Source organism: Stenotrophomonas sp. (genome assembly GCF_032099025.1).
Classification (GTDB): Bacteria; Pseudomonadota; Gammaproteobacteria; order Xanthomonadales; family Xanthomonadaceae; genus Stenotrophomonas.
This window is the reverse complement of sequence record NZ_DAMCID010000018.1, coordinates 1-84,860: the sequence shown is the minus strand read 5'-3', so window position 1 is coordinate 84,860 and position 84,860 is coordinate 1. Positions and strand designations below refer to the sequence as shown.

Annotated in this window: 79 protein-coding genes; 25 read left to right on the top strand and 54 right to left on the bottom strand. The window is 68.3% G+C overall.

The genetic code is table 11. From position 1 onward, the window contains the following. Positions 1-243 precede the first annotated feature (243 nt). Positions 244-933 carry a glutathione S-transferase N-terminal domain-containing protein gene (locus tag RT456_RS13750; RefSeq protein WP_313347567.1) on the bottom strand — a complete coding sequence of 230 codons (690 nt, stop codon included), beginning with the start codon at positions 931-933 and terminating at the stop codon, positions 244-246. A 107-nt stretch (positions 934-1,040) separates the two neighbouring features. Between RT456_RS13750 and RT456_RS13745 the strand changes: the two genes are divergently transcribed. Continuing rightward, positions 1,041-1,676: a TIGR00645 family protein gene (locus RT456_RS13745; RefSeq protein ID WP_313347566.1), complete on the top strand. Its 636-nt coding sequence runs from the start codon at positions 1,041-1,043 to the stop codon at positions 1,674-1,676. A 190-nt stretch (positions 1,677-1,866) separates the two neighbouring features. Continuing rightward, positions 1,867-2,877, top strand: a complete 1,011-nt coding sequence (locus RT456_RS13740; protein WP_313347565.1) for an energy transducer TonB — start codon at positions 1,867-1,869, stop codon at positions 2,875-2,877. Between the two features lie 129 nt (positions 2,878-3,006). Here the strand turns inward: RT456_RS13740 and RT456_RS13735 are convergent, their stop codons facing one another. Genes RT456_RS13735 through RT456_RS13725 form a run of 3 tightly spaced genes read right to left on the bottom strand, consistent with a single transcriptional unit; the run spans position 3,007 to position 6,442 of the window. Then, positions 3,007-4,191, bottom strand: a complete 1,185-nt coding sequence (locus tag RT456_RS13735) for an ABC transporter permease (RefSeq protein ID WP_313347563.1) — start codon at positions 4,189-4,191, stop codon at positions 3,007-3,009. Continuing rightward, on the bottom strand, positions 4,188-4,934 hold the full coding sequence (locus tag RT456_RS13730) for an ATP-binding cassette domain-containing protein (RefSeq protein ID WP_313347561.1): 747 nt from the start codon (positions 4,932-4,934) through the stop codon (positions 4,188-4,190). The genes RT456_RS13735 and RT456_RS13730 overlap by 4 nt, the downstream gene beginning before the upstream one ends. Further along, a complete protein-coding gene (locus tag RT456_RS13725; protein ID WP_313347559.1) occupies positions 4,931-6,442 on the bottom strand; it encodes an alpha/beta hydrolase in 1,512 nt (503 codons plus the stop codon). Before RT456_RS13725 ends, RT456_RS13730 begins: the two co-directional genes overlap by 4 nt. Positions 6,443-7,168: 726 nt before the next feature. On the opposite strand from RT456_RS13725, the gene RT456_RS13720 reads away from it, so the two are divergent. Both RT456_RS13720 and RT456_RS13715 read left to right on the top strand, forming a co-directional pair. After that, the gene (locus RT456_RS13720; protein WP_313347557.1) at positions 7,169-7,357 is read left to right on the top strand and encodes a hypothetical protein; all 189 of its coding nucleotides are present in this window, start codon (positions 7,169-7,171) and stop codon (positions 7,355-7,357) included. 212 nt (positions 7,358-7,569) lie between these two features. Beyond that, positions 7,570-8,097 (top strand): hypothetical protein, encoded by a 528-nt coding sequence (locus RT456_RS13715; protein ID WP_313347555.1) that lies wholly within the window; start codon positions 7,570-7,572, stop codon positions 8,095-8,097. Between the two features lie 194 nt (positions 8,098-8,291). On the opposite strand, the gene RT456_RS13710 is transcribed toward RT456_RS13715, so the two are convergent. Next, the gene (locus RT456_RS13710; protein ID WP_313347553.1) at positions 8,292-9,041 is read right to left on the bottom strand and encodes a ferredoxin--NADP reductase; all 750 of its coding nucleotides are present in this window, start codon (positions 9,039-9,041) and stop codon (positions 8,292-8,294) included. 105 nt (positions 9,042-9,146) lie between these two features. On the opposite strand from RT456_RS13710, the gene RT456_RS13705 reads away from it, so the two are divergent. The 4 genes from RT456_RS13705 to RT456_RS13690 are packed head-to-tail and all read left to right on the top strand — an operon-like array spanning position 9,147 to position 12,719. After that, the gene (locus RT456_RS13705; RefSeq protein ID WP_313347551.1) at positions 9,147-10,106 is read left to right on the top strand and encodes an ABC transporter ATP-binding protein; all 960 of its coding nucleotides are present in this window, start codon (positions 9,147-9,149) and stop codon (positions 10,104-10,106) included. Beyond that, positions 10,103-10,903 (top strand): ABC transporter permease, encoded by an 801-nt coding sequence (locus tag RT456_RS13700; protein ID WP_313347549.1) that lies wholly within the window; start codon positions 10,103-10,105, stop codon positions 10,901-10,903. Before RT456_RS13705 ends, RT456_RS13700 begins: the two co-directional genes overlap by 4 nt. Next, on the top strand, positions 10,903-11,841 hold the full coding sequence (gene panE / locus RT456_RS13695) for a 2-dehydropantoate 2-reductase (protein WP_313347547.1): 939 nt from the start codon (positions 10,903-10,905) through the stop codon (positions 11,839-11,841). Before RT456_RS13700 ends, panE begins: the two co-directional genes overlap by 1 nt. A gap of 2 nt (positions 11,842-11,843) precedes the next feature. Next, complete coding sequence (locus RT456_RS13690) at positions 11,844-12,719, top strand: NAD-dependent epimerase/dehydratase family protein (protein WP_313347545.1); 876 nt, start codon at positions 11,844-11,846, stop codon at positions 12,717-12,719. A gap of 581 nt (positions 12,720-13,300) precedes the next feature. On the opposite strand, the gene RT456_RS13685 is transcribed toward RT456_RS13690, so the two are convergent. After that, positions 13,301-14,125 (bottom strand): TatD family hydrolase, encoded by an 825-nt coding sequence (locus RT456_RS13685; RefSeq protein ID WP_313347543.1) that lies wholly within the window; start codon positions 14,123-14,125, stop codon positions 13,301-13,303. 104 nt (positions 14,126-14,229) lie between these two features. Between RT456_RS13685 and hrpB the strand changes: the two genes are divergently transcribed. Then, positions 14,230-16,734: an ATP-dependent helicase HrpB gene (gene hrpB, locus RT456_RS13680; protein WP_313347542.1), complete on the top strand. Its 2,505-nt coding sequence runs from the start codon at positions 14,230-14,232 to the stop codon at positions 16,732-16,734. A 191-nt stretch (positions 16,735-16,925) separates the two neighbouring features. Continuing rightward, positions 16,926-17,315 (top strand): hypothetical protein, encoded by a 390-nt coding sequence (locus RT456_RS13675; protein WP_313347540.1) that lies wholly within the window; start codon positions 16,926-16,928, stop codon positions 17,313-17,315. Positions 17,316-17,495: 180 nt separating this feature from the next. Here the strand turns inward: RT456_RS13675 and RT456_RS13670 are convergent, their stop codons facing one another. Together RT456_RS13670 and RT456_RS13665 are read right to left on the bottom strand one after the other, a co-directional pair. Next, positions 17,496-18,032 carry a pseudouridine synthase gene (locus tag RT456_RS13670; RefSeq protein WP_313347538.1) on the bottom strand — a complete coding sequence of 179 codons (537 nt, stop codon included), beginning with the start codon at positions 18,030-18,032 and terminating at the stop codon, positions 17,496-17,498. A 55-nt stretch (positions 18,033-18,087) separates the two neighbouring features. Continuing rightward, positions 18,088-18,948, bottom strand: a complete 861-nt coding sequence (locus RT456_RS13665; protein WP_313347536.1) for a methyltransferase domain-containing protein — start codon at positions 18,946-18,948, stop codon at positions 18,088-18,090. A gap of 173 nt (positions 18,949-19,121) precedes the next feature. On the opposite strand from RT456_RS13665, the gene RT456_RS13660 reads away from it, so the two are divergent. Next, on the top strand, positions 19,122-20,075 hold the full coding sequence (locus tag RT456_RS13660) for an aldo/keto reductase (protein WP_313347534.1): 954 nt from the start codon (positions 19,122-19,124) through the stop codon (positions 20,073-20,075). Positions 20,076-20,228: 153 nt separating this feature from the next. Here RT456_RS13660 and RT456_RS13655 read toward each other — a convergent pair whose 3' ends face one another. From RT456_RS13655 to RT456_RS13645, 3 genes are all read right to left on the bottom strand, one after another. Continuing rightward, positions 20,229-21,134 (bottom strand): NAD(P)/FAD-dependent oxidoreductase, encoded by a 906-nt coding sequence (locus RT456_RS13655; RefSeq protein ID WP_313347532.1) that lies wholly within the window; start codon positions 21,132-21,134, stop codon positions 20,229-20,231. Then, on the bottom strand, positions 21,124-21,576 hold the full coding sequence (locus RT456_RS13650) for an Rrf2 family transcriptional regulator (protein WP_313347530.1): 453 nt from the start codon (positions 21,574-21,576) through the stop codon (positions 21,124-21,126). Before RT456_RS13650 ends, RT456_RS13655 begins: the two co-directional genes overlap by 11 nt. Positions 21,577-21,679: 103 nt before the next feature. Beyond that, complete coding sequence (locus RT456_RS13645; protein WP_313347528.1) at positions 21,680-22,582, bottom strand: LysR family transcriptional regulator; 903 nt, start codon at positions 22,580-22,582, stop codon at positions 21,680-21,682. Between the two features lie 124 nt (positions 22,583-22,706). On the opposite strand from RT456_RS13645, the gene RT456_RS13640 reads away from it, so the two are divergent. Both RT456_RS13640 and dkgB read left to right on the top strand, forming a co-directional pair. Further along, a complete protein-coding gene (locus tag RT456_RS13640) occupies positions 22,707-23,921 on the top strand; it encodes an MFS transporter (protein ID WP_313347526.1) in 1,215 nt (404 codons plus the stop codon). A gap of 78 nt (positions 23,922-23,999) precedes the next feature. Further along, positions 24,000-24,803, top strand: a complete 804-nt coding sequence (gene dkgB / locus RT456_RS13635; RefSeq protein WP_313347524.1) for a 2,5-didehydrogluconate reductase DkgB — start codon at positions 24,000-24,002, stop codon at positions 24,801-24,803. A 184-nt stretch (positions 24,804-24,987) separates the two neighbouring features. Here dkgB and RT456_RS13630 read toward each other — a convergent pair whose 3' ends face one another. From RT456_RS13630 to mgtE, 3 genes are all read right to left on the bottom strand, one after another. Beyond that, on the bottom strand, positions 24,988-25,686 hold the full coding sequence (locus RT456_RS13630) for an alpha/beta hydrolase (protein WP_313347522.1): 699 nt from the start codon (positions 25,684-25,686) through the stop codon (positions 24,988-24,990). 49 nt (positions 25,687-25,735) lie between these two features. Further along, entirely contained in the window at positions 25,736-28,465 is a 2,730-nt protein-coding gene (locus RT456_RS13625; protein ID WP_313347520.1) for a bifunctional acetate--CoA ligase family protein/GNAT family N-acetyltransferase, read from the bottom strand. A 209-nt stretch (positions 28,466-28,674) separates the two neighbouring features. Then, entirely contained in the window at positions 28,675-30,045 is a 1,371-nt protein-coding gene (gene mgtE, locus RT456_RS13620) for a magnesium transporter (protein WP_313347518.1), read from the bottom strand. A gap of 312 nt (positions 30,046-30,357) precedes the next feature. On the opposite strand from mgtE, the gene RT456_RS13615 reads away from it, so the two are divergent. Further along, entirely contained in the window at positions 30,358-32,163 is a 1,806-nt protein-coding gene (locus RT456_RS13615) for a monovalent cation:proton antiporter-2 (CPA2) family protein (RefSeq protein WP_313347516.1), read from the top strand. Between the two features lie 50 nt (positions 32,164-32,213). Further along, positions 32,214-32,666 carry a DUF695 domain-containing protein gene (locus RT456_RS13610; RefSeq protein WP_313347514.1) on the top strand — a complete coding sequence of 151 codons (453 nt, stop codon included), beginning with the start codon at positions 32,214-32,216 and terminating at the stop codon, positions 32,664-32,666. Between the two features lie 51 nt (positions 32,667-32,717). On the opposite strand, the gene RT456_RS13605 is transcribed toward RT456_RS13610, so the two are convergent. Further along, positions 32,718-33,089, bottom strand: a complete 372-nt coding sequence (locus tag RT456_RS13605) for a hypothetical protein (RefSeq protein ID WP_313347512.1) — start codon at positions 33,087-33,089, stop codon at positions 32,718-32,720. Positions 33,090-33,389: 300 nt separating this feature from the next. Between RT456_RS13605 and RT456_RS13600 the strand changes: the two genes are divergently transcribed. Continuing rightward, entirely contained in the window at positions 33,390-33,812 is a 423-nt protein-coding gene (locus RT456_RS13600) for a hypothetical protein (protein ID WP_313347510.1), read from the top strand. Between the two features lie 152 nt (positions 33,813-33,964). Here the strand turns inward: RT456_RS13600 and RT456_RS13595 are convergent, their stop codons facing one another. From RT456_RS13595 to RT456_RS13495, 21 genes are all read right to left on the bottom strand, one after another. After that, the gene (locus RT456_RS13595; protein WP_313347508.1) at positions 33,965-37,312 is read right to left on the bottom strand and encodes an ankyrin repeat domain-containing protein; all 3,348 of its coding nucleotides are present in this window, start codon (positions 37,310-37,312) and stop codon (positions 33,965-33,967) included. Then, complete coding sequence (locus tag RT456_RS13590; RefSeq protein ID WP_313347506.1) at positions 37,305-37,571, bottom strand: YcgL domain-containing protein; 267 nt, start codon at positions 37,569-37,571, stop codon at positions 37,305-37,307. The genes RT456_RS13595 and RT456_RS13590 overlap by 8 nt, the downstream gene beginning before the upstream one ends. A 340-nt stretch (positions 37,572-37,911) precedes the next feature. Next, complete coding sequence (locus RT456_RS13585; RefSeq protein WP_313347504.1) at positions 37,912-38,349, bottom strand: excinuclease ATPase subunit; 438 nt, start codon at positions 38,347-38,349, stop codon at positions 37,912-37,914. A gap of 41 nt (positions 38,350-38,390) precedes the next feature. Beyond that, positions 38,391-39,635, bottom strand: a complete 1,245-nt coding sequence (locus tag RT456_RS13580) for a beta-ketoacyl-ACP synthase (RefSeq protein WP_313347502.1) — start codon at positions 39,633-39,635, stop codon at positions 38,391-38,393. Next, positions 39,635-40,366, bottom strand: coding sequence for a 3-oxoacyl-ACP reductase FabG (gene fabG / locus RT456_RS13575; protein ID WP_313347500.1), 732 nt, complete (start codon positions 40,364-40,366; stop codon positions 39,635-39,637). Before fabG ends, RT456_RS13580 begins: the two co-directional genes overlap by 1 nt. Further along, entirely contained in the window at positions 40,363-40,818 is a 456-nt protein-coding gene (locus RT456_RS13570; RefSeq protein WP_313347498.1) for a hypothetical protein, read from the bottom strand. The genes fabG and RT456_RS13570 overlap by 4 nt, the downstream gene beginning before the upstream one ends. A 2-nt stretch (positions 40,819-40,820) precedes the next feature. Then, a complete protein-coding gene (locus tag RT456_RS13565; protein WP_313347496.1) occupies positions 40,821-42,008 on the bottom strand; it encodes a beta-ketoacyl-[acyl-carrier-protein] synthase family protein in 1,188 nt (395 codons plus the stop codon). Continuing rightward, entirely contained in the window at positions 42,005-42,529 is a 525-nt protein-coding gene (locus tag RT456_RS13560) for a DUF3261 domain-containing protein (protein ID WP_313347568.1), read from the bottom strand. Before RT456_RS13560 ends, RT456_RS13565 begins: the two co-directional genes overlap by 4 nt. A 14-nt stretch (positions 42,530-42,543) precedes the next feature. Continuing rightward, positions 42,544-43,785 carry an NAD(P)/FAD-dependent oxidoreductase gene (locus RT456_RS13555; protein ID WP_313347494.1) on the bottom strand — a complete coding sequence of 414 codons (1,242 nt, stop codon included), beginning with the start codon at positions 43,783-43,785 and terminating at the stop codon, positions 42,544-42,546. Positions 43,786-43,826: 41 nt separating this feature from the next. Continuing rightward, positions 43,827-46,187 (bottom strand): MMPL family transporter, encoded by a 2,361-nt coding sequence (locus tag RT456_RS13550; protein WP_313347492.1) that lies wholly within the window; start codon positions 46,185-46,187, stop codon positions 43,827-43,829. Then, complete coding sequence (locus tag RT456_RS13545) at positions 46,180-46,806, bottom strand: outer membrane lipoprotein carrier protein LolA (RefSeq protein ID WP_313347490.1); 627 nt, start codon at positions 46,804-46,806, stop codon at positions 46,180-46,182. The genes RT456_RS13550 and RT456_RS13545 overlap by 8 nt, the downstream gene beginning before the upstream one ends. After that, positions 46,803-47,225 (bottom strand): thioesterase family protein, encoded by a 423-nt coding sequence (locus RT456_RS13540; protein ID WP_313347488.1) that lies wholly within the window; start codon positions 47,223-47,225, stop codon positions 46,803-46,805. Before RT456_RS13540 ends, RT456_RS13545 begins: the two co-directional genes overlap by 4 nt. Continuing rightward, the gene (locus RT456_RS13535) at positions 47,212-48,759 is read right to left on the bottom strand and encodes an aromatic amino acid ammonia-lyase (RefSeq protein ID WP_313347486.1); all 1,548 of its coding nucleotides are present in this window, start codon (positions 48,757-48,759) and stop codon (positions 47,212-47,214) included. Before RT456_RS13535 ends, RT456_RS13540 begins: the two co-directional genes overlap by 14 nt. Further along, positions 48,749-49,696 (bottom strand): acyltransferase, encoded by a 948-nt coding sequence (locus tag RT456_RS13530; protein ID WP_313347484.1) that lies wholly within the window; start codon positions 49,694-49,696, stop codon positions 48,749-48,751. Before RT456_RS13530 ends, RT456_RS13535 begins: the two co-directional genes overlap by 11 nt. Next, entirely contained in the window at positions 49,693-50,475 is a 783-nt protein-coding gene (locus tag RT456_RS13525) for a glycosyltransferase family 2 protein (RefSeq protein ID WP_313347482.1), read from the bottom strand. Before RT456_RS13525 ends, RT456_RS13530 begins: the two co-directional genes overlap by 4 nt. After that, entirely contained in the window at positions 50,468-52,156 is a 1,689-nt protein-coding gene (locus RT456_RS13520) for an AMP-binding protein (RefSeq protein ID WP_313347480.1), read from the bottom strand. The genes RT456_RS13525 and RT456_RS13520 overlap by 8 nt, the downstream gene beginning before the upstream one ends. Continuing rightward, positions 52,149-52,700 carry a hypothetical protein gene (locus RT456_RS13515; RefSeq protein WP_313347478.1) on the bottom strand — a complete coding sequence of 184 codons (552 nt, stop codon included), beginning with the start codon at positions 52,698-52,700 and terminating at the stop codon, positions 52,149-52,151. Before RT456_RS13515 ends, RT456_RS13520 begins: the two co-directional genes overlap by 8 nt. A gap of 22 nt (positions 52,701-52,722) precedes the next feature. Next, positions 52,723-52,980, bottom strand: a complete 258-nt coding sequence (locus RT456_RS13510; RefSeq protein WP_313347476.1) for an acyl carrier protein — start codon at positions 52,978-52,980, stop codon at positions 52,723-52,725. A gap of 17 nt (positions 52,981-52,997) precedes the next feature. Beyond that, positions 52,998-53,258 (bottom strand): phosphopantetheine-binding protein, encoded by a 261-nt coding sequence (locus RT456_RS13505; protein WP_102946212.1) that lies wholly within the window; start codon positions 53,256-53,258, stop codon positions 52,998-53,000. Beyond that, positions 53,245-54,048 (bottom strand): lysophospholipid acyltransferase family protein, encoded by an 804-nt coding sequence (locus tag RT456_RS13500; protein ID WP_313347474.1) that lies wholly within the window; start codon positions 54,046-54,048, stop codon positions 53,245-53,247. The genes RT456_RS13505 and RT456_RS13500 overlap by 14 nt, the downstream gene beginning before the upstream one ends. Further along, positions 54,041-54,775 carry a beta-ketoacyl synthase chain length factor gene (locus tag RT456_RS13495; RefSeq protein ID WP_313347472.1) on the bottom strand — a complete coding sequence of 245 codons (735 nt, stop codon included), beginning with the start codon at positions 54,773-54,775 and terminating at the stop codon, positions 54,041-54,043. Before RT456_RS13495 ends, RT456_RS13500 begins: the two co-directional genes overlap by 8 nt. A 178-nt stretch (positions 54,776-54,953) precedes the next feature. Between RT456_RS13495 and RT456_RS13490 the strand changes: the two genes are divergently transcribed. After that, positions 54,954-55,976 (top strand): pteridine-dependent deoxygenase, encoded by a 1,023-nt coding sequence (locus tag RT456_RS13490; RefSeq protein ID WP_313347470.1) that lies wholly within the window; start codon positions 54,954-54,956, stop codon positions 55,974-55,976. A 250-nt stretch (positions 55,977-56,226) separates the two neighbouring features. Here RT456_RS13490 and cydB read toward each other — a convergent pair whose 3' ends face one another. Together cydB and RT456_RS13480 are read right to left on the bottom strand one after the other, a co-directional pair. Next, positions 56,227-57,240 (bottom strand): cytochrome d ubiquinol oxidase subunit II, encoded by a 1,014-nt coding sequence (gene cydB / locus RT456_RS13485; protein ID WP_313347468.1) that lies wholly within the window; start codon positions 57,238-57,240, stop codon positions 56,227-56,229. Between the two features lies 1 nt (position 57,241). Beyond that, positions 57,242-58,639, bottom strand: a complete 1,398-nt coding sequence (locus RT456_RS13480; protein WP_313347466.1) for a cytochrome ubiquinol oxidase subunit I — start codon at positions 58,637-58,639, stop codon at positions 57,242-57,244. Between the two features lie 343 nt (positions 58,640-58,982). On the opposite strand from RT456_RS13480, the gene RT456_RS13475 reads away from it, so the two are divergent. From RT456_RS13475 to hemF, 4 genes are all read left to right on the top strand, one after another. Then, positions 58,983-61,349: a S9 family peptidase gene (locus RT456_RS13475; RefSeq protein ID WP_313347464.1), complete on the top strand. Its 2,367-nt coding sequence runs from the start codon at positions 58,983-58,985 to the stop codon at positions 61,347-61,349. Further along, positions 61,346-61,765, top strand: coding sequence for an NUDIX domain-containing protein (locus tag RT456_RS13470; protein ID WP_313347461.1), 420 nt, complete (start codon positions 61,346-61,348; stop codon positions 61,763-61,765). The genes RT456_RS13475 and RT456_RS13470 overlap by 4 nt, the downstream gene beginning before the upstream one ends. 33 nt (positions 61,766-61,798) lie before the next feature. Beyond that, positions 61,799-62,401, top strand: coding sequence for a hypothetical protein (locus tag RT456_RS13465; RefSeq protein WP_313347459.1), 603 nt, complete (start codon positions 61,799-61,801; stop codon positions 62,399-62,401). 66 nt (positions 62,402-62,467) lie between these two features. Continuing rightward, a complete protein-coding gene (gene hemF, locus RT456_RS13460; RefSeq protein ID WP_313347457.1) occupies positions 62,468-63,364 on the top strand; it encodes an oxygen-dependent coproporphyrinogen oxidase in 897 nt (298 codons plus the stop codon). Between the two features lie 16 nt (positions 63,365-63,380). Here the strand turns inward: hemF and RT456_RS13455 are convergent, their stop codons facing one another. The 3 genes from RT456_RS13455 to polA form a co-directional block, all read right to left on the bottom strand. Continuing rightward, a complete protein-coding gene (locus RT456_RS13455) occupies positions 63,381-63,899 on the bottom strand; it encodes a hypothetical protein (protein ID WP_313347455.1) in 519 nt (172 codons plus the stop codon). A gap of 120 nt (positions 63,900-64,019) precedes the next feature. Next, positions 64,020-64,502 carry a YetF domain-containing protein gene (locus tag RT456_RS13450; protein ID WP_313347453.1) on the bottom strand — a complete coding sequence of 161 codons (483 nt, stop codon included), beginning with the start codon at positions 64,500-64,502 and terminating at the stop codon, positions 64,020-64,022. A 367-nt stretch (positions 64,503-64,869) separates the two neighbouring features. Then, positions 64,870-67,641, bottom strand: a complete 2,772-nt coding sequence (polA, locus tag RT456_RS13445) for a DNA polymerase I (protein WP_313347451.1) — start codon at positions 67,639-67,641, stop codon at positions 64,870-64,872. A 97-nt stretch (positions 67,642-67,738) separates the two neighbouring features. Between polA and RT456_RS13440 the strand changes: the two genes are divergently transcribed. Continuing rightward, on the top strand, positions 67,739-68,017 hold the full coding sequence (locus RT456_RS13440) for a DUF2782 domain-containing protein (RefSeq protein WP_313347449.1): 279 nt from the start codon (positions 67,739-67,741) through the stop codon (positions 68,015-68,017). A gap of 2 nt (positions 68,018-68,019) precedes the next feature. Beyond that, positions 68,020-68,259 (top strand): hypothetical protein, encoded by a 240-nt coding sequence (locus RT456_RS13435; RefSeq protein WP_313347447.1) that lies wholly within the window; start codon positions 68,020-68,022, stop codon positions 68,257-68,259. Between the two features lie 18 nt (positions 68,260-68,277). Here RT456_RS13435 and RT456_RS13430 read toward each other — a convergent pair whose 3' ends face one another. The 5 genes from RT456_RS13430 to RT456_RS13410 all read right to left on the bottom strand — a co-directional run bounded on the left by RT456_RS13430 (position 68,278) and on the right by RT456_RS13410 (position 74,697). After that, on the bottom strand, positions 68,278-68,724 hold the full coding sequence (locus tag RT456_RS13430) for a universal stress protein (RefSeq protein ID WP_313347445.1): 447 nt from the start codon (positions 68,722-68,724) through the stop codon (positions 68,278-68,280). A gap of 111 nt (positions 68,725-68,835) precedes the next feature. Continuing rightward, on the bottom strand, positions 68,836-71,760 hold the full coding sequence (locus RT456_RS13425; RefSeq protein WP_313347443.1) for a hypothetical protein: 2,925 nt from the start codon (positions 71,758-71,760) through the stop codon (positions 68,836-68,838). Positions 71,761-71,971: 211 nt separating this feature from the next. After that, the gene (locus RT456_RS13420) at positions 71,972-72,238 is read right to left on the bottom strand and encodes a hypothetical protein (RefSeq protein WP_313347441.1); all 267 of its coding nucleotides are present in this window, start codon (positions 72,236-72,238) and stop codon (positions 71,972-71,974) included. A 153-nt stretch (positions 72,239-72,391) separates the two neighbouring features. Next, positions 72,392-73,408: an RNA 3'-terminal phosphate cyclase gene (gene rtcA / locus RT456_RS13415; RefSeq protein ID WP_313347439.1), complete on the bottom strand. Its 1,017-nt coding sequence runs from the start codon at positions 73,406-73,408 to the stop codon at positions 72,392-72,394. Positions 73,409-73,467: 59 nt separating this feature from the next. Next, positions 73,468-74,697, bottom strand: coding sequence for an RtcB family protein (locus tag RT456_RS13410; protein WP_313347437.1), 1,230 nt, complete (start codon positions 74,695-74,697; stop codon positions 73,468-73,470). Between RT456_RS13410 and RT456_RS13405 the strand changes: the two genes are divergently transcribed. After that, positions 74,696-74,965 carry a hypothetical protein gene (locus RT456_RS13405; protein WP_313347435.1) on the top strand — a complete coding sequence of 90 codons (270 nt, stop codon included), beginning with the start codon at positions 74,696-74,698 and terminating at the stop codon, positions 74,963-74,965. The genes RT456_RS13410 and RT456_RS13405 overlap by 2 nt on opposite strands. Positions 74,966-74,995: 30 nt before the next feature. Next, positions 74,996-76,591: an RNA repair transcriptional activator RtcR gene (rtcR, locus tag RT456_RS13400; protein WP_313347433.1), complete on the top strand. Its 1,596-nt coding sequence runs from the start codon at positions 74,996-74,998 to the stop codon at positions 76,589-76,591. Positions 76,592-76,760: 169 nt separating this feature from the next. Here rtcR and RT456_RS13395 read toward each other — a convergent pair whose 3' ends face one another. From RT456_RS13395 to rpmB, 8 genes are all read right to left on the bottom strand, one after another. Beyond that, positions 76,761-77,315, bottom strand: coding sequence for a hypothetical protein (locus RT456_RS13395; RefSeq protein WP_313347431.1), 555 nt, complete (start codon positions 77,313-77,315; stop codon positions 76,761-76,763). Positions 77,316-77,407: 92 nt separating this feature from the next. Beyond that, the gene (locus RT456_RS13390; RefSeq protein WP_313347429.1) at positions 77,408-77,668 is read right to left on the bottom strand and encodes a phosphotyrosine protein phosphatase; all 261 of its coding nucleotides are present in this window, start codon (positions 77,666-77,668) and stop codon (positions 77,408-77,410) included. A gap of 59 nt (positions 77,669-77,727) precedes the next feature. Then, entirely contained in the window at positions 77,728-79,920 is a 2,193-nt protein-coding gene (gene uvrD / locus RT456_RS13385; RefSeq protein ID WP_313347428.1) for a DNA helicase II, read from the bottom strand. A gap of 34 nt (positions 79,921-79,954) precedes the next feature. After that, on the bottom strand, positions 79,955-80,917 hold the full coding sequence (bla, locus tag RT456_RS13380) for a subclass B3 metallo-beta-lactamase (protein WP_313347426.1): 963 nt from the start codon (positions 80,915-80,917) through the stop codon (positions 79,955-79,957). Positions 80,918-81,003: 86 nt separating this feature from the next. After that, complete coding sequence (locus RT456_RS13375; protein ID WP_313347425.1) at positions 81,004-82,413, bottom strand: FAD/NAD(P)-binding protein; 1,410 nt, start codon at positions 82,411-82,413, stop codon at positions 81,004-81,006. 21 nt (positions 82,414-82,434) lie between these two features. Beyond that, a complete protein-coding gene (gene cls / locus RT456_RS13370; protein WP_313347423.1) occupies positions 82,435-83,853 on the bottom strand; it encodes a cardiolipin synthase in 1,419 nt (472 codons plus the stop codon). A gap of 120 nt (positions 83,854-83,973) precedes the next feature. Further along, on the bottom strand, positions 83,974-84,141 hold the full coding sequence (gene rpmG, locus RT456_RS13365; RefSeq protein ID WP_170272460.1) for a 50S ribosomal protein L33: 168 nt from the start codon (positions 84,139-84,141) through the stop codon (positions 83,974-83,976). Between the two features lie 10 nt (positions 84,142-84,151). Next, entirely contained in the window at positions 84,152-84,388 is a 237-nt protein-coding gene (rpmB, locus tag RT456_RS13360; protein WP_313347422.1) for a 50S ribosomal protein L28, read from the bottom strand. Between the last annotated feature and the right edge of the window lie 472 nt (positions 84,389-84,860).

Below are 84,860 nucleotides of genomic sequence, written 5' to 3'. Positions count from 1 at the left end.
GGCCGCTGGCCGGCTCCAGGCGATCCCCTCCACCCGGTAGTGCCGGCCGCTGGCCGGCTCCGAGCGACCCCCTCCACCCGGTAGTGCCGGCCGCTGGCCGGCTCCAGGCGATCCCCTCCACCCGGTAGTGCCGGCCGCTGGCCCGCTCCGAGCGACCCCCTCCACCCGGTAGTGCCGGCCGCTGGCCGGCTCCGAGCGACCCCATCATCGCGAGGAGCCGGCCAGCGGCCGACCCTACGTGGATCACCGCTGGCCGAACAGGTGCTTGCGCTCTTCGTCGCTCAACGGCTTGCCCGCATCCGGGTTCACCTGCCTGCGCAGCGCATAGGCGCGCTGGGTGGCCGGGCGGGCGGCAATCGCCGCGTGCCAGCGCTTCAGGTTCGGGAACGCGTCGAAATCGGCCGGCAGCGTGTCGTACGCACCGATCCACGGGTAGCTCGCCATGTCGGCAATGCTGTACGCATCCCCCGCCAGATAGGCGCTGCTGGCCAGGCGCTTGTCCATCACCCCGTGCAGGCGGCGCACCTCGTTGCCGTAGCGCTCGATCGCATAGGGAATCTGCTCGGGCGCGTACACGTTGAAATGCCCCATCTGGCCGCTCATCGGGCCCAGCCCGGCCATCTGCCAGAAAAGCCACTCCAGCACCGCCACCCGGCCGCGGGTGTCGGTCGGCAGGAACTGGCCGGTCTTCTCGGCCAGGTACAGCAGGATCGCGCCGGACTCGAACACGCTCTGCGGTTGCCCACCGTCGGTGGGCTGGTGGTCCACCAGCGCCGGCATCTTGTTGTTGGGCGAAATTGCCAGGAATTCCGGCTTGAACTGGTCGCCGCTGCCGATGTTCACCGGCTTGATCGTGTACGGCAGGCCCAGCTCTTCCAGCAGCAGGGTGACTTTGTGGCCATTCGGGGTCGGCCAGTAATACAGATCGAACATGTCAGGGCCCAGCGGTTCAGGAAGCCTGAGTCTAGTGCGTCAGTTGGGTTGGCAGGGTCATGCAGGCCCGGTAACCTGCGGCGTCTCCCGCAACGCAGCATCCCAGAATGAGCGCGACCCAAAAGCCCATCAGCCCCCTGTCGTCCCTGATCTTCGCCTCGCGCTGGCTGCAGCTGCCGCTGTACCTGGGCCTGATCCTGGCGCAGTGCGTCTACGTGTTCCTGTTCGGCAAGGAGCTCTGGCACCTGCTGCACAAGGCCCACACCATGGGCGAGCAGGAAATCATGCTGCTGGTGCTGGGCCTGATCGACGTGGTGATGATCTCCAACCTGCTGGTGATGGTGATCGTGGGCGGCTACGAGACCTTCGTCTCCCGCCTGCGCCTGGAGAACCATCCCGACCAGCCGGAGTGGCTGAGCCACGTCAATGCCAGCGTGCTGAAGGTGAAGCTGGCGCTGTCGATCATCGGCATCTCCTCGATCCACCTGCTCAAGACCTTCATCGGCGCGGGCAACCTCGACGGCCTGCCCTCGTGCTACAGCCCGGAGTACATCACCGCCGTGCACTCGGCCATGGCCCAGTTCGGCCCCGCCATCGAAGCCTCGTTCAAGTGCTCTGCCATGACGTCCAGCGGCGTGATGTGGCAGACCATCATCCACGGCGCATTCATCCTGTCGGCCATCGGCATCGCCTACACCGACAAGCTGATGGCCCATACGCCGAGCAAGGCACTGGCACACTGAGCCGGACCCGGGACGGGCGGCGTTGCCCGCGCCGCCGCCCTGCCCCACCCGCCGCCCTGCAAAGCGGGGCGCGGGAATGCTAGATTGAGCACCTGCAACACGGCCTTGGACGACGGGAAACGTCCTTGGCCTTCGGTCGGCCTGACCGCATCAGGCCCTACGTATCGTCGTTCTTCAAAGGGGGAGTTGGATGTCGCACGTCAACACGAAAGCCAAGGTGCGCCTGCTGGCACCGCTGACCCTGGTGGTGGCTCTGGCCGCCTGCTCGGGCAAGGACGAACCGGCGCCGGCCACGCCGTCCGCACCGGCCACACCGGCCGCTGCCGCCGTACCGGCACCTGCGGTGTCGGCCAAGGTCCAGTCGATGGGCACCGAGGAGCTTCGCGACCTGGCCAGCAAGGCCCTGCGCGAGAACCGCATGTACGCCCCGGCCGGCGACAACGCCATCGAGTATTACCTCGCCCTGCGCGACAAGACCCCGGACGACGCCTCGGTGAAGAGCGCGCTGACCGATCTGCTGCCCTACACCCTCATTGCCGCCGAGCAGAGCCTGGGCCGCGAAGACTTCGCCGAAGGCCAGCGCCTGGTGGCGTTGATTGAAAAGGTGGACGCCACCGCGCCGGCCCTGCCGCGCCTGAAGACCGGCATCACCAACGGCATGCAGACCGCTCTCAAGCGCACCCAGGAAGAGACCGACAAGGTCAAGAAGGACGCCGAGAACAAGACCAAGCAGCTGGCGGACCAGCAGCGCCAGCAGCAGGCCAGCGAAGCCGAAGCGGCCAAGCAGATCGCCGCCCAGCAGGACGCCGCCCGCCGCGAGAACGAGCGCCAGGACGGTGAGCGCCAGGCCGCCGCCCGCCGCGAGGCCGAACAGCGCCAGCAGGCCGCCGCTGCCGCACAGGCTGCCGCTGCCCGCCAGCCGGCCGCGTCGACCGCTGCCGCCGCCAACACCCTGCGCCCGGTCAGCACCCCGGCACCGCGTTACCCGGCCGATGCGCTGCGTGCCGGTACCTCGGGCGACGTGCTGGTGGAAATCACCGTGGGCACCGATGGCTCGGTCACCAACGCCCGCGTGCTGCGCGCCACCCCGGCCCGCGTCTTCGACCGCGAGGCCCTCAATGCGGTCAAGCGCTGGAAGTTCGAGCCGGTCAGCGCACCGGTCACCACCCGTCGCACCCTGGCCTTCGCGCCGGGCGGTTGATCGGCGTTTGATCCGCGAAAAGCCCCGGAGCGATCCGGGGTTTTTTTTGTGCCCAACAAAAAGAGAACCCCGGACGGGGTCCGGGTTCTTCAGGGCCTGTCGGCCGAAGACCGACACCGCTTGGGCGCGTCAGCCTGAAATGGCCAACCGTTCCTGGTGGTAACGGCGCACCGCGGCGAACCACAGCAGCGCGGCCAGGCCGAAGCCGGCGGCCAGGTAGACGGCCCACATCTGTGCGCTGATCTGCTCATGGCGGATGATCTTCAGCAGCATCTGGTTCTGCGCCAGGAACGGCACCGCGAACTGCCACAGCTCGCTCTTCAGCGGGTACACCATCAGCGCGTAACCCGGCAGCATCGGCAGCAGCATCAGCCAGGTCATGTGGCTCTGGGCTTCCTTCATGCTCTTGGCCGCCGCCGACAGGTAGGTCAGCAGCGAGGTGCCGATGAACAGCATCGGCAGCATGATCAGCAGCATCTGCAGCATCGGCAGGAAGCCCATGTTGAGCTGCCGTGCCGCACTGCTGGTGGACAACTGCGCACTGAGCTTGAACGCCATCAGCGTCAACAACAGCGACGCCAGGCCCACCACGCAGGCCGCAGCGATCTTGCCGCTGACGATCGCGCTGCGCGACGCCGGCGTGGCCAGCAGCGGTTCCAGCGACTGCCGTTCGCGTTCGCCGGCGGTGGTGTCGGTGACCAGGTACGCACCGCCGATGAAGGAGGTGATGGTGAGCAGGATGGGCAGCATAAGCGACAGCATGACGCCGCGCTTGGCTTCCGCCGTGGCCAGGTCCTGGGTGGCCACGTCCAGCGCTCGCCCTACCTGCGCGTCCACGCCCCGCGCCAACAGGCGCAGCGAGCCCACCTGCTGGCTGTAGGCGGTGAGCGCCGCCTTCAGGCGTGCGGTGGGAATGTCGGCCGCGCGGCGCGTGCTGTCCTGCACGATCTCCACCAGCGCGGGGCGTCCCTCGGCCCAGTCCGTGCCGAACTCCGGGCTGATCCGCAGGGCGACGTCGATCTGCTGGTCGCGGATCGCCGCGGTCAGGTCCTTCGGCGCCTCGACTGCATTGAGGCCCTGCGCGGCCAGGAAGCGCACCAGGTTCGGGGCGTTCTCGCCCCCGATCGTGGCGATCTCCAGCGGCTTGTCAATCTGGGTCTTGACCCGGCTTTCGGCCAGCTTGCCCAGGCCCAGGATCAGGATCGGGTACAGCAGCGGCCCGAGCAGCAGCGTGAGCAGCAGCGTGCGGCGGTCACGGGAGAGATCGCGCAGTTCCTTGCGCATTACCGTCAACAACGTGGAAAACGCCTTCATGCGTGCAGTCCTTCTTCGGTTCCGATCGCCTTGACGAAGGCATCTTCCAGGTTGGCTTCGCCGGTCTGCGCGCGCAGCTCATCGGCCGTGCCGGAGGCCATCACCGTGCCCTTGGCGATGATCACGATGCTGTCGCACAGCGCGGCCACCTCCTGCATGATGTGGCTGGAGAAGATCACGCACCGCCCCTCGTCGCGCAGACCGCGCAGGAAGCCGCGCAGCGCGCGGGTGGTCATGACGTCCAGGCCGTTGGTCGGCTCGTCCAGGATCACGTTGCGCGGGTCGTGCACCAGTGCCCGCGCGATGGCGGTCTTGGTGCGCTGACCCTGCGAGAAGCCGTCGGTCTGGCGATCCAGAATGTCTTCCATGTCCAGCGCCTTGGACAGCACCTTGGTGCGCTCGCGGATCTGCGCTCCGCTCATGCCGTGCAGCTCGCCGAAGTAGGCGATGTTCTCGCGCGCGGTCAATCGCTTGTACACACCCCGCGCGTCGGGCAGCACGCCCAGCCGGCGGCGCACCTCCACGGCGTGGGTGGCCGCGTCCAGGCCGTCCACCAGCACCCGGCCCTGGTCGGGCGTCATCAAGGTGTAGAGCATGCGCATGGTGGTGGTCTTGCCGGCACCGTTGGGGCCGAGCAGGCCGGTGATGCGGCCGTCCTCGGCCTGGAAGCCGACGTTCTCCACCGCCTTGATAAGGCCGGTCTTGGTCTTGAATGCTTTGTGCAGATTCTCGGCGACGATCATGGTGCCCATCCGTTGAACGAGGTGAAGGCCGGCACGGGGCTCAGCGAATCCAGGCAGGTGGCATCGAGCGATCTGGCGTCGGCCTTGTCCATGAACTGGCCCAGCAGGCGCGGCATGCAGCCGGCGTTGAGGGTGCCGTGGCCCTGGCCCTTGGCGATGAGGTGGCGGCCGTTGGGCAACGTCTTGAGCACCTGCTCGGCGTAGCGCGGCGGCGTGACCGGATCGAACTCACCGGACAGCAGCAGCACCGGCAGCGGCGCGCTCAGCGGTGCGGTGAAATCCTTCGGGCGCGTGCCCACGTTCCACGACGGGCAGGCCGCGAAGAACATGCGCGCGACGTCCGGGCCCAGCAGGCGGTCGCCGGCGGGTGCTTCCTGGAACCGGTCGTGATCCTCGGCACAGATCACCGACCACTGCATGCCCCGGTTCAGCTGGCCACCCATCGAGCGGCTGGCCAGGCTGTTGAGCGACATCAGCGGCGCGTAACGCCCCTGCGCGGCCTCGTCCAAGATGACTGGCAGCAGCGAGGACAGCTCCGGCATGTACGAGAACATGAAGGCCAGGCCGGTGACGGTGTCGGCGTTGATCGTATCGCGGCGGATTTCGGCAGTGCCCGGGTCGCGGTACTCCACCTCCACCGGCGCCTTGGCCAGCGTCGCCATCACGTTGCGCAGCTGGGTGCGGGTATCCACCGGGAAGCGCTTGGCGCAGGCCGGGTCCTTCTGGCACTGCGCGGCCTGCAGCTCGATGGCCGCTTCGAAGGTGTTGGCGAAATCGCCGCCCACCACCATGTCGTTCGGGGCCACGCCGTCGATCACCACCGCACGGGTGTGCTGCGGGAAGCGGGCGGCATACTGCTGGGCCACGCGGGTGCCGTAGGAGGCGCCGATCAGGTTGACCTTGTCCACGCCCAGCGCGGCACGCACCGTGTCCAGGTCGCCGATGGCCTGGGTGGTGGTGTAGAAGCGGGTGTCGGCGCGGTCCACCAGCGTGGCCGCACAGCGCGCCGCGTAGTCGGCGATCAGCGCCGTGGACGGCGTGGCCTTCTCGTCCAGCGGCAGCTCCTTGCCGTCCGCCCCCAGGCAGGTGAGCGGGTTCGACTTGCCGGTGCCACGCTGGTCGACCAGGATGATGTCCCGCTTCTTGCGCACTTCGCGCAGCGACTGGTTGACGATGGCCGCCACCTCCGTGGCCGACTGGCCCGGGCCGCCGGCAAGGAAGAACACCGGGTCCTGCTTGCCCTCGCCCTGGTTCTCGGTATCCAGCCACGCAATGTTGAGGCCGATCTTGCGGCCATTGGGCGCGTCGGGATTCTCGGGCACCTGCAGCGTGGCGCACTCGGCCTCCACGTTGCTGCTGGCCTGGGTGCTGGTGAGCGTGCAGGGCTTGAACGTCAGTGTTCCGTACTGGCGCTCGGCCCCTTCCGGCGGTGCGTCCGGCGTGGGCTGGCAGGCTGCCAGCAGCAGCAACGCTGCACTGGCGGCCAAGGGACGGCAGGAAAGTCGCATTTCGATCGCATCCTGGATTGAAGGGTCTCAGCATGCCATGACGGACGGGCGGGCTGGATGTGACCGGACACCCGACCCTTGCTGACTCCGAGGCGCTCGGCCAGGGACTTGAAGGGAAGATGCTCGAAGTAGTGCGCCTGGATGAGCAGACGTGACCGCTCCGGCAGCCGCTGCTACGCCCACTGCAGCCGGGTGTTGCCGCGCCAGCATCCGTAACTTGGCCCTTTCCCGGATTCAACCACCAGCTTCAGCCCCTAAAATTCAATTGCCTGCCCCACGTTATCTACAATCATCTTCTGGGCTCCGGAGGGATTACCGCCCCGTCACTCCGATGCGAAGAACGGTGAAGAACGCAACGATGGATTCGGTCGACACAACTCTTGAAATTCAGGCAAACAACTCGCTATGGAAGTCCGCAGTGCCAGTTTTCATGATTGTCGCCAACTCCGACAACTCATACCATTCAACATAGCAGAACGTACGTAGAACCAGGCGCAACAAATCCGGAAGTTTTCTCATGGTAGTAAGCCACGTATCAACGTCACGGTTGCGGGAACATTGAATTGAATGCCCAGGCACCTGACGAGTCCTGCCTGTATCTCGCGACCAAGTAGGCAGCAAACCCTGGCCCAAGCCAGCAACAAGCCGATTCTTCTCATCCTTGATGATTCCCAGACGCTCGCCGCCTGCATGCGCTAGAGTTTCATCGCCTGCCTCCGTGCATTGATGCTTGCGCTGCAGCCGAATTTGAAACTGTTCTTTACAGGTTCTTCTCGCGACGCACTCTATGAAATGTTCCACAAGCGTAGAGCGCCGCTGCTCGAGAAGAATCTGGTCCTCGCGCCCAAGGGCGAAAAAGGCGAGTGCGAGATCGAAGACCGCGCGCTGGCAACGCATCTCGCGAGTGGACCGTGATCTTCCCACTGACGGTCAGCGCTCTGGGTTGCCGTCCAGCGGCCGTGCGCGACGGAGACTACGAAACTAGCGATTGATTTTGAGAATGATGACGCGAGCTGCGCTTGCTGTCGGATTCAGCTATGCCAGTAACCACCCGATCCCGCTACAAATTCCAGCTCGGCGCAATCTCGATAGCCACGCGCCATCGGTGATTTTTGAGGCGTGGATGTATGGCAACGTACAGCAAGAGTGTGGTGTGGATCGATCATCGGCAGGATGGGGTGGTTTACTCACTGAGGCATCTGCATCCAACCTATGTCATCTTCAAGGGTGAAGCCAAGGCGCGGCAGTCTGTGCTGCACATACGCGTCAGAATCGAATACTCACACCATTGCTTCTCGCAGGCGCCGTCAAAGCTTGCCGGCTATGATCCTGACCATGTCTACGGGTGGGTCGTGCGGCCAAACGATCCACGCGTCTTCTGCATCAAGCGCTGGGAAGCGAGCATGGCGTTGCCTGGAATTCTGGCTGGCCTTGTCGAACGCAACTGCTATTCGACCCGGCGAAAGAACCACTTCGCGGTGAAAAGACACGTTTCGTCGGGACACTACGTGGTCTACTTCCGCGTGGAGAGAAGGGTGACCGGGGGCGCAGAACTTCGGCTCTTTGTCGAAAGCGCCTATTTTCGCGGCGATATGGACGAGGCACTCGCCACGGCGGAGAAGGTCAGCATTCTGGATATCCTGCTTAGAGCCTGAAAAGCGAAATGCCCGCGCATGGCGGGCATTTGCTTGAATGTGGAGCGGGCCGGACTCTCTTAACCACTCTTGGTGGGACCACGTTCGTGGCGGCCAATGCCCCTTTAACCGGGTCGGGACATCCGTAGGGCGAATGCTATACCGGTTGTTCCACGGCGGCAACGACGGCCTTCACATTCCCGGAACCTAAGTAGTTACTTGCTGCTGACGTACTTCTCGCGCCGCACCTGCACCGTCGGCAGTCCCGCTTCCTTGAGCGCCTCGAAGGTCGCATCCACCATGTCCGGGTTGCCGCACAGGTAGGCGATGTCCGTGGCCGGATTCGGCGCGAACTCGGCCAGATGCTGCTGCACGTAGCCGTGGCGGACGTCCGGGTGCGGGTTCTCGGGCAGCTCGCGTGACAGGCACGGCACGTAGCGGAAGCCGGGGTGGGCGGCCGCGAAGGCGTAGAAGTCGTCGCTGTAGAGCAGCTCGTCCGGGGTGCGGGCGCCCTGCAGCAGCACCACCTCCACCCCGCGCCCGGCCATGGCGGTGGCCAGCAGTGGCAGCATGGAGCGGTACGGGGTGACCCCGGTACCGGTGGCGATGAGCAGGTAGCGGGCGTTGTGGTCGCCCGGCATCAGGCAGAACCGGCCGAACGGGCCGCTGGCCGTCACGTGGCCGCCGATGTCCAGCCCCTCGAACAGGGCCGTGGCGGCGCCGCCGGGCACGAAACTGACTGCAATATCAACGGCTTCGCCGGGGGCCATGGCATGGTCGTGGATCGTGGCCAGGGAGTAGCTGCGCTTGGTGGCGGTGCCGTCGGCGTACTCGAAATGGACCTGGATGAACTGGCCGGGCTGGAAATCCAAGGGCTGGCCGTCATCACGCAGGAACTGGTAGTGGCCAACGGTCGGGGCGAGCATGCGCCGGTCGATCAGTTTGAGGGGGAATTGAACAGGCACGAATTTGGGAAACAGTGTGTAGCCGGGGCAGACCCTCGGGGCCTTCTATAATAGCCGCTCCCCCGCCCCTATCCAGCGCCGACCCTTGGGCGCGAAGGCAAGAGCTTGGCATCCCAGAACACTCCCGCGTCCAGTACCGCCCCCGCCCTGCGGGTGCGCGACCTCCGCAAGACCTATGACAACGGCACCCAGGCGCTGAAGGGCGTCTCGCTGGACGTTGCCCCGGGCGACTTCTTCGCGCTGCTGGGCCCCAACGGGGCCGGCAAGTCGACCCTGATCGGCATCATCAGCTCGCTGGTGAACCTCAGCGAGGGCCAGGTCGAGGTGTTCGGCAGCGACCTGGTGCGCAACCGCAGCGCCACCATGCGCCTGATCGGGCTGGTCCCGCAGGAGATCAACTTCAACCTGTTCGAGAAGCCCTTCGACATCCTGGTGAACTACGCCGGCTTCTACGGCGTGGCCCGCGCCGAGGCCGAGAAGATGGCCGAAGAGGAGCTCAAGCGCGCCCACCTGTGGGAGAAGGCGCAGGTAATGAGCCGAACGCTGTCGGGCGGCATGAAGCGCCGGCTGATGATCGCCCGGGCGATGATGACCCGCCCGCGCCTGCTGATCCTGGATGAGCCCACCGCCGGCGTGGATATCGAGATCCGCCGCGACATGTGGCGGGTGTTGAAGGAGATCAACGCGGCCGGTACCACCATCATCCTCACCACCCACTACCTGGAAGAGGCCGAGCACCTGTGCCGCAACCTGGCCATCATCAACCACGGCCAGATCGTCACCCAGGGGCCGATGCGCGAGCTGCTGGCCAAGCTGGACGTGGAAGGCTTCCTGTTCGATATCGACGGTGAGCTGCCGGCGCAGCTGCCGGTGATCGAGGGCACCACCATGACGGCCATCGACGGGCACACGCTGGACGTGGACATGCCGCGCGCGATGGATCTGAACCGGGTATTCGCGGCGCTCAACGCCTCGGGCATCCGGGTGCGTTCGATGCGGACCAAGAGCAACCGGCTGGAGGAGCTGTTCGTGCGGCTCACCGGCAACCAGGAGAACGTGGCATGAGCAGCACCCCGACCCCGGTCCTGACCGACGGCCAGCGCAACCGCATTGCGCTGATGACGATCGTGCGGCGCGAAGTGGCACGCATCCTGCGCATCTGGGGCCAGACGCTGGTGCCGCCGGCGATCACGATGACCCTGTACTTCCTGATCTTCGGCGGGCTGATCGGCTCGCGCGTGGGCGAGATGGGCGGCTACAGCTACATGCAGTTCATCGTGCCAGGCCTGGTGATGATGAGCGTGATCCAGAACAGCTACGGCAACATCAGCTCCTCGTTCTTCGGCGCCAAGTTCGGCCGCCACGTAGAAGAGCTGCTGGTCAGCCCGATGCCGAACTGGGTGATCCTGTGGGGCTATGTATCCGGTGCGGTGCTGCGCGGACTGATGGTGGGCATCATCGTGCTGATCATCGCGATGTTCTTCACGCCGGTGCGCATTCCGCACCCGCTGGTGACGCTGACCACGGTGCTGCTGGGCGCGACGATCTTCTCGCTGGCCGGCTTCATCAATGCGGTATACGCCAAGAAGTTCGATGACGTGGCGATCGTGCCGACCTTCATCCTGACCCCGCTGACCTACTTGGGCGGCGTGTTCTATTCGGTGAAGCTGCTGCCGACGTGGGCCGAAGCGGCCACCCATGCGAACCCGATCTTCTACATGGTGAACGCGTTCCGCTACGGCCTGCTGGGCACCAGCGACGTGCCGCTGTGGGTGGCCTACGCGCTGATGATCGGCTTCGTGGTGGCGCTGACCGCGCTGGCACTGTGGCTGCTGAAGCGTGGCGTGGGCATGCGCAGCTGATGCGCATCCTGATTCTTGGTGCCGGTGGCACCGGCGGCTATTTCGGCGGACGCCTGGCCCAGGCCGGGGTGGACGTGACCTTCCTGGTGCGTCCAGCACGCGCGGCGCAGCTGGACCGCGATGGCCTGGTGATCCGCAGCCCGCTGGGCGATGCGACGTTCCCGGTGGCGCACGTCACCGCCGAGGCCCTGCCGGCACTGGCGGCGGAACAGCCCTTCGACCTGGTGATCCTCAGCTGCAAGGCTTACGACCTGGACAGTTCCATCGAGGCGATCGCCCCGGCCATGTCGTCGCGGACCACGGTGCTCCCCATCCTCAACGGCCTGCGCCACTACGCCGCGCTGGATGCGCGCTTTGGCCGCGATGCGGTGCTGGGCGGGCTGTGCTTCATCAGTGCGACCAAGGCCGCTGACGGTGCGGTGCTGCACCTGGCACCGGCGGCGAAGCTGACCTTCGGCGAGCGCGACAACACGGGCAACAGCGCGCGCGTGCTGGCGCTGGCGGCGGCCTGCGTGCAGGCGGGTGTGGACCACGTGGCCAGCACGGCGATCGGACAGGAGCAGTGGATCAAATACACGTTCCTGACCACGCTGGCGGCCGCCACCTGCCTGATGCGCGCCGATGTGGGCACCATCGTGGCCACCGAGGACGGCGTGGCGATCGTGCGCGGGCTGTACGACGAGTGCCTGGCCGTGGCCGACGCGGCGGGCGAGCCGATTCCGGACAAGGCGCAGGAGATCGCGCTGGGCGCCACGACGCAGGCCGGCTCAACGCTCAAGGCATCGATGCTGCGCGACCTGGAAGCCGGCCAGCAGGTGGAGGCCGAGCAGATCGTCGGCGACATGCTGGTGCGGGCCCGCGCGGCGGGCCAGGCGGCGCCGCTGCTGGCGGTCGCCCATGCGCACCTGCAGGCGTACCAGCGCCAACACGCGGGCTGAGCATGACGACCGGTCCTGCCCCTTCGCGCGTGCTGGTGCTGGGGCTGGGGTACAGCGGGCGGCATATCGCGGCGCGGCTGCGGTCGCAGGGCGTGCACTGCAGTGGCACGGTGCGCGATCCGGCGACCGCACCGGCTGATGGCGTGGTCCGCCACCGGCTGGTGGCGGGGATGCCCCTCGATGATGCCCTGCGCGAGGCGATACACGCCGCGCAGGCGGTGGTGTGCACGGTACCGCCGGACGATGCGGGCGACCCGACCCTGCGCCTGCTGGCGGAGGAACTGCGCAACAGCCCGGCGCTGCGCTGGCTGGGGTATCTCTCTTCCACGGCGGTGTACGCGGACCGCGATGGCGGGTGGGTCGACGAAGCCTCGGCCGCCGATGCGGTGGACGATGCGGCGCAGCGGCGATTGCTGGCCGAACGCCAGTGGCGCGAGGTGGCGCGGGACATGGGCATTGCGTCGGCGGTGTTTCGCCTGCCGGGCGTGTATGGGCGCGGGCGTAATGCACTGGTGCAGCTGGCGGAAGGTCGGGCGCGCCACGTGGTACGGCCCGGTCTGGTGTTCAACCGGCTGCATGTGGAGGACCTGGCAGGGGTGGTGGTGGCCGCGATGGGTCTGCCGACGCGCGACGCGATGTATCTGCCCAGCGATGACGAGCCGGCGCCGCCGCAGGCTGTGCTGGCGTTCGCCGCAGCGCTGGGGGGATTTTCCATGCCGCCTGCGCTGGCGTGGGATGACCCATCGCTGAGCCCAACCCTACGACGGTTCTATGCCAGCAGTAAACGGGTGGACAGCCGCGCCACCCGTGCGACGTTGGGCTGGGTGCCCACCTTCCCGACGTACCGGGACGGGTTGCAGGACGCCTACAAGGCGTAGAGCACCGCCCTGCGGGGCTGCGACGCCATGCGACCCGCGCGGGTCGGCGCTGCAGCCACGCCCGGTGTGGCGCTACCGGGGCCACCGCAACGGCGGATGGCTTCCGGCGCCGGGCGCGAGTGCCGCACACATGGCCTCCAGGCTGGCCTGGGGTGTCATGCCCTGCCCGTCCCATTGGAAGGCATACGGCAGCGGGTCGGTCTGCGTGCCTGTCGTGCGCGTCTGCACCACCGGACGGGGCGGGGCATCGAATGGAACGGGGCGCCACGGGAAGGCCGGCAGGGCCGCCCTGCGCGTGTCAGCTTCGACGCATTGCTGCGACGACGCCATGGGTGCCTCGGGCCTGGCCCACACCCGCAGCGTGGTGTTGCGCATGGCGTAAGGACCGCGGTGGGCGTGCGGGGGCGGATCGCGCCAGGGGCGCCAGTGCGCAGGCGTGGCGCGGGCAGGCCGGGGTCCGTCGGGGGCAGTGTTCACAGGCAGCGCCTTGTGTTCGAGTGATGGACCTCGAATGCTGACCCTCCTGCCAGCCACTTCCCATCGGATAGTGCGTTATTTCACCGATGTGCGAAGCGGATCACTCAGAGCGATCCGCCCAGCCCAGGCAGGCGGAAGAACGTGCGCGTTGCCGCGGTCGCATTGGCCGCCGTCACCTCGACCTGTTCACCCCGATCACGTGCCAGCTCTTCGACGATGTGCGACAGGAACATCGGCTCATTGCGGCGGTCCTTCGGCAGCGGCTTCAGGCTGCGCGGCAGCAGGTAGGGCGCGTCGGTTTCGATCATCAGGCGCTCGGCCGGGATGTGCTTTACCAGCTCGCGCAGATGGGCACCGCGGCGTTCGTCGCACAGCCAGCCGGTGATGCCGATGTACCAGTCCTGGTCCAGGTAGTCGAACAGCTCCTGGCGCTCGCCGGTGAAGCAATGCACCACCGCCGCGCCGATCCTGCCGTCGACGTTCTTCATCTGCGCCATGAAGTCCGCGTGCGCGTCACGCTGGTGCAGGAACAGTGGCTTGCGCTGGCCATCGGCGGCCCGCACGTCGCTGGCCAGCTGCAGCTGCCGCTCGAAGGCGCGGTGCTGGGCCGGGCGCGGCGCGAAATCGCGGAAGTAATCCAGGCCGCACTCACCCACCGCCACCACTTCGGGATGCGCATGCAGCGCGCGCATCTCGGCATCGCATTCGTCGGTGTACTCCACCGCGTGGTGCGGATGCACGCCGGCGGTGGCGTACAGGAAACCGGGATGCTGGCGCGCCAGCTCCAGCGCCAGCGGGGAATGCTCGCGGCTGGCCCCGGTCAGCACCATCTGCACCACGCCTGCCTCGCGGGCGCGCGCCAGCACGGCATCGCGGTCGCGGTCGAAGGAATCGTGGGTGAGGTTGGCGCCGATATCGATCAGTTGCATGGGGACCGCTACAGGGCAGTTGATCGGCCCATTGTAGCGTGCGGCCTGCGCGCGCCCGCCCGCCACGGCTCGCCGCTGCTGCCCGCGGCCCGTATCCTTGCCGCATGAACACCCCGATTTTCCCGATTTCCTCGCTGCTGCCGCAGATTGCCGCGCACCTGGCCAGCCACACGCGGCTGGTGCTGGAAGCGCCGCCCGGCGCCGGCAAGACCACCCAGGTGCCGCTGGCATTGCTGGACGCGCCGTGGCTGCAGGGCCGCAGGATCATCATGCTGGAACCCCGCCGGGTCGCCGCGCGCAGCGCCGCGCAGTTCATGGCGCGGCAGCTGGACGAAGAGGTCGGCGGCACCGTGGGCTACCGCATCCGCTTCGAGAACAAGGTGACCGCGCGTACCCGGGTGGAGGTAGTTACCGAGGGCATCCTGACCCGCATGCTGCAGGACGACCCGATGCTGGACGGCGTGGGCGCGCTGCTGTTCGATGAATTCCACGAACGCCACCTGGCCGCCGATCTCGGCCTTGCCCTGGCCCTGGATGTGCAGGCACAGCTGCGCGAAGACCTGCGCATCGTGGTGATGTCGGCCACGCTGGATGGCGAGCGGTTGGCGCAGTTCCTCGACGCGCCCCGCCTCAGCAGCGAAGGCCGCAGCTTCCCGGTGGCGATCAGTCATTTTCCGGCGCGGCGCGACGAAGCGCTTGAGGCGCAGGCGCGGCGCGCGGTGGAGCAGGCGCTGGCCGAACACCCCGGCGACGTGCTGGTGTTCCTGCCCGGTCAGCGCGAAATCGCCCGCACCCAGGCCGCGCTGGACCAGGCGCTGCCCGCCGATATCCAGGTGCTGCCGCTGCACGGCGAGCTGCCGGTGGAACAACAGTCACGGGTGCTGCAGCCCGACCCGCACGGCCAGCGCCGCGTGGTGCTGGCCACCAACGTGGCCGAATCGTCGGTCACGTTGCCCGGCGTGCGCGTGGTGATCGATGCGGGGCTGGCGCGCGAGCCGCGCTACGACCCCAACAGCGGCTTCGCACGGCTGGACGTGGTGAGCATCGCGCAGGCATCGGCTGACCAGCGCGCCGGTCGTGCGGGGCGCGTGGCCGATGGCTGGGCGTGGCGGCTGTGGCCGCAGTCGCAGCGGCTGGAGTCGCAGCGCCGGCCGGAGATCGCGCAGGTGGAACTGGCGGCACTGGCGCTGGAACTGGCGGCGTGGGGCAGCGACGACCTGCGCTTCGTGGATGCGCCACCCGTGGGCGCGATGGCGGCGGCACGCGAACTGCTGCAGCGCCTGGACGCGCTGAGCGACACCGGCGGGCTCACCGCGCTGGGCCGGCGCATGCTCACGCTGGGCACGCACCCGCGGCTGGCGGCGATGCTGCTGGCCGCCGGCAGCGGCACCGAACAGGCGCTGGCCTGCGACCTGGCGGCAGTGGTGGAGGCACGCGATCCGCTGCGCCAGGGCGGCGATGCGCTGGCGGCGCGATGGCGTGCGCTGGCGGCCTTCCGCCAAGGCCGCGTGCCGCACGATGCCAACCGTGGCGCGCTGGCTGCCATCGATGCAGCCAGCAAGCAGTGGCGGCGACGCCTGCGCTGCGACGCGCTGCCGCCGACGTCGGTGGAGGCCCACCAGCTCGGCGACCTGCTCGCCCATGCCTTCCCTGACCGGATCGCCGCACGCCACCCTGCCGATCCGCTGCGCTACCTGCTGGCCAATGGCCGCAGCGCGCGTCTGTTCGATCCCAGCGACCTGCGCGGCGAGCCGTGGCTGGTGGCGGTGGAGCTGCGCTACGAGGCGCGCGACGCGCTGCTGCTGCGCGCCGCGCCGGTGGATGAGAACCGGCTGCGCCGCGATTTCCCGCAGCGCTTCCGGCAGGAGGACGTGGTGCGCTGGGACGCGGAGAAGCGCGCACTGGTCGCACGCCGCGAAAGCCGCTTCGACCGCATCGTGCTGGACAGCCGCTCGGCCGGCCGGGTCGACCCGGCGCAGGCGGCCCAGGCGCTCACCGAGGCCGTACGCGAGCTGGGACTGGATGCCTTGCCGTGGACCGACGGGCTGCGCCAGTGGCAGGCACGTGCGCTGGCCTTGCGCACCTGGATGCCTGAGCTTGAACTGCCCGACGTGTCCGATGCCGCGCTGATGGGGACACTGCCGACATGGCTGACGCCGGCCTTCAACGGCAGGACCCGGCTGGATGCGCTGGACGAGTCGGCCTTGGGCGAAGCGCTGAAGTCGCCCGTTCCATGGGCACAGCGCCAGCTGATCGATCGCCATGCGCCGCTGCGCATCACGGTGCCCTCGGGCATGGAACGGCCGATCCACTACGCCATCGACGCCGACGGCACCACGCCGCAGCCGCCGGTGCTGGCGGTCAAGCTGCAGGAGCTGTTCGGGCTGGCCGACACGCCACGCATTGCCGATGGCCGCGTTCCGCTCACCCTGCACCTGCTCTCCCCCGGTGGCCGGCCGCTCCAGGTCACCCAGGACCTGCGCAATTTCTGGGCGAACACGTATGCCGAGGTAAAGAAGGAAATGAAAGGGCGCTACCCGAGGCACCCGTGGCCGGATGACCCGTGGACGGCCAGCGCCACGCATCGGGCCAAGCCCCGCGGGACGTAGCGCCACGCCGTGCGTGGCTGCGCGATGGACCCTGCACCGCGATCAGCCACGCACGGCGTGGCTCTACGGCGACCGACCTGAATCAATCCTGCAGATTGGTTATCGTCGTGACCAGACCGTGGGCGGCGGATAACACGCCCTACACGGCCACCGGGCGACACTGGATTCCGAACCGAGGCAAAGGACCCCCCATGAGCAGACTGACCGTTATTACCGACCGCGCCCTTGAGCGTGCACTGGATCTGGCAAGCAGCGCGGGCGATGGCCTGAAGCACGCCGGCACCAATCTGCGCCACTTCGGCCCGCAGGCAACCGACTGGATCAAGACCGGTGCGGCGCTCGGGGCGGTGAAGACCGGCAGCAAGGTGGCCGCCAAGGTGGTACGCCGCAACCCGGCCGCGACCATTGCCGTGGCAGCGGTGGGGGTGGGCCTGCTGGGCTACGCGCTGTACCGCAAGCAGCAGAAGAAGAAGCTGGCCAATGGTGGCGTGGTGAATGGGCAGGCGCAGCGCATCAGCGCCCGCAACCGCCGCAACGACACCGTGGTGGATGAGCACAGCGATATCGGCAGCGACGCCTGAACCATCGGGCGCGTGGCTGGAACAGAAGACCGCCGGCATGTCCGGCGGTTTTTTTTGGGCGACCATCCTTTACGCGTTCGCTGCATCTGACGCGGTAGCGCCACGCCCTGCGTGGCTGCCACGTGGGCCCGCATCGCGCGCAGCCACGCAGGGCGTGGCTCTACCAAGTGATGCGGGCTCTCAACCGATCCTGCGCCATTGCCCCGGCTGCAGGTCGCCCAGCGCATGCGGGCCCATCGAAACGCGCACCAGACGCAGCGTGGGCAGGCCGACGGCGGCGGTCATGCGCCGCACCTGGCGGTTGCGGCCCTCGCGCAGGGTGATCGCCAACCAGGCATCCGGTACCGTCTTGCGGAACCGTACTGGTGGATTGCGCGGCCATAGCGCGGGCGTCTCCAGCCGCTCCACGCGTGCCGGCAGGGTCGGCCCATCGTTCAACTGTACCCCGCTGCGCAACGCCTGCACCTGCTCGTCGCTGGGCGTGCCTTCCACCTGCACCCAGTAGGTCTTGTCTTCCTTGTGCCGCGGGTCGGTGAGGCGATGCGCCAGCCCGCCGTCATCGGTGAGCAGCAGCAGGCCTTCGCTGTCGTAGTCCAGCCGCCCGGCCGCGTACACGTCCGGCGGCAGTCCGAAGCCGGCCAGCGTCGCGCGCGGCGGTTGGCTGCTGTCGGTGAACTGGCACAGGACGTTGAAGGGCTTGTTGAAGGCGATGAGCATGGGGCGCAGGACGACGGTGGGGGGAGCATTGTCCCACCCACCGTGCCCGCCGGCATTACTTCGCCGGTTTGATGAAGCGCAGCGTCATGCGGTCGCTCTCGCCGATGGCCTTGTACCTGGCTTCATCGGCGGCGTCGTGGTTGTTGCTCGGCGGCAGGGTCCACACGCCGTTGGGGTAGTCCTTGGTATCGCGCGGGTTGGCATTGATCTCGCTGCTGCCGGCCAGCTCGAAGCCTGCCGCCTTCGCCATCGCGATGACCTGGGCCTGGCCCACATAGCCACTCTTGTCATTGGCCGGCACATCGGCCTTGGCGCGGTGTTCCACCACGCCCAGCACGCCGCCCGGCTTGAGCACGCGGTAGAAGCCCTTGAACATGCCCTCGGCCTGGTCGGCGGTGCGCCAGTTGTGCACGTTGCGGAAGGTCAGCACGGTGTCCACCGAGCCATCCGCGCCAAACTGCGGTGCGGCCGGGTCGAAGCCCACCACGCGTGCCTTGCCGTACAACGCCGGTGTGTCGGCGAACTTCTTCTCCAGCCCGCTCTTGCCGCGTGCCTGGTAGTCACGCGCACGCCCTTCGGGCACGGCCATCGGATCGACCACGGCGGCGATGTAGTGGCCCTTGTCATGCAGCAGCGGTGCGAGGATTTCCGAGTACCAGCCGCCTCCTGGGGTGATCTCGATGACCGCCTGGCCCGGCTGCACGCCGAAGAACGACAGGGTCTGGGCCGGGTGCCGGTAGGCATCGCGCGCGACATTGGCCGGGGTGCGGCTCTTGCCATCGACCGCCGCCTGCACCGCAGGGGTGATGGCGACCTGTGCGTTGGCACCGGCAGGCTTGACCGCCAGGGCCGGGGCGGCGAGCAGCAGCGTGGAAACAGTGAACAGGCAGGCACAGCTGAGCGAACGGGCTTTCATCGGATCACCTCCGGTGGCGGGATGCGGCGAGACTAGCAGCCGCGATGTCAAAGGTGTTCACAAAACGTTAGTGCAGTGCAGCGAAGCGGAACACTGTTTTGTGCCCGCCGCCGCAGCGGTGTCATGGGCAGGCACTTATGCTGTTGCATTGGATTCGATTGGAGGAGATGCCCATGACTGCACCGCGCGAACTCGGCCGTTCCGGCCTGAAAGTGCTGCCCATCGCGTTCGGCGGCAACGTGTTCGGCTGGGGCGCTGACGAGAAGACCTCGTTCGCACTGCTCGATGCGTTTGTCGATGCCGGCTACACCCTGGTCGACACCGCCGACGCCTATTCGGCCTGGGTGCCTGGCAACAAGGGCGGGGAGTCGGAAGCCATCCTGGGCCGCTGGTTCCAGCGCAGCGGCAAGCGCGACAAGGTCGTACTGGCCACCAAAGTGGCGAAGTGGGCCGAACGCCCCGGGCTGTCGGCAGACAACATTGCGGCGGCGGTGGAGGATTCACTGCGCCGCCTGCAGACCGACGTGATCGATCTGTACCAGGCGCACGAGGACGACGAGTCCACGCCGCTGGAGACCACGCTGGCCGCCTTCGGCCGGTTGATCGAGCAGGGCAAGGTGCGCGCCATCGGCGCGTCCAACTACAGCGCCGAACGCCTGCGCGACGCGCTCAAGGTGTCGGCCGACTACAAACTGCCGCGCTACGAGACGCTGCAGCCGGAGTACAACCTGTACGACCGGGCCGGCTACGAGAGCGGGCTGGAAGCGGTCGCACGCGAGAACGGGCTGGGCGTGATCAGTTACTACTCGCTGGCCAGTGGCTTCCTCAGCGGCAAGTACCGCAGTGCGGACGATGCGGCCAAGAGCAGCTCGCGCGGCAGCAGCGTGGTGGCGAAGTATGTCAATCCGCGCGGCCTGCGCATTCTGGAGGCACTGGATGACATCGCCGCCAAGCACGCCGCCACGGCCGCACAGGTGGCGATCGCCTGGTTGATTGCCCGCCCGGGCATCACCGCACCGATTGTCAGCGCCACCAGCGTGGCGCAGCTCCATGACGTGCTGGCCGCCGCGCAGGTGGCCCTGTCGGCCGACGACGTTGCACAGCTGGATGCCGCCAGCGCCGAGTAACGCGCCGTCGATCCACGCCTGCGTGGCTGGGGTGGCTCCACGACCCGGTGGATCCACGCCCTGCGATATGCGCCCATGCAATCACCCCGTCGCCAGGCTCCCGCTGATGCCGATTGAGATCGCGTAGAGCCGGCCGACGGTCGGCGACGCCGGTCAGGCCGCCGTGCTGTCTTCCGCCACCAGTGCGTGGTGCAGGCTCACGCCGGCGCGCACGCCTTCAGCGCTGGCCAGGGTGATGTTGCCCATCACGCTGGCATCGCCGGCGGCGTATACGCCGGGCACCGTGGTCTGCTTCTGCGCATCGACCCGCACCAGCACCCCAACCGGGCTCTCATCCAGCGCACAGCCCAGCTGTTCCACCAGCGGGGAGCCCATGTGCTGGCGCGCGGTGACGAACAGCGCGCGCAGGTCGATGCGGCGACCGTCGGCAAGCAGTGCCGCGCTCAGCTGCGGAGCCTCGCCTTCCAGCGCGACCACCTCGCTGGTTTCGATGCGCACGCCGCGGCGCTGCAGGGTGGCGATCGCATCGTCTTCCAGGGTCATGCCCTGCGCGAACAGCGTGACCTGCCCCCAGTCGGCCAGCACGCCGGCCATCATGCTGGACAGTGCGTGGCCGCCAAGCAGCCCGATGGCTCCGCCACCCACTTCATAGCCGTGGCAGTAGGGGCAGTGCAGCACGCTGTGGCCCCAGCGTTCGGACAGGCCGGGAAGGTCGGGAAGCGCATCGCGTACGCCGGTGGCCAGCAGCAGCTTGCGGGTGGCCCAGGTGTCACCGCCGGCGGTGTGCACCGCGAAGCCGTCCACGGTGACCTGCGCATCGGTGGCGGTGTCACTGATCCAGCGCACGCTGGGGTAATCGAGCAGCTGCGCCTTGGCCTGCCGCAGCAGCTCACCGCCGCCGATGCCATCCAGGCCCAGCACGCCGTGCGAGTGCGCGGCAAAGCGGTTGCGCGGCAGGCCGCTGTCGATCACCAGCACGCTGCGGCGCGCACGCGCGAGCATCATGGCGGCGGACAGGCCGGCGTAACTGCCGCCGACGATCACGGCATCAAAGGTCATGCGCTGCTCCTGTGGCGTGGTGGGCCAGGTGCCGGGCGAAGGCGTCGCCCAGCGTGGCCAGGGTGGTGGCATGGAGGCGTTGTTCGAGCAGCACCTGAGCCTGCTGGTAGCTGTCATCCAGCGCGCTGTTGACGACCTGCTGCACCGGGCAGCCACGCCCGGTGTCGCGCGCGCCGATATGCAACAACGCCGGCGAGCCGATGGCCACGTAGACGTCGTGCAGGGTGATGGTGGCCGGGTCGCGTGCCAGCTGGCTGCCGCCACCGTGGCCGCGCACGGTGTGCACCAGGCCGCCTTTGTGCAGCGCGGCCAGCAACCGACGAATCACCACCGGGTGTGTGGGCAGGCAGGTGGCCAGCTGCTCGGACGTGCGGGGCCCGGGCTGGCCCACCAGGTGGGCCATGACATGCAGGGCGTCGGAAAACTGGGTGCTGGATTTCATGTAACGCCAATAGTTACATATTAACGCCGCGTTGGGTAGCGCCGGCTGTTGGCCAGCCCCTGCAGACGTTCACCGTTCATGAGGGCCGGGCAACGGTGGGCACCTACCGGAGGAACGCGGCGCCGGTCATGGCATCACCCAGGTAGTCCAGGAACGACGTGATCCGCGCGGACACCGCCGTGTTGCGGTAGTACACCGCGTGGATCGGCTGGCGCACCTCGACGGTCAGGGTGGGCAGCAGTTGCACGAGCGTGCCTGCATCGCGGTCGCGCTGGGTCATGAAGTCGGACAGGCAGACGATGCCGGCCCCTTCCAGTGCCAGGCGGCGCAGGGTCTCGCCGCTGGACACGGCCACCGCCGGCCGGATGTGCAGCAGTGCGTCGGTGCGGCCGGGCAGCGGCCAGTGGTTGAGCGAGTCCGGTTCGTTGAAACCGAGCAGTGCGTGTCCGGCCAGGTCTTCCACGCCCTGGGGCGTGCCGTGCTGCGCCAGGTAGGCCGGGCTGGCCAGCACCCGCAGGCGGCTGTGCGCCAGCGGGCGCGCATGCAGGGTGGAGTCGGCCAGCGGGCCGATGCGGATGGCCACGTCGGTGCGCCGTTCCAGCAGGTCGATGTAGCGCTCGCTGCTGTTGAGTTCCAGCTGCACCTCCGGGTAACGGGCGCGGTAGCCCGCCACCAGCGGAGCGATCACATGCAGCACGAACGGGGTGGCCGCATCCACGCGGAGCCGCCCCGCCGGGCGTTGCCGCCGCGCAGCCACCTGCTCTTCAGCCGCTTCCACTGATGCCACGATCGCGCGGGCCTGGGCCAGGAAGGCATCGCCCTCCTCGGTCAGCTGCAGCCGCCGCGTGGTGCGGGTGAGCAGGGTCGTGCCCAGCTTCTCCTCCAGTCGGCCCAGTGCGCGGCTGACGCCCGAGGTGGTCTGGCCCAGCGCCTCGGCAGCAGCCGTGATCGAGCCGCTGTCGATGACGGCAATGAACGCCTGCATTTCGTCCAGGGTGGTCTTCATGGCGTGGTCCGTCGGGCAGGCCCCATTATTGACCAGAACTCAATAGTCATTGGCGTGAAGACCGCTGTTTCGGCAAGAGTCTGGCGCGCAGACTGCGCAGCCTGTCCTCCCACCGGTAACGACCATGTCCCGCGGCATCCCCTTGGCCTTGTTGGCGCTGACGCTCGGTGCGTACGCCATCGGCACGACTGAATTCGTCATCGTCGGGCTGATCCCGACCATTGCCGCCGACCTTGGCGTGTCCCTGCCCTCGGCGGGCCTGCTGGTCTCGCTGTACGCGTTGGGGGTGGCGGTGGGTGCGCCGGTGCTGACCGCGCTGACCGGGCGGGTGCCGCGCAAGACGCTGCTGGTGGCGCTGATGGTGCTGTTCACCCTGGGCAACGTGATTGCGTGGATGGCCCCGGGGTACGGCTCGCTGATCGTGGCCCGCATCCTGACCGGCCTGGCGCACGGCGTGTTCTTCTCGATCGGCTCGATCATCGCCACATCGGTAGTTCCTAAAGAGAAGGCGGCCAGCGCGATCGCGATCATGTTCACCGGCCTCACCGTGGCGCTGGTCACCGGCGTGCCGCTGGGTACGTTCATCGGCCAGCACCTGGGCTGGCGGGCGACCTTCCTGGCGGTGGCGGCGCTGGGCGTGATCGCCCTGCTCGGCAGCCTGCTGTTCGTGCCGCGCAACCTGCAGCGCAGTGCGCCGGCCACGTTCGGCCAGCAGCTGGCGGTACTGGCGCAGCCGCGCCTGCTGCTGGTGTATGCGATCACCGCACTGGGCTATGGCGGCACGTTCCTGTCGTTCACCTACCTCGCCTCGATCCTGCAGGACGTCACCGGCTTCGCGCCGAACGCGGTAAGCGGCGTGCTGCTGGTGTACGGCGTGTCGGTGGCGATCGGCAACCTGTGGGGCGGCCGCCTGGCCGACCGTCGCGGCCCGATTCCGGCGCTGAAGCTGATCTTCGGGTTGCTGGCGCTGGTGCTGTTCGCCCTGACCTTCACCGCCTACAACATGTGGCTGGTGCTGCTGACCGTGCTGGCCCTGGGCGCAGTGGCATTCGGCAACGTGCCCGGGCTGCAGGTGTACGTGGTGAAGCAGGCGCAGCGCTTTGCACCGCAGGCGGCGGACGTGGCCTCGGGCCTGAACATCGCCGCGTTCAATGTGGGTATCGCATTGGGTGCGTCGCTGGGCGGGCTGGTGGTCGATCACCTTGGGTTGATGCATACCCCGTGGCTGGGCGCGCTGGTGGTGCTGGGTGCGCTGGGGTTGACTGTGTTGAGTGGGCGGTTGGATGCCCGCGATGGTGTTGAGGCGCGTGCCGACGGGATTTCGGTGGCGGCGCATTGAGAGGAGCTCCATCCTCTTGTTTCTCTTGTTTAACGGTGTACGGCGTAGCCTGCACTGCCCCCCTTTGAAGGAGTTTTCATGCGCATTCCCGCCTTTGGCCTCGGCACGTTCCGCCTGAAGGACCAGACCGTCATCGATTCGGTCCGCAACGCGCTGGACGTGGGCTACCGCGCCATCGATACGGCACAGATCTACGGCAATGAGGCCGAGGTTGGCCAGGCCATCGCCGATTCCGGCGTGGCGCGCGACGATCTGTTCATCACCACCAAGGTCTGGATCGCCAGCTTCCAGCACGACGCGCTGCTGGACAGCCTGCGCGGGAGCCTGCGCAAGCTGCGCACCGACCACGTCGACCTGACCCTGATCCACTGGCCGTCGCCGAACGATGCCGTGCCGATGGCGGAGTACCTGGGCGCGCTGGCACAGGCCAAGGCCGAGGGCCTGACCCGGCAGATCGGCATTTCCAACTTCACCATCGACCTGACCCGCCAGGCCATCGATATCCTCGGTGCCGATGCCATCGCCACCAACCAGATCGAAGTGCACCCCTACCTGCAGAACCGCGCGCTGATCGCGTTCCTGCGCGAGCAGGGCATCCATGTCACCGCATACATGAGCCTGGCCTACGGCGACGTATTGAAGGACCCGGTCATCCAGGCCATCGCCGAGCGTCACAACGCCACGCCTGCACAGGTGGCGCTGGCCTGGGCGCTGCAGCAGGGCTTCGCGGTCATCCCCTCCTCCACCCGGCGCGAGAACCTGGCCAGCAACCTGCTCGCCGCGGACCTGCGCCTGGGCGAGGACGACATGGCGCAGATCGCCACGCTGGATCGCGGCCAGCGGCTGGCGAATCCGGAGGGGATCGCACCGGCGTGGGATTGACGCACTTTGTTCACGATTCCATACCCAGAGGCGCATACGGTATTGAATCGTGAACTTTTCATCGTGCCATGCTGCGAGAGACCGGCGCAGGCCTCTGCGCATTTAAAAGTTCACTATTCAATACGTAGATTGGGTTAATGTATTGAATAGTGAACAATCTGCTCTAGTGCGGCCCGCTGGCGGCTCAGGCCGGCAGCCACGCGCGCATGGCGGCGCTGACGTCGTCCGGCTTTTCCATCGGCGCCAGGTGCCCGCAATCGGGCAGCACCACCAGCGTCGAGCCCGGTGCCAGCGCGTGCATCTCTTCGCTGATCGGCAACGGCGTGATGCGGTCGTTGGCGCCGCACACGATCAGCAGCGGATCGCGATAGGCGGCCAGTACATCGCGGCCGTCCGCCCGGTCCAGCGCGCTCTGGCGCAGGAATACCTCGGCACCGAGCCGCGTGGTCATGTCACGCACGCGCTGCACGAGCACGTAGTCGTCCAGGCGCGAGGCGTCGATGTAGCTGCGCATGAGCGTGTCGCCAAAGCCATGGAAGGTACCCGGCAGGCGCACGCTGGCCTGCTGGGTGCGACGTTGCGCGGCCCGCTCGGGCGAATCGGCGTGGAAGGACGTATCGATCAGCGCCAACCGCAGCACCCGCTCGGGCGCGGTGCGCAGGATCTGCTGGGCCACGAAGCCACCCAGCGAGAACCCGGCCAGCGCGAACCGCTCCGGTGCCTGGGCCAGCACGTCATCGACCACGGCCTGCAGGGTCTCGCCACGGGTCTGGTCGCCGACGGTGCACACGGCGATATCGGACAGGGCGGCAATCTGCGCGCGCCAGAGTTCGGCGTCGTTGAGCAGGCCCGGCAACAGCAACAGCGGCGTTCGATCGGTCATGCGGCACATTGTCAGGCCTGGCCCGTGCACGGACCATGCCCGGCATGGGTCAGTGCGTTGCGCCTTCGGGCGGTTCGGGCACCTGCACGCTCTGCACCGGCAGGGTCACCACCATCACCGTGGAGTCGTCCGGATCCAGCCGGGTCTTGAACCCCAGGCTCTGGCACATCGCCAGCATGGTGCTGTTCTCACGCAGCACCTGGCCTTCGATGATGTTGAGCCCAAGCCACTGCGCGTACTCGATCATGATCGTCATCAGGCGCCAGCCGATGCCGTGGCCCTTGAGGTCGGAGCGGATCAGGATGCCGTACTCGCCGCGGTCGTAATCGGCGTCGGCGTGCAGCCGCACCGCACCCAGCATGTCGCCGCTGCGCGGGTCGATGGCCACCAGCGCGATCGAGCGGGCGTAGTCGAGCTGGGTCAGGCGGGCGATGAATTCGTGGCTGAAATGCTTGACCGACTGGAAGAAGCGCAGCCGCAGGTCGTCATCGGTCACGCGCGCGAAGAAGGCGCGGAACAGCGCGTCATCCTCCGGGCGCACCGGGCGCACGAACGCGGGCGCACCGTCGGAGAGGGTGATGGTGCGTTCCCATTCCTGCGGATACGGGAACACCGCGAAGCGTGGGTGGCCACGGCCCTTGTGCAGTTTGCGCGACGGTGCGATCGCCACGCGCGCGTCGAGCGCGATGACGCCGTCGCGGTCGGCCAACAGCGGGTTGATGTCGAGCGTGCGTACTTCGGGAATGTCGGCCGCCAGTTGCGCCAGCTTGACCAGGATCAGCGCCACGGCGCGCTCGTCGGCGGCGGGAACGTCGCGGTACGCCTTGAGGATGCGCGACACGCGGGTCCGCCCGATCAGCTCATGGGCAAGGCGCAGGTCCAGCGGCGGCAGGGCCAGGGCCTTGTCGTCGATCACTTCGACGGCGGTGCCGCCACGGCCGAACACCACCACCGGGCCGAAGGTCGGGTCGTCGGCGATGCCGGCGATCAGTTCGCGCGCCTTGGGCCGCACGATGGTGGGCTGCACCAGCACGCCGTCGATCCGCGCCTGCGGGCGCATCTCATGGGCGCGGGCCAGGATGGAACTGGCGGCGGACTGCACCGCCTGCAGGGTGCCGAGGTTGAGGCGCACGCCATCGACATCGGACTTGTGCGGAATGTCGGCCGAGAACACCTTCACCGCCACGGTGGCGCCCTGCTCCAGCAACGGCTGGGCCAGGTCCATGGCCTCGTGCGGATCGCGGGCCTGCATCACCGGCGCGGAGGGAATGCCGTAGGCCGTGAGCAGCTGGTGGGTGGCGATCGGATCCAGCCACTGCTGGCCGGCGGCCAGCGCGGCCTCGACGATGGCGCGCGCGGCCGCGGTATCGACCACGAAATCCTGCGGCAGGCTTGGCGGGGTTTCCATCAGCGCGGCCTGCGCGTCGCGGTAACGCACCAGGTGCTGGAAGCCGCGCACGGCTTCGGCCTCGGTGGGATAAGTGGGCACGCGGGCCGCGTTGAGGGTGGCGGTGGCGCGGTCATCGTTGCCCAGCCAGACCGCGAACACGGGCTTGTCGCGGTGGTGGCGCGGGCGCAGGCCGAGGGTGCGGGTCAGCGCCTGGGCGGCGTCGGCCGACGAGGTGAACGCGGTGGGCACGTTGACGACGAGGACGGCATCGTTGCCGTTGTCGGACATCAACGCGTCGATGGCGGCGGCGTAGCGGTCACCGTCCGCATCGACCACGATATCCACGGGATTGCTGCGCGACCAGCCTTCGGGAAGGACGCCGTCGAGCTCGGCGATGGTGCCCGGCGAGAGTTCGGCGAGGGTACCGCGCAGGGCCAGCAGCTGGTCGACGGCGAGCCGGCCGACGCCACCACCATTGCTGAGTATGGCGAGACGACGGCCCGGGAAGGTGCCAAGCCGGCCGAGGGTTTCAGCGGCGGTGAACAGTTCGTCCAGCGCGCTCACGCGGAGCAGGCCAGCGCGGTTGAACGCCGCGCCGTAGACCGCGTCGGAGCTGGCCAGCGCCTGCACGTGCGTGTCGCCATCCGGATCGATGCGGATGTGCCGGCCGGATTTGACCACCACCACGGGCTTGGCGCGGGCGGCGGCGCGGGCGGCGGACATGAACTTGCGGGCGTCGCGGATGTGTTCGACGTACAGCAGGATGGCGCGGGTGCGGTAGTCGGTGGCGAAGTAGTCGAGCAGGTCGCCGAAGTCGACGTCGAGCGCATCGCCAAGCGAAACCACGGCGGAGAATCCGACGGAGCGCGCGACGCCCCACTCCACCAGGGCGGCGGCGATCGCGCTGGATTCGGAAATGAGGGCAAGATCGCCCGCCTGCGGGAAATGCGCGGCGATGCTGGCATTGAGGCGGGCATGCGGCGCGATGACGCCCAGGCAGTGCGGGCCGAGGATGCGCAGGCCTTTCGGACGCGCGGCGGCCTCGACCTGTTCGGACAGCGAGCCGGGACCCTGCCCGAGGTTGGCGGTGAGGATGATGGCGGCGGCGACGCCGCGTTCGGCGGCGGTGGCGACCACCTGCGGGACGATACTGGCGGGTGCGGTGATGACGATCAGCTCAGGGACCCAATCCAGGTCCTTGAGCCGCTTGACCGTGCGGATGCCGTCGATTTCGCCGTAGCGCGGATTGATCCAGGCGACCTTGCCGGGAAACCCCGTGGCGCGCAGGTTGCGCATGACGGCGCGGCCGGCGGAGCGCTCGCGCGGGCTGCCGCCAACCACGGCGACCGATTGCGGACGGAACACGGATTGCAGGTGGTAGGTGCTCATGGGGTCGAACAGTCACCGGGACACGTGGTGACACGGTACACGGCTGGGGCTGCGGTTGGCATGATCTGGCGCAAAAGCAGCGCGCATGCACCGTAGAGCCACGCCCTGCGTGGCAGCAGCGGGACGCCCTGCAACGGGCGACAGGGCAGCCACGCAGGGCGTGGCGCTACGGTTGGTTCCGGCACTGCGCTGCCACGCAGGGCGTGGCGCTACAGCAACGTGCCGCTGAGGATCGCGGCGGCGATGCTGAAATAGATCACCAGGCCGGTAACGTCCACCAGGGTGGCCACGAACGGGGCCGAGGCACTGGCGGGGTCGAAGCCGAGACGCTTGAGGATGAAGGGCAGCATCGAACCGGACAGCGAGCCGAACGTGACGATGCCGACCAGCGCCGCGCCGATGGTCACCGCCAGCAGCTGCCAGTGTTCGCCGTAATCGTGCAGGCCCAGCAGCTGCCAGGACACGATGCGGATCATCGCCAGCACGCCGAGGATGGCGCCCAGGGTGATGCCGGTAGGCACTTCGCGCAGGGCCACCTTCCACCAGTCACGCAGGCGCAGTTCGCGCAGGGCCAAGCTGCGGATCAGCAGCGAGGTGGCCTGCGAACCGGAGTTGCCGCCGGAGCTCATGATCAGCGGAATGAACAGGGTGAGCACCACGGCGCGGGCCAGCTCGTCCTCGTAATGCTGCATGGCGCTGGCGGTGAGCATTTCGCCCAGGAACAGCACGCTGAGCCAGCCGGCGCGCTTGCGCAGCATCTCGAAGAAGCCGATCTGCATGTACGGCTTTTCCAGCGCTTCCATGCCGCCGAACTTGTGCGCGTCTTCGGTGGACTCTTCGATGAGCGCATCCAGGATGTCGTCCACGGTGACGATGCCCAGCACGTGCTGGCGCGCGTCGACCACGGGGATGGCCAGCAGATCGTGGCGGCGGATCAGCTGCGCCACCTCTTCCTGGTCGAGCAAGGCGTCGACCGTGACCGGCGGGTTGACCTGGGCCACGTCAAGGATGGGTTCGTCGGGCAGGCCGGTGATCAGCCGCCGCATGGTGACGACCTGCTGCAGCGCCTGCGTGCGCGGGTCGAGCACGTAGATGGCGTAGACGGTCTCGCGGGTGCGTTCCACTTCGCGGATGTGCTGCAGCGTGCGGCCCACGGTCCAGTCGGCGGGCACGCTGACGAACTCGGTGGTCATCAGCGCGCCGGCGGTGTGCGCCGGATAGCTGAGCAGCTGCTGGATGGCCTGGCGCGACTCGGGGCTGAGCAGCGGGATCAGGCGCGCGCGCTCGTCCTCGTCCAGCTCATGCACGATGTCGGTGGCACGGTCGTCGGCCATCAGCCCCAGCAGCGCGGCGGCCTTGGCCACCGGCAGGGTGGCGATGAGGTCGCCACTGCGGGTCAGCTCGGGCTGCTCGAGCATTTTCACTGCGCGCGGCAACGGCACTGCGGCCAGGGTGTCGGCGGCGCGCGACAGTTCCAGGGTGTTGAGGTATTCCACCGCGTCAGCGGTGTTGAAGTCCTGCAGGGGTGCGCTCAGGGCGACAGCATCGGCTGCCGGGCGCAGGAGGTCTTTCTGGTTCATGGGGTTCGCCTTGTGGATCGCGATTGCGCGACGCCAACGCTGGCGAACCGTCCCGTGTCAGGCGGTGGCCATCGCTGGCGTCGAGCAAGGTCGACTTCTACTGTCGCTGGACATGGGTTTGGACTCCGGATGGGTTTACTGCCGGCCACGCAGGCGCGCCAACAGCGGCGGGCAGTCTGGACCTCCGGGGAGGCGGGGTCAACCCGGCGCGGCACCTGCGTTGTGGGGCGATTGGCCTTCGTTGTCGCGCCCGGCCGCATAATGGCCGGGCGACGTCCTCTTTACTCCCCCACCCCATGAGCAGGTTCCCCCATGCATAGCGGTGCCCTGGAACTGGCCCTGGTGCTGCTGCTGGCCGCGGTGATCGCGGTACCGGTGTTCAAGAAGCTGGGGCTGGGCGCGGTGCTGGGCTACCTGGTGGCCGGGGTGGTGCTGGGGCCGGACGGGCTGGGCTTCGTCCAGGACGCCGACCGGATCCTGGGCGCGGCGGAAATCGGCGTGGTGATGCTGTTGTTCGTGATCGGGCTGGAACTGTCACCGGCGCGCCTCAAGGTGATGCGGCGCTCGGTGTTCGGGGCGGGCACGGCGCAGGTGGCATTGAGTGCGCTGGTGCTGGGCGCGGTGCTGCTGCTCGATCACTTCCAGTGGAAAGCGGCGCTCATCGTGGGCGTTGCGCTGGCGCTGTCGTCCACGGCGGTGGGCCTGCAGCTGCTGTCCGAACACAATGCGGTCAACACCGACTACGGGCGGCTGGGGTTCGCCATCCTGCTGTTCCAGGACCTGATCGCCATTCCGCTGCTGGCGGCCATCCCGCTGCTGGGCGGGGTGAAGAACGAAACGCTGCAGTGGAACGATGTGGCAGTGGCGCTGGGTGCACTGGCCGTGGTCATCCTGTTCGGGCGACCGGTGCTGCGCCGGTTGTTCACCATCATCGCGCGCACGCGCAGCCCGGAAGTGTTCACGGCCATGGCGCTGCTGATGGTGCTTGGCACTGCATGGTTCATGCAGGAGGCCGGGTTGAGCCCGAGCCTGGGCGCGTTCCTGGCCGGCGTGCTGCTGTCCGATTCCGAGTTCCGCCACGAACTGGAATCGCAGATCGAACCGTTCAAGGGGCTGCTGCTGGGGCTGTTCTTCATCGCCGTGGGCATGGGCATCGACCTGGACCGTGTGGTGGCCGAACCGGGCATGATCGCGCTCGGCGTAGGGCTGCTGCTGGTGGTGAAGTTCGGGCTGCTGTTCGGTATCGGCAAGGTCGCCCGGCTCAGCACGCGGCATGCGCTGCTGCTGGGCAGCGTGTTGTGGCTGGGCGGCGAATTCGCGTTCGTGGTGTTCAACGAGGCGCAGCGTGCGCAGCTGCTCGGCAATGCGAACCATGACCGGCTGGTGGCGATCGTCGGCCTGTCGATGGCGATCACGCCGCTGCTGATGATCGCGCTGCTGCGGCTGCTCGGCAGCGAAGACACGCCGGTGGAGAACAAGCGACCCGCCGACACGGTGGACACCGGCGGCACCGAGCCCAGCGTGATGATCGCGGGCATGGGGCGCCTCGGCCAGGTGGTCGCGCGACTGCTGACCGCACAGAAAATTCCCTTCATCGCGCTGGAGTCGAACCCGGACACGGTGTCGGACCTGCGCCGGTTCGGCAACAAGCTGTACTACGGCGATCCCTCGCGGCCGGAGATGCTGCGGGCGGCCGGCGGCGAGCACGTGCGGGTGTACGTGGTAACGCTGGACGATCCGGACGCGAACATGCGCGCCACCCGGCTCATCCGGCGCATGTACCCGCACGCGGTGGTGCTGGCCCGCGCGCGCAACCGCCAGCATGCGTGGCGGTTGATGGATATGTCCGCCGAGCCCTTCCGCGAGGTGTTCGGCACCAGCCTGGACATGAGCGAGCGGGTGCTGACCGCACTGGGCGTGCCGGCGGAGACGGCGCGCAACCATGTCGAGCGGTTCCGCGAGCATGATGAAAAGCTGCTGCGCGACCAGTACCTGGTCTACGACGACGACGCCGCGGTGATACAGACCTCGCGGGATGCGCGCGCGGATCTGATGCATCTGTTCGAGGCGGATGCGGAAAGCGATGGGAAGAGGTCGGACGCGTCGCGTGCCGAGTGAGGGAAGGAGGAATTCTGGAATACTGACGTGGGTCAACCGGATGTTGCTGGATGAAAGGTATTCCCGATCCCTACTATTCTCTGTTTGAGACTGCTATCGGCAGCGATCCAGCGATCGTTGTTGTCAATTGTGCGCTCCTGCAGTTCACAGAGCGCGATGATTATCCGTGGCACTTGAGAGTTGGCGTGCATTGCGCCGTGCAAGGGGAAAACGGCATGCCTACCGCAGAAGAAGTGGACAGCCTCATTCAACTGGAAAAGTGGATCGAGCCGGCCATTCAGGCAGACGACAACGCTATTTTCCTCGCCCGAATTACTGCCCGTGGGGAGCGCGTCCTTTTGTATAGAGTACGCAACGCCGAGAGGGCACATGAGACCCTGCAGGCGCTGATCTCCGTTTCGGAGCCCTTACGGGAGTGGGAGTACCAGATGGAGCACGACGGTGACTGGCTCCTGGCGCAACCTGAGCTGGAACTGGTGATTCAAGCCTCTACTTCCGATTAACTGTGGTGGTTCATTGCGGGCAGGCCACTCATTTCGCAGCCCCTGCAGGCATCACGGAACGTAAACCAATACGACCTCGTAACGGTACCCACCATCGTCTTCGTGGATATGCACCTGAAGCACAAGATCGCTTCTTCCTTCCTCCTCGGTATGGAGGTCGACGAGAACGTCCCAGAAAGATCCGTACCAGATGCATACGGAAGACTCCCAGGATGCCTCCGGCAACTTCTTCAGGCGCGCTCCGTACTCCCGCACATTTGCCTGCATCCCCGACCAGGCGGCCGGTGCCCGGTCCACAACCTGCGGCAGAGATGGTTCCCTTTCTTCCACCAGTGCATCAACGATAGCTACCAGAGTGGGCCTCCAGACTTCAGGGACTGACATCTCCCTATGTCCATCTTTGGCTATTGCTACCTCATTCATAACCAGTCCTTCGAGTGCAATCGAGTACGGTAAACCAAACATACTTCGGCATGGCTGGCAGATGTGGTTGGACCGCCATCGGCATGACCTTCAACATGATGCCCTGCAGTCGGGCCGGCACTCCTGTTCTCGGCGTTCGCACGCAGCCAATGCGGTGAGTGCCTCGCCAGCAATGCGCACGTCGCAACGCGCGGCACAGTCGTGGCAACCCACGGTTCTGCAGGACGATTCGGAATCCAATTGAATGCGCTTGAGCCTGCCGCGTGGTGCGGAAGGCCACCGTCATCATGGAGCCAGGTCATGAGCATTACCGAAGAAGAGATCGTCCCCGGCGCGGTTGCGTATCTGTCCCTGGAGTTGCTTCGCACTTCCGGTGAGCTCAAGCAACCGGCCCTGCAGCCGAATGTGCGTATGGGACCGTTTGTATGCATCGCAGTGAACGACAAGAGTTGTGCGTGGCTGGAGATTACGTCCAAGGGAGAGAAGCGCCTGGAGCGCATCACGCTTGATCCCGCATGGAAAAAGGAAGGAGGGAAGCGCTGGCTCGCCGAAGATCAGTACATCAACGATGCACGCACGCCGTTCATCGGCCCCAAGCGGATCTTCGTGGCGGCCAGCAAGGACGAGCTGGTGTACAACCAGTTCCTTAGGCCACAGGTTACCGATGTGGGCGTGCAGGCGCTTCTGAAGGAGGTCAAGACGTTGGGCGGCGTCGTCGAGTAGAGCAGCCGACTAACAGTCGGCTCTACCCCGTCGGCTCTACCCCGTCGGGTGACCCGTTCGGGTTGCCGCGTCGGATTGTTCGTTCGGGTTGCCCGTTCGGATTACCGGGTCGGCGGTAGGCGGTAGCGCACGACCGTTGGTCGTGCGGCCGCTCAGCCGTTGTCGCGCAGGAACCTCGCCATCGAGGACACGCCCGGTACGCGCGGCTCGAATTCGCCGGCTACGTCGATGAAACCGCGCATCACCGCGATCTCGCGCGGCGTGCGGTTCAGCGCATCGCGTACGTCCGGATCGGCTCCGGCGCGCATCAGGCGTTGCACCAGCAGCGGCAGGCCATGCAGCGCGGCCAGGTGCAAGGGCCCAAACCCGCGTGGATCACGCGCATCCAGCGACACATCTTCGTCGAGCAGCCGTTCCACGGCGGCCAGCACGATCTGCTCGTCGCAGGCGGTGCCCGGCTCGGCGCGTGCGCCCAGCAGCAGCAGCAGCGGCGTGACCGAGCCGGCGGCGGCCTGGTCCGGTTCCGCGCCGGAGAGCAGCAGCGTATCCAGCAGTGCCAGCAGGCGTGAGCGGTCGCGTGCGCTGAAGCCGTACAACGCGGCGCAGTGCAGCGGGCCCAGCTGCTGCGCATCACCGGCATGCACGTCGGCACCGGCGGTGAGCAGGCGGGCGGCGATATCGGGCAGGCCCAGCGCCGAGGCCAGCATCAGCACGGTGACGCCGCCGGGCAGGCGGTATTCCAGCTCCGCGCCCGCATCGAGCAGGGCCGAGACGATGTCGATCTGGCGCATGCTGACCGCCGCCGACAGCGGCGTGGCCCCGCTCGCAGCCGCATGCTGCGGATTGGCACCGCGCGCGAGCAGCAGGTCGACCACGGCCAGGTGGCCGCCACCGGCAGCACGCAGCAGCGCGGTGCAGCCCTGCGCGTCCACCACGTCCACCGCAAACCCAAGGTCGATCAGGCGGCGTACCGCATCGGCGTCGCCGGCCATGGCCGCGGCCGGCAGGTCACCGTCGCGCAGCGCGCGGCGCGGCAGCTGCCATACGCGCCAGTCCAGCCAGTCGGCCAGGTCGCGGCGACCGATCGACAGCGCCACGCCCAACGGCGTCTGCCCGTCTGCGGCGCGCGCTTCGGGCGAGGCGCCCTGCTGTACGAGCAGCTTGAGCGAGCCTTCGCGCGCCAGCGCGGTGGCCAGGTGCAGCGCGGTCATGCCATGGCTGTCGCGCGCCTCACGGTCCACGCCCAGGGTGAGCAGGGCCTGCTGCAGGCGCAGCCAGCCCAGGCGCACCGCCAGCGACAACGGCGGATCACCCGCTGGCGAGGCGGCGAATGGATCGGCGCCGCGTTCGAGCAGGTCCAGCGCCAGCTGCTCCAGCCCGCGCGAGGCATGGTCGTGCTGCGCGCAGGCACTGAGCAGGCGTGCAAGGCCACCGGCACCGGCCGGCGACAGGCCGCGGCGCAGCAGCACCTGCAGCGCCGGCACCGCGTCGATGCCGCGCGCGAGCAGCGCGAACATGGGGGTGTCGCCACAGGCGTCCAGCACTTCCGGGGCGGCGCCGTGTGCCAGCAGCCAGTCCACCGCCTGCGGGTCGAGCGCGAGTTCGGCATCGTGCAGCAGGCCGCCGAGCTCATCGGCGCTGCACAGACGGGCCAGCGAAGCCATGCCGTCCGTGTTGCCGAAGCCCAGCGCCTCGCGCAGCAGGTCCAGCGGCGGCCGGTCGGGCAGTGCCGGGGTGCCTGGCTCGGCGTCGGCTGCGCCGGCCAGGCCGTCGCTCACCGCCGCCGGCAGCGGATAGCTGCGGTCGAGCAGCGAGACGATCGCCCAGCGACCGGCGCTGGCGGCGATGTCGACCGCGCGGCGGCCCTGCGGATCCGGAACATCGGCGGCAATGCCGAGCTCGAGCAGGCGACGCACCAGCAGCGGCGACACGTTTTCCGCCATGCAGGCCAGCAGTACGGCGTTGCGGCCTTCGCCGTCCACCGCGGTGATATCCGGGGTGTGCGGCAGCAGGTGTTCGATCACGGCGGCGCGCCCGGCACGGGCGGCTTCCAGCCACGGCGTGCGCGACAGCGCGTCGCGCGCCTCCAGGTTGGCGCCGGCGGCCAGCAGCACATCGATGATGTCCACGTGCCCGGCCAGCGCGGCTTCGTGCAGTGCGCTGCGGCGCTGGCGGTCGCGCGCGTCGGCACGCGCCTTGTGCTTGAGCAGCAGCTGCACGCCCGCCGGATCGTCTTCTTCCGTGCCGGCGGCGGCCAGCAGTACGGGCGTGCCGTCGGCCGGTTCGGTGCGCGCGCCGCGCTCGAGCAGGAAACGGGCCAGCCGCCAGTTGCCGACCTGGCAGGCCACGGCCAGCGGCGACCAGCCATCCTGGTTGAGCGCGTCCACTTCGGCGGCGGCGTCGCGCAGCAGCGCGGCCACGCCCGGGTCGGAGCTGCGCGCGGCGTGATGCAGGGGCGTGTTGCCCTCGGTATCCACGGCGCGCGAGTCCGCACCGTTGGCGAGCAGCGTCATCACCGCTTCGGGCCGGCCGTGCCAGCTGTCACGGGTGGCCGCCAGCAAGGGGGTCATGCCGCGATGCGGCGCATTGACACCGACGCCGCGTGCGATCAGTTCGCGCAGCAGGCGCAGGTCCGGCAGTACGGCGGCCAGCACCACCAGGCTGCGCTGGTCGCGCCAGGCCGGGTCGGGCAGGCCCTGCGGATCGGCACCGGCGGCCAGCAGCTGCAGCGCGCGGTCGACGCGGCCGCTGCGTGCCGCTTCGTAAAGGGCCGGCAGGCGTTCGTGCTGGCCCAGCGGCTCCAGCGGCTGCGGGGCTTCATCGTGGGCGCCAGCGGCATGCACGGCCGCCGCGAACGGGTCGTTGCCCAGATCGAGGTGGCTGCGGGTGGCCAGCGGATCGGCCGGTGCAATCCGCTGCAGGGCGAAGTGCGCCAACGGCGAACCCAGCAGCACGGCCAGCGCGAAGGGCCAGCGCAGGCCGTCCGGGAGCAGGCCGGGCCACGCCGGCACCACCACCAACGCGCAGACGGCGACCACCAGGCCGGCCACGATCAGGCCACGCCAGGCGGTGAGGTCGCGCGCGGCCAGGGTCCGCCAATGGCGCGCCAGGCTGCCGTCGCTGCGCTCGATCTCGTTCCACAACGGCCAGGTCCGCCAGACGCCGAGCAGCGCGGCACTGACGGCCACGCTCAGGCCCAGCACGGCGGCCAGGCTGCCGCTGTCGTGCAGCGCGCCCAGCGGCCAGGCCACCAGCAGCGCCAACAGCAGCGGCCCAAGCCCCCACAGCGCGAGCAGCGCGGGAACATCCTGGCGTGCCAGCTGCGCCATGGCGGGCACGGTCCGGCTGCGCCGCCACCACGACATGCCCAGCGCGAACGCAGGCTGTGCCAATGCCGCACCCAGTGCCGCCGGCACGCCGCCGAGCACGACCGCCAGCGAGAGCAGGCCGCCCAGGCCGAAGGCAAGGCCTGCGGCGCGGGTGCGCAGGGCGTCAGTCATTGCGTCGCGGTACCCGCACGGGTGGCACCGGTGGCGGTGGCATCTGCAGGTGGAAGCCGCGCTCGGCCAGGTTGGCGCGCACTTGATCAGCGTCGGCCAGGGCAAGGCGACGGTCGGGGGTCAGGGCGACTTCGAGCACGAATGCGAACGGCGCCAGTGTGGCCTTCAGCGCATCAGGAATGGCATCGAAGGCGTCACGGGCGGCGAGGTAGACGTAAGTGTCCTGCTTGCGTTGGCTTTTGTAGACGTAGGCTTGCATTGCCCGCGGGGCTTGGCCCTGGGAATAGATGCGTTGATTGTGGAGTAAAGCAGGCAAGGGCGAAAGACGGCAACGCGCTGCGGTGCCGGTTTACTGGCGCGCGACAGATTCAGGTTCATCAATGTCGCGGCGGTGTTCAGGTTGGGGTGGCCGCCGATGGATGCCTGGCGGCCGCCGTGGACGGGTACGGCGGCCGGAGAGGTAACTTCAACGGCAGCCGCGAAAGGCAGCCGCAGAAGTCAGCCGCAGAAGCCAGCCGACTAACAGTCGGCTCTACACAGTCGGCTCTACACAGTCGGCTCTGCCCGGTCGGCTCTACCTGGTCAGATGACGGTTCCCGTCATTTGACCTTGGCGTAGGTGCCCTTGAGGGCGACGCCCGCGAGGATGGCACCGGCATAGCATTCGTAGTTGGTGGTGCTCTTGAACTCGTTCTTCTTGTAGTAGCTGACGATGTCCACGACGGCGTTGGCGCCGCGCGACTTGGCGCCGTCCTGCAGTGCCTTCAGCGCCGACAGGGCCACCCAGTTGCAGGCCACTTCGTCGCTCTTGTTGGCGGCGTTGGTCTTCTTGTTGGTCACGTCTTCACCGAGGCGCTGCTGGACGTTGACCTTTTCGCCGGCCAGGTAGAAGCGGACGCTGCCGTCGATGCCGGCCGCCTTGGCGTCGGGCGAATTGATCAGGCTGCGCAGGGACTGTTCGACACGGGTCTCACGGGCATTGGCGGTGCTGGCGACGGCAAGCAGGGCCACGGTGGCAATCAGGGCAAAACGACGCATTCAACGTTCTCCTTGTTGGTAAGCAGGTATTGGGTTTGAGGTTACGCGTCCTGCCAGCGGCGGAAGATCAACGAGGTGTTGATGCCGCCGAAGGCGAAGTTGTTGCTCATCACGTAGTCGGTCTGCAGCGCGCGGCCTTCGCCGCGGATGTAATCCAGCGCGCCGCAGCGCGGGTCTACTTCGTGCAGGTTCAGGGTCGGAGCGAACCAGCCTTCGCGCATCATTTCGATGGTCATCCAGGCTTCGAACGCGCCGCACGCGCCCAGCATGTGGCCGACGTAGCTCTTGAGCGAGCTGATCGGCATGCCCGGCCCGAACACCTGCGCGGTGGCCTGGGTCTCGGCGATGTCGCCGTGTTCGGTGGCGGTGCCGTGTGCGTTGACGTACCCGATCTGGCCCGGTTCCAGCCCGGCATCTTCCAGCGCCAGGCGCATGGCCTGGGCCATGGTGTCAGCGGTGGGCTGGGTGACGTGCTGGCCGTCGCTGTTGGTGCCGTAGCCGACCACTTCGGCCAGGATGGTGGCGCCGCGTGCCTGCGCGTGCTCCAGGTCTTCCAGGATCAGCGTGCCGGCGCCCTCGCCCAGCACCAGCCCATCGCGGTGCGCGTCGAACGGGCTCGGCGTGGTCTGCGGGGCGTCGTTGCGCACGCTGGTGGCGAACAGGGTGTCGAACACCGCCGCCGCGGTGGCGTCGAGCTGCTCGGCGCCACCGGTGACCATCACCGTCTGCTTGCCGCTGCGGATCGCCTCGTAGCCCGACCCCACGCCCTGGCTGCCCGAGGTACAGGCGCTGGAGGTGGTGTAGACGCGACCGGACAAGCCGAAGAACACGCCGATGTTCACCGGCGAGGTGTGGCTCATCATCTTCAGGTAGGTGGTGGCGCTGATGCCTTCGGTGGTGTGTTCGTGCAGCATGCGGCCGAACTCGGCGGTGGCCTCGTGGCTGCCCGACGAGGAACCGTAGGCCACGCCGGCGCGGCCGCTGCGCAGCACCGGGTGGCCGATCAGGCCGGCCGCCTCCAGCGCCAGTTCGGTGGCGCGCACCGACATCACCGCGACCTTGCCCATGCTGCGCGTGGTCTTGCGGTTGTAGTGCGGCGGCAGGTCGTAGTCTTCCGCCGGCGCGGCCAACCGCGTGTTGAGGCCGTCGAAGACCTCCCAGCCGGGGATGTAGCGCACCGCGTTTTCGCGGGCGTGCAGGCGGGCGCGGATGCTGGGCCAGTCGTGGCCCAGCGGGCTGATGGCCGCTGCACCGGTGACGACCACACGACGATCGGGTCGGCTCATCAGACCATGCCTCCATTGACCGAGATCACCTGGCGGGTGATGTAGCCGGCCGATTCGGACAGCAGGAAGGACACCGCATGGGCGACCTCGTCCGGCTGCCCCATGCGCCCGGCGGGGATGAGTTTGAGCGCGTGGTCGAGCACTTCTTCGTTGACCATCTCGGTCTCGATCAGGCCCGGTGCCACGCAGTTGACGGTGATGGCACGGCTCGCCAGTTCCAGCGCCAGCGCCTTGGTGGCCCCGATGATGCCCGCCTTGGCGGCGCTGTAGTTGGTCTGCCCACGGTTGCCGACCAGCCCCGACACCGAGGACAGGGTGACGATGCGGCCGGGCTTGCGCCGCCGCACCATCGGCATCACCAGCGGGTGCAGCACGTTGTAGAAGCTGTCCAGGTTGGTGTGCACCACCGCATCCCAGTCCTCGGCAGGCATCGCCGGGAACGCGCCATCACGGGCGATGCCGGCGTTGCAGACCACGCCGTAATAGGCGCCATGGGCCTCGACATCGGCCTCCAGCGCGGTACGCGCCGCGTCACGGTCGGACACGTCGAACATCAGCACGCGGGCTTGCCGGCCCAGTGCCTGGATCTGCGCGACCACCGACTGCGCTTCCTCGATACGACTGCGGCAATGCACCACCACGTCGAAGCCATCGCGCGCGATCCGCAGCGCCACGGCGCGGCCGATGCCCCGGCTGGCGCCGGTCACCAGCACGGTCAGATTCCCTGTCATGCCTCTCCACTCTCCAGATAGGCCATCGCATCGCGTGGTTCGAACACCGATACGTTGGCAACCGCCAACTCAACACCGCCTGCCAGGATCCGGCAGGCGAACATGCCCAGCCCATTTTCGCCCATCAGCTCGCACTGTGCCTCCACCCGCAGGCAACTGCCCGGCGTGAAGTGCGGCTGGTGGGCGGTGTAGCGCCGCGTGCCCAGCAGGAAGCCGATCGAGGGATCGCGTCCTTCGGCGCGCGCGCGGCACCCGGCCCAGGCTGCAATCGCCTGCGCCATGTATTCCACCCCCACCCACGCCGGCACCCCGTCGGGGGTGGTGAACAGGCCGTGGGCCGGGACGTCCACTTCAACCATGATGGATTCGGGCTGCCAGTCGATCACCCGGTCGATCAGGCGCAGGCTGTCGCGGTGCGGCAGCACCGAATCGATGTCCGTGGGCAGCTGCATGCTCAACGCCGCGCCAGCGCCAGCACGGCATTGCTGCCGCCAAACGCGAATGAGTGGCTGAGCACGTGCTGCGGCGGCTGCGCCGCGCGCGTGCCCGGGGCCACCAGGGCCAACGCCGGCAACGCTTCGTCGGCGTGGCCGTCCCACCAATGCGCAGGCAGCCGCTGCTCCGGATTGTCGGCCAGGGTCATCCAGCACAGTGCGGCCTCGATCGCGCCGGACGCGCCGAGCGTGTGGCCGGTGAGCGGCTTGGTGGAACTGGCCGGCACCTGGGTGCCGAGCACGGCGGCCACGGCCAGGCTTTCCATGGCGTCGTTGTGCCCGGTGGCGGTGCCGTGCAGGTTCACGTAATCGATCTGCGCCGGCTCCAGGCCGGCGCGGCGCAACGCCTGCTGCATGGCGTCGATGGCGCCGCTGGCCTGCGGATCCGGGGCGGACATGTGGTGCGCATCGGACGATTCGCCCCAGCCCGACAGGCGCACCGGGCCAGGCTCGCGGGTCATCAGGAACAGCGCGGCACCTTCACCGATGTTGATGCCGTTGCGGTGCCGGGAGAATGGATTGCAACGTGCGGCCGACACCGATTCGAGGGCGCTGAAGCCGGCCACGGTGAAGCGGCACAGCGAGTCGGCGCCCCCGGCGACCACTGCGTCAACGATCCCGGCGCGCAGCAGGCGCGCGGCCGACATCAACGCCTTGGCACTGGACGAGCACGCGGTCGAGAGCGTCCAGGCCGGGCCGCTGCTGCCGATGCGGGTGCGCACGAAGCGCGCCGAGGTGCCCATTTCCTGCTGTGCATAGTGGAAATCGGTGGGCCAGCGCCCCTCGTCGGCCTGCATGCGCAGCGCGTGTTCGGACTCGCCGATGCCGGAGGTGCTGGTGCCGATGATGACCGCCACGCGCTCGGCGCCGTAGCGCGCGATCGCCGCGTCCACGGCCGGGCGGATCTGCTGCAGCGCGCTTTCCAGCAGCGCGTTGTTGCGCCCGCGCAGCGCCACCGGCAGGGCCGACAGGTCGGGCAGTGGATCGGCTACTTCGCCCAGGGCCAGGGTGCGCCCCGGGATCATGCTGTCGTTGTCGCGCAGGCCGCCGGGCTGGTCGGCGAACAGGCCGGCGCGCACCTGCGCGCGCCCGCTGCCCAGGGCGCAGACCACGCCAAGCTCATTCAGATATACCGCGGTACTGCTCACGATTGCGCTTGCCCCATGTCCAACGATTCGATCACCAGTTCATACCCTTCGGCCAGGTTGCGCAGTTTCACGCGTCCGTCGACCAGCGGTTCCAGCACCAGCCAGGCGGTGCCGCCCTGCTCCAGGCGGCGGCTGCCGTTGGACTCGACCAGGGTCCAGCCGTCCGGCAGGGCCGCCCGGATGGCATCGGCCGGCCACAGCGCAAACTGAAGGTCGTCCAGCACGCGCTCGCCCCGCACCTGCGGCGGCAGCCACGGGGCGCGGGTCTGCTCCAGGGTGCGCCCATCCCAGACCATGCGCACGCCGGTCTGGCCCATCGCCTGCACGGCCAGCCGCACCTGCTCGCCATCGGCCTCGAGCAGCGCGTCCAGCTCGCGCTCGTGGGTGCCGAAGCGGAACTGCAGGCGCTGCTGCAGCTGCAGTGGTGTGGCCAGTGCGGAAGGCGGCAGCTGCAGGGTGGGCAGCTGCACCCGCGGCGCGGGCATGCGGGTGCTGGCGCAGGCCGCCAGCAGCACGCTCATCAACAGGGCAAGGATCAGCCGGTGCACAGTTCCTCCAGCACCCGCAGGCGACGACCGCTGTCGTCGGCCACGTACGGATTTCTGGTGTCCCAGGCATAGCCGGCCAGGATCGAGGAGATCATGCGGCGCACGTCCGGCTGCGGGTCGGGGTGGTAGATGATCTTCTGGAAGCCGCCGTCGTACCAGGCTTCAACGAAGCGACGGAACGTCTTCACGCCGGCGCGCAGCGGAATGGCGAACTCGCGCTCCCAGTCCACCTGCTCACCGGCATGGCGGCGGGCCAGGCAGTCGCTGGCAAGCTGGGCCGACTTGAAGGCGATGGTCACGCCCGAGGAGAACACCGGGTCCAGGAACTCGCCGGCATTGCCCAGCAGCGCATAGCCTTCGCCCCACAGCGAACTCACGTTGGCCGAGTAGCCGGTGATGGTGCGCACCGGCAGCACCGCCCATTCGGCGTTCTTCAGCAGGCGGGTCAGGTTGGGGTCTTCGCCGACGATGGCCTGCAGCTTCTCGAGGTCGGTGCCCGGGTACTTCTCGAAGAAGCTCGGCTCGGCCACCACGCCCAGCGAACAGCAGCCGTTGGAGAACGGGATGGTCCAGTACCACACGTCCACGTGCTCGGGATGGGTGGTGATCAGGATCTTGTTGCGGTCGAAGCCGGCGTCGGCCGGAATGTGGTCACGCACGTGGCAGAAGATCGCCCCGCGTACGGGGAAGTTCGACGGCGACTCCAGGTTGAGCAGGCGCGGCAGCAACCGCGCGAAGCCGCTGGCGTCCAGGATGAAACCGGCCTCGATGGTGTACTCGCTGCCATCCGGGCGGCGCACCTGCACCCGCGCCGGGCTGCCCGGCTCGACCGACAGCACTTCATCGCCGAAGCGCAGCGTGGTGCCCATGCGCTCGGCACCGCGTGCCAGCACATCGTCGAAATCGGCGCGCTGCACCTGGTAGGTGGTGCCCCAGCCGGGCGAGAACTTGTCGCGGAAGTCGAACTCGGTGCTGCGCTCGCCGCGCACGAAGGCCGCGCCGTTCTTGTACTGGAAGCCGGCCTGCACCACGTCCTGCAGCAGGCCCGCCGCTTCGATGTACTCCATGCTCTGCGGCAGCAGGCTCTCGCCGATGGAGAAGCGCGGGAACTGCTGGCGCTCCAGCATCAGCACCTGGCGCCCCTGCCGGCGCAGCATCGCGGCGGCGACCGAGCCGGCCGGGCCCGCGCCAATGATCAGAATTTCGGTTGTTTCCAGTGCTGCGTTCATCGATACATCCTTGATCACGAAAGTGGGGGAGGCGCGGTCGCTCAGTGCGGTGCGTCGTGAGGCGGTGGACGGAACAGGGGCGAGATCAACCAGACCAGGCCGATGCCGAACAACAGGGTGAGGCCGAAGGCGCGCAGCGCCGGCGTGGCCGACAGGCCCAGCAGGCCGAACGACAGCCAGGTGCTGGCCGCGCCCACGCACACCGCCAGCCAGGCGCTGGCATCGCCACGGTGCTCGATCAGGAAAATGCCGTAGTCGATGCCCATGCCCAGCAGCAGCATCAGGGCCAGCACGTTGAACAGCTGCAGCGGCTGCCCGAACAGGCCCAGCAGGCCCAGCGTGAGTGCACCGGCGGCCAGGGTCGGGGCGAACACCCGCCATGCCTGCGCGCGGTAACGCCAGTACAGCACCGCGAACACCAGCACGATGCCGACCAGCAGCAGCACGCTCATCAGCTTGCGGTAGTGCTTGAGCAGCGAGGAAAAATCGGCGGTGCGGTCGACCCAGCGCACCCCGTCGATGCCCTTGGCCTGCGCTTCCAGCAAGGTCAGCGCATCGGCGCGGGACAGGTCGTCCACCATCACCACCGACGCCATGCCCTCGCCCACCGTGCCCAGCCACAGATGACGGAACGGCATCGCCGCGGGCGAGGCCAGGAACGCATCGGCCTGCAGGTCGTGTGCGGCGAACACCGGGCGCTGCAGCGGTTCACCCACCGCCTCGCCCACCTTGGCCAGCACCTGCGGTTCGATCCGCGCGGTCAGCGCGGCATCGGCATGCTGGCGCTGCACCGACGGCAACCACTCGCTGATCGCGCGGTAGCCGCCGATCTGCTTGTTGGCCGAGAGCACGCGCAGGCGTTCGATCAGGGCTTCCTCACGCTCCAGCACCTGTTCGGCGCTGGCGCCCTGCACCAGGTAGAACTGCGCCGGACTGGGCATGCCCAGCATCTGGCTGATCCGGATCTGCTGGTTGATCAGCGTCATCGGCGAGGACTGCAGGCTGCGCAGGTCGTCGTTGGGATGCAGGCGCAGCATGCCCAGCACCGACAGCACCGCGACGGCGCCCAGGAACAGGCCCACCGGGCGGCGCCCGTGCAGGCGCGGCCAGCGCTCGAGCGTGGCGCCCAGCCAACGGGCGAACCCGGTGCTGCGGATCTCCCCGCCGTCCAGCCAGGGGAACCAGAAGATCACGGTCAGGAAGGCGGCGGCCAGCCCGACCACCGAGAACAGCGCCATCTGGCGCAGCCCCGGGAACGGTGCCAGGCCCAGGGCCAGGTAGGCCAGCGCGCTGGTCAGCAGGGCCAGCCACAGGCCCGGCAGCAGGTGCCGCAGCAGGCGCCAGCGGCGGTCGGCCGGCTCGGCCTGGCGCGAGGCGAACCAATGGATGCCGTAGTCCTCGGCCACGCCCACCAGCGAGGCGCCGAACACCAGGGTCAGCACGTGCACCTTGCCGAACACCAGCACCGTCACTGCCAGGGCCACGCCGCAGCCGATCAGCAGCGAGGCGGCCACCAGCAGGATCGGGCGCAGCGAACGGAACGCCAGCCATACCAGCAGCAGCACCGCCGCCAGCGAGCCCCAGCCGATGGTGTTGATTTCGCGGTTGGCCTGCACCGCTGCCGCCTCGGCATGCAGCGGCACGCCGGCGCGCAGCACTTCCAGGCCGGGCGCGTGTTTGGCGGCCGCGGCGGTGGCGGCATCCAGCAGCAGGTCGATGTGCCGCTCGCCGTCGAGCTGGAACGCCGAGCCGACGGTCTCGTACTGCACCACCGACCAGTGCTTGCCGTCGGCTTCGAGCAGGCCGTCGTCACCCATGCGCAGGCCGGAGCCCAACGCACGTTCCTGCCACCACTGCGGCCACAGCGACAGCGGATCCTGACGCCATTCGGTCAGGCGCGGCGCGCCCATCGGGCCGTACAGCGCGGCCAATGCGGATTCGGACAGGCTGTCGGCCGGTTCGTTCTGCAGGCGCTGGCGCTGCTGGTCGGTCAGCAGGCGGTCGCGGTACGGCGCGTAGAACGCGCGCGCCTCATCGAACCAGCCTTCGATGGAGCCGCTCTCCTGGACCAGCGGGGCATCGCCCCGCTCTACCGTCATCTCCTTGCGGAAGGCGAGTTCAGCCGCCTTGGTCTGCGCGGCATCGGCGCTGCCGAGCAGCACCACGACCTGCCGCGAATTCGCATCGGCAATGCGCCGGGTCACGTCGGACAGCAGGCGGTCGTGTGCTTCCTGCGGCAGCAACGCCAGGATGTCGGTGTCGATCCGCGACTCCTTCGACCACAGCTGCCACTGCTGCACGCCCAGCCCGACCAGCACCAGCAGCCATGCAATGGCCAACCAGCGCCAGGCGCGCTGCAGCCGGCCGTTGTCACGCCAGGCCGAATTCAACGACTCATTCAAATTTGCGGCCCTCGTCGGCGCTCAGCTGCGCCGGGGTTTCGCTCAGCGCGGCGAAATGGATGCGGGTGACATCCTGGTTCGCTTCGGTGATCTGGACCTCGCGCACGTAGCGGTCGCCGCTCAGTTCGAGCGCGCTGAACACCTTGGCCAGCATCGCCGAGCGCGGGGTCAACTGCATGCGCCAGCCATTGTCCGGCAGCGCCTCGACCTTGACCTCGAACTGCGCCGACAGTGCCTGCGCATCGCCACTCATCAGCGCGAACATGATCGCGTTGACCGAGCGCATCGCCGGCTGCTGGCGGCCGTCCAGTTCGACCCGGCTGCTGCCGTCGCGCTGGCGGCTCAGGATGCGGTCGCGGGTGACCACGACTTCAGAGGGGAACGGCTTGAGCGTGGTCCAGATCACGCCATGGTCCTGGGCCAGCACGAAGCGACCCTGCGAGCGCAGCGGGTTCTTGAACCCCGCCACCTGCTTGTCCTGGCTGAACTCGCCGCGCAGCACGGTGACCTTGGCCACGCGCTGCTTGACCAGGTCCACGTTGGCCGCCGGGGCGGCGAAAGCGGGGCTGGCCACGGCCAGCAGCATCAGCACGCCCAGCGTGCGCAGAAGACGAATCATGGTGCCTGCACTCCCAGCCGTTCCCACAGTACCGACGGGCACAGGTACAGCATTTCGTTGGTGGCCGCGTCGACCGCGACCTGGATGGTGTGCGCACGCGTGAGCACCTGGTCGCTCTCTGCGTCGCGGATCTCGTAGGCGATCTTCAGCCGGTTTTCCCACTCGGTGATGGTGGCGCGCACGCGCAGCGCCTGGCCGTACAGCAGCGGGCGGATGTACTTCACGCGTGCGTCCACCACCGGCCACACGTAGCCGGAATCGCGCATCTGCGGGTAGTCGTAGTCGTAGCGCTGCAGCAGGGCGCAGCGCGCGATTTCGAAGTACTTGAAGTAGTTGCCATGCCACACCACGTGCATCGGATCGCAGTCGTGGAAGGTCGGCGACAGCGTCACCTCGAAGCTCAGGTCATGCTCGGTCATACAGGCCCCAGCGCTGGCTGCGGATATCGTCCAGCAGGCCGCGCAGCTCGCCATCGAGCGCACGGTCCTCGTCCACCAGTGCGATGCGCTCGCACAGGTCCTGGTACATCGTCTCCAGGTCGCCATGCAGCGTGGCGTTCATGCCGACACGCTGGCGCAGGGCCACACCCTGGCGCGCGGCGATGAGCATGCCGGCCACCACCTGTTCGGTCAGCTCGATCACGCGCAGGCAGTCGCGCGCGGCGATGGTGCCCATGCTGACCTTGTCCTGGTTGTGGCACTCGGTGGAGCGCGAGAATACCGAGGCCGGCATGGTCTGCTTGAGCGCCTCGGCGGTCCACGCCGAGACACTGATCTGCAGCGCCTTCAGGCCATGGTTGATCGGTGCGCGCGCGCCGGTGGAGGCCGACAGGTTGGCCGGCAGGCCATGGTTGTAGCGCGCATCCACCACCAGCGCGAGCTGGCGGTCGAGCAGGTCGGCCAGGTTGGCGATGGTGTTCTTCAACGCATCCATCGCGAAGGCGATGTGGCCACCGTAGAAGTGGCCGCCGTGCAGGATGCGTTCGCCGTCGGCATCGATCAGCGGGTTGTCGTTGGCGCTGTTGAGTTCGGTTTCGATCAGCTGGCGCAGGAACGGCAGCACATCCTGCACCACGCCGATCACGTGCGGTGCGCAGCGCAGCGAGTAGCGGTCCTGCAGGCGCTGTTCGTTGCGCGGCGGACGGTCGCTGTGCAGGTCTTCGCGCAGGCGCGCGGCGATCTGCATCTGGCCCGGATGCGGCTTGGCCGCGAACAGCATTTCATCGAAGTGGTGCGCGTTGCCATCGCTGGCCAGCACGTTGAAGGCGGTCAGGCGCGTGGCCAGCTTGGTGAGGTAATCGGCGCGGGCGTACGCCAGGCAGGCCAGCGCGGTCATCACGGCCGTGCCGTTCATGATCGCCAGGCCCTCCTTCGGGCGCAGCCGCAGCGGCGCCATGCCGATCTCGGCCAGCACCTCGGCGGCCGGGCGGCGTGCGCCCTGGTACATCACCTCGCGCTCGCCGCACAGCACGGCGGCCACGTACGACAGCGGGGTGAGGTCGCCACTGGCACCGACCGAGCCTTCGGCCGGAATCAGCGGCAGCACGTCGTGCCGCAGCAGCGTGGCCAGGCCCTGCAGCAGCGGGTGGCTCACGCCGGACATGCCGCGCACCAGCGAGGCCAGGCGCGCGGCGATGACGGCGCGGGTCTCCTGCTCGTCCAGGAAACGGCCCAGGCCGCAGCCGTGGTAGGTGAACAGGTGGTGCGGCAGTTCGGCCACCAGCGCCGGCGGAATGTTCACCGTGCACGAATCGCCGTAGCCGGTGGTCACACCGTAGATCACGCCGTCCTCGCGCAGCAGGCGGTCGAGGAAGTCCACGCCACGCTGGATGCGTGCGGTGAACGCCGGATCGTCGGTGACCACGGCGTCGGCCTGCCGCTGGGACAACGCGACCACGTCTTCGATGGTCAGCGGCGCATCGCCGAAGCGGATGGGGGGTGAATTACTTGCCATGAGATGCCTGATCCCAGAAGGGGAAGAAATTGAACCAGTCAAAGGGGGCCTGGGTGACCTGGAGTTCCAGCCACCGGGCGAAATGTTCGGCCTGTGCGGTCAACGCGGCGTCGCGCGAACCACGGGGCAGCACGATGCGGTCGCTGAAATGCTCGAAGCGCACGCGGTAGCCGTCGCTTTCGTGCAGGCACGCCATGGTGTACACCGGGCAGCCCAGTGCGGCGGCCAGCACGTACGCGCCGATCGGGAACTGCGCGGTGTGGCCCAGGAACGGCGCGGGCACGGTACGCCCGCCGCGCAGCGGCACGCGGTCACCGACGATGGCGACAAAGCCACCGGCTTCGACACGGCGCTGCAGCTCCACTGCGGTGGCCGGGCCCATGTCGGTGACCTGCATGAGTTCGACGGACGCGAGCGGGTCCAGCCGTTGCATCAGCCGGTTGAAGCGCTGCGCGTGGGCGGTATGGACCAGCACGGTGATGCGGAATCCCGGCACCTGTTCGGCCAGCACCTGGCACAGTTCCAGGCAGCCGATGTGCGCGGTGAGGATCAACCCGCCTTCGCGGCGCGCGATCTTGTCCAGCATGAGGTCACGCTGCAGGCGGATGTTGGCGGGCGGGTAGCGCCCGCCCAGGCCCAGCAGCTTGTCCAGCAGGGTGTCGGCAAACAACGCGAAGTGCTTCAGGCTGGCCCAGCGCCCGGGCGTGCCGCCCAGCACGCCGGTGTGCGCCTGCAGCCGCTGCAGGTACTGCAGCGAGGACTGGCGGGCAACGCGGTTGCCCAGCCAGTGGCACAGCACCACCGGGTACACGCACAGCCGGAACGGCCAGCGACCGAACCAGCGGTGCACCCAGCACAGGAACAGCACCCCGGCGGCCGAGGTGGTTTCACCCAGGTCGGCCCAGTGCGGGGCGTTGGCCGGTGCCGGCGTGGTCATGCCGGAGCGCTTCCAGCGGCACGGCGCCACAGCAGGCGCGGCGCGCGGCGCAGCATGCCGAAGAACAGCCGGGTGTGCATGCGGCTGATCCGCACGTTGTCGCGCCACACGTCGAAGTGCGAGACGCCGTCGCTGGGGTAGGTCACCCGCGTGGGCAGGCTGATCACCGGCACGTCGCGCCAGAACAGCCGCACCAGGATCTCGCTGTCGAAATCCATGCGCCGGCCGATGGTCTCCTCGCCCACCAGCCGGGTCACCGGCGCCAGCGGGTACAGGCGGAAGCCACACATCGAATCGCGGATCTGCAGCGACAGCGTGTTGATCCAGACCCAGATGTGGGTGGCATAGCGCCCATACAGGCGCGCCTTGGGCACGCTGTCGTCATAGGCGGGAATGCCGCAGATCACCGCCGTCGGGTGTTGCCGCGCCAGGGCCTCGAAACGCGGAATGTCGGCCGGGTCGTGCTGGCCATCGGCGTCGATCTGCAGCACGTGCGAGTACCCGCGGCGCGCGGCCTCGGCAAACCCGGCCAGCATCGCACCGCCCTTGCCCTGGTTCACGTCCAGGCGCAGCAGGCTGAGCTGGTCGGGCCGCGCGTGCGCCAACGCCCGCAGCACCTGCGCGCAGGCCGGGTGCGAGCCGTCGTCGACCAGCAGGCACGGCAGCCCGCTGGCCAGCACGCCCTGCACCACCGCGCCGATGGCGTGTTCATGGTCGTAGACCGGAATGACCACCAGCGGCGAAAACGCCGCCTGCCCACCCGCGCTGGTCTCACGCATCGCCGAACACCACCCGGCCACTGGCGTGCACGCCGTGGTCGGACACGTAGCGGAAGCTGAGCACGGCCTTGACCGCGTCCCACCCCAGGGTGAGCTGTAGGCGGTCACCGGGGCGCGCCACGTGCTGGAATTTCAACGCATCCATGCGCTCGAAGCGCGGCGGCATGGCAAACGCCTGGCGGCCGTAGTGGATCGCCCAGTCGAGCTGGACCACGCCCGGCAGGATCTTCGCCTGCGGGAAGTGGCCGTCGAAGACGACCAGGTCGCCGTCCAGCGGCAGCACCAGCACGGCGGCCGCGTCGTCGCGCTGCTGCCACTCGGCCACCGGCATCAGCGGCCGGAACAGCGCGCCCAACGCGGCGGCGGTGGTCTTGCCCTGCGCGTTGTACGGCAGCTCGTCAACGAACCGCCAGCGGCGCGGGCGGGTGACCGCATCATGGCTCTGCGCGAGGTGCGCGCCCAGCGCCTGGGCCTGGCGGCGGCGCTCGCCGTCGTCCCACTGCGCCACGCCGGCCACCTGCGGTACCACCACGGCGGCGAGCTGTTCGCGCGCGCCCGGCAGCACCAGCACGCGGGCGTCCTGCACGGCCGGGTGCGCGCGCAGCTGCTGTTCCAGCGCGTCCAGCGACACCCGGCGCTCTTCAATCTTGACGATACGGTCGGCGCGTCCGAGCAGGCGGAAGCTGCGCCCGGCATCGGCCTCCACGCGGTCCTGGGTCTGCCACCAGCCGGCCTCGGCCAGATGTGGCGAGGACACGGCCAGGCAACCGTCTTCGATGCGCCAGGACACGCCCGGCAGCGGGTGCCACTGCGGCTGTTCGGCACTCCATTGGCGCCAGGCGATGCCACCGGTTTCGCTGCTGCCGAACACTTCGGTCGGCGCCACCCCGAGCAGCGCGCGCGCCTGCAGGGCTGCCTCGGCGGGCAACGGGCCGCCGGAGGAGAACACCGCGCGCAGGCGCCCCCCCAGCGACGACCAGTCCAGCTGTTCAGGCAGGCGCTTGAGGTGCGCAGGGGTCGCCACCAGCACCGAATCCTGCGCGGCCAGGGCGCTCACCAGGTCTTCGTGGAAGAAGCGGCGCGGCAGGATGGCGCGGCCGGCCACCAGCGGCCACAGCACGCGGAACAGCAGGCCATAGATGTGCTGGTGCGAGACGGTGCCATGCACCTGCGCGCCTTCCAGCTGCGGCCCGAAGGCCGCCTGCAGCGCATCGACCTCGCGGGTCAGCTGGCGCAGGACCTTGGCGATCGCGCTGGGCGCACCGGTGCTGCCGGAGGTGAACACCACCAGTTCCAGCGTGTCCTCGTCCAACGCCAGCAGCGGCGCGGCCGGGTCGGGCGCGGCGTCGGGGTGCAGCGGCGCATGGCGCGCCGGGACGTCACCGGCGAACCCGGCCACGCGCGGGCTCAGTCCCTCCAGCGTGGCGGGCAGGTTGTCGCCACCGAGGAACACGCGCTTGCCGGCGTGCCAGGCACCCAGCAGGGCCGCGGCGAAGTCCAGGGTGTCGTCGAAGTACAGCGCCCAGTCGCGGCCGGGGGCGCGGGCGAAGGCCTGCTGCCAGCCCTGCACGCGGCTGCGGAACTGCGGGTGGGACACCACGCGGCCGTCGGCATCGATGCCGACAATGCGATCCGGTTGCGGTACCAGCGCCAACCGGTCCAGCGCGATCCACTCAGCCATGCGCGTGCGCCGCCTTCACCCGCCGCCGTACCAGCCACTCACCGCCAAACAGGACACCCATCATCACGTACGCCAACAATCCGTTGTAGAGCGCCCAGACCTGGTTGGAGGCCCAGAACGCCGTGATCAGGGCCAGGCCCCCGTTGAGAACAAAAAAGCCGCACCACACCTGGGTGACACGGCGGGTATAGACCACGGCGAACGGCGGCAGTTCCGGCTCGGTCAACCGCGCCAGCCGCTCCACCGCACTGGGCGGGAAGCGCAGGCTGGTGGCGAAGATGACCAGCATCACCGCATTGACCAGCGCCGGGTACAGCTTCAGCGGCAGGGCCTGGTTGAACGCAGTGGCCAGCAGCGCCAGCAGGCCGGCGCCCAGCGCCGCAGCCCACCACACCGGCTGGCGGGTGGTCAGCGCGCGCAGCGCGGCCAGGGCGAACAGCAGCAGCGCCATCCAGCGCGGTTCGAAGCGGCCCAACGACAGGTACACGACCAGCGGGTAGGCCAGCGACAGCACTGCAAACGCCGCGACGCGCACCCGGACCATGGTCGATCTTCAGCGGCGGCCGTCAGGCGGCCGCTTGCCCGGGCAGCAGCCCATGCACCACATCGACGATGTCCTGCACGGTGCGCACCGACTTGAACGCTTCCGGCTGCAGGTTGCGGCCCAGCAACGGCTTGAGCTGCACGATCAGGTCCACGGCATCGATGCTGTCGATGTCCAGGTCGTCGTACAGGCGGGCGTCGGGCGTGATCCGCACCGGCTCGATCTCAAAGCTGTCCTTGAGGATCTTGACGATGCGATCGAAAAGTTCGTTCTTGGTCATGGCAAATCCTGGCGCCGTTACGACGGCTGGCGTGCGGCGACAAACTCGCTCAAGGCACGCACGCTGGAAAAATGGCGACGGGTCTCTTCCGAATCCGCGGACAGGCTGACACCGTACTTTTTCTGCAGGGCCAAACCAAGCTCAAGCGCGTCGATCGAGTCCAGGCCCAGCCCCTCCACGAACAGGGGTGCCTCGGCGTCGATGTCATCCGGAGCGATGTCTTCCAATGAAAGCGATGAAATGATCAATTCCTTGATCTCGTGCTCAAGTGCCTGCACGGCTTGGTTCTCCAGCGAAGTCGAAGTAATGGGCAAGGTGATCGGTCACGCGCCGGGCCGCCAAGGCATCCCCCCTGGGCGTATCGTCGGCTCCCGTCAGGAAGGGAGCGATCGGGAGATCTTCCCCGACTTCCAGCTGAACGTGAAAACGCCGTGATGGTACACGATACCATTTCTGGCCCTTGGTCAGGGTAGGCGGGGTGCAGGTGATCCGCACCGGGGTGATGTCAAACTGACCGCGTACAGCAATGTTGGCGGCCCCCCGCTGCAGCCGCGGCGGCTGGCCCGGCACGGTCCGGGTGCCCTCCGGGAAGATCACCAGGGTGCCGCCGGCGCGGACCGCGGCGATGCAGTCGTCGATCAACCCGGCGCCGTCGCTATTGGCCACGTAGCCGGCCGCGCGCACCGGGCCGCGCATGAACGGGTTGCGGGCGACAGCCTGCTTGACCACGCAGTCGGCGTTGGGCAGCTGGGCGATCAGGAGCACCACGTCGATCAGGGTCGGGTGGTTGGCCAGGATCAGCAGACCGTTGCGCTGCAGGCGTTCCCGCCCCCGGATCTCATAGGTCATCACCCCCAGCCGCTGCATCAGCGCGACATGGCTGGCGAAACTGAATTGGACCAGCCGGCGTGCCAGCGCGCGCCGCCGCGCGGTATGCCGGACCAGCAACAACAGCGGCAACAGCAGCCCGCCCAGCAGCAGCCCGCCCAGTCCGAAGACGGCGAAGCACAGGCCGGTGCCGAACACGCGCCAGGCGTGGTCGAGGCGGGCATGCCAGCGCTCAGCCATGGCGCTGCCAGGACCACTGCTGGCCATCGGCCTGGAAGCGCAGCGCGGCATCGCCGGAGAGCAGGAACCGCAGCGCGTCCAGGCTGTGCGGCAACACGCCGGCCGGGCTGTCCTGGTCGCCGGCACCCCAGCCCAGCGACAGCCGGGTACCGGGCTTATCGGCCGCGGCCAGCCGCCAGCACCAGGCGAAATACGGGTCCGGTTCGTCGGCGAAACCGGCGTAGACCGCCGGCAGCGGGGATTCGTAGGCGATCACGCGCACTTCCGGCGCACCGTCGGCGAGCAGGCCGAAGGCTTCCACGCAGGCCGCCTCGACCGTGCCGCGCCCACCGGCCAGGGCCAGGTAGTTGCCGCGCTGGCCGCGTGCGATCGAATACAGCGCCGCCACGGCGTTGTGCACCGACAGGCCGAAGGCGGTGGGCGACATCGGGGTGTCCTGGCGCAGGGTGTCGAGCAGTTCCATCGAGCGGGCCACGTCGCCGTGTCGCGAGGCAAACACCAGCGGCACCTGGCCGGCATCATCGGGCTGCTCGCACCAGCAGGCGGCCTGGATCGCCATGCGCCCCAGCCGCTCGATGCGCCGGCGCTGCATGGCCGGCACTTCGGTCAGCGCCGGGGTGTCCTGCCCTTCCGGCACGGTGGGCGACTGCGCCCATGCCTGCCAGTCCGATTTCGTGGTCAGTCCCGGTGCCCAGGCCGACCAATCCACAACAGAGAACTCGATCATTCACGCCAACATGGTTATGGGCACCTGGAAACACGAGCCATGGCGGCAATGCGACCCGGCGCCCCCATTCCGGCCGACCCACACCTGTCTTCGACATCGTCCGACGTGCATGGGCACGCCGCGAAAGGAGCGCACGCTATCATGACACTCTCGGCACTGGCAGCTTTCACAATCTGAAATGAGTAGCACGATCCACAGCGTATCGGCCTCGCCGGTCATTTCTTCATCGCCGGGCCCCGCCCTGTTCCGTGCCTGCTACGCGCCGGCCGCCGCGCGCGACGCCGCGTTGGCCGACCCGCGCACGTTGGCGGTGTTCGGGTTTTCCCACGGGCAGCCGCCCTGCGCGGACCCGCGCTGGCTGCAGGTACCGCTGGCGGAACATGGCCCCGCGCAGATCGAAATCTGGCAGGGCGCCGGCAAGGTCGAGCACGGGGTCCGCGACGGCGTGCGCTGGTCGGCCACTGATGCCGTGCTGTTCGGCGCGATCGAGATGGACGAGATCGACGGCGATATCGAATCGGCCGCGGCAGATTCCTACGCTCTAATGAGTGGTTTTCTGACGCACTGCGGCTTCCCGCACCTCCTGCGCACCTGGAATTATCTCGATGCGGTAACGGAAGGTGAGGGCGACCAGGAACGCTACCGGCGCTTCTGCGTGGGCCGGGTGCGGGGATTGCGCGAGCTGGACGAGGCCGCGCTGCCGGCAGCGACCTGCATTGGTCGTTTCGACGGCGTCCGCCGGCTGCAGGTGTACTGGCTGGCCGCGCGTGAACCGGGCCTGCCGCTGGAGAATCCCCGCCAGGTCAGCGCCTTCCGCTACCCCCGCCAGTACGGCCCGCAGTCGCCCAGCTTCTCGCGTGCGCTGCTGCCACCGCCGGCCACCGGCCTGCCGCTGCTGCAGTCGGGCACGGCCGCGATCGTGGGGCATGTGTCGCAGCACACCGGGTCGCTGACCGAACAGCTGGACGAGACCCTGACCAACCTGCAGAGCCTGGTGGATGCGGCCCGCCTGCAACGGCCGGCGCTGCCGGCCACGCTGGGCGCTGAATCCGTGTTGAAGGTTTACGTCCGCCGCGCGGACGACCTGGCGGCGATTGCCGCGCGGATGGCCGAACTGCCAGGCGCACCGCCGTTCATCGTGCTGCACGCCGAGGTCTGCCGGGCCGAACTGCTGGTGGAGATCGAAGGCCTGCACGGGTGAAGCGTGTGACGACCAACGGTCGTCACCTACCGGTTCCAGCCGGCCGCCGGCGAGCTCCACGGCAACCGTGCCGCTGTAGTGCCGGCCGCTGGCCGGCTCCAGGCGATGGCGGCAACCACGGCGCCGGTGTAGTGCCGGCCGCTGGCCGGCTCCAGGCGATGGCATCTACCCCGAGGAGCCGGCCAGCGGCCGGCACTACTAGTGCGGGCGATGGCGTCTACCCTGAGGAGCCGGCCAGCGGCCGGCACTACTAGTGGTAGCCGGCGTCCGCGCGCACCTTGCCGCGGAACACCCGGTACGACCAGGCCGTGTAGCCCAGGATCACCGGCAGCAGCACCACCAGTCCGACCAGGCTGAAGCCCAGCGACGAGGCGGGCGCGGCGGCCTGCCACAGTGTCATGCTCGGCGGCAGCAGGTACGGCCACATGCCCAGCACCAGACCGATGAACCCCAGTACGAACAGGGCCAGCGTCAGCAGGAACGGCGGCAGGTCGCGGCGCGGGTGCATCGCGCTGCGCCACAGCGCCACCGCCACGGCCAAGGTCAGCAGCGGCACCGGCGACAGCCACCAGAAGTTGCCGTCGCTGAACCAGCGCGCCATCAGCCGCGAGTCCAGGAAGGGCAGCCAGGCGCTGACCAGCCCCATGAACACGATCACCGCCACCACCAGCGGCCGGGTCAGGGTGCGCGCGAACGTCTGCTCGCGGCCCTCGGTCTTCAGGATCAGCCAGGTGCTGCCCAGCAGCGCATAGCCGAACACCACCGCCGCACCGGTCAGCATCGAGAACGGGCTGAACCAGCTGAAGGCGCCGCCCACGTACTGGCCATCCACCACCTGCAGGCCCTGCACCAGCGCGCCCAGGATCACGCCTTGGGCGAACGCGGCCAGCAGCGAACCCAGTCCGAACGCCACGCTCCACAGCCGGCGCGAACGGTGCGCCTTGAAGCGGAATTCGAACGCCACCCCGCGGAACACCAGCGCCACCACCAGCAGCAGCACCGGCAGGTACAACGCCGACAGCAGGGCCGCATAGGCCTTGGGGAACGCGGCCATCAGGCCCGCGCCGCCGAGCACCAGCCAGGTCTCGTTGCCATCCCAGATCGGCGCGGCAGTGTTCATCATCACGTCGAGCTGCTCCTCGTCCTCGGCCATCGGCGCGAGGATGCCGATGCCCAGCACGAAGCCATCCAGCACCACGTACATCAGCACGCCGAAGCCGATCACCGCGAACCATGCCACCGGCAGCCAGGTCGTCATCTCCATCTCAGCGCTCCTCCAGCGGTTCGTCGGCACCGGACAGCGGCCGCGCCGGGGTGTGGCTGCCGTCTTCGATTGGCGGCTGCTGGTCGTGCGGCTTCGGGCCGGTGCGGATGATCTTCACCAGGTACCAGATGCCCCAGCCGAACACGAACGCGTAGCCGACGATGTACACGCCCAGCGACAGTGCGGTCATCCACGCACTCTGTGGCCCCACCGCGTCGGCGGTGCGCAGCACGCCGTACACCACCCACGGCTGGCGGCCCATCTCGGTGACGAACCAGCCCGACACCAGCGCGATGAAGCCGCTGGGCAGCATCCAGTTCCACCCCCGCACCAGCCAGCGCGACTGCAGCAGCCGGCCGCGCCACCACTGGAACGCCGATACCCAGGCCAGCAGCAGCATCAGCGTGCCCAGCCCGACCATGATGCGGAACGCGAAGAACACCGGCACCACCGGCGGCCGCTCGCTGGCGGGCACGGAGGTCAGCGGGTCGAAGGTTCCCTCCAGCGAGTGGGTGAGGATGAGGCTGCCCAAGCGCGGAATGGCGATCTCGAAGTCGTTGCGTTCGGCGGCCTCGTTGGGTATGGCGAACACCACCAGCGGCACGCCCTCGCCCTCGCCCTCGGCATGCCAGTGCGCCTCCACCGCGGCGATCTTCATCGGCTGGTGCTTGAGGGTGTTGAGCCCGTGCATGTCGCCCACGAAGATCTGTACCGGGACGGTCAGCGCGGCGAAGGCCACGGCGGCCAGCAGCATGGTGCGCCCGGCCTCCACGTGGGTACCCTTGCGCAGGTACCACGCGCCAACGCCACCGATCACGAAACAGGTGGTGATGAACGAGCCCAGCGCCATGTGCGCCAGCCGGTACGGGAAGGAGGGGTTCAACACCACCTGCCACCAGTCCTGCGGCACGACGATGCCATCGATGATCGCGTGCCCGGCCGGGGTCTGCAGCCAGCTGTTGGACGACAGGATCCAGAACGTGGACACCAGCGTGCCCAGCGCCACCATGCACGTGGAGAAGAAATGCAGGCGCGGCGAGACCTTGCCCCAGCCGAACATCATCACCCCCAGGAAGCTGGCTTCCAGGAAGAACGCGGTGAGCACTTCATAGGTGAGCAGCGGGCCGATCACGCTGCCGGCCACCTGGCTCAGGCGCGGCCAGTTGGTGCCGAACTGGAAGGCCATGACGATGCCGCTGACCACCCCCATGCCGAACGACACCGCGAAGATCTTCTGCCAGAAGAAGTACAGCTCGCGCCAGATCGGCTTGCGGGTGCGCAGCCACTGGCCTTCCACGAACGCCAGCCAGCTGGCGGTGCCGATGGTGAAGGCCGGGAACAGCACATGGAAACTGATGACGAACCCGAACTGGATCCGGGACAACAACAACGCGTCCAAGCGACGCCTCCGCACATTCTGGAATGTGGACCAGTCTGGGCCGGTATTCGTGAAGAGGACATGCGACCTGGTGACGCGCTGCTTCACTTGGTCGCAGGTGGAGCCCAGTGCAGGGTTGGCGGGTCGTTGAGGGTTGCCCGCCAACGGCAGCCACGCAGGGCGTGGCGCTACGGATTCCGCCTGGGGGAAAGCCCCCTTCATGTTGAAGGGGGCGCGCCAACGGCGCGGGGTTTAGCTGGAATGCCATTCACAGGTCATGGGCGAAGCCCATGACCTGTGGCCCCCTCCGAAGAACGTTGCGGCTGCTACGCTTGCCGGGTTTTCCTTTACGGTGCTGCCCGCAATGCCCAGAACGCTGCCCTTGTCCCTGCTGCTGCTCGCCGCCCTTGGCGGTACGGCCCACGCGGCACCGACGCCGATCACCATCGAACAGGCCATGGCCGACCCGGACTGGATCGGTCCGCCGGTCGAGAGCGCCTGGTGGTCGTGGAACAGCCAGCAGGTGGAGTACCAGCTCAAGCGCAGCGGCAGCCCTGTCCGCGATACGTTCCGCCAGCCGGTCAACGGCGGCGTGGCCAGCCAGGTCGCCGATGACCAGCGCGGCACCCTGGACGTGGACAGCCCGGTGTACGACAGCGCCCGCCAGCGCGCGGTGTTCGTGCGCAACGGCGACGTGTTCCTGCGCGACCTGCGCAGCGGCGCGCTGACCCAGCTGACCCGCAGCACCGAAAAGGCCAGCGCGGCCACCTTCGCCCGCGACGGCGGGGTGATCTGGCGTACCGGCCAGAACTGGTTCCACTGGACCGCCGCCGCCGGCGTGCAGCAGGTGGCCAGCCTGAAGGCCGAGAAGAACCCGGATGACGCGCCGAAGGCCGACGTGCTGCGCGACCAGCAGCTGCGCACCCTGGCCACGCTGCGCAACGACCGCGCCCAGCGCGATGCGCTGAAGGAGCAGGAAGCCAGCTGGCGCCGCGCCGACAGCAGCCGCGCCCCCGGTCCGGTGTACCTGGGTGCCGACGTCGAGATCGTCGACAGCGCGCTGTCGCCCGACACCCGCAGCCTGATCGTGGTCACCAAGCCGAAGAGCTTCGATGAAGGCCGTGGCGGCAAGATGCCCAAGTACGTGACCGAGTCCGGTTACGAGGAGTTCGAAGACACCCGTACCCGCGTTGGCCGCAATGATCCGGAGCCGAACGCGCTGTGGCTGGTCGACGCCGTCACCGGCACGGTCAAGCCGCTGTCGCTGGACACCCTGCCGGGCATCGCCACCGACCCGCTGGCCGCGCTGCGCAAGGCCGCCGGCAAGGACGCCCTGAAGGGCAACCGCCCGGTGCAGGTGCTGGGCGGCCCCGGCGCGCCAGGCGTGCGCTGGAGCAGCGATGGCCAGCAGGCGGCCATCATGCTGCGCGCCAACGACAACAAGGACCGCTGGATTGCCAGCGTCAGCCCGACCGAGGCGAAGCTGCAGAACCGCCACCGCCTGACCGACGCCGCCTGGATCAACTGGGGCTTCAACGATTTCGGCTGGTCCAATGACAACCGCACGCTGTGGCTGCTGTCGGAGGAATCGGGGTATTCGCACCTGTACACCCAGCAGGGCACCGCCAAGCCGCAGGCGATCACCAGCGGCAAGTGGGAAACCTCGATGCCGGTGCCCAGCGCCGATGGCCGCAGCTTCTACGTGCTGTGCAACCCGCAGTCACCGGGCGACTACGAGGTCTGCGCGGTGGACACCGCTTCGCGCCAGGTGCGTGAGCTGACCTCGCTCAACGGCGTGGAGGACTTCTCGCTGTCCCCGGATGGCCAGCAGCTGCTGGTGCGCTACTCCGGCGCCTATCTGCCCGCCCAGCTGGCGGTGGTGCCCACCGCCGGTGGCCAGGCCAAGGTGCTGACCGACACCCGCAGTGCCGCCTTCAAGGCGCGCCAGTGGATCCAGCCCAAGCTGGTGCAGGTGCCGTCCAAGCATGGCGCCGGCGTGGTGTGGGCCAAGTACTACGGCCCCGAGACCCTGGACCCGGGCAAGAAGTACCCGATCGCCATGTTCGTGCACGGTGCCGGCTACCTGCAGAACGTGCACCAGCGCTACCCGGCCTACTTCCGGGAGCAGATGTTCCACAACCTGCTGGTGCAGCAGGGCTACGTGGTGCTGGACATGGACTACCGCGGCAGCGAAGGCTACGGCCGCGACTGGCGCACCGCGATCTACCGCAACATGGGCCACCCCGAGCTGGAAGACTACAAGGACGGCCTGGACTGGCTGGTGGCCACCCAGCAGGGCGACCGCGACCACGCCGGCATCTACGGCGGCTCCTACGGCGGCTTCATGACCTTCATGGCCCTGTTCCGCTCGCCGGGCACGTTCAAGGCCGGCGCCGCGCTGCGCCCGGTGGTCGACTGGCACCAGTACAACCACGGCTACACCGCCAACATCCTCAACACCCCGGACATCGACCCGGAGGCCTACCGCGTCTCCTCGCCGATCGAATACGCCGACGGCCTGCAGGACCACCTGCTGATCGCGCACGGGATGATGGACGACAACGTGTTCTTCCAGGACTCGGTCAACCTCACCCAGAAGCTGATCGAGCTGCACAAGGACAACTGGAGCATCGCGCCCTACCCGCTGGAGCGCCACGGCTACGTGCGTGCCGATTCCTGGCTGGACCAGTACAAGCGCATCCTCAAGCTGTTCGAGGAAAACCTGAAGTGAGCCACGACGCGGCGCCGATACGGATCGTCGCCGCAGTCATCACCGATGGCGCGAACCGCGTGCTGGTGGTGCGCAAGCACGGCTCGGACGTGTTCATCCAGCCCGGCGGCAAGCCCGAGCCTGGCGAAGCACCCCTGGCCGCGCTCGCGCGCGAGCTGGAGGAAGAACTGGGCGTGGCGCTGGACCCTTCCAGCGCCGTGCCGCTGGACGCGTTCAGCGACTGGGCGGTGCATGAAACCGGCCGCCGCGTACATGCGCAGGCCTGGTGGGTGCAGGTGCAGGGCACGCCCGATGCGCGCGCCGAGATCGCCGAACTGGCCTGGGTGCCGATGCAACCGCCGCACGGGCGTCGCTTGGCACCACTGAGCGAAGACCATATCCTGCCCGCGGCCGCCCTCGCGCTCGCAACGGGCTGACGCCGCCCCCCCCCGTTCCCCCCAGGACACCGGATGTCTTCGACGCTTCCCCCGCTGCTGCCCCATGCCGTTCCGCGCCCGAAGGGCGACGGCACACCGGCCTTCCTCGCCCCCCTGGCCAAGTCCGTGCTGGTGATCTGCATCCTCTCGGCGGTGTGCTGGGCCGGCGGCGTGGTGCTGGCCGTGGTGCTGTCCAAGTCGGCCTGGCTGCAGGACCTGCTGCACGACTCGGACCTGTCATGGATGCCGCCGTCGCTGCGCTGGTTCAGTCGCCACGCCGTGGCGGTGAATGTCGCACTGACGGTGCTCAGCGTGGCCGGTGCCCTTGCCAGCTGGGGCCTGCTGCGCCGGTATCGCTGGGCGCTGTGGACGTTCATCGTGCTGCTGGTGGTCACTGCCGTGCTCAATTTTGCCGGCGCGTGGGTGGTGGACGAGGTGTTCCGCCTGCTGATGGTGCACCTGCCGCCCAACGTGGACGCCGCCGACGCGGCCCAGGTGCACCGCGAGCTGCTCATGCAACGCGTGATCTACACGGGCATGATGATCATCACCTCGCTTGCCTTCGCCGCGTTGCACGCCTGGCTGGTGCTGCGCCTGCTGCGCCCGGATGTGCAGCGCCTCTTCGCCAAGCCGTAGAGCGAGGCCGTGCCTGGCTGCGTAGCGCCAGGCCATGCGTGGCTGCCCCTGCGCTAAAGTACCCCCATGAACGATTTCGACCGCGTACGCAGCTATCTGACCGACCTGCAGGACCGCATCTGCGCGGCCATCGAGGCCGCCGACGGCCAGGCCCGCTTTGCCGAAGACCTGTGGCAGCGCGCGGAAGGCGGTGGCGGCCGCACCCGCATCCTGCGCGACGGCGCGGTGTTCGAGCAGGCCGGCATTGGCTTCTCCGACGTGTCCGGCACGCGCCTGCCGCCGTCGGCGTCGGCCAACCGGCCGGAACTGGCGGGCGCCTCCTGGCGCGCCACCGGCGTGTCGCTGGTGTTCCACCCCCTCAACCCCTACCTGCCCACCACCCACGCCAACGTGCGCTACTTCAGCGCCGAGCGCGATGGCGAGCAGGTGGCGTCGTGGTTCGGTGGCGGCTTCGACCTGACCCCGTTCTATCCGTTCGACGAGGATGTGCGCCACTGGCACCAGACGGCGCATGACCTGTGTGCGCCGTTCGGCGAGGAACGTCATGCCGCGCACAAGCGCTGGTGCGACGAGTACTTCTTCCTGCGCCACCGCAACGAGACCCGTGGCGTAGGCGGGCTGTTCTTCGATGACCTGCACGGCGACTTCGAGCGCGACTTCGCCTACCTGCGTGCGGTGGGCGACGGCTTCCTCGACGCCTACCTGCCGATCGTGGCGCGCCGCAAGGACACGCCGTACGGCGAACGCGAGCGCGAGTTCCAGCTGTACCGGCGTGGCCGCTACGTGGAGTTCAACCTGGTCTACGACCGCGGCACGCTGTTCGGCCTACAGAGTGGTGGCCGCAGCGAGAGCATCCTGATGAGCCTGCCGCCGCGCGTGCGCTGGGAATACGGCTTCCAGCCCGAGCCCGGCAGCGCCGAAGCGCGGCTGGGCGATTACCTGGTGCCGCGGGAGTGGGTGTGAAACGCCCGCGGGTGCGTCAGCCCGTGCGCCTGCCCAGCTGAGTCATGCGCTGCACGTGCGCGATCAGCAGCTGCTCCTGCTTCGCTTCGTAGTAATGGACATTGCCTTGCGCGGCGTGCAGCGTATAGGACTCGTCATCATCGAACAGCGCGCCGCGTGCCGCAATCACCTGCAACGGATCACTCGATCCGAGCCCCCACTCGATGCGTTCCAGGCTGTTGCGTGCCTTGTCCAGCTTGAGCTGCGTGCGTTGGCGCTGTTCAAACAGTGCTTTCAGTTCTTTTGTGACCACCTTGGGCAGTTCGCCGGAGGCGGGCAGTGGCCTGGAGAGCGCGCGTTCGCTGTCGCGGGACCACAGCCGCGTGGTGTTGCTGATGCCCTCCAGCATGCCGCTGGACGTGCCCCGCACCGCCGGCCCGGGAACGCGGGGTTCCCCCGTCGCCTCTTCGTACGTCGGCGGCAGGTCCCGTTGCCAGTGAGAAGGCGTTGTCGGCCGGGAGAACATCGCGGAGGCGCCTGCGGGGATCAAGGTCAAACCTGAGTGCGGCATGGGGGATGTCTCTGTGAAGCGGATACCTACAGCAGGCGCCCGTCAGGACGCTCATTGCAGCACTTCACCCATGCAGACACTTGCAGCTTCCGCTCACGCGGCCTCTCAGGTCTGCGACTTCTTCGGCACTATGGTGATGTGCCCGTTGATTTCCAGCACCGCCAGCGCGACATCGCCGATCTGCAGGCAGCCCTGCTGACGCAGCGCAGCCTCCACGTCGGCCGGGGTGACCAGTTCCCGCCGCAGCACCGAGTCGAGCAGCTTGCCGTCGCGCGCGATCAGTACCGGCTCGCCTTCGACCAGCGACTCGATGCGGCGGCTGCGCGTGGTCAGCCAGCCGACGCCGTAGTTGATGCCGATCAGCGTGGCGGCCAGCAGCAGGCCACCGCCCAGCGAGGTGTCCTTGCCCAGCAGCGCGTTCTGCACCGCGTTGCCCAGCAGGACGATCAGCAGCACATCGAACGGAGTGATCTGCCCCAGTGCGCGCTTGCCGGACAACCGCACCATGCCCAGCACCACCACGTAGACCACCACCGCGCGCAGGATGAATTCCCACCACGGCATGGCCAGGTCGAACAGATCGCTCATGGAACGTCCCCGTTGAGTAGGCGTGCAGCATGGGCGCGAGGGCGCGAAGGGGGCAAGAAGGAATGGGGCGCCGATGTGCCGGGGGAAAGCAGGAAGCCCAAAATAAAAAGCCCCGCCGACCAGGGGGAGGTCAGCGGGGCCGGGGAACGGGCGCTTGGGGAGTAGCCCCCGTTCCGAGATCTGCTCCAGGGGATGGGAGAGATCCACAACAGGCATTGCGCCTGTCGGGGTCTATAAAAGCACCTCGAACATTGATAGTTCGTGAAGGCGCCCAATTAATCCGCGAGTGAAATCAGAAACATTCATCCACGAGTCAGTTTATGTGCCTGCAATGAACCAATTCAGCTAATTTGGCGTGAAATACGTCTCAATGTGCCTCATCCCAGTTATCCCCGACGCCCGCATCGACCACCAGCGGAACGCGCAATTGGGCTGAAGACGACATCAACTCCACCACCTGCGCGCGCAAGGTCTCGAGAAACTCGCTTTCGGTTTCGAATACCAGTTCATCGTGCACCTGCAGAATCATGCGGGCGCGGCCGCCCTGGCCCTGCAGCCAGTCGTCCACCTTCACCATGGCGCGCTTGATGATGTCCGCCGCCGTGCCCTGCATGGGCGCGTTGATGGCGGCCCGCTCGGCCCCGGCCCGCAGGCCCTGGTTGCGGGCGTGAATGTCGTTCAGGTACAGCCGGCGGCCTTCCAGGGTCTCCACGTAGCCCTGGTCGCGGGCCTGCTGGCGCATGCGCTCCATGAAATCGCGCACCCCGGGGTAGCGGCTGAAGTACAGCGCCACGTAGTCCTGCGCCTGGCCCCGGTCGATGCCCAGGTTGCGCGCCAGGCCGAACGCGCTCATGCCGTACATCAGGCCGAAGTTGATGGCCTTGGCGGCGCGGCGCTCGTTCGGGGTCACCTCGTCCAGCGCGCGGCTGAACACCTCGGCGGCCGTGGCACGGTGGACGTCCACGCCCTGCTCGAAGGCCCGCACCAGGCCCGGGTCCTCGGACAGGTGGGCCATGATCCGCAGCTCGATCTGCGAGTAGTCGCAGGCCAGGATCTTGTGCCCTGCCGGGGCCACGAAGGCGCGGCGGATGCGGCGGCCATCCTCGGTGCGGATCGGGATGTTCTGCAGGTTCGGATCGGACGAGGACAGCCGGCCGGTGGCCGCGCCGGACTGGTGGTAGCTGGTGTGAACGCGGCCGGTGTCCGGGTTGACCATCTCCGGCAGCTTGTCGGTGTAGGTGCTGCGCAGCTTGGCCAGGCCCCGGTACTCCAGGATCACCCGGGGCAGCTCATGCTGTTCGGCAATCGCCTCCAGGGCCTCTTCGTTGGTGCTGGGCTGGCCCTTGGGGGTCTTCACCAGCGCCGGCAGCTTCAGTTCGTCGAACAGCACCGCCTGCAGCTGCTTGGGCGAATCCAGGTTGAAGGTGTGCCCGGCCAGTTCAGTGGCCTTCTGCTGGGCGGCCAGCATGCGCACGCCCAGGTCCTGGCTCTGTCGGCGCAGCTCGGTCATGTCGATGTGCACGCCGTTGGACTCGATCCGCGCCAGCACCGGCACCAGCGGCATTTCGATCTCGCGGTAGACCCTGTCCAGCGAGGGCGTCGCCAGCAGCTGCGGCTGCAGCGCGTGATGCAGGCGCAGGGTGACATCGGCATCTTCGGCGGCGTAGCGGCAGGCCTCGTCCAGGCCCACCTGCGAGAACGAGATCTGCTTGGCGCCCTTGCCGGCCACCTCCTCGAACTTGACCGTGGTGTAGCCCAGGTAGCGCATCGCCAGCGAGTCCATGTCATGGCGCGTGGCGGTGGAATTGAGCACGAAGCTCTCGAGCATGGTGTCGTCGTGGTAGCCCTGCAGGTCCACGCCATGCCGTCGCAGCACGTGCAGGTCGTACTTGCCGTGCTGGCCGAGCTTCTTCTTGCGCGGGTCTTCCAGGGCCGGGCGCAGCGCATCGAGCACCTGCTGGCGGGGCAGCTGGGCCGGCGCGCCCGGGTAATCGTGGCCGACCGGGATGTAGGCGGCCCGGCCCGGCTCGACCGCCAGGCTGATGCCCACCAGGTTGGCGCGCATGGCGTCCAGCGCGTCGGTCTCGGTATCGAATGAGATCAGCTCGGCCTCGGCCAGCCGCTGCACCCAGGCGTCGAGCTGTTCGGTGGTCAGCACCATCTCGTACTCGCCGGGCGCGGACAGCGCCGGGTCGATCGCCACCGCCCCGTCCTCCGACGGGGAACGGGCGTACCCGGCGGCGGTGCCGCGCAGGCTCACCGGGGCGTCGCTGGCGCCTGCCGGTGCCGGGACCGGCCCTCCCAGCTCCTTCAGCGCCTGGGTGAAGCCATAGCGCAGGTACAGCTCACCGAGGGCGGGCACGTCCGGATCGCGCAGGGCCAGGGTCTGCGGGCTGGACTCCAGCGCCACATCGGTACGGATGGTGACCAGCTCGCGGTTGAGCGGCAGGCGCTCGAGCGCAGCGCGCAGGTTTTCGCCGATCTTGCCCTTCATGCCCGGCGCGGCGGCCATCACCCCGTCCAGGGTCTGGTAGTCGGCCAGCCACTTGGCCGCCGTCTTGGGGCCGCACTTCTCCACACCGGGCACGTTGTCCACGGTGTCGCCCATCAACGCCAGCAGGTCCACGATCTGGTCGGCGCGCACGCCGAACTTCTCCATCACCGCCGCGTCCGAGTCCATGCGGCTGCCCGTCATGGTGTTGACCAGCTCGATGCCGGGGCGCACCAGTTGCGCGAAGTCCTTGTCGCCGGTGGAGATGGTCACCGTCATCCCGTCGCGGTGCCCCTGCAGCGCCAGCGTGCCGATCACATCGTCGGCCTCCACGCCGGGAATGCGCAGGATGCTCAGGCCGAGCGCCTCGACAATGCGACACATCGGCTCGACCTGCGGGCGCAGGTCGTCGGGCATCGGCGGGCGGTTGGCCTTGTAGTCGGCATACAGGTCGTCGCGGAAGGTCTTGCCGGGCGCATCGACCACGAACGCCACGTACTCGGGACGCTCTTTCAGGGTGGCGCGCAGCATGTTGACCACGCCAAACAGTGCACCGGTGGGTTCACCGGCGGCATTGGTCAGCGGCGGAAGCGCGTGGAACGCGCGGTACAGGTAACTGGACCCGTCAATCAGGACTAATCGGCTCATGCGACGATTCTACGCGCCCGGCCACGGCCATTCTCGGCGCCGACGTCACGGACCATGGGGCATAATCAACGCCCCCCTGACCCAGGAACCACGGCCCATGAAGACTCTGTTGCTGGCTGGCCTGCTCGTGCTGGCCGGATGCGCTACCGGTGGCGGTGCGGGCCCGGTGGATGTGAGTGGCGCCGATGTGTCCAAGCGCGTGCTGGACAATGGCGACACCATCGAAGAGTTCCGGGTCGGCGGCCAGCTGCGCATGGTCAAGGTGAGCCCCTCGCGCGGCGCGCCGTACTACATGTACGACAGCGATGGCGACGGGCGCATGGACAACGACAAGGATGGCGTGTCCCCGGTGTACTGGAAGCTCTACAGCTGGTGAGTGTGAGTACGCCTGAACGCCGCCAGCCACCCGACCCCGCCGCCCTGCGTGCGGGGCTGACCCCCGAGCAGCGCCAGGCCGTGGACACGCTGGAGCATTTTGGCTGGGAACTGCGCTTCGTGCGCCGGCCGCTGTTCCGCGACCCGGTGCCGGTGCTGTTCGACCGCAGCGGCGAGCGCTATGTGGTGCTGCAGCCCGATGGCAGCCTGGATGAATCGCAGACATTGAAGCTGCGCCCGTAATGCGGCCGCTGGCCGGCGCTACCGGATGACCAGCACCGGTACGGTGCTGCGTGCCAGTACTTCGGCGGTCTGGCTGCCGAGCAGGACGCGGGTCATGCCGCGGCGCCCGTGCGAGGTCATCACGATCAGGTCGCTGTTTCGCTCGACAGCCGTGTCGATGATGCCGTCGGCGGCATAGCGGTCCAGCACGTGCACGGTGGCGGCGCGCAGCCCCTGCGCCTCGCAGGCGGCCTTGGCCGGGGCCAGCACCTTCTGTGCGGTCTCTTCCCGGTCGGCTTTGTACTCGGGGCTGTTCATGTAGCCCACGCTCCAGCCCATGGCGTCGTACATGCCCACCGCCCACGGCTCGGAGACGGTGACGATATCGATCTCGGCGTTGAGGTCGCGGGCCAGTTCCAGGCCCTTGAGCAGGCCCTTTTCGGACAGCTCGGAACCATCGGTGGCAATCAGGATGCGCTTGTACATGGCGGGCTCCTTGGTGGATAGTCGGGGTCACCATTGCACACCTGCCGTGCAGGCGATGCCTTGAGCGTGATCAATCGGTACCGGTCCGCGCCAGCCGTCAGCCGTCAGCCGTCAGCGGTAGGCAACGCGGGGTTGTCCTTTGTCATCCAGGAACTGGGCCCCCCGCACGGCCGATGCCTGCTGCACCGGCGTGCGCAACCGCGCCAGGCGCGCGCTGATCTCGTTGTCCATCTCCAAGCCCTGCCTGAAGTTTTTCAGGCTGGTCAGGCGCTGGGCGATGCGCTCGGTCTTGGCCTCGCCGACCCGTGCGGCGCGGGCCTCGGCCTCCTGGGTGACCCGTGCCCGGGTGGATGCGCGGGCCTGTTCCGTCGTCTTCTGGAACGCCAGCAATGCCGCGCTGCGCTGCAGCTGGTCGGCCGCCGCGCGCGCGGCGCGTTTGACCTCGTCGTCCGTGCGCCGGGCCGCCTCGGCAGAGGCACCGCGTTCAGCGCGCTTGCCCGCCTCCCTCTGCACGGTGCGTTGTGCCATGGTCAGCGCCTGCGCGCGGCGCCGGACCTGGTCGCCCAGCGCCGGTACGTCAACCTCCGGTGGGCCGGCCCGCGCGGCATCGGACACCATCGCCTGCACCGCGGTCACCGCCGTGTGGACGGCCGCGGTGAACAAGGTGTGGCGCGCCTCGGCGGACAGCGCCGGGTCGGCCAGGACCGCGTCACGGTATACCTGCCCGGCCCGCGCGATGAGCCGTTCGGCATCGTCCTGGCGCAGCGCCCACATGTCGCGTTCGTAGCGGTTGCCGGCCTCACGCTGCTGGGCCTCCATCAATTCGGCCGGGACCGGGTCGCGCGGCAGGCCGTGCTTCTTCAATGCCTGGGCCCACGCGGTCTCGACCGCCTGCGTGACCTGCCTGGACAGTGCATCGCGTTCGTCGCGGTGGATCAGCCCCACCGATGCGATGGCTTCCTGCCGCAGCCAATCCAGCTCCAGCGCGACCAGCCGCTCCGGGGCATAGGCCTGGCGCAGCGTTGCGACCAAGGGCTTCAGGGCCATGTGTTGCTGCTCGTGGGCAAGGCGGGGCTGGGCAATGCTGGCGCGCCCGCCCGGCAGGTGGCTGCGCGCCGCAAAGGCAGCGCGCGAGCGCAGCGATTTCACCTGCAGGTCGTCTGCATCCGGCCACAGCCCGCTGTGCTGCAGGCGCTCGACCCAGCCGCGCGAGGCGCTGTTGCGCAGCACCTCGGCGTAGTAACCGGGCGTGCCCGGATGCTTGGCGGTCAGCAGTTCGGTGCGCAGCTGCCGGGCAGGCACGCCATGCGCTATCAGCGTGTCCATCAGCTGGATGAAGGCGATCCCCAGCTGCGGATGCCGCTCCGACCAGGCGGCCACGTTCGGCGGGTAGGCTGCCTCAGGGGTGGGTGTCAGCAACAGCGCGGCCACGTCCGCAGCCGGCAGCTGACCGGCGTCGACCAGGCGGTCCATGACCATCAGCCAAGCATGGTTGGCCAGGAACGCCTCCAGGGTGCGCGGTGCGCGGCCCGGACCCCGCCGCAGCATGCGCTGCATGGGTTCATGCACCACCGGTGCCACCAGTGCAGCGGCGGCGGCGCGGATCAGCGACGGGCGCCCGTCCTCCCACGCGCGATCCAGCTGCTCCAACGCGTCGTGCAGCGCCTGCAGGCACTGGATTTCCGGGCAGGCGCCGTTGATGGCGGCAGCCGGTGCAGACGCGGGCTGCGCGGTGGGCGCCGCTTGCAGCAGGGCGGCGTAGGTACGCCGGACGTCTTCCACTGTGTCGGTGCCCGATCCGAGGACCGCCTGGAGGGCGTCGCTGACCTCGCGGCAGACACGCCCGGCGCGCGCTGGATCGGCCTGCATCCAGGCTGACATCTGGGCTGGATCGAAGCGCGCCAGCATGGCGTCGCGCCGGGCGACCATGCGTTGGGTCATGGTCGCCGCGTCCGGCCACGCCGATGCGTCAGCATCGGCTGGAGCCGGCCAGTGCCGCTCCAGCACCGTCGCAATGGCGGCTGCCGGCAACAGCGACAGGCGGTAGCCCATCTCGGCCAGGGTGTCGGCAACGCCGGGCGTGGGCGCCACCGGTGGCCGGAACATTGCGGCGATGCTTTCCGACTGGAAACCGTAGGGCCAGCGGGTGGTGTCATGCAGCGCACCGGGATCGTCGTTCAATGCATCGAACCGCGCCACACCGTCGGTAAACGCCGGTGGGATCGGAAACAACGACCCGGGCCGCTGCAGGATGGCCACCTCGCCACTGAGCTGCTTGGGCAGCATCTGGCCGGTGTGCAGACTCCGGAAGCCCAGCGGTCCGCAGGAACCGAAGTCCAGCGACATCCCCACGTGCTGGCCGTCGCGTTCGGTGTACCCGAAGTTTTCCAGCCGATAATTGAGATGGTCCCAGTTGTCCAGCCAACGCGACGCGATGTAGTGGCGCAGCTGCTCGCAGCGCATGGCCTCGGGCAGCATGCCGTTCATCGCCTCCAGTGCGTCAAAGCGCAGGCGGTCGTTGGCCGCGTGCAGGGCGGCGTCGGCCTCGCCCAGGGCCCACCATTCGACGCCCGCGTGGTGCAGCAGCGTGGCATTGGCCGTGATGGCCCCGGCGTGCTGCGCCTGCAGCGCCACATACGACCGTCGCGATGATGGTGTCGCCTCGGCCACGGCGGCCACGGCCGCGTCGCTCGCAAGGAAATCGCCCAGATCCTGGAAACCCGGGTCGTAGCGCGACCCCACGCCGTCGCCCGACGTGGGCAGGCCGGCGAGCGGCTCCACCAGCTCGGTATCCGGCGCCAGCAGGCCGGTGAGCTGGAACAGCTTTCCCGAGGTGACTTCCATTGCGCTGCTGCGACCGTCGGCGGTTGCCTTGACCCGCCACGCGTCCTCGCCGCGCATGACCACGACCGCCTTCTGGCTGCCCGCGCCCTGCCAGGGCGTCGCCTTGCAGCCGGTGAAGTCCAGGCTCGGTCGCTTTGTCGAGGCCGCATTGCGCACGTCGGATATCACCACACTGGGCGGTGTGTCGTGCAAGGCAGTGCTGTCGTCACCTGGGTGTGGAAGACACGGCAGCGACGCTCTCCTGTGTTCGATGCTGCTTATCAATTTTGGCGTGCCTGATTGATGGGGCACGGACACTACCAGCCAGCCCTGCCCTGCAGACCTCGGACTGGTTGCAAACCCGCGCGGCCGCCACTGCCGCAGGCCGTCCCTCCCCGGTCGCTGGAGGGCGCGTTGCGGGCGCCTACGGTCGCAGCTGGCGGGATCGCCGTACCCGCGATGTCGCAACCGGCAAGATGACGAGGGCGATCACGACGGCGGCCGTCCACATCTCCCAGCTGCCCAGCACGCCGGTCGGTGGCGTGCAGCGCAGCCGCAGCAGGTCAACGCTGCCGCCCGCGCCCAGGCATGCCGCCGCACGTTCGAACAAGGCCATCACCGGCGCCGCCCAGCCCGCCGACAGCGTCAGCGCGACCAGTGCAGTCAACAGGTACGGGATTCCCTTGTTCATGCGCGTGCTCCCAGCAGACAGCGCCAGACTCTGGGCGCGTGGCCGGGGTCGCACAAGCCGCACGCGACGAAGCGTGTGAAATCCGGTATGAGTCGGGGGACGCCGGGAGCGAATGGCGGGCGCCGGCACGGGAAAGTCCCGGCCGGCGCAGGTTCAACGCGTGAGCTGGACCTGCCAGCCCTGCCCGGCCGGTACCCAGTCGAACTCGACCGGCAGGAACTTTTCGATCAGCCGCGCGTTGCTGACCAGATGCTCGCTGATCGTGGCGGTGGTGAAGCTGCCGGCGCCGGCGAGTGCCATCGGCAGCAGCAGCTGGTCGGAGAGGTGCTCGGCCACGCAGCCGTCGCCGCGCAGGTAACGCTGCACCTCATCGGCCAGGCGCGCGCCGACCTGTTCGGCCGACACGCCACGCTCGCCATGGCCGCTGAAGACTTCCACATGGGCATCGTGGCGCACCTGCACAAGCGCCACGTTGCCCGGGCCCAGTGCAGGACGCACGCTGTGCACGTGGCGCGGATGCGGGTCCACGCCCAGACGATCGGCCAGCACCTGCAGCTCGCGCTGGCCGATGCTGCCCGACAGGCCGGACATCAGCACCTTGGCCTCGACCGACGCCAGGCCACCGCGAGCGTTGAACGCGCAGGGCTGCAACGTCGCGCAGGGAGTGACCTGCACGTCGAGCACGCCACCGCCGGCAGGGTGGAAGCCATGCTGCTCCAGCGTAAAGCCGACCTGCACGCCCATCCGCGCCAGCGCGGGCAGGTAGGCATCGGCGATGAAGTCCGCACTGGGCGCGAGCGGATTGTGGGTGCCGCCTTCCAGGCGCAGCGTTGACGGCGTGGCCGCCTGCCACAGGGCCGGCAGCAGCGTCTGCAATACCAGCGTCGCCGAGCCCGCGCTGCCGGTGGCGAAATGGTAGTCACCGCCCTGCACCGTGCCGGGTTCGAAACGCAGCGCGGTCGCGCCCAGGGATGCACCGTGCACGTGGGCACCGCCGATCCTCGCGGCAGCAGTGACGGCGGTGAGGTGCTGGCGCATCAGGCCGGGGCGACGACGACGGCCACGGATATTGCCCATGCTGAAGCCGGTGCCGGTGCACAGGCTGAGCGTCAACGCCGAACGCAGCAGCTGGCCGCCGCCTTCGGTTCCATCCAGTTCGATCATGTCCATGGTTCTGTCCTTTTCCTTCCCCCCGCGCGCGGCGCAGTGTACGCCGCGCGCGGCCAACCTCATCCCTTTACGCAGACGACCTGGCGCAGGGTGTGGACGATCTCCACCAGGTCGCGCTGCGCCTCCATCACCGCTTCGATCGACTTGTAGGCCGCCGGAGACTCGTCGACCACCTCGGCATCCTTGCGGCACTCCACGTGCGCGGTGGCCTTGGCGTGGTCGTCCACGCTGATCAGCTTGCGCGCCTGGGTACGGCTCATCACGCGGCCGGCGCCGTGGCTGCAGCTGTTGAAGCTTTCCGCATTGCCCAGGCCACGCACAATGAAGCTCTTGGCCCCCATGCTGCCCGGGATGATGCCCAGTTCGCCCTTGCGCGCACTCACTGCGCCCTTGCGGGTAACGAACACGTCCTTGCCGAAGTGGTGCTCGCGGCTGACGTAGTTGTGGTGGCAGTTGACCGCCTCGGCCGCGGCCTCGAACGGCTTGTTGATCACCGTGCGCGCCGCCGCCACCACGTTGCGCATCATGATCTCGCGGTTCAAGCGCGCGAAGCGCTGCGCCCAGTCCACCGCGAACACATAGTCGCCGTAGTGCATGCTGCCTTCCGGCAGGTACGCGAGGTCCTGGTCCGGCAGGTTGATCATCCAGCGGCGCATTTCCTGCTTGGCCAGTTCGATGAAGTAGGTGCCGATCGCGTTGCCCACGCCACGCGAGCCCGAGTGCAGCATGAACCACACGCGCTGCTCCTGGTCCAGGCAGACCTCGACGAAGTGGTTGCCGGTGCCCAGCGTTCCCAGGTGCTTGAGGTTGTTGGTGTTCTTCAGCTTCGGGTGGCGCTCGCAGATCAGCGCGAAGTCGTCCACCAGCTGCGACCAGCCATCAATGGCCAGTTCCGGCGGGGTGTCCCAGCTGCCCTTGTCGCGGCCACGGCCGACGGTGCGTCCATGCGGCACCGCCCGCTCGATCGCGCTGCGCAGCGCCGACAGGTTGTCGGGCAGGTCGCTGGCGGTCAGCGTGGTGCGCGCGGCGATCATGCCGCAGCCGATATCCACGCCCACGGCAGCCGGCACGATCGCGCCGATGGTCGGCACGACCGAGCCTACCGTGGCCCCCTTGCCGAGGTGCACGTCGGGCATCACCGCGATCCAGCGGTGGATGAACGGCAGGCGCGCGATGTTCTGCAGCTGCTCACGCGCGGCATCTTCCAGCGGCACGCCGCGCGTCCACAGGCGGATCGGGACAGCGCCCGGCTCTTGGATGACGTCGTGGTTGTGGGTGGTGTTGGTCATGTTGAACGTCCTGTCTATCCATCAAGAGGTGAAGCGTTGTGCGTGGGCCCTGCCCGGCTGGCCCCATTGCCAGCCGGGCAATCCCTGCGACATCCCTGTCGCCTTACAAGAGAAGCTCCCTGGCGGGAACAGCGCTCGTTGTGTCTTGCCGTATACAAAGCAATGGGCGTGCCAACTTCTTGCAGGAACACCCAACCTATTGATTGATATTTATTTGTTCAATTTTTCGACACCAATGCCGCAGGACGTGGCTATCAAATTGATATAGTTTTGGAGCGCTATTTATATGGAGATATACATGCAGAAGCGGCAGGTGGTGTTCGGCATGCTCGGCATCCAGCTCGATGCGGGTGAGGGCCCGGGTCGGTGGCAGAAATGGCGGCCGACCGTGGCGTTGGGCATGCATGAGGATTTCGTGCCGGACCGCATCGAGCTGCTGCTGGACGAGCGCCGCTTCGGCAAGCTGGCTGCGCTGGTCCGCGAGGACCTGGAACGCGTCGCGCCGGCCACCGAGGTCCGCCGGCACGACACCTACATGGCCGACCCGTGGGAGTTCGAGGGCGTATATGCCTGCCTGCATGACTTCCTGGCCGCGTATCCCTTCGCGCCGGAGGAGGAGGACTACTACATCCACATCACCACCGGCACGCATGTCAGCCAGATCTGCTGGTTCCTGCTGACCGAGAGCCGGCACTTTCCCGGGCGGCTGCTGCAGACCTCGCCACCGCGCAAGCAGGCCGTGGGCGATCCGGGCACCTATGCGCTGATCGACCTGGACCTGTCGCGTTACGACCACATCGCGCAGCGCTTCGCACAACAGCAGCTGCAGGACCGCGACCTGCTCAAGGGCGGCATCGCCACGCGCAACGACGCGTTCAACCGCATGATCGAGCAGATCGAGATCGTGGCCACGCGCTCGCGCGCCCCGATGCTGCTCACCGGGCCGACCGGCGCAGGCAAGAGCCATCTGGCGCGGCGCGTGTTCGATCTGAAGAAGCTCAAGCACCAACTGCCCGGTCGCTTCGTGGAAGTGAACTGCGCCACGCTGCGCGGCGACGGTGCGATGAGCACGTTGTTCGGCCACACCAAGGGCGCCTACACCGGTGCTTCCAGCGACCGTGCCGGCCTGCTGCGTTCGGCGCACCAGGGCCTGCTGTTCCTGGACGAGATCGGCGAGCTGGGCCAGGACGAGCAGGCCATGCTGCTACGCGCACTGGAAGACAAGCGCTTCCTTCCGGTGGGCAGTGACCGCGAGGTAGAGAGCGATTTCCAGCTCATTGCCGGCACCAACCGCGACCTGCATGAGGCGGTGCGACAGGGTCGCTTCCGCGAAGACCTGCTCGCCCGACTCAACCTGTGGACCTACCAGCTGCCGGGCCTGGCGCAGCGCCGCGAGGACATCGAGCCCAACCTGGCCTTTGAACTGGAGCGGTTCTCGCGCGAGCAGCACCAGCAGGTGCGCTTCAACGCCGAGGCCCGCGCGCGCTACCTGGCGTTCGCCACGAGCGCGGACGCGGCCTGGAGTGGCAACTTCCGCGATCTGGGCGCATCGATGATGCGCCTGGCGACGTTGGCGAACGCCGGGCGCATCCAGACCGAGGGCGTGGAGGAGGAGATCCGCCGGCTGCGTACGCAGTGGTCCGGGGGCGAGACGCCGTCGCTGCTGGAGGGCTTGCTGGGCGAGGATATGGCCACGCTGGACCGCTTTGATCGGGTGCAGCTGGAAGAGGTGGTGCGCGTCTGCGCGGCGTCGAAGAGCCTTTCGGCAGCTGGGCGCGAGCTGTTCGCGGTGTCACGCACGCAGCGCGCCAGCACCAACGATGCCGATCGCCTGCGCAAGTATCTGGCCCGGTTTGGGCTGGATTGGGAGACCGTCCGTAGAGCCGACTGTTAGTCGGCTGCTTGGCGTTGATCTGCGTTTGATTGGCCGGTAGAGCCGACTGTTGGTCGGCTGCTTTTGCGGCGTTGCTGCGTTGGCGTGTTGGCGTGTTGGCGTGTTGCCGTGTTGCCGACTAACAGTCGGCACTACAGGTCGGCACTACAGGTCGGCGCCGCGCCGCGGCTCAGGCAATCTGAACGACGCGCGCGCCCTGGCACAGCGGGTACGTGGCCAGCAGCTCGGCAATGCGCTCGCGCAGGGTCTCGAACGAGGCGCCATACAGATACAGCGCCGTCTCGCTCGGTCCCTGCCACCAGCTGCAGATTTCACCATGGCCGTCGATGCGCTCCACGATCTGGTCGAACACGTAATTCGAATCGCACTGTTCGTACACCTCATCCGGCAGGTTCACGCCGTCAAGGTACAGACCCAGCCCTTCGGTGATGCCGAACGGCAGGTCGGCCTCGCCCACGCGCTGGATCAGCGAGCCCTTGGGTGCGCCGAGCTGTTCGAGCAGCTCGATGACCTGCGCCAGCGCGGCGCCGTCGTGCAGCTGGATCTCCAGATCGCCGTACTCCACTTCACCCTCGTCGGACAGCGCGGTACCGCCCCCCATGATTTCACCGATGCCCGCCGCTTCCAGCATCGCGTCGAGCGGATCTTCGAACAGCTGCAGGCGGTGCTCGGGCTGAAGGTGGGCGTTGAGTTTGACGGTGATCGAGACGGGGGTGCTGGACATGGGGAATACCAGGAAATGGATGGATGGATTGTAGAGCCACGCCCTGCGTGGCTGAGGTGCCCGCAGACCGCGCAGCCACGCAGGGCGTGGCCCTACAGGTGCGGCGTTACCTTTTTCTTCAGCAGCTCGACGAGCGCCGGCGCCATGAAATCGTAGTCATCGGGGATGTCCAGGCAGATCACCCGCGTGCCGTTCAACCATTTCCGGTGGCGGCTGGACAGCCGCGTACGGTGCGCCCGCTCCATCACGAAGATCAGGTCCGCCCACTGCAACAGCTCCGGGCTGACCGGGACGTCGGCGTCGGTAGAGCCACGCCCTGCGTGGCTGCGCCCCGTTCGGCCCCGCGAAGCCACGCAGGGCGTGGCTCTACCAGACGAAGAGAACGTGGCGCATCATCCGTGTCGCGCCACCGTTACAGCACGGTCAGGTTGGCGTAGGCCATCACCAGCCACTTGCTGCCGGCCTCGGCGAATTCCACCTGCACGCGCGCGTGCGCGCCGCTGCCTTCGTAGTCGGTGACCATACCCTCGCCAAACCGCGCGTGGGTGACCATCGCGCCCAGCTTGAGCGGCGGCGCCTCGATCGCGGCATGGCCCATCACCCGGTTCGCGCCCAGCGACGCCGTGCGCGAGACCTGCACCTTCGGGCGCACTTCGTTGAGCAGTTCACGCGGAATCTCGCGCAGGAACCGCGATGGCACGTTGTAGTTTTCCTGGCCGTGGATGCGGCGCGACTCCGCATAGCTGAGCACCAGCTTCTGGCGCGCGCGGGTGATGCCCACGTAGGCCAGGCGGCGCTCTTCCTCCAGGCGCCCGCTTTCCTCCAGGGAACGCGCGCTCGGGAACAGCCCGTCTTCCATGCCGGCCAGGAACACCAGCGGGAACTCCAGGCCTTTGGCCGAATGCAGGGTCATCAGCTGCACGCCCTCCTCGCCCGCCTGGGCCTGGCCTTCGCCCGCCTCCAGCGAGGCGTAGGACAGGAAGGCGACCAGCTCGCTCATGGTCTCGCCGGTCTCTTCGATGTCGTCTTCGCGGCGGGTGAAGCGCGAAGCCACCGAGACCAGTTCGTCCAGGTTGTCCGCGCGCGATTCGGAATCGAGCGCGTTGCGGCTTTCCTTGGACCAGTGCTCACGCAGGCCCGACCGCACCAGCACGTGGTCGATGCGTTCGGCCAGGGTCATCTCGCCGGCTTCGGCGTGCAGCTGGTTGACCAGGGTCAGGAACCCGGCCAGCGCGTTGCGCGCGCGGGCGGCCAGTTCGTTGCCCTGCGTGGTCAGCATGGTGGCTTCCCACAGCGAGATCGCCTGGTGGCGCGCCAGACGGCGCACTTCGTCCAGCGTGCGGTCGCCGATGCCACGGGTGGGCGTGTTGACCGCGCGTTCGAACGCGGCGTCATCGTTGCGGTTGGTCATCAGCCGCAGGTAGGCGAGCGCGTCCTTGATTTCCGCCCGCTCGAAGAAGCGCATGCCGCCGTATACGCGGTAGGGCACCTGCTCGGAGATCAGCGCTTCTTCGAAGGCGCGCGACTGCGCGTTGCTGCGGTAGAGCACCGCGGCATCGCCGTAGCTGCCGCCATCGCGCACCCACTGGCGGGTGCGCTCGACCACGTAACGCGCCTCGTCCATCTCGTTGTAGGCCGCGTACAGATCGATCTGCTCGCCGTCGCCGCTGTCGGTCCACAGCTCCTTGCCGATGCGGTCGGGGTTGTGCGAAATCACCGCGTTGGCCGCGCCGAGGATGTTGGCGCTGGAGCGGTAGTTCTGCTCCAGGCGCACGGTCTGCGCGCCCGGGAAATCCTTCAGGAAGCGCTGCACGTTCTCGACCTTGGCACCGCGCCAGCCGTAGATGGCCTGGTCATCGTCACCGACCACGAACACGTGCCCGCTGTCGCCGGCCAGCACGCGCACGAAGGCGTACTGGATGGCGTTGGTGTCCTGGAACTCGTCCACCAGGATTTCGCGGAAGCGCGAGCGGTAATGGGCCAGCAGCGCGGGGTTGTCGCGCAGCAGCTCATGGGCGCGCAGCAGCAGCTCGGCGAAGTCGACCAGGCCGGCGCGGTCGCAGCGCTCCTGGTAGGCCGCATATGCCTGGCGCATTGTCTCCAGCCACGCATCGTGCGGCTCGGGCTGGATGTGCTGCGGGCGGCGGCCCTCGTCCTTCTGCTCGTTGATCCACCAGGCAATCTGCTTGGGCGGATGCTTGCTGTCGTCGATCTCCAGCTGCTGCACCACGCGCTTGACCAGCCGCAGCTGGTCGTCGGCGTCCAGGACCTGGAAGCTGTCGGGCAGCTTGGCCTCCTGGTAGTGCAGGCGCAGCAGACGGTGGGCCAGGCCGTGGAAGGTGCCGATCCACGCGCCGCGGCTGCCCTGCGCCAGCTGCAGGTCGATGCGGTGGCGCATCTCGCCGGCGGCCTTGTTGGTGAAGGTCACCGCGAAAATGCCATGGGTCGGCACACCGCAGACCTCGTTCAGCCAGGCGATGCGGTGGATAAGTACGCGGGTCTTGCCGGAACCGGCACCGGCAAGCACCAGATGGTGGCCGGGCGGGGCGGACACAGCTTCGCGCTGGGCGGGGTTGAGCCCGTCGAGCAAGTGGGAGACATCCATCCGCCCATTTTACGCCCTCCGCGCCATCGCTGCGTCAGGGTTTGCGACCGGCCGCCTCGTCGGCCAGGCGGGCGTCCAGATTGGCCCTGCCCGTCTGCGCGTAGCGCTGGCATCGCCCGGGGTCCACCAAGGGCGTGCCCGGGTCTCCGCGCAGGCGGGCGAACAGGTCGCTGGCGGCCGGGTGCGGGGAGATCTGGATATCACAGGGCAGCGAGGCCAGCGTGTCCAGGCCGCGGCGGAATGCGGCCACGGCGTCGGGGTGGTCGGCATAGCGGTACTGGGCGTCCGAAATGGCGCTGATGCTGTCGGTGTAGGCGAGGTCGTAGCAGCGATCGGCCTCGCAGGAACGCCAGGTCCAGCTGGTGCCGCCCGGGGTATGGCCGGGCGTGGCATGCGCGGTCAGCGCCAGTGGCCCGACCCGGACGGTGGCGTCATCGGCGATGACCTGCACCGTTGCGACGGCGGGGAATCCCTCCAACAGCTCGAGCTGCTGCGGGTCGCTGCGGTCGCTCCTGCCGGTGCGCAGGGTGGATGCGCCCGGCCCGCGCGCCAGCAGCGGCGCACCGGTCATGCGCTGGAGGTAGGCCAGGCCGGCGGCATGGTCGTAATGCTCATGCGAGTTGAGCAGGACCTTCACATCGTGGGGATCGAAACCCAGTGCACGGATGTTGGCCAGGATCAGCGGACCGGCCGGTTCGGTGGCGCCATCGATCAGCACATGCCCCTGGTCCGACGTCACCAGCACTGCCGACAGCCCGCAGGTGCCCACGTACCAGGTGTTGCCGAAGATGCGGCGCGGTGGGGCCCGATCGTTCCAGCCGTCCATCGCCGTGGCGTTCGCCGGGCACGCGGCCACGGCATTGGTGGCGCTGGCAGGCGCTGCGGTGCCCACCGTGGCGCCGGCGGTCGCCGACTGGCACGCAGCCAGCAGCAGTGCGGCGGCCAGTGCGCAGACGCGGTGGACATGAAGGGCAGGCGTCGCGCGGGAAATGGGCATCTGTGTCTCCGTGGTCGTGACAGGAGCCTAAGGCGGTGAGGATTGCCCTACCAACGCGAATTACGAAGTGCAGGCATGAGCCGGCGTTATGCCTGCACCGTGGGCAGCGCGCCTGCCGCCGCCTGCTGGGCCTGCACGCGCAGTTCGGGAATGGCCAGGCTTTCCCACAGCGTGCCGATGCGCAGACTGCCGACCACCTGGACGCCCGGCTGCGGCTGGCCCTGCGCGTTGAACAGGTGGCCGACAGCGTCGCTGTCCAGGCCCAGGCCGTGCGGGCCGGGACGCGCGTAGCCGTCGGCCAGCAGTTGCTGCAGCAATGGGTTGCGCATGGCCAGCGCGCGGGTTTCCACGCCCGTGGCGTTGATCACCGCGCCCACGCGCAACGGGTCCATGCCACCGTGCGGCCCCTGCGCGTGCAGCTGCAGGGTGCCATCGAGCACCAGCACCGTACCCAGCCGCGCACGGTGCCGCTGCAGCTGGCCGGACTGCTCCAGCGCCGCCAGTTGCGCGTGCACCGTTTCGGCGATGCGGTGGCGGTGCACGTCCCAGTAGCGCACCACATGGCGCAGAAAGCGGCGCTGGTCGACATCATCCAGCCCCTGCCAGAGCGCCTGCCCCAGCGGTCGGATGCGGTCCATCACACCCTGCCACGGCACGCCCAGTGCCGCCGCATCGCGTACATGCCCGCGCAGCGCGCGCATGCGGGCCCGCAACGGCAGGCCCAGCAGCGGCTGCGGATCGAAGCCGGCGACGCCGGCGTGGGCATGCGGCAGCGGCAGCAGCGCATGCCGTGAGATCACATGGATGCGGCCACGGTGCCCGGCGTTGGCCAGTGCCACCACGCTGTCGGCCATGCTCAGGCCCGAGCCGACGATGGCCAGGTCGCCCTCGCCAGCGAGCATGCGCACGCCGTCGTAGTCCCATGCGTCCACCACCCGCCCAGGCGGCAACGCTTCGGCGCCGGGCGCAGGCAGCGGGCGCATGCTGTTGCCGCATGCCAGCACCACCTGCCGCGCCTGCCACTCGCCGCCGTCGGCCAGCCGCAGGTGCTGCCGCGCCGCGGCGGGCACCAGCGCCATCACGGCCGCGTGCACCACGCGCAACTGCGCCGGGCTCTGCGCTTCGGCATCGGCAAGGCGCTGCTGCAGGTACGCGGCATACTGGCGGCGAGGCAGGTAGGCGTCGGCCAGCGCCTCACGCGGCATGCCCGGCACGGCGTCGGCCGCGAGCAGGTAGTCCACGAAGTCGGCGGGCGATTCCGGCAGGGCACTCATCTTGCCGGCCGGCACGTTGAGCAGGTGTTCCGGCCACGGCGTGGCGTAGGCAATGCCCTGGGCCAGGGTGGAGGCGGGTTCGAACAGCACGATCTGCACGGCCGAGGTGGCGCTGCGCAGCGCGTTGAGCGCCACCAGCGCACCGGCCGCGCCACCGCCGACGATGGCCAGGTCGGCCTGGAACATGGATTCGGAGTCGGTCATGCCCTGATTGTAGGTCATGGCCGCGCCGCGTCCTGTGCGCTACATCAGCGCATCGGCCAGGCGCGCGATGCCTTCACGGCTGCGCCGCCATGCCGCGCGTTCCCGCCACGCCTTCAGGTCCAGCTGGCGCGACTGCCGCAGGTAGTCGTCTTCAATCTGGATGAGCTGTCGCACCAATCCCCGGTCGTAGCAGAGCATGCCGATTTCGGCATTGAGCGCGAACGAGCGGATATCCAGGTTGATCGAGCCCACCAACGCGATGTCCTCGTCCACGGTGAGGTGCTTGGCATGCAGGAAATGCGGCTCGTACAGCGCGATGCGCACGCCGCTGCGCAGCAGCTCGTCGTAGTACGCCTCCTGTGCCCACGCGGTGAGGCGCTGGTTGCTGCTGGCCGACAGGATCAGCTGCACCTGCACGCCGGACAGCGCGGCGATGCGCAGCGCGCTGAGCGTGGCTTCGTCGGGCACGAAGTACGGCGTGACCAGCACGATGCGCCGGCGTGCGAGGTGGATCAACGCATTCACTGCGTCACGCGCGTTGCTGAAGGGATACGCCGGACCGCTGGGCAGCAGCTGGATGGGCACGTCATCGGCGCACACCGGCTCGACGGTCATCACCTCCAGGCGCTGGCCGGTTTCCATGTACCAGTCGCTGGCGAACACCGCCTCCAGGTGCGCCACGGCGGGACCGCGCACGCGGGCCACCAGCTCACGGTTGGGAAAGCCCGGCACGAACCCGGCCTGGGCCAGGTTCTGCGAGCCGATGTAGCCCACGCGATTGTCGATCACGGCGATCTTGCGGTGGTTGCGCAGGTCCATGCGCCCGCTGCGACGCCAGCGCAGGCCACCGGGCAGCATCGCGCGCACGTCCACGCCCAGCGCCTGCAGGCGGTGGCGGTAGCGGCGCAGGCCGCGCTTGGCGCCCACCGCATCGAGCAGCACGCGGCAATGCACGCCGCGCGCGGCGGCGCGCTGCAGCGCCTGGACGATGGCCTCGCCGACGGCGTCGTCGAACATCAGGTAATACAGCAGGTGCACGCGCTCGCAAGCCTGGTCGATGTCCTCGACCAGCGTCTGCAGCGACGCGTCGTAATCCGCCAGCAGCTCGACCGCGTTGCCGTGCACCGGCATGAAATCGCCCTGCCGTTCAATCAGCGGCACCATCTCGGCGGTGGCGGTGTCGGGCAGTGGCGTCCAGCGCAGCGGCGGCTGCAGCGCCTGTTCCTCACGGATCACCTGGGAGGCCTCGGCCTGGCGCTGCACGCGCTGGCGCGACAACCAGGGGTGGCCAAACAGCAGGTACAACGGCAACCCCAGCAGCGGCACGAAGCCCACGAGCAGCAGCCAGCTGCGCGCGGCACCCGGGGTGGTCCGGGTGGGAATCCAGAACAGCGCGGCCAGCCGGATCAGCCAGTCCAGCAGCAACAGCCATGAACCCAGCAGCCATTCGAACAGCATCGCGTCGCCCGGCAGGAGGTGTCACCCATTCTGCCATGGGCGCCGTGCACGGCCGCGCAGGCAACAAAAAACCCGCCATGAGGCGGGTTCTTCGTTGGCATCGAGCAATCCGGTGAGGGATTACTTGATCTTGCCTTCCTTGTACGGGACGTGCTTGCGCACGACCGGATCGTACTTCGAGAATTCCATCTTCCCGGGGGTGTTCTTCTTGTTCTTGTCGGTCGTGTAGAAGTGACCGGTACCGGCGGTCGAAATCATACGGACCTTATCGCGCTTGCCTGCCATGATCGTCTACTCCTCAGACCTTTTCGCCGCGCGCACGCAGCTCAGCCAGAACGGACTCGATGCCGTTCTTGTCGATGGTGCGCAGTGCATGCGCGGAAACACGAAGCTTGACCCAGCGGTTTTCGCTGGCAACCCAGAAGCGGCGCTCGTGGAGGTTGGGCAGGAAACGACGACGGGTCTTGTTGTTGGCGTGCGAGACGTTGTTACCCGTCTGCACTCGCTTGCCGGAAACTTGGCATACGCGGGACATTGCGCACCTCGATGAAAGTAAGTGTCGGCCCATAGCCCGGGCGACGGCGGCCTCGACGGTTTCCCGCCACACGTCATGAGAATCAAAGGGTTACGCTGTCGAGGGCAGGCCGGATGACGTGTTCCCGGCCGCCGATCCGGACAAATCCGGACACAGCGAGCCGCGCATTATGCACGTGTGGCACCCGCAAGGCAAGGGGTTATCCACAGGCGGAACCTGAATAGTGGTGCTGCGAAGACAGGCGCGGTCACGATCTTCGTTCAACTTCATCGCGAGCGTTGAGGGCCCCGCCGCGGCCGGCAGGCCCCTATGCAAATGTCCCCCGGCGTCGGCATGCGCCGCCGCCTCCTCCTTTACTTTGCCAGGGACCTACCGGCCGCGACGGGGCTCTGCCTGCGGTTGGCGATGGAAAAGCGGGGAGCACGGTGCAACGCCGGTGGGGCGAGTGCGGGGCCGCCATGCCCTTGCGGCG

Coding starts and splice junctions, on each gene's coding strand:
- RT456_RS13750 (WP_313347567.1), bottom strand. CDS start 933: ATGTTCGATCTGTATTACTGGCCGACCCCGAATGGCCACAAAGTCACC.
- RT456_RS13745 (WP_313347566.1), top strand. CDS start 1,041: ATGAGCGCGACCCAAAAGCCCATCAGCCCCCTGTCGTCCCTGATCTTC.
- RT456_RS13740 (WP_313347565.1), top strand. CDS start 1,867: ATGTCGCACGTCAACACGAAAGCCAAGGTGCGCCTGCTGGCACCGCTG.
- RT456_RS13735 (WP_313347563.1), bottom strand. CDS start 4,191: ATGAAGGCGTTTTCCACGTTGTTGACGGTAATGCGCAAGGAACTGCGC.
- RT456_RS13730 (WP_313347561.1), bottom strand. CDS start 4,934: ATGATCGTCGCCGAGAATCTGCACAAAGCATTCAAGACCAAGACCGGC.
- RT456_RS13725 (WP_313347559.1), bottom strand. CDS start 6,442: ATGCGACTTTCCTGCCGTCCCTTGGCCGCCAGTGCAGCGTTGCTGCTG.
- RT456_RS13720 (WP_313347557.1), top strand. CDS start 7,169: ATGCTTGCGCTGCAGCCGAATTTGAAACTGTTCTTTACAGGTTCTTCT.
- RT456_RS13715 (WP_313347555.1), top strand. CDS start 7,570: ATGGCAACGTACAGCAAGAGTGTGGTGTGGATCGATCATCGGCAGGAT.
- RT456_RS13700 (WP_313347549.1), top strand. CDS start 10,103: ATGAGCAGCACCCCGACCCCGGTCCTGACCGACGGCCAGCGCAACCGC.
- panE (WP_313347547.1), top strand. CDS start 10,903: ATGCGCATCCTGATTCTTGGTGCCGGTGGCACCGGCGGCTATTTCGGC.
- RT456_RS13690 (WP_313347545.1), top strand. CDS start 11,844: ATGACGACCGGTCCTGCCCCTTCGCGCGTGCTGGTGCTGGGGCTGGGG.
- RT456_RS13685 (WP_313347543.1), bottom strand. CDS start 14,125: ATGCAACTGATCGATATCGGCGCCAACCTCACCCACGATTCCTTCGAC.
- hrpB (WP_313347542.1), top strand. CDS start 14,230: ATGAACACCCCGATTTTCCCGATTTCCTCGCTGCTGCCGCAGATTGCC.
- RT456_RS13675 (WP_313347540.1), top strand. CDS start 16,926: ATGAGCAGACTGACCGTTATTACCGACCGCGCCCTTGAGCGTGCACTG.
- RT456_RS13670 (WP_313347538.1), bottom strand. CDS start 18,032: ATGCTCATCGCCTTCAACAAGCCCTTCAACGTCCTGTGCCAGTTCACC.
- RT456_RS13665 (WP_313347536.1), bottom strand. CDS start 18,948: ATGAAAGCCCGTTCGCTCAGCTGTGCCTGCCTGTTCACTGTTTCCACG.
- RT456_RS13660 (WP_313347534.1), top strand. CDS start 19,122: ATGACTGCACCGCGCGAACTCGGCCGTTCCGGCCTGAAAGTGCTGCCC.
- RT456_RS13655 (WP_313347532.1), bottom strand. CDS start 21,134: ATGACCTTTGATGCCGTGATCGTCGGCGGCAGTTACGCCGGCCTGTCC.
- RT456_RS13650 (WP_313347530.1), bottom strand. CDS start 21,576: ATGAAATCCAGCACCCAGTTTTCCGACGCCCTGCATGTCATGGCCCAC.
- RT456_RS13645 (WP_313347528.1), bottom strand. CDS start 22,582: ATGAAGACCACCCTGGACGAAATGCAGGCGTTCATTGCCGTCATCGAC.
- RT456_RS13640 (WP_313347526.1), top strand. CDS start 22,707: ATGTCCCGCGGCATCCCCTTGGCCTTGTTGGCGCTGACGCTCGGTGCG.
- dkgB (WP_313347524.1), top strand. CDS start 24,000: ATGCGCATTCCCGCCTTTGGCCTCGGCACGTTCCGCCTGAAGGACCAG.
- RT456_RS13630 (WP_313347522.1), bottom strand. CDS start 25,686: ATGACCGATCGAACGCCGCTGTTGCTGTTGCCGGGCCTGCTCAACGAC.
- RT456_RS13625 (WP_313347520.1), bottom strand. CDS start 28,465: ATGAGCACCTACCACCTGCAATCCGTGTTCCGTCCGCAATCGGTCGCC.
- mgtE (WP_313347518.1), bottom strand. CDS start 30,045: ATGAACCAGAAAGACCTCCTGCGCCCGGCAGCCGATGCTGTCGCCCTG.
- RT456_RS13615 (WP_313347516.1), top strand. CDS start 30,358: ATGCATAGCGGTGCCCTGGAACTGGCCCTGGTGCTGCTGCTGGCCGCG.
- RT456_RS13610 (WP_313347514.1), top strand. CDS start 32,214: ATGAAAGGTATTCCCGATCCCTACTATTCTCTGTTTGAGACTGCTATC.
- RT456_RS13605 (WP_313347512.1), bottom strand. CDS start 33,089: ATGAATGAGGTAGCAATAGCCAAAGATGGACATAGGGAGATGTCAGTC.
- RT456_RS13600 (WP_313347510.1), top strand. CDS start 33,390: ATGAGCATTACCGAAGAAGAGATCGTCCCCGGCGCGGTTGCGTATCTG.
- RT456_RS13595 (WP_313347508.1), bottom strand. CDS start 37,312: ATGACTGACGCCCTGCGCACCCGCGCCGCAGGCCTTGCCTTCGGCCTG.
- RT456_RS13590 (WP_313347506.1), bottom strand. CDS start 37,571: ATGCAAGCCTACGTCTACAAAAGCCAACGCAAGCAGGACACTTACGTC.
- RT456_RS13585 (WP_313347504.1), bottom strand. CDS start 38,349: ATGCGTCGTTTTGCCCTGATTGCCACCGTGGCCCTGCTTGCCGTCGCC.
- RT456_RS13580 (WP_313347502.1), bottom strand. CDS start 39,635: ATGAGCCGACCCGATCGTCGTGTGGTCGTCACCGGTGCAGCGGCCATC.
- fabG (WP_313347500.1), bottom strand. CDS start 40,366: ATGACAGGGAATCTGACCGTGCTGGTGACCGGCGCCAGCCGGGGCATC.
- RT456_RS13570 (WP_313347498.1), bottom strand. CDS start 40,818: ATGCAGCTGCCCACGGACATCGATTCGGTGCTGCCGCACCGCGACAGC.
- RT456_RS13560 (WP_313347568.1), bottom strand. CDS start 42,529: ATGAGCGTGCTGCTGGCGGCCTGCGCCAGCACCCGCATGCCCGCGCCG.
- RT456_RS13555 (WP_313347494.1), bottom strand. CDS start 43,785: ATGAACGCAGCACTGGAAACAACCGAAATTCTGATCATTGGCGCGGGC.
- RT456_RS13545 (WP_313347490.1), bottom strand. CDS start 46,806: ATGATTCGTCTTCTGCGCACGCTGGGCGTGCTGATGCTGCTGGCCGTG.
- RT456_RS13540 (WP_313347488.1), bottom strand. CDS start 47,225: ATGACCGAGCATGACCTGAGCTTCGAGGTGACGCTGTCGCCGACCTTC.
- RT456_RS13535 (WP_313347486.1), bottom strand. CDS start 48,759: ATGGCAAGTAATTCACCCCCCATCCGCTTCGGCGATGCGCCGCTGACC.
- RT456_RS13530 (WP_313347484.1), bottom strand. CDS start 49,696: ATGACCACGCCGGCACCGGCCAACGCCCCGCACTGGGCCGACCTGGGT.
- RT456_RS13525 (WP_313347482.1), bottom strand. CDS start 50,475: ATGCGTGAGACCAGCGCGGGTGGGCAGGCGGCGTTTTCGCCGCTGGTG.
- RT456_RS13520 (WP_313347480.1), bottom strand. CDS start 52,156: ATGGCTGAGTGGATCGCGCTGGACCGGTTGGCGCTGGTACCGCAACCG.
- RT456_RS13515 (WP_313347478.1), bottom strand. CDS start 52,700: ATGGTCCGGGTGCGCGTCGCGGCGTTTGCAGTGCTGTCGCTGGCCTAC.
- RT456_RS13510 (WP_313347476.1), bottom strand. CDS start 52,980: ATGACCAAGAACGAACTTTTCGATCGCATCGTCAAGATCCTCAAGGAC.
- RT456_RS13500 (WP_313347474.1), bottom strand. CDS start 54,048: ATGGCTGAGCGCTGGCATGCCCGCCTCGACCACGCCTGGCGCGTGTTC.
- RT456_RS13495 (WP_313347472.1), bottom strand. CDS start 54,775: ATGATCGAGTTCTCTGTTGTGGATTGGTCGGCCTGGGCACCGGGACTG.
- RT456_RS13490 (WP_313347470.1), top strand. CDS start 54,954: ATGAGTAGCACGATCCACAGCGTATCGGCCTCGCCGGTCATTTCTTCA.
- cydB (WP_313347468.1), bottom strand. CDS start 57,240: ATGGAGATGACGACCTGGCTGCCGGTGGCATGGTTCGCGGTGATCGGC.
- RT456_RS13475 (WP_313347464.1), top strand. CDS start 58,983: ATGCCCAGAACGCTGCCCTTGTCCCTGCTGCTGCTCGCCGCCCTTGGC.
- RT456_RS13465 (WP_313347459.1), top strand. CDS start 61,799: ATGTCTTCGACGCTTCCCCCGCTGCTGCCCCATGCCGTTCCGCGCCCG.
- hemF (WP_313347457.1), top strand. CDS start 62,468: ATGAACGATTTCGACCGCGTACGCAGCTATCTGACCGACCTGCAGGAC.
- RT456_RS13450 (WP_313347453.1), bottom strand. CDS start 64,502: ATGAGCGATCTGTTCGACCTGGCCATGCCGTGGTGGGAATTCATCCTG.
- polA (WP_313347451.1), bottom strand. CDS start 67,641: ATGAGCCGATTAGTCCTGATTGACGGGTCCAGTTACCTGTACCGCGCG.
- RT456_RS13440 (WP_313347449.1), top strand. CDS start 67,739: ATGAAGACTCTGTTGCTGGCTGGCCTGCTCGTGCTGGCCGGATGCGCT.
- RT456_RS13430 (WP_313347445.1), bottom strand. CDS start 68,724: ATGTACAAGCGCATCCTGATTGCCACCGATGGTTCCGAGCTGTCCGAA.
- RT456_RS13420 (WP_313347441.1), bottom strand. CDS start 72,238: ATGAACAAGGGAATCCCGTACCTGTTGACTGCACTGGTCGCGCTGACG.
- rtcA (WP_313347439.1), bottom strand. CDS start 73,408: ATGGACATGATCGAACTGGATGGAACCGAAGGCGGCGGCCAGCTGCTG.
- RT456_RS13405 (WP_313347435.1), top strand. CDS start 74,696: ATGTTGAACGTCCTGTCTATCCATCAAGAGGTGAAGCGTTGTGCGTGG.
- RT456_RS13410 (WP_313347437.1), bottom strand. CDS start 74,697: ATGACCAACACCACCCACAACCACGACGTCATCCAAGAGCCGGGCGCT.
- rtcR (WP_313347433.1), top strand. CDS start 74,996: ATGCAGAAGCGGCAGGTGGTGTTCGGCATGCTCGGCATCCAGCTCGAT.
- RT456_RS13395 (WP_313347431.1), bottom strand. CDS start 77,315: ATGTCCAGCACCCCCGTCTCGATCACCGTCAAACTCAACGCCCACCTT.
- uvrD (WP_313347428.1), bottom strand. CDS start 79,920: ATGGATGTCTCCCACTTGCTCGACGGGCTCAACCCCGCCCAGCGCGAA.
- bla (WP_313347426.1), bottom strand. CDS start 80,917: ATGCCCATTTCCCGCGCGACGCCTGCCCTTCATGTCCACCGCGTCTGC.
- RT456_RS13375 (WP_313347425.1), bottom strand. CDS start 82,413: ATGACCTACAATCAGGGCATGACCGACTCCGAATCCATGTTCCAGGCC.
- cls (WP_313347423.1), bottom strand. CDS start 83,853: ATGCTGTTCGAATGGCTGCTGGGTTCATGGCTGTTGCTGCTGGACTGG.
- rpmB (WP_313347422.1), bottom strand. CDS start 84,388: ATGTCCCGCGTATGCCAAGTTTCCGGCAAGCGAGTGCAGACGGGTAAC.